This window comes from Alteromonas aestuariivivens, from assembly GCF_003367475.1.
Taxonomy (GTDB): domain Bacteria; phylum Pseudomonadota; class Gammaproteobacteria; order Enterobacterales; family Alteromonadaceae; genus Alteromonas; species Alteromonas aestuariivivens.
Genome location: NZ_QRHA01000012.1, coordinates 1 through 111,352 on the forward strand (window position 1 = coordinate 1; position 111,352 = coordinate 111,352).

General features: G+C 50.7%; 97 protein-coding genes, 7 tRNA genes and 1 pseudogene. 51 read left to right on the plus strand and 54 right to left on the minus strand.

Annotation, left to right across the window (positions count from 1 at the left end):
* Positions 1-122: 122 nt before the first annotated feature.
* Together DXV75_RS14545 and DXV75_RS14550 are read right to left on the minus strand one after the other, a co-directional pair.
* Positions 123-263, minus strand: a complete 141-nt coding sequence (locus tag DXV75_RS14545) for a response regulator (RefSeq protein WP_245953246.1) — start codon at positions 261-263, stop codon at positions 123-125.
* 47 nt (positions 264-310) lie between these two features.
* Positions 311-2,707 (minus strand): TonB-dependent receptor, encoded by a 2,397-nt coding sequence (locus tag DXV75_RS14550; protein WP_115594162.1) that lies wholly within the window; start codon positions 2,705-2,707, stop codon positions 311-313.
* Between the two features lie 1,142 nt (positions 2,708-3,849).
* Here DXV75_RS14550 and DXV75_RS14555 point away from each other — a divergent pair.
* The gene (locus DXV75_RS14555; protein ID WP_115594163.1) at positions 3,850-4,500 is read left to right on the plus strand and encodes a sulfotransferase family 2 domain-containing protein; all 651 of its coding nucleotides are present in this window, start codon (positions 3,850-3,852) and stop codon (positions 4,498-4,500) included.
* A gap of 108 nt (positions 4,501-4,608) precedes the next feature.
* On the opposite strand, the gene DXV75_RS14560 is transcribed toward DXV75_RS14555, so the two are convergent.
* The 3 genes from DXV75_RS14560 to DXV75_RS14570 all read right to left on the minus strand — a co-directional run bounded on the left by DXV75_RS14560 (position 4,609) and on the right by DXV75_RS14570 (position 9,947).
* Positions 4,609-5,325, minus strand: a complete 717-nt coding sequence (locus DXV75_RS14560; RefSeq protein ID WP_115594164.1) for a hypothetical protein — start codon at positions 5,323-5,325, stop codon at positions 4,609-4,611.
* 511 nt (positions 5,326-5,836) lie between these two features.
* Positions 5,837-8,872, minus strand: a complete 3,036-nt coding sequence (locus tag DXV75_RS14565; protein ID WP_115594165.1) for an efflux RND transporter permease subunit — start codon at positions 8,870-8,872, stop codon at positions 5,837-5,839.
* A gap of 1 nt (position 8,873) precedes the next feature.
* Positions 8,874-9,947 (minus strand): efflux RND transporter periplasmic adaptor subunit, encoded by a 1,074-nt coding sequence (locus tag DXV75_RS14570; RefSeq protein WP_115594166.1) that lies wholly within the window; start codon positions 9,945-9,947, stop codon positions 8,874-8,876.
* A gap of 142 nt (positions 9,948-10,089) precedes the next feature.
* Between DXV75_RS14570 and DXV75_RS14575 the strand changes: the two genes are divergently transcribed.
* Entirely contained in the window at positions 10,090-10,710 is a 621-nt protein-coding gene (locus DXV75_RS14575; RefSeq protein ID WP_115594167.1) for a TetR/AcrR family transcriptional regulator, read from the plus strand.
* 21 nt (positions 10,711-10,731) lie between these two features.
* Here the strand turns inward: DXV75_RS14575 and DXV75_RS14580 are convergent, their stop codons facing one another.
* From DXV75_RS14580 to asnS, 8 genes are all read right to left on the minus strand, one after another.
* The gene (locus tag DXV75_RS14580) at positions 10,732-11,232 is read right to left on the minus strand and encodes a GNAT family N-acetyltransferase (protein WP_115594168.1); all 501 of its coding nucleotides are present in this window, start codon (positions 11,230-11,232) and stop codon (positions 10,732-10,734) included.
* A 110-nt stretch (positions 11,233-11,342) separates the two neighbouring features.
* Positions 11,343-14,492, minus strand: coding sequence for an efflux RND transporter permease subunit (locus DXV75_RS14585; protein WP_115594169.1), 3,150 nt, complete (start codon positions 14,490-14,492; stop codon positions 11,343-11,345).
* Positions 14,489-15,652, minus strand: a complete 1,164-nt coding sequence (locus tag DXV75_RS14590) for an efflux RND transporter periplasmic adaptor subunit (protein ID WP_115594170.1) — start codon at positions 15,650-15,652, stop codon at positions 14,489-14,491. The genes DXV75_RS14585 and DXV75_RS14590 overlap by 4 nt, the downstream gene beginning before the upstream one ends.
* A gap of 115 nt (positions 15,653-15,767) precedes the next feature.
* Complete coding sequence (locus DXV75_RS14595) at positions 15,768-16,868, minus strand: GGDEF domain-containing protein (protein WP_115594171.1); 1,101 nt, start codon at positions 16,866-16,868, stop codon at positions 15,768-15,770.
* Between the two features lie 16 nt (positions 16,869-16,884).
* A complete protein-coding gene (locus DXV75_RS14600) occupies positions 16,885-17,454 on the minus strand; it encodes a PqiC family protein (RefSeq protein WP_181898442.1) in 570 nt (189 codons plus the stop codon).
* Positions 17,441-19,096: an intermembrane transport protein PqiB gene (gene pqiB / locus DXV75_RS14605; protein WP_115594173.1), complete on the minus strand. Its 1,656-nt coding sequence runs from the start codon at positions 19,094-19,096 to the stop codon at positions 17,441-17,443. Before pqiB ends, DXV75_RS14600 begins: the two co-directional genes overlap by 14 nt.
* A complete protein-coding gene (locus DXV75_RS14610; protein WP_115594174.1) occupies positions 19,093-20,235 on the minus strand; it encodes a paraquat-inducible protein A in 1,143 nt (380 codons plus the stop codon). Before DXV75_RS14610 ends, pqiB begins: the two co-directional genes overlap by 4 nt.
* 329 nt (positions 20,236-20,564) lie before the next feature.
* Positions 20,565-21,962: an asparagine--tRNA ligase gene (gene asnS / locus DXV75_RS14615; protein ID WP_115594175.1), complete on the minus strand. Its 1,398-nt coding sequence runs from the start codon at positions 21,960-21,962 to the stop codon at positions 20,565-20,567.
* 313 nt (positions 21,963-22,275) lie between these two features.
* On the opposite strand from asnS, the gene DXV75_RS17290 reads away from it, so the two are divergent.
* Positions 22,276-22,404 (plus strand): hypothetical protein, encoded by a 129-nt coding sequence (locus DXV75_RS17290; RefSeq protein WP_281268923.1) that lies wholly within the window; start codon positions 22,276-22,278, stop codon positions 22,402-22,404.
* On the opposite strand, the gene DXV75_RS14625 is transcribed toward DXV75_RS17290, so the two are convergent.
* Positions 22,401-23,372 (minus strand): calcium/sodium antiporter, encoded by a 972-nt coding sequence (locus DXV75_RS14625; protein WP_115594177.1) that lies wholly within the window; start codon positions 23,370-23,372, stop codon positions 22,401-22,403. The two genes, DXV75_RS17290 and DXV75_RS14625, sit on opposite strands and share 4 nt — an antisense overlap.
* A gap of 232 nt (positions 23,373-23,604) precedes the next feature.
* On the opposite strand from DXV75_RS14625, the gene DXV75_RS14630 reads away from it, so the two are divergent.
* Both DXV75_RS14630 and DXV75_RS14635 read left to right on the plus strand, forming a co-directional pair.
* Complete coding sequence (locus DXV75_RS14630) at positions 23,605-25,092, plus strand: RimK family protein (protein WP_115594178.1); 1,488 nt, start codon at positions 23,605-23,607, stop codon at positions 25,090-25,092.
* The gene (locus DXV75_RS14635; RefSeq protein WP_115594179.1) at positions 25,089-26,207 is read left to right on the plus strand and encodes a GNAT family N-acetyltransferase/peptidase C39 family protein; all 1,119 of its coding nucleotides are present in this window, start codon (positions 25,089-25,091) and stop codon (positions 26,205-26,207) included. The genes DXV75_RS14630 and DXV75_RS14635 overlap by 4 nt, the downstream gene beginning before the upstream one ends.
* A gap of 5 nt (positions 26,208-26,212) precedes the next feature.
* Here DXV75_RS14635 and DXV75_RS14640 read toward each other — a convergent pair whose 3' ends face one another.
* The 3 genes from DXV75_RS14640 to bioA all read right to left on the minus strand — a co-directional run bounded on the left by DXV75_RS14640 (position 26,213) and on the right by bioA (position 28,547).
* Complete coding sequence (locus DXV75_RS14640; RefSeq protein ID WP_115594180.1) at positions 26,213-26,497, minus strand: hypothetical protein; 285 nt, start codon at positions 26,495-26,497, stop codon at positions 26,213-26,215.
* A gap of 184 nt (positions 26,498-26,681) precedes the next feature.
* Positions 26,682-27,230 carry a DUF2937 family protein gene (locus DXV75_RS14645; protein WP_245953248.1) on the minus strand — a complete coding sequence of 183 codons (549 nt, stop codon included), beginning with the start codon at positions 27,228-27,230 and terminating at the stop codon, positions 26,682-26,684.
* A gap of 48 nt (positions 27,231-27,278) precedes the next feature.
* Positions 27,279-28,547 (minus strand): adenosylmethionine--8-amino-7-oxononanoate transaminase, encoded by a 1,269-nt coding sequence (gene bioA, locus DXV75_RS14650; RefSeq protein ID WP_425451716.1) that lies wholly within the window; start codon positions 28,545-28,547, stop codon positions 27,279-27,281.
* 98 nt (positions 28,548-28,645) lie between these two features.
* Between bioA and bioB the strand changes: the two genes are divergently transcribed.
* From bioB to DXV75_RS14690, 8 genes are all read left to right on the plus strand, one after another.
* A complete protein-coding gene (gene bioB, locus DXV75_RS14655; protein WP_115594182.1) occupies positions 28,646-29,767 on the plus strand; it encodes a biotin synthase BioB in 1,122 nt (373 codons plus the stop codon).
* Entirely contained in the window at positions 29,767-30,939 is a 1,173-nt protein-coding gene (gene bioF / locus DXV75_RS14660) for an 8-amino-7-oxononanoate synthase (RefSeq protein WP_115594183.1), read from the plus strand. The genes bioB and bioF overlap by 1 nt, the downstream gene beginning before the upstream one ends.
* Positions 30,930-31,733, plus strand: coding sequence for a methyltransferase domain-containing protein (locus tag DXV75_RS14665; RefSeq protein ID WP_115594184.1), 804 nt, complete (start codon positions 30,930-30,932; stop codon positions 31,731-31,733). The genes bioF and DXV75_RS14665 overlap by 10 nt, the downstream gene beginning before the upstream one ends.
* Before the next feature lie 4 nt (positions 31,734-31,737).
* Positions 31,738-32,409, plus strand: a complete 672-nt coding sequence (gene bioD, locus DXV75_RS14670) for a dethiobiotin synthase (protein ID WP_115594185.1) — start codon at positions 31,738-31,740, stop codon at positions 32,407-32,409.
* Positions 32,410-32,694: 285 nt separating this feature from the next.
* Positions 32,695-33,165 (plus strand): low molecular weight protein-tyrosine-phosphatase, encoded by a 471-nt coding sequence (locus DXV75_RS14675; protein WP_115594186.1) that lies wholly within the window; start codon positions 32,695-32,697, stop codon positions 33,163-33,165.
* Positions 33,162-34,121 carry a FecCD family ABC transporter permease gene (locus tag DXV75_RS14680; RefSeq protein WP_115594187.1) on the plus strand — a complete coding sequence of 320 codons (960 nt, stop codon included), beginning with the start codon at positions 33,162-33,164 and terminating at the stop codon, positions 34,119-34,121. Before DXV75_RS14675 ends, DXV75_RS14680 begins: the two co-directional genes overlap by 4 nt.
* Positions 34,118-34,894, plus strand: a complete 777-nt coding sequence (locus tag DXV75_RS14685) for an ABC transporter ATP-binding protein (protein WP_181898443.1) — start codon at positions 34,118-34,120, stop codon at positions 34,892-34,894. The genes DXV75_RS14680 and DXV75_RS14685 overlap by 4 nt, the downstream gene beginning before the upstream one ends.
* 295 nt (positions 34,895-35,189) lie before the next feature.
* Positions 35,190-36,533, plus strand: coding sequence for a class II 3-deoxy-7-phosphoheptulonate synthase (locus DXV75_RS14690; protein ID WP_115594189.1), 1,344 nt, complete (start codon positions 35,190-35,192; stop codon positions 36,531-36,533).
* On the opposite strand, the gene DXV75_RS14695 is transcribed toward DXV75_RS14690, so the two are convergent.
* Positions 36,530-36,874, minus strand: a complete 345-nt coding sequence (locus DXV75_RS14695; RefSeq protein WP_115594190.1) for a hypothetical protein — start codon at positions 36,872-36,874, stop codon at positions 36,530-36,532. The genes DXV75_RS14690 and DXV75_RS14695 overlap by 4 nt on opposite strands.
* A gap of 89 nt (positions 36,875-36,963) precedes the next feature.
* Between DXV75_RS14695 and DXV75_RS14700 the strand changes: the two genes are divergently transcribed.
* The gene (locus tag DXV75_RS14700; protein WP_115594191.1) at positions 36,964-37,374 is read left to right on the plus strand and encodes a DUF3224 domain-containing protein; all 411 of its coding nucleotides are present in this window, start codon (positions 36,964-36,966) and stop codon (positions 37,372-37,374) included.
* A gap of 255 nt (positions 37,375-37,629) precedes the next feature.
* Complete coding sequence (locus DXV75_RS14705; RefSeq protein ID WP_115594192.1) at positions 37,630-37,965, plus strand: hypothetical protein; 336 nt, start codon at positions 37,630-37,632, stop codon at positions 37,963-37,965.
* Positions 37,966-38,216: 251 nt separating this feature from the next.
* On the opposite strand, the gene DXV75_RS14710 is transcribed toward DXV75_RS14705, so the two are convergent.
* Both DXV75_RS14710 and DXV75_RS14715 read right to left on the minus strand, forming a co-directional pair.
* Positions 38,217-38,426 carry a DUF3820 family protein gene (locus DXV75_RS14710; RefSeq protein ID WP_115594193.1) on the minus strand — a complete coding sequence of 70 codons (210 nt, stop codon included), beginning with the start codon at positions 38,424-38,426 and terminating at the stop codon, positions 38,217-38,219.
* Positions 38,423-40,222: an ABCB family ABC transporter ATP-binding protein/permease gene (locus tag DXV75_RS14715; protein ID WP_115594248.1), complete on the minus strand. Its 1,800-nt coding sequence runs from the start codon at positions 40,220-40,222 to the stop codon at positions 38,423-38,425. The genes DXV75_RS14710 and DXV75_RS14715 overlap by 4 nt, the downstream gene beginning before the upstream one ends.
* A 313-nt stretch (positions 40,223-40,535) precedes the next feature.
* Between DXV75_RS14715 and moaA the strand changes: the two genes are divergently transcribed.
* Positions 40,536-41,504: a GTP 3',8-cyclase MoaA gene (gene moaA, locus DXV75_RS14720; RefSeq protein WP_115594194.1), complete on the plus strand. Its 969-nt coding sequence runs from the start codon at positions 40,536-40,538 to the stop codon at positions 41,502-41,504.
* 15 nt (positions 41,505-41,519) lie between these two features.
* Positions 41,520-42,059, plus strand: coding sequence for a GNAT family N-acetyltransferase (locus tag DXV75_RS14725; RefSeq protein WP_115594195.1), 540 nt, complete (start codon positions 41,520-41,522; stop codon positions 42,057-42,059).
* Positions 42,060-42,084: 25 nt separating this feature from the next.
* On the opposite strand, the gene DXV75_RS14730 is transcribed toward DXV75_RS14725, so the two are convergent.
* From DXV75_RS14730 to DXV75_RS14740, 3 genes are all read right to left on the minus strand, one after another.
* Positions 42,085-43,701 carry a response regulator gene (locus tag DXV75_RS14730; protein WP_245953249.1) on the minus strand — a complete coding sequence of 539 codons (1,617 nt, stop codon included), beginning with the start codon at positions 43,699-43,701 and terminating at the stop codon, positions 42,085-42,087.
* A gap of 222 nt (positions 43,702-43,923) precedes the next feature.
* A tRNA-Val gene (locus DXV75_RS14735) sits at positions 43,924-43,999 on the minus strand.
* 127 nt (positions 44,000-44,126) lie between these two features.
* Positions 44,127-44,202: transfer RNA gene (locus DXV75_RS14740), tRNA-Val, on the minus strand.
* A 252-nt stretch (positions 44,203-44,454) separates the two neighbouring features.
* On the opposite strand from DXV75_RS14740, the gene gltX reads away from it, so the two are divergent.
* The 5 genes from gltX (at position 44,455) to DXV75_RS14765 (ending at position 46,818) form a co-directional block, all read left to right on the plus strand.
* The gene (gene gltX / locus DXV75_RS14745; RefSeq protein ID WP_115594196.1) at positions 44,455-45,861 is read left to right on the plus strand and encodes a glutamate--tRNA ligase; all 1,407 of its coding nucleotides are present in this window, start codon (positions 44,455-44,457) and stop codon (positions 45,859-45,861) included.
* Positions 45,862-45,960: 99 nt separating this feature from the next.
* A tRNA-Ala gene (locus tag DXV75_RS14750) sits at positions 45,961-46,036 on the plus strand.
* 122 nt (positions 46,037-46,158) lie between these two features.
* Positions 46,159-46,234, plus strand: a tRNA-Glu gene (locus DXV75_RS14755).
* Between the two features lie 193 nt (positions 46,235-46,427).
* A tRNA-Glu gene (locus DXV75_RS14760) sits at positions 46,428-46,503 on the plus strand.
* A 239-nt stretch (positions 46,504-46,742) separates the two neighbouring features.
* Positions 46,743-46,818 (plus strand) — tRNA-Glu (locus DXV75_RS14765).
* A gap of 91 nt (positions 46,819-46,909) precedes the next feature.
* Here the strand turns inward: DXV75_RS14765 and DXV75_RS14770 are convergent.
* Positions 46,910-47,686, minus strand: coding sequence for a polysaccharide deacetylase family protein (locus DXV75_RS14770; RefSeq protein WP_115594197.1), 777 nt, complete (start codon positions 47,684-47,686; stop codon positions 46,910-46,912).
* Positions 47,687-47,863: 177 nt separating this feature from the next.
* Here DXV75_RS14770 and DXV75_RS14775 point away from each other — a divergent pair, with 177 nt between their 5' ends.
* The 5 genes from DXV75_RS14775 (at position 47,864) to DXV75_RS14790 (ending at position 52,940) form a co-directional block, all read left to right on the plus strand.
* The gene (locus DXV75_RS14775; RefSeq protein ID WP_115594198.1) at positions 47,864-48,775 is read left to right on the plus strand and encodes a M14 family metallopeptidase; all 912 of its coding nucleotides are present in this window, start codon (positions 47,864-47,866) and stop codon (positions 48,773-48,775) included.
* Positions 48,776-48,891: 116 nt separating this feature from the next.
* Positions 48,892-49,059 carry a hypothetical protein gene (locus DXV75_RS17130; protein WP_181898444.1) on the plus strand — a complete coding sequence of 56 codons (168 nt, stop codon included), beginning with the start codon at positions 48,892-48,894 and terminating at the stop codon, positions 49,057-49,059.
* A gap of 140 nt (positions 49,060-49,199) precedes the next feature.
* On the plus strand, positions 49,200-50,150 hold the full coding sequence (dusC, locus tag DXV75_RS14780) for a tRNA dihydrouridine(16) synthase DusC (RefSeq protein ID WP_115594199.1): 951 nt from the start codon (positions 49,200-49,202) through the stop codon (positions 50,148-50,150).
* 100 nt (positions 50,151-50,250) lie between these two features.
* Positions 50,251-51,669 carry an amidohydrolase gene (locus DXV75_RS14785; RefSeq protein ID WP_115594200.1) on the plus strand — a complete coding sequence of 473 codons (1,419 nt, stop codon included), beginning with the start codon at positions 50,251-50,253 and terminating at the stop codon, positions 51,667-51,669.
* Positions 51,666-52,940, plus strand: coding sequence for an amidohydrolase family protein (locus DXV75_RS14790; RefSeq protein ID WP_115594201.1), 1,275 nt, complete (start codon positions 51,666-51,668; stop codon positions 52,938-52,940). Before DXV75_RS14785 ends, DXV75_RS14790 begins: the two co-directional genes overlap by 4 nt.
* Before the next feature lie 282 nt (positions 52,941-53,222).
* On the opposite strand, the gene DXV75_RS14795 is transcribed toward DXV75_RS14790, so the two are convergent.
* Both DXV75_RS14795 and DXV75_RS14800 read right to left on the minus strand, forming a co-directional pair.
* Complete coding sequence (locus tag DXV75_RS14795) at positions 53,223-54,392, minus strand: peptidylprolyl isomerase (protein ID WP_115594250.1); 1,170 nt, start codon at positions 54,390-54,392, stop codon at positions 53,223-53,225.
* 192 nt (positions 54,393-54,584) lie between these two features.
* On the minus strand, positions 54,585-55,250 hold the full coding sequence (locus tag DXV75_RS14800; RefSeq protein ID WP_425451715.1) for an arylesterase: 666 nt from the start codon (positions 55,248-55,250) through the stop codon (positions 54,585-54,587).
* Positions 55,251-55,265: 15 nt separating this feature from the next.
* Here DXV75_RS14800 and DXV75_RS14805 point away from each other — a divergent pair, with 15 nt between their 5' ends.
* Together DXV75_RS14805 and DXV75_RS14810 are read left to right on the plus strand one after the other, a co-directional pair.
* Positions 55,266-55,961: an ABC transporter ATP-binding protein gene (locus DXV75_RS14805; RefSeq protein WP_115594202.1), complete on the plus strand. Its 696-nt coding sequence runs from the start codon at positions 55,266-55,268 to the stop codon at positions 55,959-55,961.
* Between the two features lies 1 nt (position 55,962).
* Positions 55,963-58,488: an ABC transporter permease gene (locus DXV75_RS14810; RefSeq protein WP_115594203.1), complete on the plus strand. Its 2,526-nt coding sequence runs from the start codon at positions 55,963-55,965 to the stop codon at positions 58,486-58,488.
* A gap of 50 nt (positions 58,489-58,538) precedes the next feature.
* Here the strand turns inward: DXV75_RS14810 and DXV75_RS14815 are convergent, their stop codons facing one another.
* Together DXV75_RS14815 and folX are read right to left on the minus strand one after the other, a co-directional pair.
* A complete protein-coding gene (locus DXV75_RS14815; RefSeq protein WP_115594204.1) occupies positions 58,539-59,432 on the minus strand; it encodes a TIGR01777 family oxidoreductase in 894 nt (297 codons plus the stop codon).
* 44 nt (positions 59,433-59,476) lie between these two features.
* Positions 59,477-59,842: a dihydroneopterin triphosphate 2'-epimerase gene (gene folX / locus DXV75_RS14820; RefSeq protein ID WP_115594205.1), complete on the minus strand. Its 366-nt coding sequence runs from the start codon at positions 59,840-59,842 to the stop codon at positions 59,477-59,479.
* 81 nt (positions 59,843-59,923) lie between these two features.
* Here folX and DXV75_RS14825 point away from each other — a divergent pair, with 81 nt between their 5' ends.
* Positions 59,924-60,970 carry an AI-2E family transporter gene (locus tag DXV75_RS14825; protein ID WP_181898445.1) on the plus strand — a complete coding sequence of 349 codons (1,047 nt, stop codon included), beginning with the start codon at positions 59,924-59,926 and terminating at the stop codon, positions 60,968-60,970.
* Here DXV75_RS14825 and DXV75_RS14830 read toward each other — a convergent pair.
* The 10 genes from DXV75_RS14830 to DXV75_RS14875 form a co-directional block, all read right to left on the minus strand.
* Positions 60,967-62,301, minus strand: a complete 1,335-nt coding sequence (locus DXV75_RS14830; RefSeq protein ID WP_115594207.1) for an ATP-binding protein — start codon at positions 62,299-62,301, stop codon at positions 60,967-60,969. The two genes, DXV75_RS14825 and DXV75_RS14830, sit on opposite strands and share 4 nt — an antisense overlap.
* Positions 62,298-62,972, minus strand: coding sequence for a response regulator transcription factor (locus DXV75_RS14835; RefSeq protein WP_115594208.1), 675 nt, complete (start codon positions 62,970-62,972; stop codon positions 62,298-62,300). Before DXV75_RS14835 ends, DXV75_RS14830 begins: the two co-directional genes overlap by 4 nt.
* Positions 62,973-62,974: 2 nt before the next feature.
* A complete protein-coding gene (locus DXV75_RS14840; protein ID WP_245953251.1) occupies positions 62,975-63,259 on the minus strand; it encodes a PepSY domain-containing protein in 285 nt (94 codons plus the stop codon).
* Positions 63,260-63,515: 256 nt separating this feature from the next.
* Complete coding sequence (locus DXV75_RS14845) at positions 63,516-63,815, minus strand: YciI family protein (RefSeq protein WP_115594209.1); 300 nt, start codon at positions 63,813-63,815, stop codon at positions 63,516-63,518.
* Positions 63,816-63,819: 4 nt separating this feature from the next.
* Complete coding sequence (gene trpA / locus DXV75_RS14850) at positions 63,820-64,629, minus strand: tryptophan synthase subunit alpha (protein ID WP_115594210.1); 810 nt, start codon at positions 64,627-64,629, stop codon at positions 63,820-63,822.
* Entirely contained in the window at positions 64,622-65,809 is a 1,188-nt protein-coding gene (trpB, locus tag DXV75_RS14855) for a tryptophan synthase subunit beta (protein ID WP_115594211.1), read from the minus strand. Before trpB ends, trpA begins: the two co-directional genes overlap by 8 nt.
* A 48-nt stretch (positions 65,810-65,857) precedes the next feature.
* Positions 65,858-67,255: a bifunctional indole-3-glycerol-phosphate synthase TrpC/phosphoribosylanthranilate isomerase TrpF gene (gene trpCF, locus DXV75_RS14860; RefSeq protein ID WP_115594212.1), complete on the minus strand. Its 1,398-nt coding sequence runs from the start codon at positions 67,253-67,255 to the stop codon at positions 65,858-65,860.
* Positions 67,248-68,279, minus strand: a complete 1,032-nt coding sequence (gene trpD, locus DXV75_RS14865; protein ID WP_115594213.1) for an anthranilate phosphoribosyltransferase — start codon at positions 68,277-68,279, stop codon at positions 67,248-67,250. The genes trpCF and trpD overlap by 8 nt, the downstream gene beginning before the upstream one ends.
* Positions 68,272-68,886, minus strand: coding sequence for an aminodeoxychorismate/anthranilate synthase component II (locus tag DXV75_RS14870; protein ID WP_115594214.1), 615 nt, complete (start codon positions 68,884-68,886; stop codon positions 68,272-68,274). The genes trpD and DXV75_RS14870 overlap by 8 nt, the downstream gene beginning before the upstream one ends.
* On the minus strand, positions 68,883-70,481 hold the full coding sequence (locus tag DXV75_RS14875; protein ID WP_115594215.1) for an anthranilate synthase component 1: 1,599 nt from the start codon (positions 70,479-70,481) through the stop codon (positions 68,883-68,885). Before DXV75_RS14875 ends, DXV75_RS14870 begins: the two co-directional genes overlap by 4 nt.
* 263 nt (positions 70,482-70,744) lie before the next feature.
* Here DXV75_RS14875 and DXV75_RS14880 point away from each other — a divergent pair, with 263 nt between their 5' ends.
* The 5 genes from DXV75_RS14880 (at position 70,745) to rluB (ending at position 74,646) form a co-directional block, all read left to right on the plus strand.
* Positions 70,745-71,602 (plus strand): PHP domain-containing protein, encoded by an 858-nt coding sequence (locus DXV75_RS14880; RefSeq protein WP_115594253.1) that lies wholly within the window; start codon positions 70,745-70,747, stop codon positions 71,600-71,602.
* Positions 71,603-71,615: 13 nt separating this feature from the next.
* Positions 71,616-72,236, plus strand: a complete 621-nt coding sequence (locus DXV75_RS14885) for an L-threonylcarbamoyladenylate synthase (protein ID WP_115594216.1) — start codon at positions 71,616-71,618, stop codon at positions 72,234-72,236.
* An 18-nt stretch (positions 72,237-72,254) separates the two neighbouring features.
* On the plus strand, positions 72,255-73,118 hold the full coding sequence (locus DXV75_RS14890) for a segregation and condensation protein A (RefSeq protein ID WP_115594217.1): 864 nt from the start codon (positions 72,255-72,257) through the stop codon (positions 73,116-73,118).
* Positions 73,102-73,671, plus strand: coding sequence for an SMC-Scp complex subunit ScpB (gene scpB / locus DXV75_RS14895; protein WP_115594218.1), 570 nt, complete (start codon positions 73,102-73,104; stop codon positions 73,669-73,671). The genes DXV75_RS14890 and scpB overlap by 17 nt, the downstream gene beginning before the upstream one ends.
* Before the next feature lie 72 nt (positions 73,672-73,743).
* On the plus strand, positions 73,744-74,646 hold the full coding sequence (gene rluB, locus DXV75_RS14900; RefSeq protein WP_115594219.1) for a 23S rRNA pseudouridine(2605) synthase RluB: 903 nt from the start codon (positions 73,744-73,746) through the stop codon (positions 74,644-74,646).
* A 17-nt stretch (positions 74,647-74,663) separates the two neighbouring features.
* Here the strand turns inward: rluB and DXV75_RS14905 are convergent, their stop codons facing one another.
* Complete coding sequence (locus DXV75_RS14905; RefSeq protein ID WP_115594220.1) at positions 74,664-75,542, minus strand: type 2 periplasmic-binding domain-containing protein; 879 nt, start codon at positions 75,540-75,542, stop codon at positions 74,664-74,666.
* Positions 75,543-75,724: 182 nt separating this feature from the next.
* Here DXV75_RS14905 and DXV75_RS14910 point away from each other — a divergent pair, with 182 nt between their 5' ends.
* Complete coding sequence (locus DXV75_RS14910; RefSeq protein ID WP_245953252.1) at positions 75,725-77,008, plus strand: DUF445 domain-containing protein; 1,284 nt, start codon at positions 75,725-75,727, stop codon at positions 77,006-77,008.
* Positions 77,009-77,190: 182 nt separating this feature from the next.
* A complete protein-coding gene (gene gpmA / locus DXV75_RS14915) occupies positions 77,191-77,937 on the plus strand; it encodes a 2,3-diphosphoglycerate-dependent phosphoglycerate mutase (protein WP_115594221.1) in 747 nt (248 codons plus the stop codon).
* A 109-nt stretch (positions 77,938-78,046) separates the two neighbouring features.
* Here the strand turns inward: gpmA and DXV75_RS14920 are convergent, their stop codons facing one another.
* Positions 78,047-78,844, minus strand: a complete 798-nt coding sequence (locus tag DXV75_RS14920) for a PhzF family phenazine biosynthesis protein (RefSeq protein WP_115594255.1) — start codon at positions 78,842-78,844, stop codon at positions 78,047-78,049.
* Between the two features lie 237 nt (positions 78,845-79,081).
* Between DXV75_RS14920 and truA the strand changes: the two genes are divergently transcribed.
* The 6 genes from truA (at position 79,082) to purF (ending at position 85,101) form a co-directional block, all read left to right on the plus strand.
* Positions 79,082-79,873: a tRNA pseudouridine(38-40) synthase TruA gene (truA, locus tag DXV75_RS14925; protein ID WP_115594222.1), complete on the plus strand. Its 792-nt coding sequence runs from the start codon at positions 79,082-79,084 to the stop codon at positions 79,871-79,873.
* A gap of 167 nt (positions 79,874-80,040) precedes the next feature.
* The gene (gene accD / locus DXV75_RS14930; protein ID WP_115594223.1) at positions 80,041-80,886 is read left to right on the plus strand and encodes an acetyl-CoA carboxylase, carboxyltransferase subunit beta; all 846 of its coding nucleotides are present in this window, start codon (positions 80,041-80,043) and stop codon (positions 80,884-80,886) included.
* Positions 80,887-82,176, plus strand: a complete 1,290-nt coding sequence (gene folC / locus DXV75_RS14935; protein ID WP_115594224.1) for a bifunctional tetrahydrofolate synthase/dihydrofolate synthase — start codon at positions 80,887-80,889, stop codon at positions 82,174-82,176.
* Between the two features lie 3 nt (positions 82,177-82,179).
* Complete coding sequence (locus DXV75_RS14940; protein ID WP_115594256.1) at positions 82,180-82,758, plus strand: SPOR domain-containing protein; 579 nt, start codon at positions 82,180-82,182, stop codon at positions 82,756-82,758.
* A gap of 319 nt (positions 82,759-83,077) precedes the next feature.
* A complete protein-coding gene (locus DXV75_RS14945) occupies positions 83,078-83,566 on the plus strand; it encodes a CvpA family protein (RefSeq protein ID WP_115594225.1) in 489 nt (162 codons plus the stop codon).
* Between the two features lie 14 nt (positions 83,567-83,580).
* Positions 83,581-85,101, plus strand: a complete 1,521-nt coding sequence (purF, locus tag DXV75_RS14950; protein ID WP_115594226.1) for an amidophosphoribosyltransferase — start codon at positions 83,581-83,583, stop codon at positions 85,099-85,101.
* A 104-nt stretch (positions 85,102-85,205) separates the two neighbouring features.
* Here purF and DXV75_RS14955 read toward each other — a convergent pair whose 3' ends face one another.
* The gene (locus DXV75_RS14955; RefSeq protein ID WP_115594227.1) at positions 85,206-85,805 is read right to left on the minus strand and encodes a Yip1 family protein; all 600 of its coding nucleotides are present in this window, start codon (positions 85,803-85,805) and stop codon (positions 85,206-85,208) included.
* 282 nt (positions 85,806-86,087) lie between these two features.
* Here DXV75_RS14955 and miaE point away from each other — a divergent pair, with 282 nt between their 5' ends.
* On the plus strand, positions 86,088-86,852 hold the full coding sequence (gene miaE, locus DXV75_RS14960) for a tRNA isopentenyl-2-thiomethyl-A-37 hydroxylase MiaE (RefSeq protein WP_115594228.1): 765 nt from the start codon (positions 86,088-86,090) through the stop codon (positions 86,850-86,852).
* On the opposite strand, the gene DXV75_RS14965 is transcribed toward miaE, so the two are convergent.
* From DXV75_RS14965 to DXV75_RS14980, 4 genes are all read right to left on the minus strand, one after another.
* Complete coding sequence (locus DXV75_RS14965; RefSeq protein WP_115594229.1) at positions 86,849-87,382, minus strand: DUF4405 domain-containing protein; 534 nt, start codon at positions 87,380-87,382, stop codon at positions 86,849-86,851. The two genes, miaE and DXV75_RS14965, sit on opposite strands and share 4 nt — an antisense overlap.
* Before the next feature lie 46 nt (positions 87,383-87,428).
* Positions 87,429-88,061: an OB-fold-containig protein gene (locus DXV75_RS14970; RefSeq protein ID WP_115594230.1), complete on the minus strand. Its 633-nt coding sequence runs from the start codon at positions 88,059-88,061 to the stop codon at positions 87,429-87,431.
* 183 nt (positions 88,062-88,244) lie between these two features.
* The gene (gene lpxH / locus DXV75_RS14975) at positions 88,245-88,967 is read right to left on the minus strand and encodes a UDP-2,3-diacylglucosamine diphosphatase (protein WP_115594231.1); all 723 of its coding nucleotides are present in this window, start codon (positions 88,965-88,967) and stop codon (positions 88,245-88,247) included.
* A 59-nt stretch (positions 88,968-89,026) separates the two neighbouring features.
* Positions 89,027-89,524: a peptidylprolyl isomerase gene (locus DXV75_RS14980; protein ID WP_115594232.1), complete on the minus strand. Its 498-nt coding sequence runs from the start codon at positions 89,522-89,524 to the stop codon at positions 89,027-89,029.
* Between the two features lie 165 nt (positions 89,525-89,689).
* On the opposite strand from DXV75_RS14980, the gene cysS reads away from it, so the two are divergent.
* The gene (gene cysS / locus DXV75_RS14985; RefSeq protein ID WP_115594257.1) at positions 89,690-91,066 is read left to right on the plus strand and encodes a cysteine--tRNA ligase; all 1,377 of its coding nucleotides are present in this window, start codon (positions 89,690-89,692) and stop codon (positions 91,064-91,066) included.
* Positions 91,067-91,090: 24 nt separating this feature from the next.
* On the opposite strand, the gene DXV75_RS14990 is transcribed toward cysS, so the two are convergent.
* The 4 genes from DXV75_RS14990 to gloB form a co-directional block, all read right to left on the minus strand.
* Positions 91,091-91,546 (minus strand): methyltransferase family protein, encoded by a 456-nt coding sequence (locus DXV75_RS14990; protein ID WP_115594233.1) that lies wholly within the window; start codon positions 91,544-91,546, stop codon positions 91,091-91,093.
* Positions 91,546-92,619 (minus strand): ion transporter, encoded by a 1,074-nt coding sequence (locus tag DXV75_RS14995; RefSeq protein ID WP_115594234.1) that lies wholly within the window; start codon positions 92,617-92,619, stop codon positions 91,546-91,548. The genes DXV75_RS14990 and DXV75_RS14995 overlap by 1 nt, the downstream gene beginning before the upstream one ends.
* Positions 92,620-92,627: 8 nt before the next feature.
* A complete protein-coding gene (locus DXV75_RS15000; RefSeq protein ID WP_115594235.1) occupies positions 92,628-94,301 on the minus strand; it encodes a lytic transglycosylase in 1,674 nt (557 codons plus the stop codon).
* A 65-nt stretch (positions 94,302-94,366) separates the two neighbouring features.
* Positions 94,367-95,158 (minus strand): hydroxyacylglutathione hydrolase, encoded by a 792-nt coding sequence (gene gloB, locus DXV75_RS15005; protein WP_115594236.1) that lies wholly within the window; start codon positions 95,156-95,158, stop codon positions 94,367-94,369.
* 87 nt (positions 95,159-95,245) lie between these two features.
* Here gloB and DXV75_RS15010 point away from each other — a divergent pair, with 87 nt between their 5' ends.
* Entirely contained in the window at positions 95,246-96,007 is a 762-nt protein-coding gene (locus tag DXV75_RS15010) for a methyltransferase domain-containing protein (protein WP_115594237.1), read from the plus strand.
* A gap of 26 nt (positions 96,008-96,033) precedes the next feature.
* Here the strand turns inward: DXV75_RS15010 and metG are convergent, their stop codons facing one another.
* The gene (gene metG, locus DXV75_RS15015; RefSeq protein ID WP_115594238.1) at positions 96,034-98,088 is read right to left on the minus strand and encodes a methionine--tRNA ligase; all 2,055 of its coding nucleotides are present in this window, start codon (positions 98,086-98,088) and stop codon (positions 96,034-96,036) included.
* 115 nt (positions 98,089-98,203) lie between these two features.
* Here metG and apbC point away from each other — a divergent pair, with 115 nt between their 5' ends.
* From apbC to DXV75_RS15030, 3 genes are all read left to right on the plus strand, one after another.
* Positions 98,204-99,295, plus strand: coding sequence for an iron-sulfur cluster carrier protein ApbC (apbC, locus tag DXV75_RS15020; RefSeq protein ID WP_115594239.1), 1,092 nt, complete (start codon positions 98,204-98,206; stop codon positions 99,293-99,295).
* A gap of 95 nt (positions 99,296-99,390) precedes the next feature.
* Positions 99,391-99,987, plus strand: a complete 597-nt coding sequence (gene dcd / locus DXV75_RS15025) for a dCTP deaminase (RefSeq protein ID WP_115594240.1) — start codon at positions 99,391-99,393, stop codon at positions 99,985-99,987.
* Positions 99,988-100,082: 95 nt separating this feature from the next.
* Positions 100,083-100,159, plus strand: a tRNA-Pro gene (locus tag DXV75_RS15030).
* Between the two features lie 233 nt (positions 100,160-100,392).
* On the opposite strand, the gene DXV75_RS15035 is transcribed toward DXV75_RS15030, so the two are convergent.
* Both DXV75_RS15035 and DXV75_RS15040 read right to left on the minus strand, forming a co-directional pair.
* Complete coding sequence (locus DXV75_RS15035) at positions 100,393-101,055, minus strand: GIY-YIG nuclease family protein (RefSeq protein ID WP_115594241.1); 663 nt, start codon at positions 101,053-101,055, stop codon at positions 100,393-100,395.
* 258 nt (positions 101,056-101,313) lie between these two features.
* The gene (locus DXV75_RS15040) at positions 101,314-102,345 is read right to left on the minus strand and encodes an IS630 family transposase (RefSeq protein ID WP_115594242.1); all 1,032 of its coding nucleotides are present in this window, start codon (positions 102,343-102,345) and stop codon (positions 101,314-101,316) included.
* A gap of 426 nt (positions 102,346-102,771) precedes the next feature.
* Between DXV75_RS15040 and DXV75_RS15050 the strand changes: the two genes are divergently transcribed.
* Positions 102,772-104,655, plus strand: coding sequence for a hypothetical protein (locus tag DXV75_RS15050; protein ID WP_147291839.1), 1,884 nt, complete (start codon positions 102,772-102,774; stop codon positions 104,653-104,655).
* 107 nt (positions 104,656-104,762) lie between these two features.
* Here the strand turns inward: DXV75_RS15050 and DXV75_RS17315 are convergent.
* Both DXV75_RS17315 and DXV75_RS15060 read right to left on the minus strand, forming a co-directional pair.
* Positions 104,763-105,110 (minus strand): annotated as a pseudogene (locus DXV75_RS17315) (integrase core domain-containing protein); the annotation flags it as partial.
* A gap of 495 nt (positions 105,111-105,605) precedes the next feature.
* Positions 105,606-108,710 (minus strand): glycoside hydrolase family 2 TIM barrel-domain containing protein, encoded by a 3,105-nt coding sequence (locus DXV75_RS15060; protein ID WP_115594245.1) that lies wholly within the window; start codon positions 108,708-108,710, stop codon positions 105,606-105,608.
* A 374-nt stretch (positions 108,711-109,084) separates the two neighbouring features.
* Between DXV75_RS15060 and DXV75_RS15065 the strand changes: the two genes are divergently transcribed.
* Positions 109,085-111,352: Ig-like domain-containing protein (locus DXV75_RS15065; protein WP_147291840.1), on the plus strand; the 2,268-nt coding region annotated here is incomplete at its 3' end.

Genomic DNA, 111,352 nt, shown 5'->3' on the forward strand with positions numbered 1-111,352 from the left:
ATTATATTCATGGCTATTACAGCCGACTGAGACCGCATTCATACAACGGTGGTTTAACACCGAATGAATCGGAGAAACGTTACTGGAATAGCTACAACGATGTGGCCAAAATTACTTGACCACTACAAAGCACTGATGCCGTCGTAGGCAAAATCCAGAAGGTAGTTGTGCTTTTCAAGATACGCGGCAATATTCTCACAAATGTCGCGGTTATCTTCGACAATCAAGGCCCAGATTGGCGCTTCCCTCAGTTCTTTTGCCAACGGCTGATCTCCCTTATCAGGCTCCTGCCTATCATGCATGTTTGTGATCACCAGGCATAGTCCAATCGCAATCCAATCAATGGTTCGGCTTCGCTATCGTCAACCACTTCAACGCCCCGGCGGTAGTCAAATTCGGTGTCGTCGCTAGACGATGCCTCCGTTACGTTGATGACATCGAGAAAGGCGGTGACGTCGACAGGGCCAAACGCACGCCGATAGTCAACGCGAAGGTTCAACAGGCTGTAACTGCTTTTGCGACCGACATTTCGTGCTGTGATCTCCTTGGAGTACCGCAGAGGCTGATTTGGCCCCAACACGTCTGAATGAATAACAAATTCTTCATCTGGCCGACCGGACAAAAACTTATAGCGACCAGCAACCTTCCAGTGGTCGTTGATCTCCCAGGTCAGGCCAAGGGTTGCGACGTGTTCGCGGCTGAAGTCAGCGGCTACCTCGCCGCGACCGTCTTTCCGATCTATGACAATGTCGTTATACGAGTAGGTTGCAGTTGCGTAAATGCCTTCGCGGATCGTGCCGTTGACTACAATATCGATGCCGTAAGATGTGCCGTCACCCATGTTGGCAAAGGTTCCGCTTACCCTGTCGAGGTCTACTACCAGGTTGTCCAGATTTTGAAAATAGGCTTCAGTTAACAAAGACCAGTTATTGGTTAAAACATATTCAAAGCCGACACTGCTGTGGGTAATTTTTTCGGTTTTAAGCTCGTTCGCCTCGTTAGCGGCAAGATCAAGATATCGTGGAGACTGGTGGAAAAGCCCTGCGGTAAAAAAATACCGCACTTCATTACCAGGCCGCCAATTGACGCTGAACCTGGGCGAGGCAATGTTTTCGTCTGCAAACCCGTCTCTCTCAAGGCGCAGGCCTGTGCGAATATCCCAGTCTCCGAGTTCAAAAACCTGATCGACGTAACCAGCATAGCTTATTTCCTTCTGGTTGAGTGACGCGTTGGTGTCTTGTGGAGTCAGTACAATGAACCGCTGGTCGGGGTTGGGTCTGTAGTCGTCTTCGTCATAGACGTATCGGTTCCAGTCGCCGTCCAGAGCGGTAAAGTACTCCAATTCAATTTGCGTTGCCTGAATACCTGCACTGAATACGCCCCATCGGTTCAGCGTCTCGAAGTCACTTCGCCAGCCGAATTCTTTCTCACCCTCACCGATGGTAATGATGTTTTCCCGCACCGGGAAACTGGACGCCGGAGATCCTGGAGGGACAAGATCGGGAAAAGCTTCGCCTTCAGAGCTGAGCTTGTCGCTATTGCGGTAGTAAACCTTGTTGGTCCAGACCGCAGTATCACCAATTAAAGATCGCAAAGTCAGACCGTATAAATCACTGTCCTGTTCGAAATCCAGCAGCGCGGCATCTTCGAAATTGGGTGAAGCAAAAACGTGAGTCACGCCACGGGTATAGTCTTCGTGTGTATCCAGCAGCAAAATTTCGAATGTGTGGTTCTGGTTGACGGGTATCACCGATTTTACGATCACGTCTCTTAACACGGGCTCACCAATGTCGAGTTCTTCAATTGTTTCAAATAATGCACCAAAATCCAGGCGTCGGGCAGACACGAGTACCGTGGAGTCTTCCGTGATACCGGCAGGGCCGTCGTAACCTACTTCATAGCCCGCAAGGTCAAGGCGCAGACTTGCTGAAGGGCCTGGATTGCCTCCGGCCACTTCCAGTTTAAGCAGTGATGCCGTGCGGCCGCCATATGCCGGCCCCCATCCTCCTGGTGAGAATTCTGCCCCACTGATGACATTGGGTGCGAAAATCGAGAAGCGGCCGCCGCCACCAACATCTTCCTCTTCACCCAGAGTTGCATCAAAGTGCACAGCCTTATCGAACGGAAAGTCATCCACGAACAACAAATTATCTCGTGGGCCACGACCGCGTACGCTGAAGCTTGCAAATTCACCGGTGGACGCGAGGCCGGGTAAACCATCCAGCGACAGCAGCGGATCAGCACCGCCGCCAACGGCACTTCGCAATTCTTCTCTATTGATATAGGTACTGGACGCTGATGCAAATACATCCGCCTGCCGCGCACGAACTACCACCCTTTCGATTGATGCTTCTCTGAGCAGTTCGAATTCAATTTGTATATTTTTGCGTGTTATCACTCGTAAGCTTGGTTCATAAGAGGATGCGAACCCGTTTTTGGCTGCATTTACTGAATACAGGCCAGGATCAAGTTGCTCAACGATGGCGCGACCCTTTAAATCGGTTTCTACGCTTCGGGTAGAATGGGTTTCCCGCTCCGTAATTGTGATCAGCGCAGATGAAATTGCTCGGTCAGTTACCTGGTCTTTTACAAGTATCGTTATTCCACCGGGTGCTTCTGCAGCGCGGGCTGGCAACCAAAAACCAATCAGCAGCACTGCCACAGTAATCCACGATACTTTCGTTTTGTTGTTCAACAGACTGCTCATAATGCTCCTCCCTCATCGAATTCACCGAATTAAATTGATCCAACACAGCAATATTAGCAGCGTTAATGTCGCTAAAACGTCGCTGAAATATGAAGGTTGAGTAAGTTGTTTGGTAGGACCGGGGGAGTGGGCCTTAATAAGCATGGAGCGGTTCATCAAACAGCACATTTTAATTTTTATCTCAGGCCGTTCGAACAGAGGCTGATACACCAGATGAACATCCTCAGTATCTTCTGCCATTGCTAATGGGGTGGTGGTAAGTCTATTCGGTCAATGTATTGACCCGGGGCCTGAGTTGGTTGGCACTGCAGTCAAGTCGCACCACTGATTTTACGGCACCATACTAGAGGTGTTTCTGCCAAACCATTCCGCCGCTTTGCGCTAGTCGGGCTGGGCGAACGTGCGCTCCCCGTGAGAAGAGCACGCGGGGGCGCGAGGGTGAGTCACTTATGCCTGGCATGGTGTAACGACAGCCGGGTAGGGGGAAATATTAGGGGTATGGTGCGTAAATGCCTCTTCTTTCAGATGTTGCCGGCACCCATTTTCTCAGGTAATTTGCCATTCGCTGTTTAAGAATCAGAGATAGAAGTAGTCGTAATGGGAAAATTTTGCAGTTTGGAGAAGTGTCGTTTCCCCCTGTGATTTTTTCTTTTTTTGTCAAAAGTTCGATTTTTGCGCATATCCTTCTAGAATCAGAGTGTAGGGTGGTTTGCTTCCCGCCCGCTCCTGTGTGTTCTGAATACACAGGCCTGTTGAGGGATTAACTTTCACTTTCTTCATACTGCCAGATTTTTCATTTCGAGTAAGAAATCAGTGCTACGACAGAACCAAGGATGGTGCGAATAGGGCTTTATGCCCATGGGCTCATAGTCTTTTTGTTTGATAAAGGCGATGTGCGCTGAGCGTTTGGTCAAAATTGGCCAGGCAGAGTAACCACCCGGGTAATGTCCTGTTCACAAGGCCGTGAATTTCCGTTTGATGCATTAAGGATACTTGCGGGATATTGGTTTAAACCCGGGAGAGATTGCTTGAATCTGCTGTTCCTTTTTGCGCTGACCAGTGACCGTTCTGGCCACATCTTCCTGTAAATCGATAACTGCTGCTTTGGTACATCATTCATCTATCGACAAGGTTCACGTAACATGAGAATTTCACACTCCCATAAATTCATATTTTTCGCGACTCCCCGAACTGGCAGTACTACAGTAAGAAACGTTTTGGACAGGTATTCAGATATTTCAAGCGTTCACGTTTCTGAAATAACAAAAGATTTTCCGTTTTATCATCATATCTCCGCACTCGAGCTAAAACGTATTTTTGAACAGCGCGGATGGGACTGGGACAGCTACCATAAATTCTGCTTTGTGCGGAATCCATACGACAGAGTGGTTTCCCTTTACCATCATTATCTAAAAATTCGGGGGGAAGTTAGTGGTCACGATCTCAGGAATATATTGAGAAAATTCAAAAATGCGGTAACAAGCCCATTATCCTTCAAAGATTACGTTATGACGCTTGACCCCAAGGATAGATTGCCAACCTCGCTGGAAGCGTTTTTGTGCGATGAAAAGGGAAATTTTCTCGTCGATGATATTCTGATGTATGAAAATTTAAAGACGGAATTACCCAATTTCCTGAAAAAGTTGAATATATCCATTTCAGAGGACGATATTCCACACCTTAATGCTTCAGCAAATCGAAATAAGTACAGAAAGTACTGTGACGACGAACTAAAGGACAAAATAGAGCATTTGTATCCGTATGAATTCAACCGCTTTGGTTATTCGTTCTAGCGGCGGGCGTTTAAATTCAGGGGGCACCTGCATGGTATATCATGCAGGTGTTTTTGAGCCCTTTTCAGCCAGGCCCGAACTGTCTTTGTATTGTGATACAAAGACAGGCTACCCGTTGAGTTGCGGTGATTGCAGCTTATCTGCCACGGTTATATTGAGTGATTTGAACTCTTCGATGATATACAACAGCAAGGAGTACAAAAATACTGCAACCCCGAGCATTTCCAGTAATTCTTCACATGTGTAGAACAGTGAATACAGCAGATTGTCTTTGCCCATTGAGTCATGCTGTTTCCCCCCGAGCAACTCGAAACCCAAAGCACCTGATACGAATATAAAGCCCGAGAAAATGAAAAGGCCCATGATCTTGCGTGGTAGGTTCAGAAGGAATTTTGAATAGGTAAATACAAAAATTAACAGCAGTAGAGCATAAGGAACGACCCACGTGTAGTACAGTATCCCTTTGGGTTCGAAATACATTCTGGCCAGCCCGGTAAACCGCTCATGGATACTGTAGATTTCGTCAATGGATAAGTACAGAAAGATCAATGAAAGTCCAAGCCAGGGCAAGTACGCAGCATTTGACTTTTTACTGCCCACTGTAATGAAACAGAGCACGATGCTGCACACTATCAGCATGAACGAAGAAAAGAGAGTGGGGACGTTGGATTCGGTATTGAAATTGAACAGCTTAACCAGATGGTCCAAAGCGCCAATATGTAACATGTGCTCGATAACGATACCCGCGATATTCGCCAACAAAAGTAGCCCGATTATGGTGATGTGTAGTTTGAATATTTTTATTGGGGGGAATGTAAAAATCATTGTTTGCCTCTTAATTCTATCCGTTTTACTAAGATTTTTATGATTTTTTTGAGCTGTTTAACTGATGTTGAATACGCTCTCTGCTTACATGACTTCAATAATTCTTAACTTACAGAACTGCCTGCTCAGATGCTTTTTGAACGCAACCGACTGAGCTTCTGAAGGTGTTTTGGATTGCAAGGATTTAAGCGCCTCCAACCCCAATGTCCTTCAAGGTGAGAAACCCAATAATTCCAGTTACCTAAGATAAATATGACAGTTTTGTGACGGCTTTACTATATAAAAAATGCACTTACCGACTGCGGTAAGTGCTGGACATAGACTGACTGGAAAAAATTGAACAGGCAGGGCCGCACAACGCGGCCCGATTCATCAGCGGACGGGAAGATGGGGAATGACAAACTTACCTGTGCTGCCAGGTTGAGGAACAACCCCACAACGGTGGCAAGTATTTGCCATTCGATGGTAGGTAGTGGTTTTGCGCATTTGAAAACGGACCACTACTGCAAATTTATCGATAGCTTACCCGAAACAACAGGCTGTACAAAACAGGTACTGCAAACAGAGTCAGCAGGGTGGCAAATGCCAGGCCGCCCATGATGGTAACTGCCATGTCGGCAAAGAATGCGTCGAAAAGCAGCGGGGCCATCCCAAGGATCGTGGTAACGGCGGCAAGGCCTACCGGACGTACCCGGCTTAATGTCGCAGTTACAATCGCCAGTTTTGCCGGAGAGCCTTCTTCTATCTGCAAGTCTATTTCTTCAATAAGTACAATGGCGTTTTTGATCAGCATTCCAAACAAACTCAGGAAGCCCAACAGCGACATAAATCCGAAAGGCATGTCTGTAGCCAGCAGGCCTGAAACTACGCCCACCACAGCCATCGGAACCACCAGCCAGATAATTAGCGGCTGACGAGCCCGCCCGAACAGCAATACTGAAATAATGAACATGACCAGAAATCCTGCCGGTAGTCCTGCACCCAGGGCCTGTTGCGCTTCTGTCGAGCTTTCCAGTTCTCCGCCCCAGCTCAGAGAGTAGCCATCAGGCAGGGAAATGTCTTCCAATACCGGGCGAATACGCGCCAAAGCCTGACCTGCGGTTTCCGTTAAACCAGGCTCGGCCATAACAGTGATGGTTCGAACTCGGTTCAACCTGTGAATGCGTAATTCTTCAGACTGCAGTGCCAGGCCCTGAGATATCTGTGCAAACGGCACATACTGGCGTTGTTGAGAGCTCCAAACCTGACTGTCCCGAATTGCCTGGATTGCCGATTGTTCAGGCTGCGCCATACGGGCCAGAATGGGGTAGGCGTAATCGCCATCCTGTACGCTCCCCAACAGGAGACCACTGCTGGCATACTGTATGGTTTGGCTGAAATCAGCATGAGATACGCCTGCTATACCGGCATTAAAGTCGTCATACTGCGTATTGAGTGCAAGCCCCTTCTCCCGCCAGTTATGGCGAATGTCTTTTATCTGTCCATCCTGATGCATCAGCGTTATTGCTTCTGATGCCAGTTCCCGCAACTTTTCAGCATCAGGGCCGGAAAAACGTGCTTCCAGTTTAGCCCCGTTACTTGGGCCGAACTGCAAGCGTTCAATGTAAAAGCTGCCATCCGGATCAAGTGCCGGCATGCTGCTTTCCAACTCCTTTGCCAATTCCGGGATTTGCGATTTATCGTTTACCCTGACCATAAAAAACACATAGTTTTCGTTGTGACTTTTGGGTCCATAGGTCAGGGTGAAGCGTTCTGCTCCCTGTCCGATTACTGTAGTAACTGCTGAGACCTGCTGGTGTTCCATAAGCAGGAGCTCTGAATGCTTGGCAAATGATTCAGTCGCGCGAATATCGCGATCTTGTGGCCCCCAGTAGTGAACGAAGAAGATAGGGGCGTTGGATGGGGGGAAAAACCCCTGTTTAACTTTGCCAAAACTCCCATAGGCAACCAGGGTAATGGTGGCCAGAACAGCAATGGTCATCCATCTCAGCTTTAGAGTTTTTGTCAGCAGTTGAGTAAACAACATCTCCATTCGGGTTTGCCCGTGTTGTTGGTCGCTCAATTTCCCCTGCTGATAAAAGTACTTCCCGAGCACCGGAACCAGGGTTACTGCCAGAACCCAGCTGAGCATCAGTGATACAAGCACAACTGCAAACAGCGAGTAGAGAAATTCTCCGGTGGAGTCATCCGAGAGCCCAATGCCGGAAAAGGCGGCAATGCCGATTACCGTTGCACCGAGTAATGGCCACTGAGTGCGTTTAACAATGAAGCTCGCGGCCTGTTTGGCAGAGTTACCTCTGGACATCTGTAACATCATGCCTTCAGCAACCACAATTGCGTTGTCAACCAGCATACCCATAGCAATGACCATGGCACCCAGAGAGATACGCTGCAATTGTATGTTCATCAGCCACATGAGCAAAATGGTACCCATCACTGTGACGAGTAGCACGGCACCAACGACCACGCCGGAACGCCAGCCCATAAACAGGCACAGTGTTAACGTGACCACCAGAACAGACATCACCAGATTGAGCACAAATCCGTCGACAGACTCATCCACTACCTGGGCCTGATCATAGATTGGCGTCAGGGTGATCCCCATTGGTAACTGCTGTAACAGTTTTTCGGTTTTGGTGCTGACCATCTGGCCGACTTCCACAATGTTGACGTCCGGGAGAGCGGAAACCGCAATTGTAAGAGCAGGGTGGCCGTTGTAGCGAATAAGAACCGGTTGTATGTCAGCTGGCTCCAATTTCAGGGTAGCGACATCGGCGACGCGCAGTGAGCGGTTGGTACCTGGCACCACCATTGAGAGATTGGCAATTTCGTCGAGTTTGTCAGGAGACCGTTCCACGATTAATCGCAGACTTTTGTCGTCAATGCGAATGCGGCCTCCGTTAAAAGGGCGCAAATTGTCCCGGAACAGTTGAGTCAGCTCGGGAAATGAAAGGCCAAGCCCGGCAAGTTGATAAGGGTCAATATAGGCTACAATCTGCTCTTTCCGAACACCACTCACGCTGACTTTTGCAACCCCCTCGGTGGTGAGCAGATCCCGGCGGATCACGCGGGCAAACTCACGCAACTCGCGGGGGCTGAAATCCGGTGCGCTCAGGGCGTAATAGAGTCCGAAAACGTCGCCAAAGTCATCGTATACTTTGGGTTCGTTGGCTCCCATGGGCAGGGAGCTACTGGCGTCGCGAAGCCGTTTTCTCAGTTCATCCCAAACCTGGGGCAGGTCACTGGAGTCATAGTGGCTTTTCATTTCCACAGTAATTTCAGAGCGCCCTGGTGCGGAGACTGAACTCAGTTCTTTCAGTTGGGCCATTTGTTGAATGGCTATCTCCAGTGGTTCGGTAATTTCCTGTTCTACTTTTTCGGCACTGGCACCGGGAAAGGCGGTAATTACCCGGACTTTTTTGATTGTAAAGGCCGGGTCCTCCAGGCGTCCGATGTTGCTCAGGGCAATTACACCTCCAAGCAACATAATGATGACCATCAGGCAGATATTGGCGGGCCGCTTAATGGAATAACCTGCAATGTCCATCTCAGCGCTCCATTTCAAATGGCTTGACCTGAAGCCCCTCACGCATCAGGGATGCACCGGCGGCCACAATGCGATCACCCGCATTGAGTTCACTGAGAAGCACCACCAGGTTTTCTTCTACATGCACCACATTAACGTCAACCGCCTGAACCACACCTTTTGCAGGCTGATATTTCCACACTTTAAAGCCGGCCTGCTTGTCGCCAACCAGGGCAGTGATTGGTACAACCAATCCTTCGGTGTAGGGTGTTCCTGCAAGATTCACCCTCACAATTGCCCGGGCTCCAGGGGTGACACGCAACTGTGCATTTGGTTGCATGGCGAAGACCACCTCGTAGGTTTGTGATATCGGGTCTGGCTGGGTGCGGTGTTCTACATATTCCACGCTGAACCAGTTGTCAGGCTGGTTGATGAGCCTTGCTTCGGCACGTGCAATACCGCGGCCAATGTTCGCAGTCAGCAGGCGCTCTGGCACATTGATATTAAAATAAACTTTTGAAAGGTCCTGCAACTGGGCGACAGGAGTGCCGGCACTGACAACGCTGTTGTTTTCTACCAGCCTGCGTGAAATTTTGGCGTTAAACGGGGCGATCAGGCGGGTGTACCCCAGATCCTGCTGGGCGTTTTTCAAATCAATTTCTGCCAGTTCAAATGCAGTTTGGGTGCTGTCCAGGACACTTTGGGAAACCAGTTGCCGGGCAAACATCCGTTCAATTCTGTCCAGCTCTCTTCTGGCCTGGTTCAATCGCGTACGCTGTTCTGCTACCCGGCGCTCAAATGGCTCAGGATCGATAGTTGCCAACAGATGCCCCTGGCGGACATCACTGCCTTCCACAATATCGGTTTGCACCAGGCGGCCCGAGACTTCAAAGCTTAAGTCTACGGTTTTCACCGCTGAAACGGCGGCTGGGAACGTAAACTCGTCCAAAGCCGGAACTTCCTGCACTTCAGTGAGTTTTACGAATTTTGGTTCCTGGACGGCGATTGGCTGGCTTGCTTTTTCTGAACAGGCGGCAAGTAACAGAGCGCAGACCGAAGCCCATCCCGCTTGTCTCAGCTTGTATTTGGATATCATGAAGCGTGTCCTTGTGTACGGTCGCAATTGAAAACGCAGCCTCATAAAAAAGTAAACTGCTTAGTGCATTTTATTGGTGGTCAATTGAAAAGTAAACTTTGGAGTGTAAAATGAATGGGAAAGACAAAGGATACGGGCGCTTATGAAACCACACCGCACGCGCAGTGATATTAAACGGGAAGCCATTATTAACGCTGCCAAGCAGGCGTTTCAGACCTATGGGGTGAACGGCACTACCATGGATAAGCTTGCCCAGGTTGCGCAGGTGTCAAAGCGCACGGTGTACAATCACTTCTGCACCAAGGAAGAACTGGTGATGTATCTCATTCGTGAACTGTGGAGCAAAACCATGCTCAGTGTTGCGGCCAGTTATTCCTCAGTACAACCGCTGCAACAGCAGCTTCAGGCGTTGCTGCGTATAGAGATTGATTTATTTACCGGCGATGAATATCTGGAGTTGGCGCGGGTTGCTTTTGGGCATTTTTTTTATAAAACCGACAAACTGCGCGATGAGATTTGTCAGTTTACTGCTCAGGAAACTGTGCTGCACAAATGGCTTAAGTGTGCCCAGGACGACGGGCGTCTGGTGATGGACGATTTGCAGGCAAGTATCAAGGAATTGGGGTGTCTGGTGCGGGGGCATTGTTTCTGGCCCCAGCTGCTTAAGCTCGAACCCCCTCTTAGTGAGGAGGCGAAGCAGCGGGTTGCGGAACGCACCGCTGCATTATTTCTGAGTCATTATGCGGTGGAACGGCCCGAATAGAAGCGCTGAATAACCCCTTGCTCACACCGAATAGTTGGTGGGTATGGCCGCAAATTGATTCAGTGCGTCACCACTTAAGCGGTAACCAATCCATTCATCTTTGGGCTTGGCTCCCAGGGACTGGTAAAATTCAATTGCCGGGGTATTCCAGTCGAGAACGCTCCACTCAAACCGACCACAGTTGTGTTCAACCGCATGGTTGGCAAGGTAGTGCAACAGGGCCTTGCCTGCGCCTTTTCCACGATGCTGCTGTGAAACGTACAGATCTTCCAGATACACGCCATTTCTACCCTGCCAGGTGGAATAGTTGTAAAAGTAAACGGCAAAGCCAATGGCCTGCCCGCTTTCTTCACAAATCACACAGTGAGCAGTTGCATTGGGGGCAAATAAGGAAGCTTTGATGTCCTCTACGGTCGCTTCTACCTCGTGGCGGGCTTTCTCGTATATTGCCAGTTCCAGTATGAAGTCGAGAATTTGGCCAGCGTCCTCGGGTGTGGCCGGACGGATATGTAGCATAGGCATGTTCCGCTGATAGCATGAAAACCCGCAGTATAAACAAGATTCCGGAGTGGGCCAACGACAGTCGCGTCGCAGTGGTGGGGCGAGGGGCTGTCACGCCCCTCACTTTCAGATTATTGTTCTGAAACAGGCTGACTGGTGACGGTAGCCTTGTTCCTGCTGGCAAAAACGTGGGTTTTAATCCAGCGGAAAGGAGTTCCCAAATCAATCAGTATCAAGTACAGGCAGGGTACCAGCACGAGCGTTACCAGGGTGGCATACAGAACCGCAAAGCCCAGCGCAACGGCCATTGGAATTACAAAAGCAGCCTGCAGACTGGTTTCGAACATGATCGGTAGTACACCGGCAAAAGTGGTGATTGACGTCAGCGTGATGGCGCGGAAACGGGCACAGCCAGCCTCGGATACGGCATCCCGGATACTGTAGCCCTGAGCGCGGCGCTGGTTGACAAAGTCGGTCATTACCAGTGAGTCATTGATAACAACCCCCGCTGCCGCTATCAAACCAAAGGTTGACATCATGCTCATGTCGAGGCCCATGAAAAAGTGGCCCCAAATGGCCCCGGTGAGACTAAAGGGGATCACTGACATGATAATGATAGGCTGACCGTAACTTTTCAGTGGAACGGCCAGTAAAATGTACACCAGAATCATTGCCGCCATAAAGAACAGCATTTGCTCATTCTGTTGTGCCTGCTGTTCTTCGATGTCACCGCCCAGTTCAGTCATTACAGAAGGGTAGGCCTCTTTAAGTTGAGGGAGCAGTTTTTCATCAATCTGGCTGACCACTTCGTTAGGCTCGACTGTTTCTTCATCGATGTTACCCCAAACATACACGCTGCGGTATCCGCCTTCGCGGCGGATAAAACTTATGCCTGGCTTTTCAACCAGTTGGACCACATCACCCAGCATTACTTCCTGGCCGTCCGGTGTGGTAATCACTGTGTACTTGAGGTCGGCAAACCGCTCGCGGGTGAGGTCCGGGTAGCGCACCATAACCCGGACTTCTTCACCGTCACGGATCACACGCTGGGCTTCTCCACCGTAGAAACTGGCGCCAACCTGGCGACCAACGTCCGCGAGGTTTAAACCCAGATCATAGGCCACCGGACGCAGTGTCAACTGAACTTCCTTGCTGGCCGGGTCAATAGTTGAGCTGACATCAAACAGGCCGGGCTGTTGTTGCAGCATTTCAATGAATTTAAGCCCTGCAGCATTGAGGGTGTCGATGTCGGGGCCGAACAGCAGGTAGCCGAACTCGCCATCATCACGCTGACCATTAACATCGTCCTGGACGGTAATGGATTTCATTCCCGGGATTTCTGGAATGGCCTCACGCCAGCGCCGTGCAAGTTCAAAAGTGTTGTAGGGGCGTTCATCTTCGTGCACCAGTGGCACCACTATGCGCCCGCGGGTGCGGTCCTCATTGAAGGCCAGTACATCTCTGATCATGCCCTGACCTTCTTCCGTTTTCGTAGCTTCATCGATTTTCATAATAGTGCTTTCGATGACTTGAAGCGCAGTGATGACGGCAGTGTCGGACGCATTTTCGTTCATTTCGATGTTCACGCTGGGAAAATCGTGTGGCACCTTGGGGTTGGGAACAACGCGCACCTGGTTGGCGTTGATGAGTCCGAAGCTGAGCATCAGCAGGGCAACGAATATCATCAAAACGGCCCAGCGCCATACAAGGGCAGTCTGTACCAGATTGCGATAGGGGCCGTTTACGAAACCATAGAAACGCTTGTTAAATCTGTTCCGCCAACTGTTTTCCTTCACCGGAGCAAAGTGGGTATGAGCAATGTGGGCTGGGAGTATCAGCTTTGACTCAATCAGGCTGAACGCAAGGCAAAGAATCACAACCACGGCAATGTTGTAGAAAAAAGAGCCATCCGGGCCACTGCTGAGTGTAAAGGGTGCGAATACAGCTATGGTGGTCAATACCCCAAATGTTGCCGGTGTGGCAACCCGTTTGGCACCAATAATGACGTTATCAATGCCTCCGCCTTTGCTTTCAATTTCGGCATAGGCACTTTCGCCGATAACGATGGCGTCGTCTACCACGATACCGAGAACCATGATGAACGCAAACAGGGAGAGGATGTTAATACTGATGCCAAATATGGGCATCATCATCACTGCGCCCAAAAAGCAGATGGGCAGCCCCAGCATTACCCAGAACGCCAGCCGGAAGCGAAGGAACAGACTGAGCATCAGCGCAACCAGAATGGCGCCTTGCAGCAGGTTTTTCAGCATCATGTCGAGACGGGCATTGAGGTAGTAAGTCATGTCCACCAGAATTTTCAGCTCAACTCCAGCCGGGAGTGTCTGGTTGCGCTGGTCGATATACGCCTTTACCGTTTCTGCAACCGGTATCATGTTCTGGGATTTGGTGGCTTTGACGGAGATATAGATGGCGTTTTTGCCATTGTACTTGAAATAGCGCTCGCCTTCGGTAAAGCCGTCTTTGATGGTTGCCACGTCTGACAATAGTACCCGGGCTCCCGATTCACCAAACTTGATGGGAATGGCGGCAAACTCTTCACCAGAGTAATACTGATTTTCAACCCGCACCGAAATGATCCCGGCTTCCGTACGCAATTGTCCGGCAGAAATATTGGCTGAGTAGTTGCGAATGGCTTTGCTGACATCATCAATACTGACATTATATTTGCGCAGCATTTCCGGATTGATTTCAATTGCAATTTCGTCGTCCGGGGCAGACATTTCAACCAGAGCGACAGTGCCCAGTTGCAACAGCTCGTCTTCCACCTGCTTGGCCAGAGGCTTTAATTCGCTAAGCGGAATGTCGCCCACCAGCGGCATCTCAATAACGTCCTGCTTGAATTCGATCTGGGATATGGTCACCGGTTCCATACCGGCAGGGAAGGTAGCGATACTGTCGACCCGAAGCTTTACTTTGTCCAGCACGTCGGTGAGCACTTCATCGGTATCGATTTCAAGAGTGACCTGACCGTTGTTGCGAAACGCACGTGACACAGTGCGCTTGATTTCGGTTACGTCCTTGAGTGATTCCTCAATTTTAACCAGTATGCTTTCTTCTATTTCCTGCGGAGAAGCGCCAGGGTACTGGGCAGAAATACGGATGTAATTGATTTCAATGTTCGGGAACATCTGGCGCTGGATAGTGAAGTAGCCGGCAATGCCCATAACGATGATAAAGATCATTAGCAGGTTGGCTGCTACAGAATTGCGGGCAAACCACGAGATGATGCCGGTATGGGTGTTGTGTTCCTGATTCATTGGGAGTTACCGCTCAGGGTGGTTGTGGCAACCAGCTCATTGCTGTTCTCAAGCACTTTTACTGCCATGCCCTGCTGTGGATATTCCGGCAAGGTCATCACAACACGGTCGCTGTTGAAGTCACCACGAATGTAGAAATATCCCCCTTCCTCACGAATAACCTGCACTTTTTGTGATACCAGTTTATCTTCGTCGTCCAGTGTCCACAGGGTTCTGCGGGTGATCAGCTCCTGGGGAACGCGATACACCTGTTCCAAGGTTTTTCCGGCAAAGGTAACTGTGGCGTAAGTGCCAAATCGGGTTGCGGGTTCACTGCTGCGCAGGCTGTATGGGTCGTTGATGCGGGCTACCAGATAAATCATGCGGGTGGCCTGGTCAACCATGCCCAGATCCCGGTGAATGGTAGCTTTACGAACGGCCTGACCATGCGCATCAAGCTGAACGTTAAGAACTTTGCCCTGAATGGATTCGGGTAAAAACGCGCTGTCGAAGCCAGCTACCGGAAACTTGATTTCGGCCATTTCTATGTTGTTCAGAACAGCCGCGCTGGTCCCCACATTGACAAAATCGCCTACGCCAATTTCACGGCTGACAACAAGTGCATCATATGGGGCAGTAACGTCACAGTTCTGCAAATCCCTTTTGGCAATACGCAACATGGCTTCGGCCGATTTCACGGCAGCCTCGGCACTGAGTACCTGAGGTTTCCTCAGATATAAATCCGTTACCCGTTCGGATGGCAGAGATGCTGCTTCACGGCGGGCGACCTGTGCTCTGGCCCGCTCTTCGATAAGTAAAGCTTGCGCATTGGATAAACTGGCTTCAGCCTGCAACAAAGCCGCTTCGTAACTGTCCTTTTCGATGGAAAATAACAACTCACCACGTTTCACCAATCCGCCGGGAACAAAGTTGGGATTCCAGCTGACAATTTCCCCGGCAACCTGGGCTGCCACTCGGGTGCTTTCTAAGGGCTGCACTTCGCCGTAGGAGGCAATTTGAACCGTAAAGTCTTCCGGTTCGAGGTGTTCTATCGTAACTGTTGGTCGTGTATCGACTTTTTCCTGAATGATATCGTCATTTGCGGAGGCTTCAATGCCTTTCATGCCCGCATAGCCCAGGCCCAGGATGGCGAAGGGTACAGCGTATTTGATCCATTTCATAACTGACACTTTTAAATTGCAGGTTGTTGAGGGTAATAATACAGGGGATTTGGGGTTTAAAACGATTCCAATTGTAACGAACTGTAATCTTTTTTTGCCATGGCATTACAGGTTCCTATTCGCTGGTAACCGCTGCGCAGGTCACTCGGTTGCGGCCATTTTGCTTGGATTTGTACAATGCTTTGTCCGCGAGGGTCAAAGCCCGCTCCAGTTCCACGTCTTTTGAGACCTCGCAAACGCCGAAGCTTGCGGTCACCTTGATGGGAAATCCATTCAGAACAATGGGCGTTTCGGCCAGAGAGGTGCGAATTTTTTCTGCCAGCGCTTCTGCATTTGATTCCGGTGTTTCCGGAGCCACTATTAAAAATTCCTCACCGCCCCAGCGGGCTACCATGTCGAGACCACGCAGACGGTTCTGGAATATCCCTGATACTCTGCGCAAAACTTCGTCGCCGTTGCTGTGGCCGTGGTTGTCATTGATGTTTTTGAAATGATCAATGTCGGCCAGGATCAGGGAGAAGGGTCTGCCGTTGCGTCTGAGACGCGCCAGCTCCTGGGTTAACTGTTGTTGGATCCCGCGACGGTTAGGAAGGCGGGTAAGGGGGTCATGCAGTGCCTGCTGCTCAAACTGTTCACTCAGTTGTTGAACCGTATCAAAGGTTTTCTGGCGACTGTATTCGTAAAAAGCAGAGAGAAAAGTGACTGTCAAAAATGACAGCAGCAATCTTATTTTAAAGTCCTGATCGTAGGACGTGAGCAACAGTGCATCATTAGGAAAAAACATCAGCAGGCTTATCATGAGGGTAAACACCCCCACGGTCATCAAACCCCGCGTGACGCCGGCATAAAACATGGCTACCGGCGGCACTACATAAATCCATAGCGGACCGGTGTTGTTCTTTCCGCCACTTACGACAAGATAAGCCATCAAACCCATCAGGCAGCCCAGCAGCAAATTAACCGCGATCAGGCGACCGACCGTGTTGTTGTAAACCAGCTGAATTTGCCGTGCCAGCACAAAAAAGATGGAAGCAATGAATAATGAACCGGCCAGAGGGTATTCCTGACCCAGCAGTGCCCGTAGTCCCAGGATGGAAGTGAGCATGATGCCTACGAGAGCAAAAAGATTAACCACCAGAATTTTTCTGTTGGTTTCCTCGTCAAAATCCGGGCTGCATCCTTGCTCAAGCAGCGAACTGATTAAAGCTGCCTTCATGATTATTTCTCGTCATTTACTGCTCACTCAGGTGCCTGGCTATGTCCTGGCCAAGCGTATCTACCAGTTTCCGCATTTGCTCAACGGCATGGGAAAACCCATCTTGTGTGAGAGGAAGACGAAAGTCAAATAAGAAAACCTGAGGAGACTTAGAAGGATAGGTTAACCAATATTGTCCTTTCAGTACGACTTCGCCGTTGTGGGTTGCAACAAAGTCCTCCACTAAAACCGTTATTCTGGTGGCGGAACTGAGTTCTGCCATGTCCAGTGGCGCAATCAGCACACCTGAATTTTCCATCAGGCTGTTTCTCAGAGCCTGAGTCATTCCGTTGTCAAGTGGCTCAGCCCAGAGGTGGAGAGTTGAAAAATGCAGTTGGGTTGCACTGGTCTGCATGACCAGACCCCGCTGTTTCAGGTAGTCCGGCAACTGCAAGGAATTCAGGATAACTGACTGATTCGGTGTTGCAGGAGTGGCCGCCAAAGATTCGGGCTGATGCAGAACATAGTACTGAAAACTGGGTGCCTTGCTTGCACAACCGCACAAAGCGAATAGTACTACGCTCAAAAGCAGGTTACGGAAGATCATCAAAAATCCCCTGAGTCTTCGCCTTGGGTTGAAGGTCATCCTGTCGGCTTTCTGAAAAAATAAGGCTATTGGGCGTTTCGTTTAATTGCAACAACAGGGGTTGTAAACTCCGCAGGGTATCCTGCAGGGCGTTTACGGTGTCTCTGATTTCTGACTGACTTAACCCCCCTTCGCTGTAGTGCCGGACTAACTGATCGGTATTGGCGAGTAACTGGTTCAGGTTGGCATTGATTTGTGTGCTGTCTATTCCAGCCAGCAGTTCGTCAAAGCTGAGGCTTGCCTCGTCAACTGAATTGGCCGCGTCCTCCATGTCGGCAACAACCTGGCGGATATCTTCGACCAGGGTATCCAGTGGCAAACGGTTTATCTTGTCAAGGATGGCATCGGCTTTCTGGGTTAGCTGGTTAAATTCGTTGGACACCGTTGGGATGACATCGAGGCCGTTAAGCGAGGCATACTGGGAGGCAGGAGCGTCTTTAATGTGTTGTAAATCCACATACAGCCCGCCTGTGAGAATGTTGCCCATTCGCAATGTGGCTCTCAGATCCTGTGCAATCCATTTACGCATGGTGGTTTCAACGAACTTCAGGCCTTCAGGAGTATCCGGTTGCTGAACCTTGCCGGGGTAGATATGGATAAGAACCGGGATAGGGTAATTTTCAGACAGAATATTTCCATCGTCAGGGCCACGATAGTTTATGGCAAGGACTTCGCCTATTTCTATGCCACGATATTCTACCGGGGCACCGACGGTCAGGCCTCGCACGGTTTCATCAATCATCAACAGATAACGTGCGGATAATGTATAACGGGCGTCAGAGGCGGCTTCCCTGTTCGAGAAAATGGTGAAGCTGGCATTGTTCGGGGCTTTTTCACCACGGGGAACTCCGTCTGGAATTCCAAACGTAATGCCGTTTGCCAGCAGCGTTTCCAGGCTTCCGGTTTGCACTTCTATTCCACTGGAGGCGAGGCTAAGGGTAATTCCACTGACATTCCAGAATCGGGTATTTACGGTAATTAGCTGGTGGTAGGGCGCTTCAATAAATACCCGGTAGTTGACGACCCTGGATTCGATATCGAATTCGGAATCTTCAAATTCTCCTACCTTAAACCCCTTGTAAATAATGGGGTCGCCTGGTTTGAAAGCGAATTCGTCGTTGCTGGTAAGCTGCAAATGCAGGCCTGGTGTGCCCGGTGGAGTAGCAGGTGGCCTGTCGAGCGCACTGAAATGGTATCTTTCACCGCCGCTTTCTGCCGCTGACATGGCAATGTAGCTACCGGAAAGCAGTGTATTTAACCCCGACACTTCAGAAAAGGTGATGCGCGGGGAGACAAGCCAGAACTGGGTGTCTTCTCTTAGCAGATGGGCGGCGTTGGCGTCGATTCTGGCGCTTACCAGTACTCCGTCCAAGTCCGGTTTTAATTCCATTTTTTTGACCTGGCCCACATCAAGGTCGCGGATTTTAATCGGCGTTTTGTTCACTTCGATACCGGCCGCAGAGCTGACTTCAATGGTGATCATCGGGCCCTGGTTTTTCCACTGGTAGTAGAGCATCCAGGCACCGATAAGTATGGCAAGAATGGGTACCAGCCAGACTTTGGATACTCTTGTGGTTGGCTTTATGGTTGCCTGATTGTTCATTGATACTGCTTCCTGCTCAGCCAAATCAGTCTGGAATCAAAACTCATGGCGGCAATCATGGTAATAAAAACCACTGCACAAAATGCCAGAGCGGCGGGGCCGGGGTAGATGGAAATTGCGTTGCCAAGCTGGATCAGTGCGACCAGAATGGCGACCACAAACACATCAATCATCGACCATCGGCCAATCCACTCGGTGATCCGGTAATAGCGGATCCGCGAATTCTGCGAATACAGATGCCCTTGCTGGACACTGAAATTAAGCCACGCCAGAATCAGAATTTTTACCACAGGCACTGCGACACTGGCAAACAAGATCACCAGTGCGATTGGATAGGAGCCTGACTGCCAGAGTGTTATGGCCCCTCCTACAATGGTGCTGGGTTCGTCCCGGCCGAAGTATTCCGTATGCATGATGGGCAGCATATTGGCCGGTATATAGAGCAGTGTGGCGGTAGCCAGTAACGCCCATGTGCGCTGGATGCTGTAGGAGGCCGCCTGCGCACTCAAAGGTGCCGGAGCAGGCGGATTTCCCTCATAAATCCAAAGTGCCATCCGGTCCCGGTCGAAGTAGAACAGGCTGGCGGTCATACACACAGTGAAGCCAATAAAGGCGTAAAAAGACATACCAATGCTGACTTCTGCCATCGCGGTTATTTTTGTCAGGCTGACCAGGGTTCCAACCAGAAAAATTTCCGCCATACTCCAGGGCATAAGGCGTGTTACCCATAAATGGACCCGCCTGAGAAAGGGCGGGCGATAATTGTAGAGGGACGCGAGAGTCAGACAAATCAGACCGATAAGCAGGGTACCTGGCAACACCAGCGTTGCCAGGCCTGTTATGATGGCAAGTGAGAGGTAGTCATTTTCGATCAGAACTTTCAACCCACCGGGCAGGTTAATTGTGTGTTGCTGACCACTGGCACGAAAACTCAGAAAATTGAAAGGCAGCGAGAGCAGCATAAATACCAGGGCGCTCAGGCTGTAAGCAAGGGTGTTTTCGATGGCATTATGGCGGAATGTGAGCAGTGTATGACCGCACTGGGGGCACACTGCACGCTGGCGGTGCTGTAAAACCGGAATGGTGGTTGTGTGCTGACACTGCTCACAGACAATTTGAGTTGCTTGTTGTTGCTCCATTCAGTTCACTGACCGCCTGCTCATCAGTGTATAGAATACTCGAAATCCGCCAGGGAACAAACGCTGTTGGTGAGTGGCAAACAAAAACGCCGGCAAAATGCCGGCGTCAGCCTGATGACAAACTACTGCGCTTGAATTTGCGGCGTCAAAAGTCTTCTCAAAATCCTCATTTACCATTTGTAAACTGCGGTTTTTCGGCGACTTTTTCCTTGCACTTTCTTCGCTCGCTACGTTTGTCTCCAGTCTGCAGAGTGTTTCGCGTGAAAAGCGGGGCTTTATCAACACTCTGACGCCGGCAAAATGCCGGCGTTCTGAACAGTATTCAGTAATTAGAAACTGGCGTTACCTGGCGTGCGCGGGAAGGGGATAACATCACGGACATTCTGCATACCGGTAACGTACGCTACCAGGCGCTCAAAGCCCAGCCCGAAGCCTGCATGGGGAACGGTACCATAGCGGCGCAAGTCTCTATACCAGCTGTAATCTTCCTTGCTGAGACCCATTTCTTCCAGCCTTTGATCAAACACATCCAGGCGCTCTTCACGTTGGCTGCCACCAATGATCTCACCAATGCCCGGCGCCAGAATATCCATAGCGGCAACGGTCTTACCGTCGTCATTGATACGCATGTAGAACGCTTTGATGTCCTTGGGGTAGTTTTGCATGATGATAGGCGCACCAACGTGCTCTTCGGCCAGATAGCGCTCGTGCTCGGAGGACAGGTCGACACCCCATTCAACCGGAAACTCAAACTGTTTGCCGCTGGCTTTCAGGATCTCAATGGCGTCGGTGTAATCCATGCGCACAAAGTCTGAATTGACGAGAGCTTCGAGACGGGTAATGACATCTTTTTTAACACGCTCGGCAAAGAACGCCATGTCGTCTGCCCGTTCTTCCAGTACGGCTTTACATACATACTTGAGCATGTCTTCCGCCAGTGTTGCAACGTCAGACAGATCGGCAAACGCCACTTCCGGCTCGATCATCCAGAATTCAGCCAGATGGCGGGAAGTGTTACTGTTTTCTGCCCTGAATGTGGGGCCAAAGGTGTACACCTTTGACATCGCGGCACAATAGGTTTCAACGTTGAGTTGTCCGGATACCGTCAGATAGGTTTCCTTGCCGAAAAAGTCTTCGGAATAATCCACTTCACCCTTGTCGTTACGCGGCAGGTTCATCATATCCAGAGTGGAAACACGGAACATTTCGCCGGCACCTTCGGTATCACTGGCGGTCAGAATGGGGGTGCTGATCCACAGGTATCCACGTTCATGGAAAAAGCGGTGAATGGCCTGTGACAGGCAGTTACGCACCCGGGTCACTGCGCCAATTACATTGGTGCGAGGACGCAGGTGAGCGAATTCACGCAGATATTCGATACTGTGGCGTTTGGCTGCCATAGGGTAGGTATCCGGGTTTTCCACCCAGCCAACAATCTCAATGCTTTGCGCTTCGATTTCCAGTGCCTGACCCTGACCCATTGACGCTTTTACCTGACCGGTCACGGAAAGTGAGCAGCCCGCGGTCAGCTTTTGAATGTCGCTGTAATTTTGCAGAGAATTTAACGCAATGACCTGTACAGGGTCGAAACAACTGCCATCGTGTAAAGCGATGAAGGACAAGCCGGCTTTGGAATCCCGACGGGTACGAACCCAGCCTTTCACTGTCACCGTTTCGCCAACTGCGTGCTTACCAACGAGCACGTCGACAACGGGCGTATGCGTCATTTTACTTTCTCCGTTTAAACTTATTCTCAAGATTGCGAGTCATCTTCGCACACTCTGTGTGTCGGTGCATCTCGCCAATACTGCCTAAGGATTGTCTTGCCGATACGCTGAGCAGAGGCTGTATTCTGAACAGCACAGAAGGAACGCTGAAGGAGAGCTGCCGGTTTACCTCAGACGGAATCCGGGTGTCCTCAGCGTTGCGTGCCGCCCCTGCTGTCTCAACGCCCTCAGCGTTTGCCATTGCAGGGTGAGAAATCCAATAGGCAGGTAGTATACTCATCCAGCAAGTGGATTCCAGAGATGATTGAATCAAATGTTTAAGAAAACAACACGCAGCCGACTGGTGGACAGTCGGCGCAAAGAGTATTTTGGTATTAACCTGTTTGTGCTGGGAGGCGCATGTCTATTTGGTCTGTTGATGTTGTCACTCCCGCTGGCCTAATCCACAAAGGCATGAGTTACCAGGTAATAGGTGTAGCCCAGATAAATAAGCAAAAAGGCACCGCCTTCCAGCCGGTTCAGCCGCCCCTGGCCCTTGAGGCCGATGCAAAATACAAACAGGGCAATTGTTAAAGCCACCATCATGGTCACATCACGGTACAGGAAAGCCGGTTCTACCTGCATGGGCTGAATCAGGCCCGCAATACCGACCACTGCAAAGGTGTTGAACATGTTAGAACCTATCACATTCCCCAGAGCCAGATCGTGTTCGCCTTTGCGCACTGCCATCAGGGAGGAAGCCAGTTCAGGCAGAGAGGTGCCAATGGCAATGATGGTCAGGCCGATAATGGTATCGCTGACACCAAAGTGGGTGGCAATTTCCACCGCCCCCCAGACCAGAATGCGGGAACTGGCAATCAACAGAGCCAGCCCGGCCAGTAACCAGATGAGATTGGTTTTAACCGTACTGTCATCAGCGTTGATTTCCTCATTCACTTCTTCAGCCAGGTGGTCGTTGTCCCCCCGCATGCCCTGCCAGATACTCCAGGCCATCAACAGGATAAACAGCCCCGTAAGCGTAAATGCATCGTCTTTGGAGACGTTGTAGTCCAGCAATTGCCATGCGGCGATGAAGGTCACTCCAAGCAGAATGGGCAATTCTCGACGAATGATCTCCGAGCGCACAGCGATGGGGCTGATCAGAGCAGTCAGGCCCAGAATCAGCGCAATGTTGGCGATGTTTGAGCCGTAGGCGTTACCCAGTGCAATGCCTGAATTACCCTGTATGGCGGCGAATATCGACACGATGATTTCCGGAGCAGAGGTGCCGAAGCCAATGATCACCATGCCAATGACCAGTGGGGAAATTCCAAAGTGCTTGGCTACCCCCGCAGCCCCGCCTACAAATTTGCCCGCACTCCACAATAGAACCGGCAGACCAACGAGAATGGAGATACTTGCTAGGACCATAAAAACTCCTTTTGGATAAGGGGGTTATTGACGGCGTTAAGCCTAAGTGTAGATGACTTTCCCTCATCGTAACGATTAAAAAATTGCTTGCTTAATACAGTATGCATTTTTTACATTTACCGTACACTTCGCAACAAATCCACCGGCCTCAACCCCGGCGTTTTTGCCTACAGCTAAGGGGGCGGCGGGAACGAATTGTATCTTACCCTTGGTTTTATAGAAGCCTTTTTAAATGCACAGAACTTTAATTGTTACAGACGACACGCAACTGCACGTTGATACCGATTTACAGGTACTTACGTTTGAGCAGTATCTTGCCGATTTCCCTAAGCTGAATGAACCCAAAACACGGGTCATTAACCTCTGTGATACAGGTAAGTACCTGAGTCAGGGGTACTATTGCTCGTTGCTGGCGCAGGCGCGTAAACACAAAGTATTGCCCAGCGTCAATGTTATCAATGATCTCAGAGCGTCTGAAAAAGGTGAGCGGGCACGCATTCCGTTGCCGAAAACTTTTCGCTGGCCGGAGCAAAAGAACCCGTCGCAAACCTTTTATGTGCTGTTTGGACAAACCCGTGAGCCCGCGCTTATGCCGATTGCCAGTATGGCTTTCCGGCACTATCCGTGCCCGATAATGAGGGTGACTTTGCACATTGGTGCCGAGTATGGTGCGGAAGCCGTATCGAAATCCGGACATAAAATGGGTTACGTGGAATGTGAAGCGATTGGCTATGCCCAGTTGCCGGTAGAGCTGCGAGCAGATTGTGTAACGCACCTGCAGGGGTTTACCCAAAGCCACTGGACCCAGGCCCGACAGAGCAAGCGCACTCGCTGGGATATGGCGATACTGGTTAATCCCCATGAAGCCACTCCACCGAGTGATGACAAAGCCATTCGGAATTTTGTCAAGGCGGCAGAAAAGGTTGGTATCAGTGCTCAGGTACTCAGTGAGCTGACCGCCGACGATGTCGGGCATTTTGATGCCCTGTTCATCCGTGAAACCACCGCAATAGACCATCATACCTACCGTCTTGCGAGGGCAGCGGAACGGGAAGGGCTGGTGGTGATGGATGATACCCAGTCCATTTTGCGTTGCTGCAACAAGGTATTTTTGCAGGATGCCTTTACCTATCAGAAGGTGCCTGCGCCGAAAAGCCAGATGGTGTCCAGCGCAGAGTCCAGTGTCTGTCAGCAACTGGTTGACGAACTCGGTTTGCCACTGGTGCTCAAACTGCCGGAGAGTTCGTTCTCCCGAGGTGTGTTCAAAGTGGAAACGATTGAAGATTTGCAGGTCAGACTTACGGACATGCTCAGTGCCTCCGCGTTGGTGCTGGTTCAGGAATACGTCTATACCGAATACGACTGGCGAATTGGCGTGCTGGGAGGCAAGCCGATTTATGCCTGCCAGTACTTTATGGCGCGTAATCACTGGCAAATATACCACCACGAAGGTGACGGGTTCAGTTCAGGTGACTTCAAAACCCTGCCCACTTTCGAAGTGCCGCGTCCGGTACTGCATGCAGCAGTTAAAGCCGCAAAAGTGGTGGGTAACGGGCTTTATGGTGTGGATATCAAACAGTCTGGCAATAAGGTTTATGTGATAGAGGTCAACGACAACCCCAGCATCGAAAGTGGTGTTGAAGATGAATACTTGGGCAAGGAATTGTATCAGTTGATTATGCAGGAATTTGCTGATCGTCTGGAGTTGCGCGGACGATGAAACCGTCACCTTTTTCCGGGAGTGCGGTGCTTCGTATCGCCTGCCTGGATGATGTGTCCGCGCTGAACGCGCTGGAACAACGCTGTTTTAACTCCGACAGGCTCAGTAAACGCCGGTTTCGATACTATGTCGATGCCGGTCATGCGGAGCTGGTGGTTGCCTGTATCGCGGATGAGCTGGTTGGCTACGGCCTGCTGCTTTCACGCCGGGGCACGCTGTTAACCCGTTTATACTCCATTGCGGTGGACCCGGAGCGCCGGGGTATGGGGATTGCTGAAAACCTGCTTCGTGAACTGGAAGGTCGTGCGCTGGCTCGAGGCAAGCGGGTAATGCGCCTGGAAGTTGCACAAGGTAACGCTGCCGCAATCCGGCTTTACGAGCGTTTGGGGTTCTCACCGTTTGGCATGTACCTCGAATACTACGAGGACAAATCCAACGCATTGCGTATGCAGAAAGTACTGAGTTTTTCTTCCGACACTCTGCGTCAGGATGTTTACCCCTGGTACCGTCAAACTACAGAGTTTACCTGTGGGCCTGCGGCACTGATGATGGCGATGACTGCCCTGAAACCTCAGTATTCCATGAATCAGCTCAATGAGCTGGCTATCTGGCGGCGGGCAACCACTATCTTTATGACGTCCGGCCACGGTGGGTGTCATCCAATTGGGCTGGCCCTGGCTGCCAAAGACGCGGGTTTCAACGCTGAAGTTTGGCTGAATCAGCCAGTGCCATTGTTTCTTGATGGTGTGCGGGCCGCGCACAAAAAGTCAGTATTGGGTGCGGTTGAAAATCAGTTTGCGCAGGAGGCGCAAACCCAGGGCGTTCGCATTGTGGAGGAAGACTGGAAAGTGGATCGTCTGGAGCAGGCGCTGCAACAGGGCGCGGCAGTGATCTGCCTAATCAGTACTTACGCTTTTGACAGGCGCAAGGCACCGCATTGGGTTGCCATTACCGGGGCTGACGCTCACTGCCTTTATCTGCACGATCCTGACCCGGAACTGGCGGAAAGCCCGCCGGTTGAGTATCAGCACATCCCGGTAGCCCGGGACGACTTTCAGCGTTTGGCCAATTATGGCAAACGTAAAATTCGTGCTGCGGTCGCTTTGTACAGCTGAACATGTCAGTGGTGGTTGCGGCTGCCAGCTGCAAGTTTTATTTCCATTTCTTTTAACGAACTGACCAGTTTCATCAGTTCGTTGGCACTGCCCGTGAACATCGCGGGCTTGGTGCAGGCTCTACCCTTTATGGCATGGTTGACCGTGAACGACGGGTCAAAAGTAGCCGTTCGTTCAATAAGGGTTTGCCATTCACTTTTCAGTGAAGAAGGCACAATGTGCCTTTTGGCCAAAAGTTTGTCTCTTATTTGCAACACCTGGCCCATCAGTAACGTATTATTGTTTGACATCCTAACACCTTCACTCACTGCGAGATTTACCTAAAAAATGCCTTTTAAATCAGGGGACAAAAAAAGTGTAGTCCAGAAAGATTGATCAAAAGGTGCACAATTAAGAGTATAGGTAGCAATTACGATACCTAAACGGCGCGGTCCATAAAATTTTGCTACGTTGTTTCTCTTGTACGCCGGTGATTCAGACCCGGTTTAACAGCCCCTGCAACTGTTTTTTATGCTGCCGGCGGGCGTGAATGGCCTTGCCAGTGCGAAACAGCCAGAATGGTGTCCACAGCAGCAAATTGGCCAGGATGGCGGTTATCAGGCTGTACACTATCGCTGAAGGGGTAAGAGGAACCGAGGGCGAAAAATTTTCCAGTACACGGGCAAGAGTTGCTCGTTGCTTTGGCGCCAGCATGTACCAGGCTTGCTGGAAGTAATGCCCGTTTTTTAATGTGGACAAGCCTGACTCCAGCTGACGGTGCTCAGCCAGCGTGCGCAATTTGTATTGAGCATCTTTTTGCACAATGGGGCTGGAGTTGCGCTCCAGTGCGTTGATCATTTCCGTTACCGTAGGGTAACCGAATTCATCAGCCATCGATTGGTATTCGGCAACCTGCCTGGCAGTGGCATCATAATAACCGCTTAGATATTGACGGTAATGGTCCGCCAGTATGGGAATTTGCAGTGCCAGCAACAGTAATACCGCAAAACCGATTTTATCGATAATCCGAACGATCAGACCCATGACGACTCCTATTGCTGGCCCGGCAGTTCAGCATTCTGAACTGGCAAGTTAAGGTGTAAGTACCTGATAGATGGCATCCGTAAGCCTTTCCAGTTGCTCAGGTTCAATCACGTATGGCGGCATAATGTATACCAGCTTGCCGAACGGCCGGATCCAGACTCCCAGTTTGACGAACTGGCGCTGCAACTTGGCCACATCCACTGGCTGACGGGTCTCCACCACGCCGATGGCGCCCAGTACACGAACGTCAGCCACAGTGGGGAGCTGCAAACATTTGGGCAATGAGGCTTTCAACTGCGCTTCAATCTTCGCCACCTGAGCCGGCCAGTGATTTTGATTTACCAGCCCAAGGCTGGCACTGGCCACTGCACAGGCCAGGGGGTTGCCCATGTAGGTCGGGCCATGCATGAATACACCGGGTTGCCCCTGGCAAACCCCCAGCGCTACATCCTCCGTGCACAGCGTCGCTGAAAGTGTCATGTAACCCCCGGTCAGTGCCTTGCCCAGGCACAAAATATCCGGGCTGATGTGGGCGTGTTCACAGGCAAACAGCTTGCCGGTGCGCCCGAAGCCGGTGGCAATCTCATCACAAATCAGCAGCACATCGTAGGTATCGCACAGCTGTCGGCAGCGGCGCAGGTATTCAGGGTGGTAAATACGCATACCACCAGCGCCCTGAACAATGGGTTCAATGATCAACGCGGCCAGTTCATGGTGGTGGCGGGCAAACAGTTCTTCCAAGGGTAAAATGTCGTCTTCACTGAACGTGTGGTCAAAACGGCTTTGCGGGGCGGGGGCGAACAACTGTTGTTTGAGTGTATTGGCGAACAAACTGTGCATACCATTGACCGGATCACACACCGACATTGCCGCGAAGGTATCGCCGTGGTAGCCGTTTCTGGGGGTGATGATGCGGTGCTTTTCGGGTCGGCCCTGGCAGGCCCAATATTGCAGGGCCATTTTTATTGCCACCTCGACCGCCACTGAGCCGGAATCGGCCAGAAATACCCGTTCAAGCCCGGCCGGGACCATGTCGAGCAATGTTCTGCACAGGTCGATGGCGGGTTGATGGGTAAGGCCGCCGAACATGACATGGGAAAACTTGCTTATCTGTTCGTTTGCCGCAGCGTTCAACTTGGGGTGATTGTAGCCATGAATGGCCGCCCACCAGCTCGACATGCCATCAATCAGCTGTTCGCCACTGGCCAACTTGAGGTGCACTCCTTGGGCTCCGGTGACTTCGTAACAGGGCAGGGGAGACACCGCAGAGGTGTATGGATGCCAGATATGTTGCTTATCAAATTCAATATTGTTCAAAATGTAACCACTGGTAAAGCTTTGCAATTGGTCAGAGTTGACAACTCTTCTGCTCGGCATAGACTAAGCCAGCATTATTCAATAGTAAAGGAAAGGCCATGACCACAGCGTCTTCGTTTCAAACTGACGCCCCAATTCGCCACAACTGGCAACGCGCAGAAGTAGAAGCCCTGTTTGCGCTTCCGTTCAACGACCTGTTGTTCCAGGCACAAACCATTCATCGGCAGCATTTCAACCCAAATGAAGTTCAGGTCAGCACTTTACTTTCGATCAAAACCGGCGCTTGTCCTGAAGATTGCAAATACTGCCCGCAAAGTGCAAGGTACGACACCGGGCTGGAAAAAGAACGGTTGCTGGAAATTGAGAAGGTGCTGGAGCGGGCCCGGGAAGCCAAAGCTACCGGTTCTACACGCTTTTGCATGGGCGCGGCCTGGCGTAACCCAAAAGAACGGGATATGCCCTATGTGACCAAGATGGTTGCTGAAGTGAAGAAGCTCGGTCTGGAAACCTGCATGACGCTGGGTATGCTGACCCGCGATCAGGCCCTGGCCCTCAAGCAGGCGGGGCTGGATTACTACAACCATAACCTGGACACTTCACCGGAATACTACGGTGACATTATTACTACCCGTACCTACGAAGACCGTTTGAATACTCTGCAGCATGTGCGGGACGCGGGCATGAATGTCTGTTCCGGTGGTATCGTAGGTATGGGCGAGAGTGCCAGGGACCGCGCCGAATTGCTGGTGCAACTGGCTAACCTGCCAGAACACCCGCAGAGTGTGCCAATCAATATGCTGGTTAAGGTGAAAGGTACGCCGCTGGACAAGGTGGACGATTTGGAGCCATTCGAGTTCATCCGTGCCATTGCCGTAGCACGCATAATGATGCCACGCTCCCACGTGCGTTTGTCGGCCGGTCGTGAAGCCATGAATGAGCAAATGCAGGCGCTGTGTTTTATGGCCGGGGCCAATTCCATTTTTTACGGCTGCAAGTTGCTCACTACCTCTAACCCGGAAACCCATGAAGATGTGCAGCTATTCCGTAAGCTGGGCATCAATACGGAACGTACCCGGGATTATTCCGATGAAGCCCATACCCAGGCACTGGAAGAAGAGATTGCCCAGCAGGATGCCCAGCAGGATGCCCAGCAGAATGCCCCGGCAGACTTGTTCTACGACGCCACTAAAACCAGCCGCAGTGGTGCAGTGGAGGCGTAATGAGCTTTGAGCGTTTGGCACAAAGCCTGAACCAGAAACACCAGGCCGGTTATCTTCGACAGCGCCGCACGGTGGAGTATGAAAAAGACGCCATTATTTGTGTCGAAGGGCAGCACTATCTGAATTTCGCCAGTAATGATTATCTTGGCATGCGCCAGCAACCGGAAGTTCTGCAAGCCTGGGTTGAGGGGCTCGCGGCATACGGCGGCGGCAGCGGGGCATCGCCATTGGTTACCGGGTACAGCCAGGCCCATCAGGCACTGGAAACGTATCTGGCTGAACGGCTGAACCGGGAAGCTGTCTTGTTATTCAATTCGGGTTTTTCGGCCAATCAGGCGGTGTGCCAGGCACTGTTTTCTGAGCCGGGCCTGATCCTGGCTGACAAGCTGATGCACGCATCATTTCTGGACGGAGCCATGGCCTGCGAGGCCCAGTTAAGGCGGTTCAGGCACAACGACATGTCGCACCTGGCATCGTTGCTTGCGGGCATACAGAATGCTGATTGTCTGGTGGCCTCGGAAGGCATTTTCAGCATGGATGGCGATGCTGCACCGGTTGAGTCTCTGGTCGCCTTGTGTGAACAGCAGCAGGCCTGGCTGATGCTGGATGACGCTCATGGTTTTGGGGTGCTTGGTGAAAACGGCCTGGGCAGTGCAGAACATTATGGCCTCAGCCAGCAACAGGTTCCTGTGCTGATGGGCACCTTCGGCAAGGCAATCGGTACTGCGGGGGCGTTTGTTGCCGGTAGCCGAGAGCTCATAGAATATCTTGTTAACCATGCCAGGCATTACATCTATTCCACCGCGTTGCCGCCGGCCCAGGCTGTGGCCACTCTGGCATCACTGCGGCTTATAGCCAGCGGCAGTGAGCGGCAGCAGTTGCAGGCCAATATTGCCCATTTTCGTAGCCTGGCCAATCAGGCCGGGTTGCTGTTAACCGACTCTCAGAGCGCCATTCAGCCGGTGATTGTGGGTGATCCCCACAAGGCTCTGGCACTCAGTAATGGCCTGAAGGAACGCGGTATATGGGTTGCGGCTATACGCTACCCAACCGTTCCAAAGCACACCGACAGATTGCGTATTACCCTGTCAGCCCAGCATTCCGAACGGGACATACAGGCGTTGGTGGATGGCCTCATTCTGGCTAGGGAGGCGCTCCCACAATGCAATTAGCCAGGCCTTTGACGTTACCAGAAAGCGGACCTAAGCCCGGGGCTCAGATCGCGGGCAACTTTAGCCGTTTTGCCAGTCATTATGACCAGTACGCCGGCATTCAGGAGCAGATAGCCCGCAAGGCCATGCTTCGCTTGGCCTCACCCCAGGGAGAGCCCGTTCTGGATTTGGGTAGCGGGACAGGCAGACACACCCATCAGCTTTTCGAACAAGGTCGCCAGGTTACTGGCGCGGACCTGGCGGAAGGCATGGTAGCCTACGCCCGCCGTCAATACCCGCACATTGGTTTTGTACAGGCCGACGCCCAGGCTCTGCCTTTTGCTGACGGCAGCTTTGCACAGGTATTTTCTTCCATGGCGCTGCAATGGTGCCCTCAGCCTCAGCAGGTACTGCGGGAACTTTTCCGCGTGTTGCCAGAAGGGGGGCGGGCCGTTTTGGCGATCATGGTAGCCGGGTCATTTGCTGAACTGGATGAAGCACGGAAAAAAGCGGGGCAGCCAGCCAGTGCAAACCGGCATTTCAGTCATCACCACTGGTGCTGCCTTGCTCAGCAAGCCGGTTTTCGTTTGCGATTTGCCGAGTGTGTTGACCATGTGGATGAACAGCCCGATATTTATCAGTTGCTGGCGTCCATCAAGCGCGTCGGAGCAGCCACTCAGCTCGGTCCGAATCAAGGGGCCAGCCTTACCCGCAGGGATTTGCATCAACTCGAACAGGCTTACCGGTCAGCATGGCCGCAATCTCAACCCCTGCCTCTGACCTATCGGGTGTGCCACCTTACTCTGGAAAAATAGTTTCATGCACAGTTTTTTTATTACCGGTACTGATACTGAAGTCGGTAAAACGTATGTGACCCGCCGGTTATTGCTGGCTGCCAACGCAGCCGGTAAGAGTACTCTGGGTTATAAACCGGTATCGGCCGGTTGTGAGCTTTTGAACGGGCAATTGGTCAACGAAGACGCGCAGGCACTGCAGCAGGCCGCCAGCATTGAAATACCCTTGCAGGAAGTCAATCCGATTGCATTTGAACCTCCTATTGCCCCTCATATTGCCGCCGAGCAGTGCGGCAGGCCCATCTCGTCTGACCGCATAATTAGTGGTTACCATAGGTTGCAGAGCTACAGCCCCGACGTATTGCTGGTGGAAGGTGCCGGAGGGTGGCGGCTGCCGATTGGGGCTGAAGGCTACCTTTCTGGTGTGGTAAAGGCGCTGGAACTGGATGTGATTCTGGTAGTAGGCATGCGACTGGGTTGCCTGAATCATGCGGTGCTTACCGCCGAGGCGATACAGGCGGACGGTTTACACCTGAAAGGCTGGATAGCCAATCAGCTGTCTGAACCTATGCCTTATTACCAGCAAAACCTCGCTACCCTTAAATCGGCGTTGCCAGCCCCAATGCTGGCGGAGATTGGTTTTCGTCAGAGTGAAGCGTATGAAAGCCTGTCAGAGCTGGCGGACATCTTCAGTTAGGGTTTAACCTGCTTACCCTCTTCTGGGTGATCCCAGGCGCAGTGCAACAGTGGAACGAACAGATCCTCGCGAAGCGTGCCCAAGTATGCAAAAATAATCGGCTTGGTATGTTTGAATTGGAACGCTGTTTCTGTCGGGGAATACATTGGTATGAAAAGGCGTGCAATCAGAAAAATATCTCCGAACCCGAATTGCTGTGGCTGCGCTATTCGCCACGGCTTTTGAGCGGGGTACACGGACTGTTGAATAAGATTTGATGTGTTTGAGAAACAAGGAATTTAGGTTATGGCTCACCCCCCTGCAGTGTTATTTGTTTGTCTGGGCAATATTTGTCGCTCGCCTACCGCAGAAGCGGTGTTTCGTCAAAAGGCCCGGGCTGCTGGAGTCGATGTTGAAGTAGATTCAGCCGGTACGCACGGTTACCACATAGGCAAAGCGCCGGACAAGCGTTCCCAGGCCGCCGGGCAGGCAAGGGGGTACAATTTTGACGGCGTACGTTGTCGGCGGGTAGATAAATCCGATTTTGTGCGGTTTGACTATGTGCTGGCTATGGATCACAGCAATCTGTCTGACTTGAAAGGCATGAGCGATCCCCAGTTTCACTCTAAAATCCAGCTATTACTGGACTTTGCTGATACCGATTTTGAGGAAGTACCTGACCCCTACTATGGCGGGCGCCAAGGCTTCGAACTGGTGCTCGACCTGATTGAACAGGCGTCGGAAGGGTTGTTAGACAGGTTGAAGTCGAACGGATGAACCAGCCATTTCGATTACTGCCAGTACTGGCAGTGATGAACATCGGGTTGGTTCTGATGATTGTAGCCAACGACTGGTTTCAGGCCTCCGACCCGCAAGTTCGCTGGCACATTTTTACCCAGTTACAAATACCTCTCGTGCTTACCGCGTGTCTGGTAGGGGCAGCCCTGACAGTGAGTGCCGGTACCCTTCAGGTGGTGTTGCGCAACCCTTTAGCCGACCCTGGTATTATTGGCATAACCAGCGGTGCCAGTCTGGTAGCCGCTTTTTTGTTACTGGTGTTGCCGCAGGAATTTCAGCACGCAAGTTTTTATTTTATGCCTGTTGGGTGTTTCACCGGTGCAGTATTTTCGACCTGGATTATATACAGGATAGCGCAGCGTCTGAGGGGGATGACGGTAGCGGTTGTGCTCGCCGGAATTGCGGTTTCTACTGTGTCCGGTGCACTAATTGGATGGATGTATTTGTTTTCTGATGCTCAGTCGCTGCGAAATCTGACCTTCTGGTTGATGGGGAGCCTGTATCAGTCTGACTGGTGGGTGATCGGAATTAGTGGCCCAATTATGGCGGGTGCCGTGGTGTACCAGCTGTTACAGGCTAACAAGCTCAACAGTCTCTACGCCGGCCGAACCGCAGCGGCTGCTGCAGGTGTGGAGCCACATAAACTGATCAAACGCAGTCTTCTGGTCAGTGCGATTGGCGTCGGAGCGGCGGTATCCGTCGCGGGTTCAATCGCTTTTCTGGGGCTGCTCGTACCACATCTTTTACGCCTGAGTGCAGGGCACGACAACCGGTTTATTTTACCTGCCGCCGCACTTACCGGTTCCTGGGTACTGCTTTGTGTGGTCTGGATCACCGAGAGTATGCAGATGGTCACAGTGCCAGTGTCTATGCTCACCGCAACGATTGGCGGGCCCTTGTTTTTGCTGGCGCTGTATCGGGGGCAATGGCGATGAGCATATGCTTGCGCACCCATGCTCTTACCCTTGAGGCACGGCTCAACCGGGTATCTGTGGAAATCCCTGCGGCCCGCTGTTGCCACATTATGGGGGAGAATGGTGCGGGGAAGTCGTCATTACTGGCCTCTCTGGCGGGATTGCTGTTACCGGATTCGGGCCAGGTTCTGCTAAATGACATACCTGTCGAGCAGTTTGAACTGACTGAGCTGGCAGGGTTTCGCAGTTTTCATCATCAAAACGAATTACCGGTGTTCGACCTGACCGTTGCCGAGTTGCTGGGTTTCTATCGCAACAGTGACGTTACCGAGGCGGTTCCGGCGATCCTTGAAGACGCACTGGAAATTTTGCATCTTTTGCCGCGTAAGCTCGGCCAGTTGTCAGGCGGAGAACAACAGCGGGTGAATCTGTGCCGGGCACTGTTGCAGGCGTGGCCTGCGATCGAACCCGGTAAGGGGCTGGTGCTGCTGGACGAACCATTAAGCGGGCTGGATATTCGCCATCAGTACGCACTGGTTACATTGCTCAGGAGTCTTGCTCAACGGGGTAACACAGTGTTGATGACGTCTCATGACATTCAGATAAGCGCCAATTATGCAGACTGGTTGTGCTTTATGAAACAGGGAAGTGTGATTGCCAGCGGAACTCCCGACACCGTGCTGACCAGCAGCAACCTGTCATCAACTTTTGGCTGTGAATTTGAAATCCGTCATTTACAAAATTCTGTCCAAATTTTCGTAGCCAATCCTACTGTTAACCCAGAGTTGTGTTAAGCTTGACTACAGACACCTGATCTTTTGTGGTATTTCATGTCGCAGTCTTGAGTGTTCATTTCGAACCCTCTGTAAAGTAACCCGGTTACTTTCCTGCTTGCTTGTTTTGCGCAGTTTGCAGATGTTGCAGCGAGTAAATGCTTTAAAACATTTTTCGTTAACTATGCTCTGTACGGCGAGGCAAAATTTTCATTACTTCCAGTTATACCGAGTAGTCTAACTGTGTGTTGAATGGCCCAAAAGGACAGTTCGACCGGTGGGATGTTTTCACCGATCCAGAGATTAAGGAGATCCCGTGAATAATTGGCAACCAGATAGCTGGAGATCGAAGCCGATCCTGCAGCAACCTGAATACGAAAACAGGCAGCAACTCGCTGAAGTTGAAGCAAAATTAAGTAAATATCCGCCGCTGGTTTTTGCGGCTGAAACCCGTGAACTTCGCCGGCAACTCGGTGAGGTCTGTTCAGGCAAAGGCTTTTTGTTGCAGGGCGGAGATTGCGCCGAGTCTTTTGCTGAATTTAATGCCCCCAAGATCCGCGACACTTTTAAAGTGTTGTTGCAAATGGCCATTGTTCTGACCTTTGCCGGCCGTTGCCCGGTTACCAAGGTTGCCCGAATGGCTGGTCAATATGCCAAGCCCCGTTCGTCAGACTATGAAACCATCGAAGGTGTTACCCTGCCCAGTTATCGGGGCGATATCATCAACAGTTTTGAGTTTACTGCCGAATCCCGTCGCCCTGATCCAAATCGATTGCTGGATGCCTATCACCAGAGTGCGGCAACGCTTAATTTGCTCAGAGCGTTTGCACAGGGTGGGCTTGCCGACTTGCATCAGGTGAATCGCTGGAACATGGCGTTTGTCGAGAACAATCCGCTGAAAGAACGTTATCAGGATATGTCCCGTCGCATTCAGGACACGCTTGAATTTATGGATGTGATCGGCATAAATTCAAGTAACAGTGCAACCCTGCATGAAACGTCCCTGTTTACGTCCCACGAGGCATTGCTGCTTAATTATGAGCAGGCTCTGACCAGAGTCGATACTCTGACCGGTAAGCCCTACAACTGTTCGGCTCACATGGTGTGGATTGGTGAGCGTACCCGTCAGCTGGACCATGCCCATGTTGAGTTTTTCCGTGGTATTCACAACCCTGTGGGTGTGAAAGTCGGCCCGGGGATGCAGGAAGATGAACTGATTGAATTGATCGATGCGCTGAACCCGGACAACGATCCGGGCCGCTTGACGCTGATTACCCGTATGGGTGCGGACAAACTGGAGCAGAATCTGCCACGTTTACTACGCCGGGTTAAAGCGGAAGGTCGCAACGTGGTGTGGAGCTCTGACCCCATGCACGGCAATACGTTTGCTGCATCCAGCGGATTTAAAACTCGCAACTTTGACGCCATACTCAGTGAAATTCGCCAATTCTTTGCCGCCCACGAAGCTGAGGGTACACATGCGGGTGGTATCCACCTCGAAATGACCGGTCAGCACGTGACCGAGTGCACCGGAGGGGCTTATCAGATTAGTGATGACGACCTCAAAGAGGCCTACATGACCCAGTGTGATCCGCGTCTTAATGCGGACCAGGTACTGGAAATGGCGTTCCTGGTCGCCGACCACCTGAGAAGCGCTTAACGTAATTCGCTGGCGATGTAAGTCGCCAGCACTTCCTCTCGCTCCTGTTCAGAAAGAATGCCCGTCAGAATTGTCCGTCTGCGCAGCTTGGCGGTGCGCTCGTCCGTTGCCAGTAATGCCGCCCGAAATGCACTGGGGTCATTTTTCAGCTCCAAAATTCCTGTCCACATCAGCCAACTGCCGTAACTGATCAACTTGTTTTCTGCACGTTGCACCAGGACCTGATGAACCTGTTCGAATAATTGCGGTTGCGAAAGCAGTTTGTCAGCCATGGCGGTATGCAGGGCCAGTATCTGCCGGTCAATGATGGTCTGCTTGTTGCGTTTTGGTCTGCTAAGCATGTTGAACTGGTAAATCTTTCAATTATGAATTAACGTTACTGTATGAGTATACAGTTGTTGGGTGATTAGATCACATTTTGGAGCACATTATGCGAATACACGGGCAGTTTAGCGTCAATCTGGAACCGGCGGAAACCGCGATGAAGGCAAAAGGCGGGGTTACATTAAGCCGCATGATAATTAATAAAACCTTTTTCGGTGAGCTTGAGGCCCATAGCCATGGCGAAATGCTCAGCGCAATGACCACTACGCAAGGCTCGGCCGGATATGTTGCGATAGAGCAGGTTGAGGGCAAACTGGCGGGAAAAAACGGCAGTTTTGTTTTACAACACAGTGGAGTGATGGACAAGGGCGCGCAGGCTTTGAGTCTTGAAGTGGTGCCGGATTCCGGTACCGATGAATTAACGGGTTTGAGAGGCAAGATGTCGATTGAGATTGAAGGCGGTCAGCACTTTTATACTTTCGACGTAAGCTTGCCCGATGAATCGGCCTGGATTTGAAATTCTGTATTGCGTCTGCAGATTGAACTCGTTGTTCGCTCAGCTACGCTGACGCGAATCTGTATAGGCACTTTAGTTTGATTGAAACTTTAGCCATCAGCAATTATCGGTCGTTGCAGGATCTTGTTATTCCCTTGGGCGTGTTTATCTTTGTGCATTGTTTATGCAGTCGGTCATCATTGGGCCAGACAATCGCAAATGAGTGAGGTTTAGTTGGGCCTAAATGAGTGAATTTGTGGGCAGTATAGTCCAATAATGGCCACAGCACTTCAGGTTGCTGCTTTAGTAGCTTGTAACCGCGTTGTCGCCGATTTATTTGGATTGCCAAACTACGTCACCGACGCCTTGTTTTCAGCCATTCTAGTTTCCAACAAAAATTGTGATTGCCCGAAAGTATTATCGCAAAGCCATAGACACGGCCCCTACCTGGCTCGAGGTTACCAGGGGTTGGCCAAAACCTACTACCTGACTGGCGAACTTCAGCGGGCGTTGGATTTCATGCAACAAGCAGCCGAGTCGACCTATGTGCCTGAGGAAGAGCAGTTATACCAGGCAACGCTGTTGACTCTAAAAGCAGAAATACGCAACTGAATCAGTCTTTAATAACGAAAGTAATTACTTGTTTGCGGCTGGCGCGAAAGCAACTTGAATGGATTTTCCCTCAAGTAAAAATATCAATCCATTTTTGTGGGATGTCAGTTAATCACAAGGACTTGGTGCAACGCCAGGAAGCAACGGTTTTCCTGGGTATACATGCCAGAACATAACAACCTTTACCCATAATTGTATCAGTTCGAAACTGAATCAATCGGACGGCGGTGGGCCCATTCAGGTCACCCTTTCTACTCCAGTAGCGGGGCTACCACCGATTCCAAACCGTTAAGTTTAATTTCGTAGATAAGCGCCAGTTGCTCACCGAGCTTTCCGGGCGGAAAACCTTGTTGGTGGAACCACACCAGATAGGGTTCGGGCAGGTGTAAGAGTTTTCGGCCAGCGTATTTTCCAAATGGCATGGTTTGATTGACAGCCGATTTTATTGCTTCGGGATTCATGGGTTGTCCTGCGGATGTTGCTTTTGCTGGCTGCGCCACAGATGGGCGTAAACACCGTCGTGTTTCAGAAGCTCTTGATGGGTGCCTTGCTCGGCAATTTGCCCCTGTTGCATCACAATAATGTTGTCGGCATCCACAATGGTGGACAACCGATGGGCTATCACCATACGAGTGTGGCCTTTTTCGAGGCTTTGCATGGCCTGCAGAATCAGCTGTTCAGAATGGCTGTCGAGTGACGACGTGGCTTCGTCAAATACCAGTATTCTGGGGTTTTTGAGTAAGGCCCGGGCGATGGCCACCCGCTGCTTTTCGCCACCGGACAGCTTCAAGCCGCGCTCTCCCACCTGGGTCCGTTCTTTGCTGGGGAGCTGGCTGATGAAGTCGCTGAGGTGGGCCAGTTCTATCACCCGCTGAACTTCATTGTCGGTGGCATCCGGGCGACCGTAACGGATGTTTTCCAAAATGGTATCGTTGAACAGCACCGTGTCCTGCGGCACAATAGCCATATTTGCGCGCAGGGAAGACTGTCCGACCTGGCGGATATCCTGGCCGTCAATGGTAATGCGCCCTTCATTCGGGTCGTAAAACCGGAACAGCAGTTTAACCAGAGTGGATTTACCTGCACCGCTGGGGCCGACCACCGCCACTTTGTGGCCGGGCTGAATGTCAAAACTCACATTTTGCAGTATGGGTCTGTCGGAGTGGTAGTGAAAGCTGACATCTTCAAAGCGTATATGCCCCGAAGTTAGCTGTAGCGCCGGTGCGTCTTGCAGGTCCAGGACTTTGGGTACTTTATCCAGCAGTGCAAACAGGTTGTCGATGTTGGCCAGCGACCCGCGTATCTCCCGGTACACAAAGCCCAAAAAGTTAAGCGGAATAAATATCTGCATGGTGAAGGCGTTAATCAGCACAAAATCACCAATGGTCATGCGACCTTCACTCACCCCATAGGCTGCGTTGGCCATCATGGCGGTCATTGCGCTGGCAATGATCAGTGCCTGGCCGCCATTGAGCGCAAACAGTGAAAGACGATTTTTACGCCGGGCCCGTTCCCAGTTGGCCAAGTCCTCATCGTAACGTTCAAATTCGTAGTCTTCGTTGTTGAAGTATTTCACTGTTTCGTAGTTCAGCAGGCTGTCTATGGCGCGGGTATTGGTATTGGAATCGGCCTGGTTCATGGCGTGCACAAAGCGGGTTCGCCAATGGGTGGCCTGAATGGAAAAGTACACATAAAGAACCACCGAAACCATTATGATAAGCGCGAAACTCCAGCCAAACTGCACCAGCAATATGCCCACAACCAGTGCAATTTCAAACAGGGTGGGGCCAATGTTGAACACCAGAAATCGCATCAGAAAACTGATGCCGCTGGTGCCCCGTTCAATATCCCGTGACAGGCCTCCGGTCTGGCGGCTCAGGTGAAAGGACAGGTCGAGGCGATGCAGATGTTCGAATACTCTCAGCCCCAGGCGGCGCATGGCGCGCTCGGTAACCCGCCCGAACAGGGTGTCGCGTATTTCTCCCAGAATGACATTGAATAAGCGAAGGACACCATAGGCCACAATCAGCGCTATTGGTACGGCCATCATGGTTTCTGATACGTTCTGAGCATTGAGGCTGTCGACGGTGTATTTGAGCACGTAGGGCAGTGCTACACTGGCGAGCTTTGCCGCTATCAGACACAGCAGCGCCAGAAGTACGCGGTTTTTAAATTCAAGCAGATAGGGCCACAATTGCCAGAAAACCGACCAGCGCACCGGTGTGTCAGGAGATACTACAGAGTGACTTCGGCGCATAGTTGGCTCACGTGCATCAAGAATTGACAGAAAAAGGCCAGTAAAGGTAACCCATTGAGAGGCGCGGTTAAATGCCTGTGAGTAAAATTGTTCCAGCTTGAAACGTTTGAGTCTGAGAGACAGGTTTACACTGGGTGAACACCCGGTTGTAAAATAACTCGCAATTCCTTTATGGCAAGCTTTACTTATATACAACGGGGCTGCTGGAGTAGCCAGCCGTTTCGCGGAAGATTTTACCGGGTTTATAGTTGACGCTTTCTGTGGCATGGTAGCTGACCGTAGTACAGTCGATAACTTCTGTTTGGGATCACATTTGTTAGAAGATCGTTTCGGACGCCAGTTTTATTACCTGCGTCTTTCCATTACTGAAGCCTGCAACTTCAGATGCCAGTACTGTTTACCTGATGGCTATCAGGGGCCTTCCCACGAGCATTTTCTTAATCTGGAAGAAATTCGCACCTTAATTTCAGGCTTTGCACAATTGGGCACGCAAAAAATCCGTATCACCGGCGGCGAGCCCAGTTTACGCCGTGATCTGAGTTCGGTTATCGACATTTGCCGGCATACCCCGGGCATTAAAAAAGTGGCGATGACCACCCACGGTGGGCGTCTTGCTCAGAATATTGCGAGCTGGCATGCAGCAGGGCTTGACCAAATTAATGTGAGTATTGACAGCCTCGATCCCCGGCAGTTTGCCGCCATCACCGGGCAGGATAAATTACTGCATATTCTCAAGGGCATTGACATGGCGCTTGAAGGGGGAATGAAGGTCAAGGTGAATACCGTGTTGCTAAAAGATTTTTCTCAGCATCGTTTAAGCCGCTTTCTGGATTGGATACGACACACTCCGGTTACATTACGCTTCATTGAGTTGATGCAAACCGGTGATCATGAAGCTTTTTTCAAGCAACAGCATTTGTCTGGCATACCGCTGCGCACCCAGTTGCTGGAACAGGGCTGGAAGCCTCTTCCCCGTGAACTGGATGCCGGGCCTGCCCAGGAATTTTCCCACCCGGACTACGCTGGCCGGATTGGCCTGATTTTACCTTACAGTAAAGATTTTTGTTTATCCTGCAACCGTTTACGGGTAGCGGCCAACGGAAATCTGCATTTGTGCCTGTTCAGCGAACAGGGTGTTAGCCTCAGGCCGTTTTTGCAGTCGTCGGACCCTGCCGAGCTGAAAGGGTTCCTGCAGGAAGTTATGGCCAGCAAACACGCCACTCACCACCTCAATGAAGGCAATACAGGGGCTACCCGGCATCTTGCCATGCTTGGCGGTTAAAGCCGTTAGTGGCTCATGGAGATTAACGGCAGTCAAAGGCTCAGTTACCGGTTTATAACCGCAAAGGACGCCGATTTTTTATGGCATCTGGACCAGGACGAAGCGGTTATGCGCTACATTACTGGTGGTAAGAAAACCTCCATGGCCGACATTCACGGGGTGTTCCTGCCGCGGCTACAGGCTTACGCCGACGAAAATCTGGGGTGGGGAATGTGGAAGGTTTCCTTAAAGGCCTCACCTCATCAAGGCATCGGTTGGGTGCTGGTTCGCCCCATGGGATTTTTCACCTCTCAGCGACAACCGGGCAACATTGAATTAGGCTGGCGATTTCATCGGGAAAGTTGGGGGAACGGGTATGCCACCGAAGCGGCAACGGCGGTCAGGGATGGGCAACTTAAACTTGGTATTAAACAGTTTTCCGCTATTGCGTTACCTGAAAACCGTGCATCGATAAATGTGATGGAAAAACTGGGAATGAGCTTCAGTCATCATCTGCACTATCAGGATGCGCATTTTGATGAACAGGTTGTGGTTTATACCCAGCATTTTCAGTGAGCTTTCCCGCCAGGCCCTAGGATATTCACCCCCAGTCCTGCAGAAGTGTACGAATTTTGAGGTACCGTTGTTCCTGTTCGGCGCTTAAAGGGTTGCTTTCCAGTATTTTCATGCAGGCGTGGACCCTCTTATCGTCAGAGTCTGATTGCGTGTTGTTGGTCGCGATGGCTTGCAGCAAATTTAGCGCGATGGCGGGGTTTTTAGGCATAATGGTGAAAGCCTGGCGAAAGCTTTCAAGCGCAGCATGGATATCGCCCTGCTGATACTGGTTCACCGCCAGATTGTTCAGGGCTCTTGGAGGAAGGGCAATGGCCGCCTTTTCCTGCCGCTCCATGCGGATATAACTCAAAAAGAGATTGTCCTCCGGGGGAGCCTCATTACAGCGTCGATCGATGGTATCCAGAATGGTCAGCGCGTGTTCCTGCAAGCCCAAAGTGTGAAATGCCTTGGCTTTGTCTAGCAAGGCTTCAGCGCACTCATCGCCCCAGCCGTCGTCGCTGAGCTGACTTAACAGAGCCAGAGCTTTTTCGGTTTCATCCTGCAAATACAGTAATCGGGCATCTATGACTTTGAGTTGTTCTGTTAACTCATCGTCTGAAAAGCGGCTACGCAGGCGTTTCAGGTACTCTTTACTCTGCCGAATCAATGATTGGGTCTGGTCTTCATCTGCTGTCATTGCATAGTCAATACCCGCTCGTGCAACGCTCAAATACACTTCCGGTGTGTCGTGAATTGAATTTTTGGCAAAGCGGATAATCTTTTTGGCAGCTTCAAACCGACTTTCGTAATCATGTGTCAGCCGCGATAAATCCATGGCGTGGCGATGGCGCTGAATATTTCTTGGCGACAGCTGGGCTGCCTCCATTACCGATTCCAGAGCGTCATCAAACTCCTGCTGCTTAATTTTTAATGCGCTGAGCAAGTCGTATGCAACCAATTTCGAATCGTTCTGAAAGGCCAGAGCCAGAATGAGCTTTTCCGCCTCTTCATCCTGGTTTAAATGAATGTGGCACTTCACCAGCCCTATTTGTGCCCAGGTGAACTTTTGTACGTTGAGAATAGCCAGGTAAAATTCACGGGCAGCCTCAAATTGACCGCAGGCTAACAGCAGTTCCCCTTTTAATTTCAATGCTACCGGAAAAAACTCGGCATTTTTAGGCTCCAGCAGGAATTGTTCTGTCTGAAAAAGGGCGTCATCCAGTGCATTTTTCTCTACACAGGTATAGACGGGTTTCAGTGCCTGTTTGCGTTTAATTAGCCGGGATAGGCGCTTATCGAGATCTTTCACTGAAAAAGGCCTGGCGATAAAGTCGTCCGGCTGCAATTCTACGATGGAATTGACAATGTCCGGTGAGGTGTCTGCGCTGATAAACACAAAGGCTGTACTGGGGGGCAGGGCCTTGTGCTCCAGAAGTTCAGTGTACAGAAAATAGCCTTCCTGTTCCTCTTTGAGGTCGTAAGCACACAAGATGAGATCATAGCGCACTGTGTTCAGCGCTTCTTTCGCTTCGTTGGCTGTTTTTGTGTAATCGATATTGCGAAACCCCAGTTCTTCCATGGAATAACGCAGGTAGCCTTTGGAAAAAATCTGATGTTCAATGATCAGAATTCGCAGTTCCCTGGCCAGTTTGTAGTGGATCACAACTCTGCTTCTCTTTTATCGGCCTTTGACTGTTATCGTCCAAGAACTGAAAAAACTTAGAGTTACGGTAGTTTGCGGATTTTTGTCGTAGATAATAGAAAAATTAGACGGAAGAGAGATGGTGGACGCTACTGTGGTTCGGTCGGAACGACTTGAACCAGTACAACTGGTGACAGACTTCAGTTAATTTTTAAAACAGAGTTGATTTAGATGGAAGAGAGATGGTGGACGCTACTGGGCTTGAACCAGTGACCCTCGCCTTGTAAGGGCGATGCTCTCCCAACTGAGCTAAGCGTCCATATTGTGTGCTGCAAACAACGGAACTAAAGTGGTGGACGTCTGCTGCGGCTCGGTCTGAAAGACTTGAACCAGTGAACGGTTACGTCTTTATTACCGATATACAACAACGAATCCCAACTAAAGAGTGGTGGACGCTACTGGGCTTGAACCAGTGACCCTCGCCTTGTAAGGGCGATGCTCTCCCAACTGAGCTAAGCGTCCCCGCTGTTTGCTTACCCGTGCTGGGTAAGTGGGGCGGTATTATAGGGTTGCTTCAGAGACTGTCAACAACTAAATTTTAATTCTTTTACTGATTGCGCGAATTATCATCAAATGCGGTGTGTTTGGCGGTTTATTCACCGAATCGTGGCCTGAAAAGCCGTGCTAAAGCCATTAAATCGGTTTTTCACACCTGCGGAGACTGGTAGAATGCGCGGGTTTTTTATTACCTAATCACAAAGCAAGAGAGAATCCATGTCAGTTGTGACCCGTTTTGCTCCCAGTCCTACTGGGTATCTTCATGTTGGTGGCGCCCGCACCGCTCTGTACTCCTGGTTATATGCGAAGAATCAGGGGGGAGAGTTTGTTCTTCGAATTGAAGATACGGATCTGGAACGGTCCACCGAAGATGCCAAACAGGCCATCCTGGATGGCATGAACTGGCTGGGGCTGACGTGGGATACTGGCCCTGTATATCAGACAGAGCGTTTTGACCGCTATAAAGAATTGATCCAGACTTTGCTGAATGAGGGCAAAGCCTATAAATGCTTTATGAGTGCAGCAGAGCTTGATGCTGTCCGTGAAGATCAAAAAGCCCGTGGCGAGAAACCCCGTTACCCGGGAACCTGGCGGGACAGAACCGATCACCCGCAAGGGCAGCCTTATGTGGTGCGGTTTAAAAACCCTCTTGAAGGTAAGGTGGTCATCAATGATCACGTGCGTGGCCGGATTGAAATCAGCAATACGGAACTGGACGATTTGATCATTCAGCGTTCTGACGGTACACCTACCTACAATTTCTGTGTAGTCGTCGATGACTGGGATATGGGGATCACCCACGTTGTGCGGGGTGAAGACCATATCAATAATACGCCGCGCCAGATTAACATTCTTGAGGCACTGGGTGCGCCTGTTCCCGAATACGCTCACGTATCTATGATTCTGGGTGACGACGGCAAAAAACTGTCCAAACGTCATGGTGCGGTCAGTGTGATGCAATATCGCGATGACGGTTTTCTTCCGCAGGCTGTGCTTAATTATCTGGTGCGACTGGGCTGGTCTCATGGTGATCAGGAAATCTTTTCACTGGATGAGATGATTGAACTGTTCAGTCTGGATGATATTGGTCAGTCAGCCTCCGCATTTAATACCGAGAAACTGATTTGGCTGAACCAGCATTACATCAAAAGTTCACCAGCCAGTGAGGTGGCCAGCCATGCCAAATGGCACTTCGAGCAAATGGGTGTGGATATAAATACCGGCCCAGCGCTGGAGTCTGTTATTCAAATTCAGGCTGACAGGGTGAAAACATTAAAAGAGCTGGCAGAAATCAGTACTTATTTCTTTCAGGATTTTGAAGAGTTTGATGCAAATGCGGCGAAGAAGCATTTACGCCCGGTCGCCAAAGATGCCCTGGCACTGGTGAAAGAGAAGTTACTTTCCATTGAAGAATGGAACCCGGAAAATATCCAGCAGGCCATCAATGCCACAGCAGAAGAATTGGATGTGGGCATGGGTAAAGTAGGCATGCCATTGCGTGTGGCAGTCACGGGCGGAGGTAACTCTCCGTCGCTGGATATCACCCTGAATTTGCTCTCCAAACAGAAAATTGGCGAGAGAATAGACAAAGCGCTTACTTTTATAGCAAACAGAGAAAAATGATAAAAAAAGCGTTGACATGATCCATGGTCCTGCCTAGAATGCGCCCCGCTGTCACGGAACAGTCACACGAAAAACTAAACGGGTGAATGTTCATGAGATGGGGCCATAGCTCAGCTGGGAGAGCGCTTGCATGGCATGCAAGAGGTCGGCGGTTCGATCCCGCCTGGCTCCACCACTTTTCTTAACGATGAGTGAGTGATGCGAAGTATTCTAGGTTAAGGCCGCACGATCCCTATTAAAATGGAATCTCGCCTTACAGAAATTTAGTGAAGCGAAGCTTCACTGATCCAAATTTCTGTCCCCTTCGTCTAGAGGCCTAGGACACCGCCCTTTCACGGCGGTAACAGGGGTTCGAATCCCCTAGGGGACGCCATTTTTACGGTTTGCAGTCCGGTAACTGCTTTTAAGTTAAGGTTGCATGATTCCGATAGACGGAGTCTCGCCTTACACAAAAATCTGCAGGATGCAGTGACAGAATTTAAGTAAGAGATAAGGTCGCTCGGTTCGCCGGATCACCTCGCCTTACAGAAATTTAGTGAAGCGAAGCTTCACTGATCCAAATTTCTGTCCCCTTCGTCTAGAGGCCTAGGACACCGCCCTTTCACGGCGGTAACAGGGGTTCGAATCCCCTAGGGGACGCCATATTAAAGGCCAGTCATGTGACTGGTCTTTTTTATCCCAGAGCAAGTGATGGATATTTGCTCAGGGAACTAAAGTTCTTAGGTTAAGGTCGCCTGATTCCTAATAATGGAATCTCGCCTTACAAAAAATCTGCAGGATGCAGTGACAGAATTTAAGTAAGAGATAAGGTCGCTCGGTTCGCCGGCTCACCTCGCCTTACAGAAATTCAGTGAAGCGAAGCTTCACTTATCCAAATTTCTGTCCCCTTCGTCTAGAGGCCTAGGACACCGCCCTTTCACGGCGGTAACAGGGGTTCGAATCCCCTAGGGGACGCCATTTGAAAAAACCAGCCATCGGGCTGGTTTTTTTTTGCGTGCCTGCCGGGATGAGAAGTCCTTGAGCCAGAGTTTGCTTTTATCAACAAGCCTTAATTGGATTCGAAAGAGCCATACGTTCGCTGATACCAGTCCCGTACATTTTGGTAGCTGTCGATGTAATATTTGTGGCGGTGATCTGCCAAATAAGCCACAAGGGTTTCGTGCGCCCTAGTGCTTACGCTCAGATAGTTGGCTCCCACTCCGTGGAAAATCAGGGTGACGATTTTGACATGGTGAGGCTGGTTTTCAATAAATTTTATCATCTCCTCTCCGCTGACGTCCGAGGGAGCCCAGATTGTTTCCGCACCTTCCGGCAAGCCAACTCCTTTGACATAACTAACCGCATTCTGGATCAACGGTAAATAGTTTTTACCGCCGGCGAGTATATCAAGGCAGGGGGGAGTGAATGAGCGACGTTGACGGCCGTCCAATGCGAAAAGTGCCTGGTTGGTTGCAATGACTTGCTCAGCCATTTGCCGTGCGGAAATGAGATCGAGATCGTTATCAGCAGAAACCCATTCCCGGTCGGGTTTGCTGCTTCGGCATGGGTGGGTCAGGCTGTGATTACCCAATTCATGACCTAACTGCGCCACTCGTCGCCATTCTTCGATGTGTGGAATGTGACCTGGGTATGTGGGAACCAGATAGAAGGAAGCGGTAATTTTATGTTTTTGCAGCGCCGGCAGTGCGTATTCTAACTGGCTGGCTAAACTGTCATCATAGGATAGGTTGACGCCCATCTGTTGCTCACTGGCACTGTACGCCCCCGGCGGGATTACAGAAATCACTAGGGTGATGCATTGGCGCAAAAATGCTTTTAGGTTCATTTTTCCATTCAGCCATTGTTAATGGATTAGGCAGTACGAAAATCACTCTTTCTAATCTGGAAAGCAAACTTGTTTAGTCAACTTTCCGTTAATGGGCAGTTAACCAGGGTGAAACACTGACAGTTGTTTTCTGATCCCTGATAGTATGCGCATCAAAATGAATTTCTTGGAGCTATCATGCGTCAATATCCCATAGGTACACCCGGTCAGCCCTGGGGTGAACAGGAAAAGCAGCTGTGGCTGGAACAACAGAGTATCAAACGCAGCTACCAACAGGAGGTTGTCAACAAATTACCCGATAAATTTGCGGGTTTTGATATTCTCAAATACGGTGCCTTGCCATATGACAAAGCACGTTACCCTCTCTATGCGGTGGTAACTTCCAGCCCGGATGCCGGCCGCCCTACTGTGCTGGTTACCGGAGGCGTTCACGGTTATGAAACCAGTGGGGTACAGGGCGCACTGCAGTTTATCAACCAGCATCTTGCTTCCTATGCTAATCATTTTAATTTTATTGTGGTGCCCTGTGTTAGCCCTTGGGGCTATGAAACCATCAATCGCTGGAACCCGCTGGCGCTGGACCCGAATCGCTCTTTTCGCAAGGGCAGCGGCGCACCCGAATCGGAGCAGGTGATAACGCTGCTTGATGACTTGGCATTGAAAATCGATATGCACATCGATTTACACGAAACCACCGATACGGATAATTCGGAGTTTCGCCCGGCACTGGCTGCGCGGGACGGCGTATTCAACGATAACTGGAACATTCCGGATGGATTTTACCTGGTAGCGAATACGTCCAACCCGCAGATTGCGTTCCAGCAGGCCATCATTGAATCGGTGCGCCAGGTTACCCACATCGCACCAGCAGATGAAAATGGCAAAATCATCGGTGCCGATCTGGTCTCAGACGGGGTGATTTGCTACGACAAAAAAGCGTTGTTTCTGTGCGGAGGTGTAACTGATGCCAAATACGTTACCACCACGGAAGTTTATCCGGACAGCCCCAGCGCCAGCCCAGAACAGTGCAACCAGGCACAGATTGCTGCTATCACCGGTGGTCTGGAGTATGTGCGCGCAAATGCGTAAACCATTCTGGGCATGTGCGGTAACATTGCTGGAATTTGCAAAATAAGATGTCTGGATGTTTGAAAGTATAGACGTCTAAATGTATATTACGCCTTCCAACAACGGGAGGCCTTGTCGTGTTTCAGTTTACTGCACTCATTTTTACCGGTACTCGTCAGCAGCTTGTTCAGCACCAATGTGACGACGAGCAGGCATTCACGGAATTTCTGCAGCGGCAATATGGCGTTCATGTGTGTATCTGGTGTCAAAAACAGGCGGCTGAAAACTCGCTGGCTGCTGAATAGGCAACCGACCTTTCCAGTAGTGCGTGAAACCCGCTTAGACGCCAGTCTCAAACATTATTAATCCTTTCTCTGCTCTGCTAAAATACCCGGCTGCCCTATAGGGTACTGTTGGTTTATATTTGTCTGGAAGTTATACCCGAATGAAATTGATGCTCGCTCCGATGGAAGGTGTGGTTGACCACCTTATGCGTGACATGCTGACTCAGGTTGGCGGGTTCGATTTGTGTGTGACTGAATTTGTACGGGTTGTTGAGCAGCGCCTGCCAAACAAAACCTTTTACCGGCTGTGTCCGGAGCTGCATCATGGGGGTATGACGCCCGCTGGCGTGCCAGTAAGAGTGCAATTGTTAGGTCAGCATCCTCAGTGGCTTGCAGAAAATGCTGTGACTGCAGTGGAATTGGGTTCGCCAGGGGTTGATTTGAATTTCGGATGTCCGGCCAAAACGGTGAATAAAAGCAAGGGTGGGGCAGTTCTGCTGAAAGAGACAGAAACCCTGTACGCCATTGTGAAAGCCGTGCGTGAAGCAGTACCTTCACAGTTTCCGGTTACGGCAAAAATTCGCCTGGGTTACGAAGACAAATCACTGGCGATTGATAATGCCTGCGCCATTGCGGAAGCCGGAGCCAGTCAACTGGTTGTGCATGCCAGAACCAAAACCGAGGGTTATCGGCCGCCCGCTTATTGGGACTGGATCGCCAAAATTAAGCAGCATACAAGCATTCCTCTGGTTGCCAACGGTGAAATCTGGAATGCTGAGGATGCCCGACGCTGTCAGCTGGAATCCGCGTGCAGCAACCTGATGGTCGGACGCGGCGCGCTGGCGATGCCGAATTTGGCCCGGTGCATCAAATATGAGGAAGCTCCGATGACCTGGCCGGAAGTGGCGCAGTTGCTGATACGCTATTCCGGTTATGAAATTTACGGCGACAAAGGCCGGTATTATCCCAATCGCATCAAGCAGTGGTTTGGTTATCTGCGTCGCCAGTACCGCGAGGCCGCTGTTGTGTTCGATGAGATACGTCGTCTCAATGACGCTGAACAAATTGTGGCCGTACTGGCACGTCAATCCTCGCAGCACCTGGTCGCTTAAGCGCGGCAGTGCTTGTTCCCGTTGCATTATTTGGTTAGTTTAAGTCTTAACCGGGCTTGTTTTTCTCCGGTTAAATAAACCTATAACAACGGAACACTCTATGAAACACACTCCTTCACGTGTAGCTGTGCTGGCTGCCTGTGCGTTGTCCATGTTGCTGCCAGGCTGCAGTGACAACGATGCCAAGCAACCCAGCCAGGCAGAAAAGTTCAGTATCGACTCCAACCCTTACCCCAGTACCTATCAGCCCATTCCTGGCTCACCCACGGTGATCACCAATGTCACCATTATTGATGGGATAGGTAATCAGATTGAACAGGGGATGATTCATTTTGCCAACGGCAAGATAGTCGCTCTTGGGGATAATATTGAGATACCCAACGGCGCGACAGTGATTGACGGTAAGGGCAAGTGGGTCACACCGGGCATTATCGATAATCACAGCCATCTTGGTGTGTATCCGTCACCGTCGGTAGGTTCAACAGCAGACGGCAACGAAATGGTCAGTCCGGTCACTCCGGGAGTGTGGGCCGAACACTCGGTGTGGGTGCAGGACGCTGGCTTCAGCCGCTCACTGGCAGGAGGGGTGACTACCCTGCAGGTATTACCCGGTTCCGGCAATCTGTTCGGTGGGCGGTCTGTGGTGCTCAAGAATATACCCAATCGCACCATGCAGGCGATGAAGTTTCCGGATGCACCCTATGGCATGAAGATGGCCTGCGGCGAGAACCCCAAACGGGTGTATGGCCAGAAGGGTGGCCCGATGACCCGCATGGGCAACGTTAAAGGGTACCGCAAGGCCTGGTCCGACGCTCAGGATTACCTCAGACAGTGGGAGCGGTATGAGGCCGATTATGACGCCGGGCTGAACCCAAAACCACCCAAGCGGGACCTGGATCTGGAAACCCTGGCAGGCGTATTGACGGGCGACATTCGTGTCAATATGCATTGTTACCGCGCCGACGAAATGGTCACCATGATGGACCTGATGAAAGAGTTTAATTACCAGATCACGACATTTCACCATGCCGTAGAGGCTTACAAAATTGCAGATAAGTTGAAAGACAATAACGTCTGCGCTGCGATGTGGGCAGACTGGTGGGGGTTCAAGCTGGAAGCCTATGACGGCATTCTGGAAAACGTACCCATGGTTCATGCTGCGGGAGCCTGTGCCATAGTCCATTCCGATGACGATTTGGGAATTCAGCGACTCAATCAGGAAGCGGCCAAAACCTGGGCCGACGGAAAACGAGCGGGAATTGACATTTCCATGGCGGATGCCTGGCAGTGGATATCCGCAAACCCAGCCAAATCGCTCGGCATTTTTGACCAGACAGGTTCTTTGGAAGCGGGTAAAAACGCCGATATCGTGCTTTGGAATGGCAATCCGTTCTCCACTTACACCAAAGCAGAGCGCGTCTATATTGATGGCGGCCTGGCGTACGACCTCAACGACAGTATCAGCTGGCCGGTGAGTGATTTCGAAGTAGGGCAGCCAACCGAAGGAGACGCAAAATGAAAACATTGATGGCATTTTTGACAGCAGCTGTTCTGAGTGCGACTGCATCGGCTCAACAGGTGGCAATTGTTGGCGCAAAGGTTTTTACCCAGACGGAGCAGGGCGTGCTTGAATCCGCGACGGTGCTTATTCGCGATGGCAAAATTGAGCGTGTCACCGAAGGAACGGAAGTTCCTGCCGGTTATCGACAATATGACGCCAGCGGTAAAGTTGTCACGCCAGGCCTTATTGGCGCGTTGACATCCCTGGGGTTGGTGGAAGTGGCTTCCTGGGCTGGTACCGTTGATGCAACGGCGGAACCAACGCCAATTTCAAAAACCGGAGCTGCACTGGATGTCAGCTATGCGCTGAACCCGGACTCAACCGTGATCGGGGTTTCCCGTATCGAAGGGTTTACTGCGGCAGCGACAACTCTGTCTGATACTCACCAGTTGTTCAATGGCCAGGGCGCAGTGATAACCCTTGGCACAGGTGCACCACTTATCAAACCTAAAGCTTTTATGGTGGTGAACGTGGGCAGCCAGGGTGCTGACGGATTTGGTGGCTCAAGAGCAGCGCTGTGGGTGGCACTGGAGCAGGCGCTTCAGGAAGCATCAGAAGGCAGGGTGCCAGGCCCTGAATCTCCGTGGTATGGCATGAACACCCGAGCCGACCTGAAGGCTCTTAAGGGGGTTATTGCGGGCGAAACCGTGTTGTACATGGAGGCGGACAGAGTGGCTGATATCCGTCAGGTGATTGCTTTCAAACAGCGTCACCCTGGCTTGAAACTGGCTTTGTTGCGCGCTACGGAAGGCTGGCGGATAGCCGATGAACTGGCAGCGAGCAAAATTCCGGTTGTATTGAATCCGCAAATGAACCTGCCAGGTAATTTCGATCAACTCGGAGCTACCATGGAAAATGCGGCAAGACTGGAGGCTGCAGGTGTGGTTATGGCCATCGGTATGGACACGCACAACATTCGGCTGGCCACCCAGCACGCAGGAAACGCGGTTGCCAATGGCTTATCTCATGAGGGTGCGATTGCCAGCCTTACGAGTGCACCCGCCAGTATCCTCGGTGTTGCTGACCAGATTGGCGCATTGGCGCCGGGAATGCGCGCTGACCTGGTAGTCTGGAGTGGCGACCCACTGGAGATAACTGAAACGGCGGAACAGGTATTCATCAACGGTGAACCGATTGAAATGACTTCCAGGCAATCCCGGTTGCGGGATCGCTATATGAAGCTCTACGAGACAACCGGTAATCCATCGAGCCATTACATCCGTCCTTGATTTCAGGGACGGCATGAGTTGATTCTGCGTTAACTGCCAAATCCGGTACCGGTTCGAGGTATCGGATTTTTTTATCCAATCTCGGAAAACCTGCGCGGTATGCCGGCGCTTAAAAACAGGATGCTGTATTTCGGGAAGGATGCAGTACAGCTGGATTCGATATTACTGCACTTTGGAGTTGAGTTCTCGGCCGGTTTTACCGCCTTTGGGCGAGCACATTAATCGGATGAGTGAAAAAAATTGCCAGTCGCATTGACTGGCAATTTACGTGAATGTCAGAGATTACGCTTGCTTGATTCTGCGGGTAACAACCAAACCGGCCAGAGCCAGCAGGAACCAGGACAGGGAACCACCTCCGCTCTCTTCTTTCTGCTCCGTTTCAGCAGCATTTTCCGCAGATACGGCAGCCTGATAGGCGGCACTTACTGAGTCATAGGCCTCGTAGTAGACTTCAATGGCCTGCTCACGGATCTCAACAATCGCGAGGACGGTTTCTTCATTGGTTTTGGCGTTGTCAGCATCAACCACAAACTGTTCGGCAGCTTTAAGTTGCTCGTCCAGTTGAAGCAGTTTCTGCTCGATATTGATAACAGCCGCAGCTGCTATATCGGCCTTTTCCTGAGAAATAGCCTGAGCTGCCTTAAAAGCGGTTTCAGCGCGCTCCAGATACCCCTGTGCAGAACCAATGTACTCTGAAATGATGCTCTTTACTTCAGCAATCAATTCCATGTTTTGATCGTAAATCAGCGTGTTTTGGGTAGGGTTAAGGTCTTTGGCGGAATCAACCGCTGTATCGGTGACGGTTACCCGGCTGATATAAACCAGATTTTCACCACTCAAGCTCGAACCAGCGTCGAAATTTTGCAGTGGAATTTCAGCAAATGTGGAGTTGACGTAGTAGATGGGCAGGTCATTTATGGCCTGCACAACTTCCATACCTTCAATAACTTCACCGAATACAGTAAATCCATTGGATTGCAGATCCAGGTTTTCTGCATTTTCATCGCTAAGGTTAATAAACCAGCTGGAGGTAGCACTGTTTTCCTGAGACGTTTTTGCCATGGCGATGGTGGCTTTAAGGTTTGACCACAATGGCTCGTTATCAACTACAAACACATCGTTGTCATCGTCGTCACTTTCATCAATCTGACGCACGGTAACACGGTTGGCCTGTTCCTTGGTCTGTTCGCCCTCTATGGACCACTTAAAAGTACCGCCCTGGATAATAAAATCATCGACAGAACGGTGAATGAAGGAGGTGTCGTATCTGCCTTTGTTGACATAATCCAAAAAGTTTTCGACGGTTTTAGGGGTCGATTCGTCGTACAGGTTGATCACGATGTTACCCATATTGGTTTCCATCGTAACTTCGGTTGCGTATACCGAGGAAGTCAGCAGGGCAGTAGAGACAGCCGTGCCCTTAAAGAAAGCAGAAAGCTTTTTGTAAATCATAGGATTATGTACTTCTAATATTGTTGAAACTGAAGAAGGGCGTAAATTGAGCGCTGAACTTTATACGAATAATTAACAATTGACAACCGGCAAAGGGTTAACTCCGCCGGATAGTCGATACTTTGCACGTTATTCAGTCTAAGGGTAAACGAGAGTGATTACTAACGACTGTATTAATCAGGCGCTAAATATCTACTCAACTATCAGCGGAGTTAACTGTTGGCGCATAAATTCGGCAATTTGAGGTTGTGCCTGTGCGTTGGGGTGGATGCCGTCATTCTGCATCAACTCCGGATTGAGCGCGACGGATTCGAGAAAAAACGGCAACAGCGGTACATTCTGAACCCGGGCGACCTCATCATAGGCGTCGGCAAACATTTGTGTATACCTCCTACCGTAATTGGTGGGTATTTGCATGTCCTGAAGGAACACTTCTGCCCCTGCTGCCTGGGCAAGGTTTACGATTTGAATCAGGTTGGACTTCAGTTTGGTTACCGGATGGCCCTGCAGGCCGTCATTGCCGCCCAACTCTATCAGCACATGGCTGGGCCTGTGCTGTTCCAGCAGCCTGGGTAAACGGGCCAGAGCACCGTCGCTGGTTTCCCCGCTTATCGCAGCATTTATCACGTCGATCTGAATACCCTCGTTGTACCACAGATTTTGTAACAAACTTACCCAGCCTTGTTGTTGTTCAAGACCGTACCCTGCGCTTAAGCTATCACCAAGAACCAGTAACGAGTACGATGACTGTGTTCGCTGTTCAGACCCGTGAAGGTGATCTGAAAAGCCGAATAATGGTATTAATAACAACAAGAAAGCCCAGTACGTACGGCGACCGGAATAATGACAAAACACCACAGTGGCAACTCCTATATGATTAAAACGCAGCACATTACCAAGATAGTGACTACGAGCGAGGGTCCTTTGCAGATCCTTCAGCCAATTTCCTTTCAAGTCAAGGCAGGAGAGTCGGTGGCGATTGTCGGAGCTTCCGGTTCGGGTAAATCTACTTTGCTTGGCTTGCTCGCCGGGCTGGATGAGGTGAGCCATGGAGAAATCTGGCTTGATGGTGAACCATTGCACACGATGGGAGAGGAAGCCCGGGCCCGCTTGAGAGGGGAAAAAGTCGGGTTTATTTTCCAGAGCTTTATGCTGGTTCAGAGCCTGACCGCGATTGAAAATATCATGTTGCCAGCAGAAATAGCCGGGCTGGGCGATGCCAAAGGCCGTGCCGGTAAAATTCTCGAACAGGTAGGGTTGGCGCACCGTGCACATCATTACCCCAATCAGTTGTCGGGGGGAGAACAGCAACGCGTGGCGATTGCCAGGGCGTTCATTGGTCAGCCACGGATCCTGTTTGCTGATGAGCCTACCGGAAATTTGGATGCGGCCAACAGCCACAAAATTGAAAATTTGTTGTTCAGGTTGAATCGGGAAGTGGGTACTACCCTGGTGTTGGTAACGCACGACGAGGAACTTGCACAGAGGTGCGATCGTCAGTTGGTGATGCAGGGGGGCAAGCTTACTGAGGCCACTTCCCGCGAATCTGAAAAACGGGAGGCGAGCTGATATGGGGGTATCTGTCAGCCTGGCGTGGCGCCTGTTTCGCCACGAGGCGCGTCGCGGAGAACTTACCATTATTCTGGCGGCAATTGTGTTGTCTGTGGCTTCCGTTTTGTCGCTGTCACTATTCAGTGAGCGCCTTCAGGGAGCGCTAACGGAACGTTCGGCAGCCTTTCTGGCTGCTGACAGCCAGCTGCGTTCCCGTTATCCCATTGATGAAGTGTGGATTGAGGTTGCACAAAGCCGTCAGCTTTCTACTGCCCAACAGGTCAGTACCCGTTCAATGGCATTCGGCCAAAATGAAATGTCCCTGGTGGATTTGCGCGCGGTAAGTGCGGAATACCCGCTCAAGGGCGAAGTAAAAGTTTCTGATGCGCCGTTTGGCTCAACCTATGGCGTTGACACTATGCCGGATGCGGGTGAGGCATGGCTTGATTCCCGTCTGTTTCAGCTGCTGGACGTAAGCCTGGGCGACAAGGTGGAGCTGGGCGATGGTGAATTTACCGTTACCCGGGTGCTGGCCGAAGTCCCCGATGCCGGATTCAGTGTGTTCAATACTGATCCTATTGTACTGATAAACCTCAGAGACCTGGCCACCACCAACGTGACCGGCCCGGGCAGCCGTGTGACCTACAAAGTGTATTTTTCCGGCCAGCCAGACAAACTGGATACTTATTTTGAGTGGCTGGCACCACAACTGAATGACGAACTGCACAGCTGGCGTTCGGTGGGGGATGACGATTCTCCCATAGGCCGCTCGGTAGAAACCGCCGAACGCTATTTTCTGCTGGCCAGTTTGCTCGCGATTGTGCTCGCCGCGGTTTCGATAGCGGTTGCGGCGCAGAGATACAGTCAACGACATTTTGACCCTGTTGCGGTGATGAAAACGCTGGGTGCGAGCCAGAGCATGATCCGCAAGATTTACCTCCTGCAAGTAATGTTGATTGCGTTACTGGGCATTGTACTGGGCATTATCATTGGCGTGGTTATTCAACAGGTGGTAGTAATAGCCCTGGCTGAACAGGTGAATGTGTCCCTAGGGGTATGGCACTGGCGGCCGGTTGCCATCGCGGTATTCACCGGCGCGGTTTGTGCGCTGCTTTTTTCACTGTACCCTCTGATGCGATTGTTTTCTGTGCCTCCATTGCGGGTTCTCAGGCGGGATTTGGATTCGGGATTGCGTTCCCGGACTCTGCAGTTTGTCGCGTCAGGTGGAGCGGTATTTTTATTGATGTGGGCCTATAGCCGCGACCTCAGTATCAGTATGATCCTGTTTGCGTCGGGTATTGCTTTGGTGGCAGGGTTAATGGCGGTAACCTTTGGCCTGATCTCGGTAGGCCGCAAACTCGGCAGTGGAAGTATGGGGCCTTGGCAACTTGCGTGGGCGCGCATTCGCCGCCGGGCTATGGACAACAGCGTGCAGCTGATCAGCTTTTCCATAACCATAATGCTGCTGCTGGTGGTTTTGGTGATGCGCAATGATATGGTCGCTCAGTGGCAGGCCCAGTTGCCCGCAGGTACTCCGAACTATTTTCTGAGCAATATTACCGATACACAAAAAGACAGACTGTCGGCTCATTTCACCCAGCAAGGCGTGGGTGTGGAGGATTTTTACCCGGTTGTACGGGGGCGGTTTGTTGCGGTAAACGACGAGCAGGTCAATACCGAGATCACCAAGGAGGAGCAGCAAGGCCCCCGCGAAGGGCGAGAGGGGCTGGGGCGCGAAGCCAATCTGACCTGGAGTTACACTCTGCAAAAAGAGAACCGGATTGTGGAAGGTAGCTGGCAGGGGAGCGAGCCTACCCAGCAGAGTGATACTCTGCACCAGGTGTCCGTTGAGAAGGAAATCGCCGGGCGACTCGATATTGGCCTTGGAGATGTGCTTACCTTCAATATTGGCAGTGAGGTGATCCAGGCCAGGGTGACCAGTCTTCGGGAAGTGAACTGGCAAACCATGCAACCCAATTTCTTTTTTGTGCTTGAGCCTTCAGCCATGCAGGCTTTTTCGCCAACCTACATCACCAGTTTCCATTTGCCCGCAGAACGGAAAGCGGAGCTGACAGCACTACTGGCACCTTTTGCTTCGGTTACCCTGTTTGATGTGGACACCCGTATTAACCAGCTAAGGGATATTGTCGGTCAGGTTTCGCTGGCAGTGGAGTTTATTCTTGTGCTGGTTCTGGCCGCAGGCAGTCTGGTGTTGATAGCCCAGGTGCAGGCGAGCATGGACGAGCGTCAACAGGAATTGGCGATCTTGCGCACACTTGGGGCGCGGGGCAGTCTCATCCGCCTCAGTGTGATTAATGAATTCATCATCATTGGGCTAGTGGCCGGCTTTATGGCTGCGGTTACCAATGAACTGAGTTTATACATGCTGCAAACCCAGGTGTTTCAGATGCAGGCCTCACTTCACCTGCCTTACTGGCTGATAGCTCCGGTTGTGGGGGCCTGTGTGGTTGGAGTGCTCGGTGCTTTGGGGTGCTGGCGGTTGTTATCCTTGAATACGGTTCAGCTGTTGCGACGAATGGTCTGAACCGGACGTTGCTACGAAAGCACTGAACGCTTTCTGAGCGGGTTTCGTGGTTAGCTGAATATCGCGTTGAGTGCCGATGGCAATCTTTCGTACCTGAACACGAAACCGGCTTTTTGCAGGCGATCAGGCAACACACTCTGGCCGCTTAGAAGCAGTTCGGAGGTTTCACCCAAAGCCAGTTTCAGTACGGTTTCCGGAACCGTGAAAAATGTAGGCCTGTGCAGTGCGCTGCCCAGAGATTTGGTGAATTCGCGGTTGCTGACCGGATGTGGCGCGGTCAGATTGTAAGGGCCCTGGCATTGGGGATGGGTGAGCAGAAATTGCATTGCTTCAACCATGTCGTCTATGTGGATCCATGACATAACCTGTTCACCGCTTCCCAGTTTACCGCCCAGCCCGAAATGAAATGGCACCGCCATTTTTTCCAGTGCACCACCGTCCTTCGCCAGCACAATTCCGGTTCTGAGCAAGCAGACCCGCGTCTCTGCTGATTGTGCAGTCAATGCCAGCTCTTCCCATTTACGGCATACCTGATGGGTAAATTCATCGTGCACCTGATGGCGGGACTCCGTTACCGGGGCCGGCCCCTGGCGACCATAAAAGCCAATCGCTGAGCCAGAGATAAACACCGACGGTGGTTTTTCGGATGCTCGAATTGCGGTTGCCAGTTCTTCTGTAACCGACCAGCGGCTCTCGCAAATGCGCTGTTTTTGCCTGGAGGTCCAGCGTTTGTCTGCAATGGGTTCGCCGGCAAGATTGATTACAGCATCAAAGTCACTCAAATCGTTTAGTTCACCAAGCGAACCGATGGTGTTTACATTGCTGAGCAATTGTCTGGCGCGCTCAGGGTTGCGGCTCAACACCGTAAAACGGTATTGCGAGGCAAAACGTGCAATGAAATGTCTGCCAATCAGTCCGGTCGCGCCAGTCATCAGTATGTTCACATAGCCTCCTTGAGCGGGTCAGGCATGTCGGTCGGTTAAGATTGCTACGCCTTGCTGCAGGACAGGGTCAAAGAAACCGAGTCAGAAAAACGCAATGCATGGGGTTTGTCCACTTCGACTTCCGCGCTGGTGACCCAGGGGTGCTGGGATGCCACTTCGAGTATGTCGGAAGTGAGCTTCTCCAGCAGGGAAAAGCGGTTGTCTTCAACCAGCCGGATAATCGCCTTGGTTACGGTTTTATAGTTAAGCGCATCGTCCATGTTGTCGGAATCGGTGGCTCGCTGTGCGTCGTAATGAATTTTCACGTTCACTACCACATCCTGCTTATTACGGATTTCGTCGTCGTTTATGCCGATGTAGGTGCGCAGTCGCAGATTTTTAATTTTAATTGTGGCTTGATTCAGTTGCATCTTTCTCTCTTTTATCTGGTGGTATCCATGCAGTAATAAATTTGCTAGCGTTGAGTCTGGTCTGAATTATTTTGTGTGATTATGGAACTGAAATCTCCTACTGCCAAGGTCTTGATTGTTCTGGCTTGTTTAGTTGTGGTGATGGCCGGGGTAAAAGCCGCCAGCGCCATAATGGTACCGTTTTTTCTTTCGGTGTTTATTGCCATAGCCTGCAGTCCGCTGATTAACTGGATGTCACGTCACCGGATACCCCGTTGGGCGTCGGTGTTTTTTGTAATACTGCTTATTGTGTTTTTTGGATTTTTACTGGCAGGGCTGGTAGGTCAGTCCATGTCTGAATTCCGCGCGAATCTGCCAGAATACCGGCAACAGCTGTCGGAAGAATTTACCTGGCTGGTGGATAAACTGGCGGGTTATAACATTCACCTTAATCAGGAACTCCTTACCAACCAGTTCGACCCCGGAGATGCCATGTCGATGGCGACCAATTTTATCACCGGCATGGGGGGCGTGCTGTCAAACCTGTTTCTGATCCTGCTGACAGTCATATTTATGCTGTTTGAAGCCGAAAGCATTCCCCAACGCCTGCATATTGCAATGGCTGATCCGCAAATGAAAATGCAGCACATCGACCGCTTTATTCGTTCTGTGAACAGTTATCTGGCCATCAAAACCATGGTCAGCCTGGCTACCGGTGTATTTATCGGCGTGTGGCTGTATGTTATGGATGTGGATCATTTCATGCTGTGGGCTGTGCTTTCCTTTATGCTCAATTACATTCCCAATATTGGTTCCATCATCGCCGCCTTACCCGCGGTGCTCATCGCCTTCGTACAATACGGTCTTGCCTCTGCAGGGCTTGCTGCACTTGGTTTTGTGCTGGTTAATACCATTATGGGCAACCTGGTTGAACCGCGGCTGATGGGGCGGGGTATGGGGCTGTCTACGCTGGTGGTATTTCTGTCTTTGATATTCTGGGGCTGGTTGCTGGGTACCGTTGGTATGCTGTTGTCGGTTCCGCTGACCATGGTGGTAAAAATTGCACTGGAATCGCGGGAAGAGAGTAAATGGCTTGCAGTGCTGCTCTCAAGCGAGGCGGAACCTGCACCGCAACAGCCAGCGGTTTAATCCGGGTAGGGGAATTCCAGTGTTATGCTGGCCCCTTCAAGAGTTGCAGAACGTTCGATTTTAAGGCGGCCCTGGTAGATATCAACCAGGTCGCTGACCACCGCCAGACCGATGCCTTGCCCTTCGGTGTAGGTGTCGAGCCGCTCGCCCCGTTTAAGCAGGTTGGTACGCTTCTCTTCAGGAATGCCTGGGCCGTCGTCTTCAATTCGGATTTCACACCAGCGGGCATGGTTTTGCAGCGTCAGGTGCACCCGTTTTCGAGCTGCTTTACAGGCGTTATCGAGCAGGTTGCCGAGTAATTCCATCAGGTCAGTTTCGTCACCCAGAAACCGGGCGTTAGCGTCGTCGGTGAGTTCAATTTGCAGGCGTTTGTCCTGGTATACTTTGTTCAGCGCGGCACAGACTTTATGTGCAATCGGGCCTATGGTTACAGCAGTTTGCCAACCGCTTTGGCCAGCTGAGGCCCGTTTTAGCTGGCGCTGTATTAGCTGGTTTATGTGTTGCATGGCATCTTTTGCCTGGACGGGCAGATTTTCGGTATTCATAGCAACCGCCAGCGGCGTTTTCAGGCTGTGGGCCAAATCCCCGAGGCGATTTTTATAGCGGCTGCGCTGTTGTGCTTCAAACTGCAGCAGTTGGTTAATGCTGTTTTTAAGCCCGTCAAATTCCACCGGGTAATTGCCTTCCAGCGTGTTTTGCTCTCCTCTGGCGGTTTGCTTGATGTCGCTGATGAGAGCCCGCACCGGCGCAAGGACCCGGTTCATGCCCACGAACAGCAGCGCCAGCATGCCTGCGGCCAGTATCAGCATGCCTTGCCACACTGTGCCCAAAAAGGCCTTGTGTTCAGCGGAAAATTCACTTTTGTCGTTAAAAATGTAGAAGTGCACAGGTTCAAAATCAGCCTGTGAGGCAAACTCTGCAGTGAAGGCATACGCAAAGTATTCCTTCTGTTCATCAAACGGCGCAGGGTACTGGCTCAGAAAGCGTTCCTCCCCAACGTCGGGCGCGGGTGGTGGTGAGCTCATCGGGTGGTGCAGGGCGGACGCCGACTGCCACACTATATTGTCACGAAACACAATCAGGCCCATGTACCCTGAATCGGGTATGTTGAGCTGCTCTTCGTACAGTAACTCAGGCATGTAGGGTATGGCGCCGTCGAGTTCGAATGCCGAAACCAGCGCCAGGTTCATGAGTTTGAGCTCATTGAGCTTCGCTTGGATCAGGCTGCTGGTGTATGCCTTGTCGAGGATCACTGTTGTGGTGGGGATGAATAACCCCAGCATCACAACGGCCAGCATCACAGAGCGAACACGAAGCGAGACTTCCTTCATAATTGACGATTGATTCGGTAGCCTCGGCCACGCAGGGTTTCGATTGGTTTGAGGGTACCTGAGGGGTCGAGCTTTTTGCGCAATCGGCCCACGAACACTTCGATCACATTGCTGTCGAGGTCAAAATCCTGGTCGTAAATGTGTTCGGTGAGTTCGGTTTTTGAGACCACTTTTTGCGGGTTCAGCATCAGGTATTCCATCACCTTGTATTCATAAGCTGTGAGCTCAAGGGGGGCATCGTCAAGGCGTACTTCTCCGGCCACTGTGTCCAGTGATATGGGGCCAAGCTGTATGGTTGGGTTGGCCTGCCCGGAAGCGCGGCGGATCAGGGCTTTTGCCCTGGCCAGCAGTTCTTCATTATGAAACGGTTTGGTCAGGTAATCGTCGGCACCGGCATCCAGCCCTTCAACTTTTTCCTGCCAGCGGTCACGGGCCGTGAGGATAAGGACAGGGCAACGCACATCACTCTGTCTTGCCTGACGGATGACATCAAAGCCGTCCAGCAAGGGCAGGCCTATATCTATGATGGCCAAATCGTAAGGGTATTCCTTTAACTGGTACAGCGCATGATTACCGTTGTCGGCCAAATCGACACTGTAGCCGTTTTGTTGCATCAGGGTGTCTAACTGAGTGAGTAGCCGGCTGTCATCCTCGGCAATCAATATCCGCATTGTTACTGCTCCTGAACGGGTTTTACCTGGCCGGAGCGTCTGTCGACGTCTACAGAGACTACCCGGCCATTTTTCTTGAGTACCTTGACCCGGTACTTGTTGGCGCTCTGGTCCACACGCAGTACCCTGCCATCCACTTTCTGAGCGGCCCGCTTCGCAGCCTGGGCCTTATCGATGGTTTTGTTGTCATTGCCGTTTTGCTGTTGTGCATGCGCATCAGGTGCAGCCAGCACCGAAATGCAGACCAGCCACAGCATGGCAAACCAGGATCCTTTTGAACCTTTCATAACCCCTCTGACGTGTTTATGGACATACACTGCTATTTTTTATTTTTATGGGCGGAATTGATAAGTTGCCGCCAGCCATTGGCTTTATTGTATTACAGGTACAATGCGCTAACAGAATAGCAAATTCAACTGAATCGTGCCTGAATTGGGATTGGGGTTGTACGGCGCCATAAATGCGATGCGAGCGCACCATGCCTGTCATACGAAAAAAGACTTTGGAAAAAGGGGGCCAGGTATTGCGACCTGGCCCTGAGGCTCAGGGCAGCACTTTTTTATAAGGCTTGACCACAACGTCAGCGTAAACACCAGCCGCCACATAGGGGTCGGCTGCGGCCCAGGCTTGCGCAGCCTGTAGAGAGTCAAATTCCGCCACAACCAGCGAGCCGGTGAATCCGGCAGGCCCGGGATCCGGGCTGTCGATGGCGGGGAACGGGCCGGCAATCAGAAGGCGTCCTTCAGCCTTGAGCGCTTCAAGCCGCTCAATATGAGCCGGGCGGGCTGCGAGGCGTTTTTCCAGACTGTTTTCCACATCGGTGGCGCAAATCATGTAATACATTGGGTTATCCTTTTTGCGTTGCGGCTTTCATGGCGCGAACAAATTCATCCAGTTGCTTTAACATCGTTTCTTTGTCATCGAGATTGGCGGCAATAATGTTGACTGTGGCAGAGCCGCTGATGGCACCGGCAGCTCCGGCTTCAATCGCGGTTTTCACCTGTTGTGGGGTAGATATACCAAAACCCAGCAATGGCGGAGCGCATTGCACCTGTTGCAGGCGTTCAATTAAATCTGCTGCCGGGATGTCGGCAGCGGTTTCTGCCCCTGTAACCCCGGCACGGCCTAACAGGTAGGTGTAACCGGAAGAGTGTTCGCCAATTTGGGCCAGGATTTCTTCAGTGGCGTTGGGCGGCGCAATCAGGATCTGATTGATACCCGTTTGGGTAGCAGCGCTTAAAAAAGGTTTTGCCTCCCTTAATGGAATATCAGCCACTAAAATCGAGTCAACACCGGCGTCTTTGGCCTGCACGTAAAAGGCATCAATGCCTTTAACCATCACCAGGTTGCTGTACAACAACAGGCCAACCGGTACGTCCGGATAATCGGCGCGGATTCGTTTAAGCAGTTGCAGGCAGGCATCGGGTGTAACCTTGTTGGAAAGCGCACGGATGCTGGCTGCCTGGATGGTGGGGCCATCGGCAATAGGGTCGGAATAGGGGATCCCCAGTTCCAGTGCATCGGCTCCGCTTTCAATCAGGCGGCGAATAATGGCTTCCGAGGTTTCAAGGTCCGGATCGCCAATCATTACAAATGGTACAAAGGCACCTTCGTTGCTGTCGTCCAGGCGGGCAAAAAGCGTTTGGTATCTATCCATTGTGGCCTTCCTTTAAAATTTTGATTACGTGATCCAGATCTTTGTCACCTCGACCGGACAGGTTGACCACAATAATGGTTTCTTCTTCGGCTTCATCAGCCATGTTCAGGGCGTGGGCAAGGGCATGCGATGATTCCAGCGCTGGAATGATGCCCTCTTTTCGTGCCATCAACTGAAAGGCGTTAAGGGCTTCCTCGTCGGTGACCGCGACGTATTCAGCGCGCCCGGTATCCGCCAGATAGGCGTGCTGGGGGCCCACTGCCGGGTAATCCAGCCCTGCTGATACGGAATAGCTCTCTTCAATTTGCCCGTCTTTGTCCTGCATAATGAACGAGTAGGCACCGTGCAATATGCCTTTGGTGCCGGTACAGATGGCAGCGCCATGCTCGGCGGTATGCAGGCCTTTGCCGGCAGGTTCAACGCCAACCAGGCGTACGCTCGGTTCATCAATAAAATCCGCAAACATGCCGATGGCGTTCGAACCGCCGCCGACACACGCCACAACTGCATCTGGCAGCCGGCCTTCTTTTTCCATAATCTGGGCGCGGGTTTCTTCACCAATCATGCGGTGGTATTCACGCACAATGGTTGGAAAGGGGTGTGGGCCGGCAGCTGTACCCAGCAGGTAATGGGCGGTGTCGTAGTTGGCTGACCAGTCGCGCAGGGCTTCATTCACTGCGTCCTTCAGCGTGCCGGAACCGGAATTTACCGGGATCACTTCTGCGCCCATCAGGCGCATACGAAATACGTTCGGGGCCTGGCGTTCAACATCTTTGGCGCCCATGTAAATTCGGGCTTTCAGGCCCAGCAGTGCACAGGCAAGGGCCGTCGCAGTACCGTGCTGGCCTGCTCCGGTTTCTGCAATTACCTCGGTTTTACCCATGCGCTTGGTCAGCAATGCCTGCCCCAGTACCTGATTGGTTTTGTGTGCTCCACCATGCAATAAATCTTCCCGCTTCAGGTAAAGCTTGACCAGAGGGTTGCTAACCAAATTGCGGGTCAGGGTCATGGCTGTCGGGCGACCGGCGTAGTCCTTGAGCAGGGCCAAAAATTCGCGATTGAATTCCGGATCATCCTTGGCGTCCAGAAAGGCTTTTTCAAGCTGGTCCAGTGCCGGTATCAGCAATTCTGGCACGTACATGCCGCCGAATTCGCCAAATTTTGAGTCTAGTTGATTCATGTGTTGTCCTGTTTATGCAAAGTGCAAAAAGGTGCGGTGCTCAGCAGTTCAATACTGCCGACATCGCCCAAACAATTCGGTTAGTCTTGAGGCAGACTTCTCTCCGGGGGCTGTTTCGACGCCGGAATTGACATCCACCACTGAAACGCCGGTTCGCAGTGCGGTACTGATATTCTCCGGGCCGATGCCGCCTGCCAGTACGAGCTTGTTTTTGTGCTCCAGCCCGGCGAGTAACTGCCAGTCAAACTGCTGTCCGGTCCCGCCGGTCTGGCTGCCCACCTGGCAATCCAGCAGGACTTTGTCCGTGCTGGTTTCCTGCAGCAGCTCATCCAGATTTTGGGGCAGTGTGGCCTTGACACCGCAAGCCTGCCAAATCTGACATTCATTGGGAAGCAGAGTGCGCAGACGTTGGCGATATTCTGCGTTTTCCTGGCCGTGCAATTGCACCGCATTTAGCGCCAGTTGCGTGGCAAACTCAGCCACTTGTTCTGCAGGCTGGTTGACGAACACTCCCACATAGCTGCCTGAAACCTGGCTGACCAGTGAGGCCGCGTCTGATAATGAAATATGCCGCTTCGATTTGGGCGTGAATATAAGGCCTCCAAAAGTGGCGCCGAGCTCAAAGGCATGGCGGGCGTCTTCGGCACGGGTGAGACCACACACTTTGACCGTTCCCAGTACCAGTTGCCTGACAGCAGTATTGAGGTCACTCTGCGCCATCAGCGCACTGCCAACCAGAAAGCCGTTGCACAGCGGCGCCAGCCGAAGTACGTCCTGATGGGTATAAATGCCAGACTCAGAAATCACCACATAGTCGTGCGTGGCTTCCCTGAGCACGGGCACCAGTTTCTCGGTGGTGGCCAGATCGGTCGACAAATCGCGCAAATTTCGATTGTTGATGCCGATGATACTGGCTTTGAGTGCAATCGCGCGCTGCATTTCCTGCTCGTTACTGACTTCCGTGAGGATGTCCAGCGCCAGTGAGTCTGCAATTGCGGCAAGTTGCCGGTATTCGTCATCACTCAGTACGCTGAGCATCAGCAAAATGGCGTCGGCCTGACAATGACGGGCAAGGTAGACCTGGTACTCATCCACGAAAAAGTCTTTGTTGAGCACAGGCTGGGTTACCCGCCCGGTGACGTAACGAAGGTAGTCATAGCTGCCCTGAAAGTATTTTTCATCGGTCAGCACCGAAATACCGGCGGCGTAAGGTGTGTATGCATCGAGGATTTCATCCAGATCGAACACTTCACGAATCAGCCCTTTCGATGGAGACGCCTTTTTACATTCCAGAATAAAACCGGCGTTCGGCGCTTTCAGTGCTTCGAACAGGCTTTTGTCTGAAGGTGTCAGGCTTTGCCGGAAGTGTTCCAATGGCAGGCTGGCTTTGCGACCTTCCAGCTCAATGCGTTTATCGGCAACAATTTTTTCGAGCACATTAGCCATTGGCGGTTTCCTCCTGTGCCAGCTTGCCGACGTGTTTAAGGGTGTCCAGTGGCTTGCTTGCTTCCATACTGGCGATGGCCATTTCGGCGCCCTGACGGAAAGTATCGGCTTTGCCGGTAACCGTCAGCAAAGCACCGGCATTCATGGCAATCGCCATACGGTGCGCTTCCTGGCCCTCTCCGGCCAGTGCGGCTTCAATCATTTTGCGGTTATCCTCCGGTTCACCACCTTCAATAGCGCTAAGCGGATAAGACGGCAATCCGAAATCTGCAGGCGTGACGGTAAGCTTGCGAATGTCGCCGTGCTCCAAATCGAAAACCTGAGATTCACCGTGCAGTGCAAGCTCGTCCAGGCCTGAACCATGTACGATCATGGCGCGGTGCTGGCCCAGAAGCATCAGCGTATTGGCATAGGCTTCGAGCAGCTTTGGCGAATACACTCCAAATACACCATGGGTTGGCCCGGCCGGGTTGGCAAGCGGGCCAAGAACATTAAACAGGGTGCGGGTTTTCAGCGCCGCGCGAACGGGGGCGGCATGACGCATACCGGCATGGTATACCGGAGCAAACAAAAAGCAGAAATTGGCCTCATCGAGACATTTACGTGCAGTTTGTGGGCTGATGTCTAATTTAATACCAAAGGTTTTGAACAGATCCGCCGAGCCGGATTTGCTCGACACACTGCGATTACCGTGTTTGGCCACTTTTACCCCACAGCTCGCCGAGACCACCGCCGCTGCACTGGAAATATTAATGGTGTTGTGGCCGTCACCTCCGGTACCCACGATGTCGGCAAACGGGTAGTCTGGCCTAGGAAAGGGCAGGGCGTTGGAAACCATGGCACTGGCGGCCCCGGCAATTTCATTAGGCGTTTCGCCTTTGATTTTAAGAGCGGTAAGGACAGCCGCAATAACGGACTCGGGCTGTTCACCATGCATGATGCTGTTGAACAGGCCGAATGCCTGGGTCTGGCTGAGATCACCAGCGGAAAAGAGTTGTTCCAGCACGGCGTGCGCATCATACATGGGCAGTTCCCTCCCTGGTGAGATAATCAATACTTTGCATCAGTAACTGGCTGCCCTGGGCGGTCAGAATCGATTCCGGGTGAAACTGGAATCCCAGCATCCTGTCATGCGGGTGATATACCGCCATGGGCGTGTCACCATAGCTGGCTACAACAGTCAGGCAATCCGGCAAGCGGGTTGCGACCAGGGAGTGGTAGCGGGCGACATACAGCGGTTGTGGCAGGCCGGCAAACAGGCCTTCGCCAGAATGGCTCAGTGGTGAGGCTTTGCCGTGCACCACTTCTGCAGCACGGCCAACCTCGCCGCCGTAATGGGCCACAATGGCCTGATGACCAAGGCAAATGCCCAAAACCGGGAATTTTCCCTGCACCAGCTGTATGAGTTCAGGCATGCAACCAGCTTCATGCGGAGCTCCGGGGCCGGGCGAAAGAAGCAGCAACACTGGGCGCTGTGCCGCTTCTTCATTCATGCGGGCAAACAGGGTTTGTGCATCAACGGTGTTGCGGTAAACCAGAATGTTGAGTTCCATGGCACGCAATTCGTCTACCAGGTTGTAAGTAAATGAGTCGATATTATCGAGCAGAAAAACGCTGACGGACTGGCTCATGATAATGCCTCCCCGGTGTGTTGTGAGGCCTGCACTGCGTTTATCACAGCCTGGGCTTTGCTGCGGGTTTCCTGCGCTTCCGCCTGTGGGTCGGAGTCGTGCACCACGCCTGCGCCAGCCTGGATGTAAGCACGGCCATTTTTGACAAAGGCCGAGCGGATCACAATGCAGGTATCCATGTCACCCTGACCATTGATGTAACCTACGGCACCACCGTAGCTTCCTCTGCGTTTGCCCTCAACGCCACGAATCAGGGTTGCGGCAGACACCTTGGGGGCACCAACCAGCGTTCCCATATTCATACAGGCCTGGTACGCATGCAGCGCATCAAGATTCTGATGCAACTGGCCAACAACCCGGGATACCAGGTGCATGACGTGGGAGTAGCGGTCCACTTTGAGTAAATCTTTCACGTAACGGGTGCCTGGCTGACTGACTTTGGCGACGTCGTTACGTGCCAGATCCACCAGCATAATGTGCTCGGCTTTTTCCTTGGTATCCTCACGCAGGTCCAGTTCGATGCGGCTGTCCAGGTCCGGGTTCAGTTCACCATTGGCCCGTTTACCCCGCGGGCGTGTCCCGGCAATGGGGTATATCTCTACCTGGTTGGACTTGGCGTCGTACTTGAGTGCGGATTCCGGCGAGGCGCCAAAAATAGTGAACTCCTTATCCTGCATATAGAACATGTAGGGGCTGGGATTGTGTTGTTTAAGTTGGGCGTAGGCGGTTAGGGGAGAGGGGCAGGGCAGAGAAAACGTTCGCGAGGGTACAACCTGAAAAATGTCGCCGGCAAGTATGTGGGATTTCAATGCCAGCACATCTTCGCAAAACCGCGCATCGTCCTTGTCCACCGCAACGTCCAGCGCATCCTGGTGAGTGGTGGCCGTTCTGGCCTGGGATGGGGTGATAGTTTTCAGCTGGCTTTGCAGGTACTCCAGCCGTTGCGCGATGGCAAAATAGTTTTGCGCCACGTTGGGGCCACTGAATACACTGCCAATCAGACGGGTCTGACCGGCCTGGTGGTCAATCGTCAGCAGGGTTTCAGCCAGATAAAATACATAGTCCGGGCAATCGTTTTCGCCCTGTTGCACTTCCGGCAAAGATTCGAATGTGGCCAGTAAGTCATAGGCAAACACACCGCCCATGAACACCGCGTGGGGGTCCTGTCGGATGGGGGAAATCTGTTTCACTATGAGCCGCAGGGCATCAAACACACTTGGTGCTTTCAGACGGCTGTCCTCGTCGAGTGAAGGTTCGGGTGCTCCGCAGCTTAAAACAGCAGCGCTTTCATTTACTTCGCAGTCAATCCCTGACGGGCAATACTTACTGAACAAAGGCAATACCGAGCGGCCATTATCGGTGAGAGCCTGCACTCTCACCTGCTGGCTATTACATTCCAGGCGCAGTGCGGCGTCCACCATCAACAGGCTTTGCAGGTTGTCCTTACTGTCTATCTCGGCTGATTCCAACAGCAACGCATTAGGCTTTTCTGCACACAAATGGGCAAAGGCGCTGAGTGGGTCGATGGTAAACGACTCCAGCCTGTCCATTGTTTCCACTTTTCCCGGGGTGCTACCCAGTTCAGCTAAACTCATTGTCGCATTCTCCGACTGCGAAAAAGAAAAAAAAAGGCCCGTTTGAACGGGCCTTTCTTGTGATCATTGCGCACCAACGCTTACACCGCCCGTTAAGTCAGGGAGTGCCACCACCAAATTGCGCCTTTGAGTGGGCTGTCAGGTAATTGATTGAGCATTGGTCATAATTCTCTGGCTAAAAACTTCGATAGGCATCGAAGTACTTAGAACGTATACTGTGGTGTATAGAAGAAAACAAAAACGAAGTTGTGTCAACCGCTAATTTGCATAAGAAATTTAAAATCGATCTACATAGCCATACCCGTTTTTCTGATGGCCAGCTAACGCCTTCTGAACTCGTGCTTCGGGCGCATACCATGCAGGTGGACGTACTGGCCATCACTGATCATGATACCGTCGCAGGCCTTGACGAAGCCCATGCATGTCAGGCCGGGCAGAAACGACCGATGCAGATTATTGACGGCGTTGAAATATCTACCCGCTGGCATGGATTTGACATTCATATTGTCGGCCTGAATGTGGACAGAAAGGCCCCGTGCCTGACTGAGAAACTGGCACAACAAACAAAAACGCGTAATGAAAGGGCGGCTAAAATCGGTGAAAAGCTGGCTAAATGTGGTTTTGAAGGTGTGCTGGAAAAAGCCCGCAGTCTGGCCGGAGTCGGGCAGGTGACACGGGCGCATTTTGCCCGTGCTCTGGTCAGCGATTACGGTGTGGCAAACATGGATGCGGCTTTTAAAAAATACCTCGGTAAAGGTAAGCGTGCATCGGTTAGCGCCGAGTGGCCGAGCATCGAACAGGCCATTGGCTGGATCCAGCAAGCCGGGGGGCAGGCTGTGCTGGCCCACCCTGCGCATTACGATATGACCACCAAGTGGCTGAGGCGGCTGGTGGCTGAATATGCCAGCGCCGGTGGTGACGGCATCGAAGCTGTGTTTCCGGGCCTGAACCCGGACAAACAGAAAATTATTGCCGGGCTGGCTGTGGAATATGGGTTGCTGGCATCTGCTGGGTCGGATTTTCATTTTCCTTCGCGCTGGACAGAATTGGGCAGAAATTTGAACCTCGACCCGGCCCTTACGCCAATATGGCACAATTGGCCACTGGCATTGCAACACTGATTAAGGGTGCATCATGAGCCAATTCTTTTACATTCATCCGGACAACCCTCAACAAAGGTTATTGAACCAGGCCTGCGAGCTGATTAAGCAGGGCGAAGTGGTGGTGTATCCCACCGACTCTGGTTACGCCATTGGCTGTCAGATGGAAGACAAACACGCGCTGGACCGTTTGTGTCAGGTGCGGCAAATTGACAAAGATCACAACTTTACACTGATGTGCCGGGATATGTCGGAGCTGTCAATCTACGCCAAAGTTGACAACGTGGCGTTCAGACAAATTAAAAACAACACGCCCGGTCCGTACACCTTCATTCTCAAAGCAACCCGCGAAGTGCCCCGAAGGTTGCAAAATCCCAAACGCAAGACCATAGGATTGCGGGTTCCGGATAACACCATTGCGCTGAAATTGCTGGAAACCCTCGATCAGCCGCTGATGTCCACGTCGCTCATTTTACCCGGCGCCAGCGTGGCGGAGTCAGATCCGGATGAAATTCGTGAAAAACTGGAAAAGCGGGTGGGTCTGATCATTCACGGTGGCTATTTGGGTGAACAGCCTACGACTGTGATTGATTTGTCCGAAGGTACAGCTGAAATCATCCGCCATGGCAGTGGCGATATCAGCCCGTTTGCGTAGTGCCATAGAGAGCAGTGGATGTCGGAAGATCAGCAAGCCGTAATTGAAGAAGCAGAGCGAACCGGGTCTGAACACAATGAGCCCGTGCAGCAACCGTTGCCGCTTGCGTTTATCAACGGTGAAGCGCTTATCGAGAAACCGCAGGACCTCTACATTCCGCCGGACGCACTGGAAGTGATTCTCGAGTCGTTCGAAGGTCCGCTGGATTTGCTTTTGTATCTTATCCGAAAGCAGAAATTCGATATCACCTCGTTACCGGTTGCGCAGATCACCGCTCAGTACATGGAATATGTTGAGGTGATGCGCACGCTGAAACTGGAGCTTGCAGCTGAATACCTGCTGATGGCGGCGATACTGGCAGAAATAAAATCCCGATTGTTGCTTCCCAGGCGCAGTGATGCCCCCGAAGACGAGGAAGACCCCAGAGCTGAATTGATCCGGCGTTTGCAGGAATACGAACTGGTTAAACAGGCAGCAGAAGATCTGGATGCCCAGCCCCGACTTGAACGGGACGTTCACGCCGTGCAGGTTGCGGTTCATGAATCCGTGCAGCCGCTTAGGGTTGAGCCGGAAGTTTCCCTGCAGGAACTGGTACTGGCGTTCAGCCACGCCATGAAGCGGGCTGCGGCCTTTGAACATCATACCATTGAGCGGGAAGCACTGAGCACCCGTGAACGTATGTCGTTGATCCTGTCGGTAGTATCGGCCTCCCGATATACGCCGCTGGAGGAGCTGTTCACCGTAGAGGAAGGTAAAGCGGGTGTGGTGGTTTCATTCCTTGCGATACTTGAGCTGGTGAAGGAACAGTTACTGATTTGCGTTCAGGCAGGACCTTATGCCCGAATTCATGTAAAATTAGGCAGCTATGAAGAAAATCAATAAAGCCCAGCTCAAACAGTTGGTAGAGGCAACCCTGTTTGTGTCTGATAAGCCGGTTAGCAAACTCCGTCTGCGGGAAACTGTGCTGGCGGAGTTCCAGGTCAGCGACAAAGCGCTAAACGATGTTCTGAAAGAACTGGTTCTGGATTATCAGCCACGGGGTATCCAGTTGGTTGAAGTGGCCAGTGGCTATCGGTTTCAGTCTCTGGACAGTTTAAGCCCCTGGTTGAGTGTGTTGTGGCAGGAAACTGCGCCCCGTTATTCCAGGGCGATGCTTGAGACGCTGGCTTTGATTGCCTATCGTCAGCCTATTACCCGGGGTGAGATAGAGCAGGTTCGTGGTGTGGCTGTAAGCAGTAATATTATGAAAACCCTCACGGAACGGGACTGGGTTAAAGTGGTGGGCCACAAGGAAGTGCCGGGCAGACCGGCGTTATACGCCACCACCCGGACATTTCTGGATTATTTTTCATTGCGTTCGCTGTCGGAATTGCCCAGTGCCGAAGCGTTCGAAAAGATGGTCGATGCACAAATCGTCGATCAACCCATTCAATAAAGTTATTTCGGCTGGTCAAGTGCAGTACTCGCAACTTTAACTGACTGGCTGAACAATAGAGCATGATCATTGATGACTGAAAAGCTTCAAAAAGTCCTGGCCAACCAAGGCCTGGGTTCCCGCCGTGAGATGGAAAAGTGGATAGAGCAGGGCCGGGTGTCGGTTGACGGCCACATTGCCACTCTCGGTGATCGGGTTGACAATAGTGCCCAAATTCGTGTCGACGGGCATTTGTTGTCCCGTCAGGTAGAAAAGTCCGTGTGTCGGGTGCTGATGTACAACAAACCGGAAGGCGAGTTGTGTGCCCGCAAAGATCCGGAAGGGCGTGCGACTGTCTTCGATCGCCTGCCAGCCATCCGTAATGGCCGCTGGATTGCGGTGGGGAGGCTGGACGTGAATACCAGCGGACTACTGTTATTTACTAACGACGGTGAGCTGGCAAACCGTTTGATGCACCCCAAGTGCGAAGTTGAACGTGAATACGCAGTTCGTGTTTTTGGTGAAGTGCCGAATCAGACCCTGAATATTCTAAAAAAGGGTGTGAAGCTGGATGACGGTGAAGCCCGGTTTACTTCCATAAAGCCCCGCACCAAAGACGATGAAAGTATGAACCAGTGGTTTAATGTAACGCTGGCGGAAGGCAGAAACCGGGAAGTGCGGCGTTTGTGGGAATCGCAGAACTTGCAGGTTAGCCGTTTGTTGAGAGTGCGTTACGGGCCCATTGAACTGCAAAAACGTTTGCCCCTTGGTGCCTGGGTAGAGTTGCCGCTGGAGCAGGTGAATGAGTTACGTAAACTGGTACAACTGCCGGATGAATCAGACAGCATGGTGGATTCACGCCAAAACAAACTCGATCACACCCGCCTCAGCCGCATGCGGCGCTCGGTAAAAAAACATCGTGCCAGAAGTGATTCCAGGCATGACACCCGGCAGGAAACTCCGGTTTCGCCAAGGCCTAAAACCAGGCGCGGATGACGCTGGTTCAATTCCGGTTATGGACTTCCGGTCTTATTTCCGGTTTCAAATTCCGTACGCAAAAAGATGGGAGGGCAGCCTGGCAGCTGCTCCAGGCGGTAGGAGTCAGCCAACCGGCGAATACTATCGTGGTGGCGTAACAGAAAATCGTTGAACAGAGCAATGACTTCAGGATGATTCACGCTCGACATGCGATAGGCCAGGTGGCCAGCAGAAATATTTGGCGCTACCACGACCTTATCTTCATCTTGTCCCAGGCTGTTGAGTTGATGCCGTACGGCATCGATACTCAGATCGAGCCCGTCTACCATCCCATTGAGCAACATGCGGGTCAGTACCTTCAGCGAACTGTCCCGAACCAGTTTAAGCTCACCCTGTGCAATTTGCTTTTTCCAGCGGGGAGAGGGGGTAAAGCCAACCAGAGTGCCAAGGCGTTTGACTTCTGGAGCCCGAATTTTGGCATTTTGTTTCAACACAATGGTTTCCTCACAAAATGTCAGGATTGGTTGGCTAAAATAGGTGCCAGGACTTACGAGTTCTGACCACTTTTCGTTGTCCGGTATTTTAAAGTCGACCAGACCATCCTGGTACCATCTGGCTACCCGGTTCAGGGGTAAAGGGATAAATTCAAACATCAGGCCGCTGTCTTCTACAAACAGTTCGAGCAGTTCAGGCAAAAAACCTTCAGCTTTGAACCCGGAAAAATTTTGAATAGGGTAGTAGTCGATATCTTCAACCGCGATCCGATAGGCGGTTGACTGATTTGCCCTGCATAACAGCGGTTGCCCGACAGTGAATAGGAGCACCAGGAAAGTGCACAGGCGAGGCAAACACATAGTTGAAACAACTCCCAGGCTGTCCGTGTCCGCTTTGTAGGGAACCTTATCACCTAGCATAGTGACAGTACCCCTATGCTGCCAGTTCTGAACGGCCGGGAGCATGGATATTTTTTGTTGCATCGACGATCTTGGCGGCCTGATTGTCCTTAGCTGAAGCATACGCAAGACGTTTTGACGTGGTATTAATATCAACGCTGCTGGACGATCGTTTTGTGGGGAAGAAACCGGAGACATATAACTTGGACAAAACTCAGCAGCTAACCAAAGCAAAGCAGCAGGCAATGGCCTGGCTGATTGGCGCGGCTATGGTGTTTATTGGGGCAAGTATTTTCAAACATCACAGTACCGGGCAATGGGTGGAACTGGTAAAAATGGCCTCGGAAGCTGCACTGGTCGGTGGGCTTGCTGACTGGTTTGCGGTGTCTGCGTTGTTTCGGCCCATTCCTCCCCGCTTCTCAATTCCCCACACCAACATTGTTGCCCGCAATAAAGTAGCCATAGCGACGGAACTGTCAGAATTCGTCAGGGACAAGTTTTTCAACGCTGAAGCCCTGGAGATCCTTATTCGCCAAAGCCAGCCCGCCCAAGGGGCGGGGCGATGGTTGCGCAGTTCTGAACATGCCACAAAGTTGGCCCATTATCTTGCCGATTTCCTGGCCGGTATCATTCGGGTCGTGGATGACAAACCGATACAGCGCTTTTTGTTTGAAAGTGCAACGGCGTCACTGAGACGTATCGATATGGTGCCGCTGGCGGAGGGAACACTCAATGTTCTTACCAGTGATAACCGCCATCAGCAGGTGCTGGATCAACTCATTTCACAGCTGGCAAAAATGGCTGAGCACCCGGACACTCAGGTTTTAATTGCCCACAAGCTGACAGACTGGTTGAAAGAGGAGCATCGCCGGCTCGAGAAATTACTGCCATCCGGTTGGCTCAGCGAGCAGGGGGCACAAATAGCGGTAAGGGCGATCGTCAGTACGCTGAAGGACATTGATGAGGACCCACAACACCCTCTGCGCCGGGCGTTCGACCGTTACGTGCAGGAATACATTGAGAGGGTACGCAACGAGCCTGAACTGCAACAAAAACTGGGAGTGATGCGTGAGAAGTTGTTGGAAAATAAAGCACTTAAACGTTATTTCGGCAAAGTCTGGCTGGATGTAAGGAATTGGCTGTTGGCTGATTTGGCAAACCGTAAAGGGCGTTTTTCGTCGCACATGTATCAGGCACTGGTGGATTTGGGCGAGGCACTGCATCGTGATCCAAAACTGGCTCAGGCCATAAACGATCATCTTTCAGAAGCAGCCCGTTATCTGGCACCAGAGTTGTCAGAATTTCTGACCAGTCACATTCGCACGACAATAGAAAACTGGGATGAAAGGGAAATGGCCGAGCAGATCGAACTTAACATTGGTAAAGATCTGCAAAAAGTTCGTATTAACGGCACTCTTGTTGGCGGAACCATTGGCGCGATACTGTTTTTTGTCGAGTTCGGGCTGGCGCAGTTGCCATGGACATGATGCCGCGACGGGTGTGTTGGCCAAGGCAGGATGTTCAGCAGTGGTAATATCAGTCAACGGTATGCTGGATTTTTATATAACAATCAAGGATGATGTGGCACTTTCAAATGTTTGCTGTGCGAATTAGCCGCAGCGCCGCGAGTTTTTTATTTCCCGGTAACTAAGTTCAAAGGTAACGTTTTATGTATAAACTGGTACTCATTCGTCACGGCGAAAGTCAGTGGAATCTGGAGAATCGCTTCACCGGCTGGCATGATGTCGATCTGAGCGAGTCGGGCATTGCCCAAGCTAAAGGTGCAGGTCAGGCCCTGAAAGAGGCAGGCTTCGAATTTGATATCGCCTACACCTCCGTTTTGCTGCGCGCTATCAAAACCCTCAACATCGCCCTGGAGGAAATGGGGCAGCATTATCTGCCGGTAGAGCGTCACTGGCGTTTGAACGAGCGCCATTATGGCGCCCTAACCGGTCTGGATAAAGCGGAGACCGCTGCCAAACACGGCGAAGACCAAGTTAAAATCTGGCGCCGCAGCTTTGATGTACCGCCACCGGAAGTGGATACCGACAGTGAGCATTTCCCGGCTCACGACCGCCGCTATGCCAATGTAGATCCAAGCATTCTGCCGAAAGCGGAGAGTCTGGCGTTGACCATTGAGCGCGTACTGCCTTACTGGCATGATGAAATTCGCCCGACCATTCAAAGCGGAAAGCGGGTGATTATTGCTGCTCACGGCAACAGCCTGCGCGCGCTGGTCAAATACCTGGATGGCATGACCGAAGAAGAGGTACTGGAACTGAATATTCCTACCGGTGTGCCACTGGTTTACGAACTGGATGAAAATCTGAAACCAATTTCCAAGCAGTACATTGGTGATCCTGAAGCCATCAAGGCGATGATGGATGCCGTGGCCAATCAGGGTAAAGCCAAGTAGGTTTAACCTAAAATTGGCTCAGAGCTGCCGGCCTTCATCAAACCGAATTTAAATAACCCTCCGTGTGAGGGTTATTTTTTACCTGATGCGCGAGTGGCATACTGTTTGGTTACAATCTGATAGTACCGCTCAAATACGGTACTGCATTACCGCTGATCGTTACTCGTTCTTCACACACCTCACACTCCAGTATTCCTCCCCGGGCCGAGGCCTGGTAGGCAACAAGAGTGTTTTTTTCGAGTCGCTCTGCCCAGAACGGAGCCAGCCCGGTATGGATTGAGCCTGTGACCGGGTCTTCATCACCACCATTGGCCGGCCAGAAATAGCGGGAAATGAAATCGTAGTCCGTGCCACTGTAGCGGGCAGTAACCACAACATCCAGCGGCGCGAGAGTTTTCAGCAGATCGCTGTTGGCGGTTACATTGAGTATTTCTTTTTCGGATGGATAAACTGCAAAATAGGCCTGGCTGTTTTGAAAAACTTCCGCCGGTGGGATAGACAGCGCGTCAAACAGTGCCTCGGGACAGCGTTCAACCTTGGTTGGGCGGGTATTGGGAAAATCCATTTGTATCTTACCCTTTGGAGACAGAGTTATCTGCATCCGGCCAATTTTCTGTGCGGTGAAAATAAGCTTTGTCAGCCCTGGTTGACGGCTGAACAGAACGTACGCCGATGCCAGCGTGGCATGTCCGCAAAAGGCAATTTCGGTGAGCGGTGAAAACCATCTGATAGCAAAGGTGTTGGCACCAGCTGGGACCAAAAACGCCGTCTCGGACAGGTTGTTTTCCATCGCAATTTTCTGCATAACGGAAACGCTGAGCCACTCTTCTGTGATTATTACAGCGGCTGGGTTTCCACTAAAAAGACGATGGGTAAAAGCATCTATCACATCTATTTGGATTTGCACGGTAGTTTCCCGATATGGCAATTTACTGGCAAAGGGCAGGGTTGCGTTGCCCGTTTTACGAGGCAAACACAGTACCCTATTTTGCCCGGGTTGTTGAGAGTCAGGGGGAAAACAGGTGATTTAGCCCACCAGCGCAGGCAACAAAGTGGTTTCTGCCAGTTTTGGGCCAACTGGGCAATTGCATCTGCTCTCTGGCATGACTAAACTTACCCGATTTTTAACCTTACAGGCAGTGAAATGACACGAATCGCTCTGGGCATTGAATACGATGGTGCTGCGCATTACGGTTGGCAACGGCAGCGTGAAGTACCCAGCGTGCAGGAACATCTTGAAAAAGCGTTGTCCACAGTGGCCAATACACCCATTGAGGTGCAGTGCGCCGGGCGCACAGACGCTGGCGTTCACGCAACCGGCCAGGTAGTGCATTTTGATTGCCCCAATCCCCGGCCACAAAGGGCCTGGACACTGGGGGTGAATGCCAATCTGCCCGATTCCATCGCCGTGACCTGGTGTAAGGAAGTCAGCGACGATTTTCACGCCCGTTTTTCGGCCACTCATCGCCGCTACCGCTATGTGATCCTGAACGCCAGAATGCGCCCTGCAATACTTCATAATGGTATTACCCATGTGCATCGGCAACTTGATGCAGAACGTATGCATGAAGCCGCACAGGCATTGTTGGGTGAGCAGGACTTTACTTCATTTCGTGCGGCGCTTTGCCAGTCTAAAACACCCTTTCGCAATGTCACACACGTTTCCGTCTACCGGCAGGGCCACTGCGTGGTAGTGGACATTCGCGCCAATGCCTTTTTGCATCACATGGTTCGTAATATCACCGGTTCGTTAATTGAAGTGGGTTGTGGTGCACAGCCAGTTGAGTGGATGGAACAGTTGCTGGCGGCGAAAAATCGAAGTCTGGCAGCAGCCACCGCCAAGCCTAATGGACTGTACCTGGTAAATGTGACGTACCCTTCCGATTTTGATATTCCCAGCCAGCCTATGGGGCCCTTGTTTTTGCCGGAAGAGTGACATATTCACGGGATTGGTAACTTCTTAGACCAGTTTTGTTTTTTGCATTTTTTAGTATTGTGGTCTAATACCCCTCAAGAATAAAAAGTTAAAATCTTGCTCCTAAATGTGCGTAAATAAGCATCAAGTTAGCGTGAGCAACTCAATACAATAAGGACCTTCCTTACATGAGCTGGATTCAAAAAATATTGCCTCGAACGCAGACTCCTACTAAAGGTAATGTGCCTGAGGGGATCTGGACCAAGTGTACTTCCTGTCAGGCAGTGCTTTACAAGAGTGAACTGGAAAAGCAACTGGAAGTTTGCCCTAAATGTGATCATCACATGCGCATCACTGCCCGCAAGCGTATTGACAGTTTCCTTGACCCCAGTGACCGAAAAGAGCTGGGAGCTTCGCTGGAGCCACAGGATGTACTTAAATTCAAAGACTCCAAGCGCTATAAAGATCGAATTGTTGCTGCGCAAAAGGCGACCAATGAGAAAGATGCCTTGGTCGTTATGCAGGGCAAACTGAAAGGCAAACCTATTGCGGTTGCCTGTTTTGAGTTTTCCTTTATGGGCGGCTCAATGGCATCGGTAGTAGGGGCCCGTTTTGTGGAGGCTGTGAACGCCTGCCTCGAACACAACATGCCATTGGTCTGTTTTTCTGCCAGCGGTGGTGCCCGCATGCAAGAAGCGTTGATGTCGTTGATGCAGATGGCCAAAACGTCGGCTGCCCTGGCAAAAATGAGTAAAAAAGGCCTGCCTTTTATCTCAGTACTCACCGATCCCACCATGGGGGGCGTATCCGCCAGCCTGGCAATGCTGGGTGATATCAATGTGGCTGAGCCCAAAGCGCTTATTGGTTTTGCCGGTCCCCGCGTTATTGAGCAAACCGTGCGTGAAAAACTGCCACCCGGTTTCCAGCGCAGTGAATTTTTGCTGGAAAAGGGAGCCATCGATATGATTGTTGACCGTCGGGAAATGCGTGATAAATTACACGGCCTGTTGAGCAAGCTGCACCGAACCGATTAAGTGAACAATCCCCCGAGTAACAATATTGCGCCAGAACACCGTACTCTGGCGCAATGGCTTTCCTACCTGGAATCCATCCATCCAACAGCCATAGATATGGGCCTCGAACGGGTTTCTGATGTAGCCCGGCGAATAGCTCTGAATTTCGAAAATGCCACCGTCATCACAGTGGGCGGAACCAATGGCAAGGGCACAACGTGTCGTATTCTCGAACAGACGTTACTGGCACAGGGCAAGTCTGTAGGCGTGTACAGCTCTCCGCATTTGATGGATTATCGTGAACGTGTACGTATCAATGATCAACTCAGGCCCGAACAGGAATACTGTGATGCGTTTCAGCAGGTAGAAGCGGCAAGAGGGGAGATTTCCCTGACCTATTTCGAATTCGGCACGCTCGCGGCAATGCTAATGCTGCAGGCAGCCAGGCTGGATGTGATTATTCTGGAGGTAGGGCTTGGCGGCCGTTTGGATGCCACTAACATTGTTGATGCTGATTTGGCTATCCTAACGACTATTGGGCTTGATCATCAGGACTGGCTGGGGGATACCCGGGAGCAAATCGCACAGGAAAAAGCCGGTATATTGAGGAAAGGTATTCCTGCTGTTGTAGGTGAGCCGGACCCTCCGTCAAACCTGGCAGCGATTATTGCCGGCTATGGTGCCCTTCCAAGTTGGGCAGGGAAAAATTTTGGTTATGAGCAGCAGGGTGACACCTGGTCCTGGTTTGGTAGCAATGCCCGCTTTTCAGGCCTCGTTATGCCCAAGGTGCCAATGCAAAACGTAAGTACCGCACTGGCGGCGCTGGAACAGCTGGAGTGCCTGCCCGAATGCGACGTTTTAAATGCGGTACTGGAGCACGCCACTTTACCTGGCAGGCGCCAACAAATTCAGGATCATCCCACGGTGATTGTCGATGTCGCCCATAATCCTCAGGCAACCGAAGAAATGGCCCGGTGGCTGGACAACTGTTGTTTTGACAATTTGTACATAGTGGTGGGGATGCTCAAGGATAAGGCGATTGCTGAGACATTGGCTTCATTGGCCAATTACCGCGCTCACTGGTATCTGGCCAGCACAGATGGCCCCCGTGGTTGCGACGCCAGTAGTTTACTTTCAGCTTTGCCGGCGGGCACGGTTGAGAGCTCTCACAGTTTCCCCAAGGTCGTGGAGGCCTATCGTGGCGCACTTGAAAAAGCCCAACAAAATGACCTGATTTTGGTTTTTGGCTCTTTTCTTACTGTGGCAGATGTATTAGCTTTTCACACTGACCGCAGTACTTGTAAGGAGTAAATGGTGGCTTCGGCTTTACAAAATCGTTTGGTAGGCACCATCATACTGGTGGCCCTGGCAGTAATCTTTTTGCCGGATATTCTGGACGGCAAAAAGGAAACCAGCGATGACGCCTTCGTGAGCGTTCCGGCTACTCCTGCGCGCAAACCCATCGTCGACCCGGAACCGTTTCCCGCGGCACGAGTGGCCAAGGCCGCTCAGCGTCCTGTTGAGGTGGTGGAAGAAACCGCCGTTGATGACCCGCCGGTTGAAAACGCAATACAGAAACCGGCTGCGGAAAAGGCTGAGCCGGACGATTTGGGTAACCAGACCGTTGTTAGCGAACCTGATGCCAAAGAAGAGGGCAGCTGGGTGATTCAACTCGGAAGTTTCCGTCACAGCAAGAACGTCAAGCAATTATTGGACAAGCTCGAAAATGCCGGTTACCGGGCCTTCAGCAGGCCGATACAAACCAGCTCCGGACCACTGACCAAAGTTTTTGTCGGGCCGGAACTGGAGCGCAGGAAGCTTGAAGCAGCAGTGCCACATTTGCAGGAGCTTACTGGTTTGAAAGGGAAAATCACTGAATTTGAAGTGAAATAGTCAGATTCGCCAATGATGATGGCTTTGCATCTTACAGCCAGGCCCCGTTTAGATTGTTCGGGCTAAAGACAGGCGAATTTCTGGTCAAAATAGTATAGTGTGGTGAGGCAAAGCCGAACTATACTGAGTTCTATCTGGATCTGGATGGAAATTTGGGCTTACAGAGTCTGCAACTCGCCCGAGTCGAGAGGGAATTCGCGTTGGTAATCAAATCCGCTTCTGTTAGAATGCGCGCCATCATACGGCAGCCCTGTGGACGCCGCTGGTTCTGGGCCAGTGAGGGTAGCAGGTTTAACTTCAGTTACGGGCTAAAGAATCGATGAACTGGGTAGATTTTTCCATATTAGCGATTATTGCAGTTTCTACCCTGATCAGTCTGGTAAGAGGGTTCGTCAAGGAAGCCGTTTCTCTGGTGGTGTGGTTTGGTGCCCTCTTTATTGCCAGCCATTTCTACGCTGACCTCGCCGTTTACTTTACTCAAATCGACGATGAAATTCTTCGCAATGGTGCTGCCATTGCTGCTCTCTTTGTTGCTACCCTGATTGTGGGGGGCTTAGCCAACTATGTTATCAGTCAGTTGGTGCATGCAACGGGCCTGTCTGGAACAGACCGTGCGCTCGGACTCATATTCGGAGCGCTAAGAGGGGTGCTGATCGTCAGTGCCATATTGTTTTTCATGGATACTTTTACGCCCTCTTCCGACGCGAAGTGGTGGGAGGATTCCGTGCTTATCCCAGAATTTGCAGTGATTATTGAGTGGTTCTTTGCGTTCGTGAAGGACAGCTCCAGTTTTTTAACACCCGCTTGAAATAGGTAAATCAGATGTGTGGTATTGTCGGAATTGTAGGTAAATCCCAGGTGGCGCAGTCCCTCTATGACGGGCTGACGGTACTGCAGCACCGCGGGCAGGACGCTGCCGGAATAATAACCATTGATGAAAATCGTTTTAATCTGCGTAAAGCTAATGGTCTGGTGCGGGATGTGTTTCATACCCGTCATATGAAGCGGTTAACGGGCAATATGGGAATTGGGCATTGTCGTTACCCCACAGCAGGAACGTCAAGCTCTGCGGAAGCTCAGCCATTCTATGTGAACTCCCCGTTTGGTATTGCATTTGCGCATAACGGCAACCTGACAAACGCCCACGAGTTGCAGGAAGAGGTGTTTCGCATTGCTCGCAGGCACATCAACACGTCCTCGGATTCTGAGTTGCTGTTGAACATTTTCGCCCATGAACTTCAAAGCTGCACAGAACTCACCGTCAGTGCCAAAGACGTATTCAAAGTGGTGACCAGCGTACACAAGAAAATCCGGGGTGCTTATGCGGTGGTTGCGGCCATTATCGGTCAGGGAATCGTCGCATTTCGTGACCCTCACGGAATTCGTCCCCTTGCACTGGGTAAGCGTGTAACTGAGATGGGTGAAGAATATATGGTGGCCTCCGAGAGCGTGGCTCTGGACACCGTAGGGTTCAAATTCATTCGCGATGTGGCTCCGGGTGAGGCCGTCTTTATTACTGAATCCGGAGAGCTGCACACACAACAATGTGCAGAACAGCCATCAACCTCACCGTGTATTTTTGAATTTGTGTATTTTGCCCGCCCTGACTCATTCATCGATGGTATTTCAGTTTATGCATCACGGGTAAACATGGGCCGTAAGCTGGGTGAAAAAATTGCCAAGGAATGGGCCGATCTGGATATCGACGTAGTGATCCCCATTCCGGAAACCTCCAGTGATGTGGCTTTGCAGATAGCAACTACGCTGAACCTGCCGTATCGACAAGGGTTTGTGAAGAACCGCTACATCGGGCGCACTTTCATTATGCCGGGTCAGACTATGCGCAAAAAGTCTGTACGCAGAAAGCTCAATGCCATTTCATCCGAATTCAGAGGCAAAAACGTGTTGTTGGTGGATGATTCTATTGTTCGCGGTACAACCTCAGGACAAATTATCGAGATGGCCCGTGAGTCCGGAGCCAAGAAGGTGTATTTTGCTTCCGCTGCGCCGGAAATTCGTTTTCCGAACGTGTACGGTATTGACATGCCTTCGGCCAACGAATTGATTGCCTATGGCAGGGAAATTGAGCAGATTGCAGATTTGATTCAGGCGGACGGGCTGATTTTCCAGGACATTCAGGATCTGGTCGATGCCGTTCGGGAGGAAAACCCGGATATTAAACGTTTTGAAACCTCGGTTTTCGATGGAAATTACATTACCGCAGACATCGACCAGGATTATCTGGAACGCATCGATATTGCCCGTGGTGAAAAGTCACGGCAGGCCCCTGTGGTGCAGGCGGAACTCAGTAACCTTGAAATGCATAACATCGAAGAACTCTGAGTTGTTTTAAAGCATATGGACAATGAAAAGCCGCATGGAATGCGGCTTTTTTATTGACGGTAAATAAAGTGTGCACTTACAGCCAAAGTGACGTTCAGCTTCCCTTAGTGCACGTAAACTGGCCCTAAGCCCATACTCCAGAGAATGACAGTCGAGGCCATTAAAATCACCAGCAACACCAGGCCGCAGGTGACTACCGAACTTGAATAGATAAACCCTTTGTCCTGATGCATGTGCATCAGGATAGGTACGCCAGAATACAACAGGTAAACCGAATAGGTTAAACCAACCAGCCCGGCGGTCATTACAAACCAGAGTTCCGGATAGAGCCCGGCAAAGCCCACCATAAACAGCGGCGTTGCTGTGTAGGCGGCCAGTTCCAGTGACTGCGTGTAGGTTGGTTTCGCTTCAAACGCATTCGCCAGTTCGTGAATTAAAAATGCCAGCGCAATTACGCCCGCAATTAGGCCAAAATACATGGCAACTGCCATGGTCAAGGCGCTTTGCGGTGTCAGTTTGATTAAATCGCCGGCACCGATGTTCCAACCCAGATGGGCTGCAGAGTAGTAACCAACGATGGATGGAATGAGTGCTATAACAGCAATGTGACTGAGCGCGTAAAAATAACTCTCGTGTTTACGATCAATCGATTGCCATTCTTCTTTGGGATGGGTGTAAATGCCAATAAGATGGTTCAGTATCATAGGCCTCACCATAAGTAGTTGGATGATAGAGTAAAATAAATGTTTATATTGATAACATTATATTTACATTTAGTCTGTATCATGCTGCTCGGTGCGTCAATCTTTTTGTTCAAAAATTATTCTGAAAGCTCGGTGAGCTGGGGCAGGTGCTACCCGGTGAGCGTCAGCCACAGGGCATGGTTTATGCCGGATTGCTGCATCCTGTTGCGTTTATGATAGAATCCGACGCCCGGCGAGTCTGTCGCCATGGAAAACTGATAACAAACAAGAGGTAGGGTAGGTTTGGAATCCTTGCTTGCGCCAATTAACTCCTTTTTGCATTGTGCAACGCCTGACAGCTGGGTTGAGCAGGCTCGCCAGCCTTCCCGCCTTGGTGAGTTGCTCATCGACCATTGTAATTGTGAACTCAAAGCCGCTCAGACAGCCATGCTGCTGATCAGGAAGTACGCTGTAGACAAACAGAATGCAGAAGTCCTGCTGGCCTGGCTGAAGCCATATGAAGACTTCGTGTACCGTCAGGAAGGAGATGGACAGTTTGAAGGCATGCACAACGGCCTTAAGCGGGTAATCGAGGCAAATGGCCAACATCCATTCGGGGACGAACTGGTCGATAAAATGGTGCTGCTCATCAAAGAAGAATTGCACCATTTCCAGCAGGTACTGGAAATCATGGAGGACCGCAACATTGAGTATCGCAACGTGCCCGCAGGGCGTTACGCGCGAGGGTTGATGAAGCACGTTCGGACCCATGAGCCTCAGACTCTTATCGATAAACTGATTTGTGGTGCGTATATTGAAGCCCGTTCCTGTGAACGTTTTGCAAAGCTTGCTCCTCACCTCGACGATGAGTTAAACCGTTTTTATATCTCATTACTTCGCAGTGAGGCACGGCATTATCAGGACTATCTGAGCCTGGCTGAGAAGGTGGCAGGCAATGATATCTCGGAGCGGGTGCGTTTTTTCGGTGAGGTTGAAGCCTCACTGATTGAAAGCGAAGACAGTGACTTTAAGTTTCACAGTGGTAAGCCAGCCTGGGCTGAAAGCTAATCTTCTCCTGAACCGGGTTTGTTGTTCGAATGGGGCAATATCCGGGCGAGGGCCTGGGTCTGTTTTTTTATTCCCGGCCCGGTAAATTCCTCCAGAGGCTGCTCCAATGAATCAATTTCGTAGCCCATCCCGGCCATAATGTCGGCGACCTGCTGATGTGACTGGCCGCTCAGGCGCGCCAATTCTGAAAGCGGTATGCTGGACAAGGTTCGAATTGCCGGTGCTGCCGGATCTCGTGGCCCTTCACTTTTTGAATAAAAAGAAGCCGCCAGAAGCAGGCCGAAAGCCGCAACCAGGCTTTGACCCAACGGGCGCTTCAGGTGTTGCAGAAAGGCCCGGAAATTGGCTCCAACATGGCACGCAGCAGCGAACAACAGTACCCAGCTGAGGTATTCGTGGGCCAGTTTGTTCAGCGGTGTATTCAGATGAAAAAACAGCATAACACCAGTGATCCCTGAAAGCAGGAAGGCCCCGGTTAACAGGGGGGTAGCCCATACGCGGTTAAACCAGCGGGAAACAGGATTGGTCATGACTCAGGTCCGGGTTATTGGGGGAAACATGGCTCATAAACAGTGTTCAGGGGCGGCCAATCAACCAGCTTTTTTCGGTCTGTTTAATGAATACCACTTTGTCACCTGTTTTAAAATGCTCTTCGGGTTTGGCGGCTTCAACCAGAACATATCTGGGCTGCTCAAACTGATTCAGGACTTTCGCTTCTGCCACACATCCGTATCGTGCAGTGCCCATGGTTATTTCACCAGTCCGTCCTTTGAAGTTGTCTGGGCGAGCTGGGCTCCAGTTCCGGTTTGGAAGCCATGTGGCTACCAGTCTTGCAAGGTAACGGGTGGCGAAGAGAGCGGTGATAATGGAAGCCGGGACATTAATCCAGTCTCGAACAGATTTGCCGGGAAAATAACTCAAAGCCCAGTTTGTGGTAAATCCGGTTAGCCCAAAACACAACAGAAAAATTGCCAGCCAGATCATTATGGGGAGTCGGTCCAGGCTCAGCAGCTGAACGAGCCTGGTGTAGATGTCAGGGTTGGGCTCGGGTGCTTCAAATTCGCTATTAATGGCAATTGACTGGTCGAACAAGCCCAGCAAACTGACACGAAAAAAAAGACCCACGCACTCAATTATTGCCAGTACGATAACTGCTGCTAAAGCAACACTGAACCAAAAATTGGCGTCATTAAGCAGAAAATTTGTCATATTCACCGTCCTTGATGAAAAAATGCTCCACGGATTTATACCATATACAAACAGATAGACAAATCTTATTATTTATTTTTCAGCGTGTTATCAGCTTGAGTTAGCGCTTGGGGGAGCAGGGGATTCAGGCGCTGACGTGGTAAAACAATTGCTCGCAGACCACGGTGACCGTTGAACTGTCAGTCAGAACTTGCGGCTCTCCAACTGGATGTCTGTAGGGCTTACTCTCAGAATGCTGCCTTGATCATACCAGTCACCCAATACAATACGTCGGGCGTTTTTGCCGTTTACTTTCAGTAAATGAATATTTGGACGATGGGTGTGACCGTGGATCATCTGTTCAGCATCATAGTGTTCCATGACCCGAACAACTTCTTCGGGGGTGACGTCCATAATTTCAGGTTTCAATGCCATTTGGTTTTGTTTGCTCTCTTCGCGCCCATTGCGTGCTACACGACGCCGGTACCACAGGGGTAACGCCAGCATCAGCCTCGGCCACCACCATCCCCGGGATTTTTTGCGGAATCTCTGGTAGGCAATATCCCGCGTACAAAGTTCATCGCCGTGTGTAAGCAGAGTGCGGATTCCGTACAAATCAATCACAGCCTGTTCCGGCAGCAGCGTCATACCGGCTTTGTCAGCCCAGCCCTTACGAATTGCAAAATCACGGTTTCCATGAATAAAAAATACCGGCAACTTTTGGCTTACGGCTCTGAACGCAGCAGCAATTTTATCGTTAAACGGTGTAACGTCGTCATCGCCAATCCACACTTCAAACAAGTCGCCAAGCACATACAGGGCTTCTGCCTCCGGGGCATCATTTTGCAGAAATGCAATCAGGCAGTCAGTTATGTCACTGCGTGATTCGCTCAGGTGAATATCGGAGATAAAATACGTAAAGGGCATGTGCTGCTAACCGGGCAAGAGAGAGGCAGAGTGATCTGCCTCCAAACTAAGTAGTGTCATCAGTCTTCGTTGATCACTGCTTCTTTGATCACCACCGGTTCTGCAGGAACGTCCTGATGGAAACCGTGAGAGCCGGTTTTTACCGCCTTGATTTTTTCGACCACATCCAAGCCTTCAGTAACTTCACCAAATACGCAGTAACCCCAGCCATTCATGGATTCGCTGGAAAAATTCAGGAAGTCATTGTCACGCACGTTAATGAAAAACTGGGCCGTGGCAGAGTGAGGATCATTGGTGCGAGCCATAGCAATGGTGCCTTTGGTGTTGCTCAAGCCATTGTTAGCTTCATTTTCGATTGGCGCTTTGGTGGATTTCTGCTCCATGTCTTCGGTAAAACCGCCACCCTGGATCATGAAACCATCGATAACACGGTGGAAAATGGTGTTGTCGTAAAAGCCGTCTTTTACGTAACTTAAGAAATTTTCAACGGTTTTTGGGGCCTTATCTGTGAACAGTGTCAGGGTAATATCACCCAAATTTGTTTTGAACGTAACCATGTAATCTATACCTGTATCTGGCTGGAGAGTAAACGCCGCCAATGGTAGCTTAATTTGGAAATGAGTCAAATATGGACCGGTACAATGGGCGACAAAGCCCTGTGACGAATCGCCGTACAGTGCTAAACTTCGTGCCCTTCAGAAACAAAGAGGAAAATGACACTGATGTTACACCTATACAATACCCGTACCCGCCAAAAAGCGCCGTTTGTTCCGCTGCAGGAAGGAAAAGTCGGTTTGTATGTGTGTGGGATCACAGTGTACGACCTCAGCCATATGGGGCATGCCCGAACCTACCTGAGTTTTGACGTACTGGTACGCTACCTGCGTCATCGTGGCTATGATGTCAATTACGTGCGCAATATTACCGACGTGGACGATAAGATCATCCGTCGGGCAAACGAGAACCAGGAATCGACAGACGCACTGACCGAACGCACCATTGCCATGATGCATGAGGATTTTGCTGCCATAAATCTGCTGGAGCCTGACATTGAGCCCCGGGTAACTACCCACATGCCGGAAATAATTGAAGTTATTCAATCGCTGATTGATAAAGGCTTCGCGTATCAGGCCAAAAGCGGTGACGTACTGTTTGATGTCAGTCGCTTTCCTGAATACGGCCAACTGAGTCGGCAGGATTTGGAACAACTAAACGCAGGGGCACGGGTGGAAGTAGCCCAGGATAAGGACGACCCGCTGGATTTCGTTTTATGGAAATCGGTTAAACCCGGCGAACCTTTCTGGCATTCACCATGGGGCGATGGTCGCCCGGGCTGGCACATTGAGTGTTCTGCCATGAACCACAAACATCTGGGCAAGCATTTCGACATTCACGGTGGCGGCTCAGATTTGATTTTTCCCCATCATGAAAACGAAGTGGCCCAATCCTGCTGCGCGTTCGATACGCCGTATGTGAACGTGTGGATGCATACCGGTATGGTGCAGGTAGACAACGAAAAAATGTCCAAGTCACTGGGTAACTTCTTTACTCTGCGTGACGTTTTGCAGCAACACGACGCCGAAACTCTGCGTTTCTTTTTGATGTCGGCGCATTACCGCAGCCAGCTTAGTTACAGCCAGGACAACATTGAACAGGCCAGAGCCGCATTGGAACGCTTGTATACCGCTTTGCGGGGTGTAGACATTGATGACACCGTTGCCCTGGAATACGGCGGTTATCTTGCTCGTTTTGAGACAGCCATGAATGACGATTTGAACGTCCCGGAAGCCTATTCGGTGTTGTTCGAAGTCGCTCGGGAACTCAACAGGCAAAAAGCCAGCCCTGAAGAAGCATCAAAACTGGCTGCCGTCCTCAAAGGGCTGGGCGGAATTCTGGGATTGTTGCAAAACGATCCGGACAGTTTTCTGCAGGCGGGTAATGATGACGAAGTTGCTGAAATTGAAGCTCTGATCAAGCAACGCAACGATGCGAGGGCCACCAAAGACTGGGCCGCGGCAGATGCTGCACGGGATGCCCTGACAGCCCGTGGTATCGTACTGGAAGATGGTTCGGCGGGAACCACCTGGCGGCGCCTGTAACACAAAAATTTATCCGGCGCGGTGTTACAGCCAGCGCCGGGTTTGCTTACAGTAATCTTTGTATACCTGGCCGAACAGACGGCGCATTTGTCGCTCTTCCGGGCGTATCTGGAATTTCTGCAGATACGCCATCAGAATTGGGACTGATACCAGTGAAAAACCCTCCTGAAGCACGCCCACGGCACCCAGCTGGATGAATAACATTCCCAGATACATGGGGTTTCGGGTGTATTTGAAAGCGCCGCTTTTAACCAGTTGGGAAGTTTTGTCCGGGTTCCTCGGGTCCAAAGTGGTTTTGTGTTTGCGGAAGGTGTAAGCGCCATTAAATACAAACGTACAACCAAGCAGGATGATTACGCATCCTGTGGCCTGAAAGAATGACGGAAGCGGGAGCAACTGGCTGCGGGCAATTTGCCAGGCCATCAGTAAAGTCAAAAGTAGCACCACAACCGGGGGAATTTTCAGTTCCAGTTTTCTCATCAGTCTTTACTCTCATTCGAATCTGCAACCGGCCTGGCTTGCTGCGGCTCAAAGCCTAATTCCGGCAGTGCCTGCTCTTTTTCGGCCAGTTCGCTCTTCCAGCGCTGCTGGGCGACATGAGATTTTACCAACTCCAGACATTCGTTGATGATCAACAAAACCTCCTTGTCGAGGTCCTCCGAACTGGGCGAGAAGTCTTTCAGCCCTTCAGTGATAAAGCGCTCAATCCGGTTGGCATCCAGATCGGAGAGCAGATTGATCATACTGGAGGTAACGATGTCGCTCACCGCTGACTCCAGTGTGTGTTCAATGGTGCGTCCAACCACCGGAATGTAATGCAGGGTAGAAATCTGGGGATTATGGCGTATGGCCTTGCCAACACTCAGTTTAACGTGTTCTCGCAGTGCATCGCCGGAGTCCGGATCGCTGATGGCACTGCCCAAATGGTTGAGCACTTCTGCCATCCATTCGGTAAGGATGGGGCGTCGTGGGGCCAGTACCTGGCGGTTGATGTCTTCAACCAGCGGTGAGCCAGCGGCAATGTCACGCTGGGCATCAGACAGGACTTTAACCACAATACGATCACTGAGTTCTTCCACCAGTACGTCGTAGTAAAAGGAAAAAAAGCGGAATACCGCAGTCTGGTTGAGATCGATAATCTGAAATTTATGCAGGCGGTGCAGAATGGAAATAATACGCAAAAACCGGAATATACGCGTAGCACCCAAGGGGATAAGCCCGACAATATCGTACCAGTGTAAAAACGGAAAGAAATACCACCTGAGGTGTTCTTTGCGCTTGATGGCCACTGCCCAGCGAAAACAGAACTCGACAAAAAAGATGCTGATAAAAATCAGATCAACGAGCAGAAAATTCTGGTGTACGGGAAGGTAGGCGTTAACCAGGCCTGGCAGGTGGATTGCCAGTCGATCGTAAATAAAGGCAGTGGAGAAAAGGGCATCGAATATCAGCCACGCCAGGTTTACAAACAGCAAACCAAGCATGACCAGATCCAGAATCAACCAGGGGGTTTCGTGACTTTTCCGTAAGTTTTCCCGGTTGATCCTGAACATGTTGAATATTAACCCACGTTTTTAAGCCTGGTCACGTCAACGTACAGTTTGAGTTTCTGGCCTGGCTGCAAGTAACTCTTCTTGCTGACGGCGTTCCACTTGGTGATGTCGCTGACCGAAAGATTGAACTTGTCGGCGATGCGAGACAAGGAATCGCCGTTCCTTACTGTATAGGTCAGAGTTCGTAAAATAGCATCCTGCTTCTGATTTTTACTTACTTTATCCAGCCAGACCACCAGTTTTTTGCCAGCGCGCAGCGGATCCTTTGGTGCCATACCGTTCCAGCGAGCCAGGCTTTGGGTAGAAACCTTGTACTTGCGGCTGATGTCCCACAGCGTATCACCCGAAACAACCGTATGGGTAATTTTGTGATCCGCCCGTTTGGTGCTCTGAGTACTTGCCAGGCGCTGATCGGCTGACAGGCTGTAGCTGTCCAGCTCTTGCAGTGCTACCGGAACCATAATGTGGTCGCCCACCCGGATCATGTTGGAGTCCATACTGTTGACACGTTTAATGATGTCAGCAGTAGTATGGTATTCCTTGGCCAGCTTGAGCAAGCTGTCGCCGCGTTCCACTTTATGACGTACCCAGTTCAGGCGCTCACTGCGGTCAACGTTCGCCAGTTCCTGTTTAAACTGGCTTGCTTTGTCCATCGGCAGAATCAATCGGTGCGGTCCGTCCGGATCCGTGGCCCAACGGTTGAATCCCGGGTTGAGTGCGTGCAAATCTTTCAGGCTCATGCCAGCCAGTTGAGCCGCAAACGCCAAATCCACCTGGGAGTCAATGTCTACGGTTTCAATTACAGCGACGTTGTCGACACTCGGCCAATCGTAATCGTAGCTGTCCTTGTTCTTCAGAATATCTGCCAGTGCCAGTAACTTGGGCACGTAGGCACGGGTTTCACGGGGCAAGTCCAGCGACCAGAAATCGGTTGGTTTGCCCGCTTTGGCGTTGGCCTTGATGGCTCGCTTGACGCGACCTTCGCCACTGTTATAGGCAGCGAGGGCATGTAGCCAGTTACCGTCAAAATAGTCTCTCAGGTAGGTAAGGTAATCCAGTGCGCCCTGTGTGGAAGCGATAACATCACGGCGCCCGTCGTACCACCAGGTCTGGCGCATGCCAAACCGCTCGGCGGTACCGGGAATAAACTGCCACATACCGGCTGCGCGGCCGTGAGAATAGGCAAACGGATCAAACGCACTTTCTACAATAGGTAGCAGCACCAATTCCAGCGGCATGTCGCGCGCTTCGATTTCATTCACAATATAGAATAAAAACGGTTTGGCACGGCTGACTACCCTCGCCATATATTCCGGGTGTTTAAGGTACCAGTTACGCTGGACCTCAATACGCTTGTCTGCCGGAATGGCGAAAGTCATCTGGTTGGCTACCCTTAGCCACACATCATTAATAAGTTCAGATTCATCATTTGATGACTCTGCAGGCAAATCAACCGATACATCTTCTGCAGGGTGAATCACTTCTATTACGCCCTCTTGGGCGATCGCACAATCCTGTGGGCTTTCGATGTTGGCGCTTGCCTGGCTACAGTGCAAACGGTCCAGGTTGGAATGCGTGTCCTGAACGGCTTGCTCAGCCTGTTGCTCTGCTTTGTTCAGCTGACAACCTACGAGTGTAAGCGCCACTGCAAGCATGGACAAAATGGACAACTGGCTTTTCATACTTCAAAACCCCAAATACAAAACCACAAGGCCGCGCATTGTACGGCGTTTTGCACAAGATTTCATCAAAACTCGTCTTTCCACTGTCGTAAAGCTCCGAATACGGCTGTCTCATCCATTAATGTTTTATTAACATGTTGCTGTGCAGCCCTTGATATTGCTGGGTCCTGGCAACGTAAAAAGGGGTTTATTGCCAATTCGGTCTTAATTGTTGAAGGTAGCGTTGGAATACCCTGTTTTCGAGCCTCATTGGCCCATTCTGTATAGGCTTCGAGTGTCAGATTGTCCGGGTCGACGGTGCGGGCAAACGCCAGATTGGCCAGGGTATATTCGTGGGTACAGTACACCAGGGTTTGTTCAGGAAGCCGTTTGAGTTTATTCAGAGAGTGGCTCATTTGAGCCGCGGAGCCTTCAAACAAACGGCCGCACCCGGCTGAAAACAGGGTATCGCCGCAGAACACCAGGCCGTGGCCATAAAATGCGATATGGTCAAGGGTGTGCCCTGGTACTTCCATAACAGCAAACTGACATCCCAGAACCGTGAGGTGAACGGTATCGCCCTGGGTGACGCTTTTGGTCAGCCCCCGTATGTGGCCGCCCCGGGGCCCAATTACGGGTATGCTGGGGTTCGCAGACACCAGTTTGGCAATTCCACCGATATGATCGGGGTGGTGATGGGTAATCAGAATGGCGGCCAAACTGAGTTGGTGGTGCTGGCAGAATTCTAAAACGGGTTGGGCGTCACCCGGATCGACCACTACAGCATGCTTTTCATCCGTGAGACACCAAATGTAGTTGTCGGTGAATGCCGGAATGGCATGCACAGATAGCCCGGCGGGCAGAGCTGGGTTGGTCATAGCGCATCAACTTGTTTATTAGTTATTATGAGATACTATAAGAACTTGTATTAGATGGTGCAACTCAATGGAACAGCTCAAAATTCAATGAGATCGGCGTTCAGGAAAAAGGAGCCTCGGTATCCCGTAGACTGGAATCAATTTCCCGCCGGTGAGGCCATACGTCAGGCAATTCAATCATGCTGCGATGACTTCAGTCAGCGAATTTTTGGCTATCACTTTGTGAAGCTGGGCAATCTAAGCGTACAAATTCCGTTGCCAAAATGCTCCATCCGCCACCACATTCATCAGGCGCGAATTATTAACGAGCAAACTGGCGTGTTGGGCAAGTCTCATGAACTGCCCTACGTTGAAAATAGCATAGACGGTTTTTTGCTTGCTAACGAACTGGATTTTGCCCAGGACCCCCATCAGGTTCTGCGTGAAGTGGACCGGACCATTACCCAGAGCGGCTATGTGATCATCAGTGGGTTTAACCCCTACAGCATGACTGGCCTGGGAAAGTATCTTCCGGTTAAGCGCGGGAATATGCTGCACGATGCGCGCTTTTTCAGTGCCGGCCGAATTAAAGACTGGTTGCAGTTATTGGGCTTCGAGATAGTCGAGCAGCGGCAGATCCTGTTTTCGATGCTGTTTTTCAGTTATCAGTTTAATGTGTCGCCGAAATGGCAGGAGTGGCTGAACCGATATTGTCCATGGTGCGGTTCGGTGTACGTGATACTGGCGCGAAAGCGGGTGTGGCCGATGACGGTGGTAAAACCCAAGCTGCGCCTGGAGCCACGCTTTTCCCCGGTTGGGGCGAGCATGCGGGAAGTGACTCAGATAAAAAAATGCCGCTCACAATTGTGACCGGCATTTTTCTTTAGCGTTATCGCTTACTTCACCCGCATACCAGGCTGTGCGCCTTCATGGGGCTCAAGAATGTACAGCTCACTGCCACCTGGGCCGGCCGCCAGTACCATCCCCTCAGAAAGGCCAAAGCGCATTTTGCGTGGTGCCAGGTTGGCCACCATCACAGTGTGCTTTCCTATCAAATCTTCCGGTGAGTAGGCTGATTTAATGCCGGCAAACACCTGCTTGGTTTCACCACCAAGGTCGAGTTGCAGGCGAAGCAGTTTGTCTGCACCTTCAACGTGTTCTGCATTTGCAATTTTGGCGATGCGCAAATCGATTTTGGCAAAATCGTCAAATTCGATGGTGTCACTAATCGGATCTTTCGCCAAAGGGCTGTTTGGGTCTGATTTCGGTTGTGCCGCCACCAGACTTTCTTTGGATGCTTCTACCATGGCATCGATTTTCTCCATTTCCACCCTTTGCATCATGGGTTTAAATTTGTTTATCGCGTGCCCGGTCAGGCAGTTTTGGCTGCTTTCCCAGTTCAGTTCATCATTCAGAAAGGCTTCGGCTTTTTCGGCCAGTACCGGTAGAACAGGCTTGAGGTAGGTCACCAGAATACGGAACAGGTTAATGCCCAATGAACACACATCGTGGGTAAACTGTTGCTTGTCTTCTTCCTTGATGGTCACCCATGGGGCGTTGCTGTCAATGAACTGATTGGCTTTGTCTGCCAGCGCCATAATTTCACGGATGGCCTGGTTGTACTTGCGCTTTTCATACATGGAAGCAATGGAGTCGGCAGCTTCATGGAATTGTGCCACCAGCTCCGGCTCCAGTACCGTCTCAGAAAGTTTGCCGTCAAACCGTTTGGTAATGAAACTGGCACAGCGGCTGGCAATATTGACTACCTTGCCTACCAGGTCAGCATTCACTTTCTGGGCGAAATCGGTAAAGTTTAAATCTATGTCAGTTACCCCATCGCTAAGCTTTGAAGCAAAGTAGTAGCGCAGGTATTCCGGGTTCAGGTGATCCAGGTAGGTACGACCTTTAATAAAGGTACCCCGAGACTTGGACATTTTGGCGCCGTTCACGGTAACAAAACCGTGAATATTCACTCCTGTTGGCTTGCGGTAGCCAGCACCTTCCAGCATGGCCGGCCAGAACAGGCAGTGGAAGTAGGTTATGTCCTTACCGATAAAATGGTACAGTTCGGTATCATTACCTTCCTGCCAGAACGGGTCAAAATCTACACCGTTCTGATCGCAGAAGTTTTTGAAGCTGGCCATATAGCCCACCGGGGCGTCTACCCACACATAGAAAAACTTATTGGGCGCACCGGGAATTTCAAACCCGAAGTAGGGGGCATCGCGGCTGATGTCCCATTGTTGCAGGCCGGCTTCGAACCATTCCTGCAGCTTGTTGGCCATTTCTTCCTGCAGCGCGCCTGAGCGGATCCAGTCTTTCAGCATGCCTTCAAACTGAGGCAGGTCGAAAAAGAAGTGCTCGGATTCTTTTAATACCGGCGTCGCCCCGGAAACCACGCTGCGAGGGTTTTTCACTTCAGTCGGGCTGTAAGTGGCACCACAGACATCACAGCTGTCGCCATTCTGATCCTCGGCACCGCAGCTGGGGCAGGTGCCTTTTACAAAGCGGTCCGGCAGGAACATTTGTTTTTCAGGGTCGAACAACTGGTTGATGGTGCGCTTACTGATGTAACCGGCTTCGTCCAGACGCTGGTAAATGGTTTCACACAACGCCTTGTTTTCTGGCGAGTGAGTCACATAATAGTTGTCGTAATTTACGAAGAAGTCCTGCAAGTCCTGATGATGTTCTGCGCGCGTCTGTTCCACCATCTGCTCTGGCGTGATCCCCAGTTCCTGGGCTTTCAGCATTACCGGAGTGCCGTGGGCGTCATCGGCACACACACTGTAACATTCATGGCCGCGCAAACGCTGGAAACGGGTCCAGATGTCGGTTTGAATGTGTTCAAGAAGATGCCCGAGGTGAATGGAGCCGTTGGCATAGGGTAACGCACTGGTTACCAGAATTCGGCGTTTGGCTTGAGCAGCAGAAGACGAACTGATTTCAGACATAATGACGCTATTGGATCTAAAGGGTTACAAAATGGCTGCAAATACTAGCCGAAATGGGCCTTTTTTGCATTAGTATTTCAAACAAACCGACAAATCAATTTCAGACAGGTACACGATGATTTTTTCCCGCAAGGCAGACGAGCGATTGGACGTACTGGCGCACATTGTTGCCGGGTATTATTCGTTGGACGCTAACGTTACCAGGGCCTGGTGCACATTGGAAGAAGACAGCCTGGTGGTAACCTTGCCGTTTTGCGCCGGGTCGCAGCACGCGGTTATTCAGCGTTTTTTGCTGAAGGCCCTGTTGGGCAAAGGTTACGACAACCAGGTTGTTACTGTTCGACAGAAAATCATGAGCAGCCATTCCGCGCTGCCACCAGTGACCAATATTCGCAATATCATTGCGGTTGCTTCGGGAAAAGGCGGAGTGGGGAAGTCGACCACTGCGGTTAATTTGGCTTTTGCCTTACAACAGGAAGGCGCCAAGGTGGGGATTCTGGATGCCGACATTTACGGCCCCTCCATCCCTATCATGTTGGGTAACCCCAACGAACACCCCTCCAGTACCGACAACAAGCACATGCAGCCAATTGATGCATGGGGCCTGGTTGCCAATTCCATTGGTTATCTGGTGCCGCCGGAGGATGCTGCCGTCTGGCGGGGGCCCATGGCAAGCCGGGCTCTCAAGCAATTGCTGGATGAGACTCTGTGGCCGGTTCTGGATTACCTTATTGTGGATATGCCTCCAGGAACCGGTGACATTCAGCTTACCATGGCCCAACAGGTACCTTTGAGTGGGGTAGTGGTCGTGACCACACCACAGGACCTGGCGCTTGCCGATGCTCAAAAGGGCATTGCCATGTTCAATAAAGTAAACGTACCCATACTGGGCCTGATTGAAAACATGAGTTTTTACCAGTGCCGCAGTTGCGGCGCCAAAGATTATATTTTCTCTGAAGATGGCGGCAAGGCGTTAGCGGAACGCTATCAGTTGCCCCTGTTGGGCGCGCTGCCACTCGATATTCACATTCGGGAGCACGCCGATTCGGGGCAGCCGTTGCTGGTTGAATCGCCCAGTAGCCCATTGGCACAGGCCTACCGGGAAGCTGCCAGGGCGCTTTCCATGCAACTGGCGATGTCGTCGGCTCTGCGGGCAGACGGGGAAAACCACATCAAAGGTGAGCCTATAGGCATTCGGCAGACCTGAATGACCGAATCCTTGTTTTGATAGGGCAAGGCGGTTGATTGGAATAGTAATGCGCCGCATAATATGCCGCTTATTTTTACTCACTGGAATTAACCATGCGTTTGTGTGACCGGGACATTTATGAATATTTGCAACAAGGGAAGATAAAAATCGACCCAATGCCGGATTATTCGCAAATCAGCGGTGTTACCGTTGATATTCGCCTGGGCAACAAATTTCGTGTTTTTGAAGATCATCAGGCCCCTTACATAGACCTAAGTGGCCCGAAGGCTCAGGTACAGGAAGCGCTGAATTCAGTAATGAGTGATGAAATTGAACTGGCTGAAGGCAAAGCGTTTTTTCTTCACCCCGGTGAACTGGCACTGGCCATTACCCATGAGTCAGTGACATTGCCCGACAATATTGTCGGCTGGCTGGACGGCCGTTCTTCTCTGGCCCGTTTGGGGTTGATGGTGCACGTTACTGCGCACCGAATTGATCCGGGCTGGTCGGGTAACATTGTGCTGGAATTTTTCAACAGCGGAAAACTGCCACTGGCGCTTCGCCCATTGATGAAAATTGGTGCGCTGAGCTTTGAAGTGCTGTCGCAGGCAGCGGAGAAACCTTACAACGCCCGTGTTGATGCCAAATACAAAGGGCAGGCCGGGGCAGTAGCCAGCCGGATCAGCTCGGATGAAAAGGACAGCAACTAGGGCGGGTTGAGCAGATATCCGCCAATCGAACATTTTTAGGTTGATAAAGCGTTGCAATAGAAAAAATTTTGAGTACACTTGTCCGCTCTTTCGGTCGGTGTGTAGCGCAGCCTGGTAGCGCACTGTCATGGGGTGTCAGGGGTCGGAGGTTCAAATCCTCTCACACCGACCAATCTCTTCCTCTAAATCAACCAGTTACCCCAGTGTGTTGATTGTTCAAATATACCGCGTCTCATAATCGCCCCAAAGTTGTCCCAATATACAGTGGTTTTATTTACTGGTTTTAGTCACGACCTGACCGCGCGACCTGATTGATAACCTCAACCAAACGAGACGCTTTTGAATCAAAAGCATACGATTTTCTCGGCTTATTCAACCGTTGCTCAAATAAAGATAAGACATGGTTCAAGAGTTGGACCAGTCTATATTTTTAACTGAATTCTTGATTTTACAGTTTGGACAAATCGTTAGCGATTGTCCGAATGCAACAAAGACATCATAGCGCTGAGCACAACTGGTACAGCAAACCCTTAAATGCTTATATGGCTGAGGCTCTTTCTTATAATTATTTTTAGATTTTTCGAGCAAATCTTCATACTTTCTCTGCAATGCTCTGAGTTCGTCTTGGCTTCTGGTGTATGCCGAGGACAATCGCACAAGTTTCGTATCAAGAGATGATACTTCGCTTCTGAGTCGAGTTACTTCAGCAAGATGGGCGGCGGCCATTCCTGCTTTGATTTTTAAAACTTCTTCTTGGTGCTCCTCTACTGAGAGATGGTTGTATTTCGCTAACTCTTCAAAAAGCAACTCAATATCATCTATAACAAAAACTTCTTGCTCGCTGTTGAGTGGGACTTTCCATTCTCTATATTTAGTGTGCAGATGTTTTTCGATTTCAAGTGGATTAATTACAACAACGCTTTTAATTGCTTCCCAATCACAAAACCCACCATAACCCGTGCTGTTTAATTCCTGCATTCTATCCGTGACCTCTCTACCTGAGGTCATACCAATTTTGCAAAAGCGAGTATTCGCCCTTGGACGAGCAATGTAAATCCTTCCTAACATTCTGAGTCCTTTTCAATCTACTTAGGATGAAATTCCAATTTTTAGTGGAATTGCTGTAAATTATCACGCAATAGTGTCACGAACAAAAAATTAGGAATATGACCGAAAGAGTACAAGAAAGATATTCCCGTGGTCATGGGGTCGAGGCTTCACCCTGTGGGTATTTGTGATTTAAATTCAGTGCGCCTAGTACCAAGTAAACTTCAAGAAACCGCAAAATTTTCCTACTGTGAAGCTAAATAACTGATCCTAAGTCTGCTACACCCTTGCCAGTCCATGTTGGTTGCCAGGGAATGGTGAGGCGGTTTCCATAAACCGCCGCACTCTTTGCAGCAATTCCCACATTTCAGTGCACTTGTGATTGCGGGTGACGGTTTCGTGCAAGGCGTGCCACAGCTTTTCAATCTTATTGACCCAAGGGCTATAAACCGGCTGGAACAGCACAATAAATTTAGGATTCTGCTTCAACCATGCCTGCGTCTTTTTACTTTTGTGGATGATGTAGTTGTCCACGATCAGCGTGATCGTTTTTGCCTTCCGGTACGTTTTTCTTAGGTGCTCCATTAGCCGAATAAACAAGTCGGAACATTTTGAGTGTCGCCCAACATAGAGCACTTTGCCCGTTCCCGCGTGTAGCGCCCCTGCTAAGTAATATTTTTCGTTTTGTCCTGGCGTTGGGACTAACCGCTGTTTTCCTCTCAAGCCCCAGTCTGCACCGATTTTCGGATTGAGGTGGATATCCACTTCGTCTTCATAAAATACCGGATTGTCAGCATCACACTTCTTAAGAGCCGCATTGATGACTGCCAGCTTCTCCTCCTTATACGGATCACGTATCCTCAAGGTGGGCGCGGCTCTGCGCCAAACAATGCCTAATTCCGGCATCCACCTTCGCAATGTTGAGCTGTGTACACAGATTCCGGTACTTTCATGGATCACCTTTGCGAGCAACTCAGTACTCCAGCGACTACGCTGGTAGCCGAGGTCTTGTGGTGACCAGGAGACCAGTAAAAACAGCATCTGAACTATCGCGTCACCAGGCAAATAAGCAGGCTTACCCTGCTCGACATCTTTGAGTCCTTCGATACCCGATTCTTCATACCACTTACACCAACGGTTTACCGATGAACGGGCTGCGCTGAGCAGCATTGCAGCTCGTTTCCGAGAATGCCCCCTGTGGACCAAGAGCACAGCATTTGCCCGACGACTAAAACGTTTATCCTTACTACGTTGAACGATTTTTTCTAACCGGCGTCGCTCGGGCCGGTTGATCAATGATATTCTGTTCATGCTCAGTGTGGATGTGTGAAAAGTGTGGTTTGGCGACTGATCTGATCGCTCATTTCACACTGAGTTCCCTTCAAGGGGTGATCTACACTTAGGAACAGTTATTTAGTTAGTCCTGAGGTTTACCAATATAGGACTAAAGATGACAAGCAAGACAGATAATCGTGATCTGAAAATCACGTTCATTCATCAATTTAAGCGTTCAACCAGAACAGAATGGCCTGATAAATTTCGTGTGTGCTGGTTTTTCAATCCAGAATCGCTCGATTACATCTATGAACACAAGGACGAGCGTTTTGTCACCAATAGATTTGTGCTCTCAGATGCTATTCAAAAAAATTTTATAAAAAATTAATTTGGCATCATTTTCCAAATTGTTATGCTATGAGGGTTAAATGGAATAAATCTAATAATTAAAAGGAGTTTTCAATGAAAATTGATTCATCATTTAGGGAGCATCGATGGCTTTTTTCGGTTTTAGTGGCGATGCTACTCTCTGGTTGTGGTGGAAGTACTAATGACGATTTAACATTGAGCGTGACTTTGACGGGTTTAGTAAGTGGAAGTCTAGTGGTTGAAACTTTAAATGGCGAGCAAACCGTAATTTCAACCAATGGTAATCACAAATTACCTGATAGGTACGGTTCAGAAACAGCTCCAAGTTTACGTATTATCACCCAGCCGTCTGATGCGTTATGTGAGTTAGTTGGCGAACAGACCATTGATACGGAAAAAGTTATACAAATTGATTGCTACGGTGCTCCTGAGCCTGTAATGGTAAATATATCCTATGACGTTAAAAGGGTTTTACTTTCTTGGAACGATAACAGCAAACATACTGACTATACAGTTTACATTGACAAAAACGGGGGGAATGAATTTTCAGTTTTAGCTGATGGAATTTTCTTGAAATCATATGACTTTATTGTAAATAGTTATCAATATGCGAATGCGAGTATAAAAGTCGAATCTTGTAACCCACTCGGATGTGTTGATTCAGATGTGTCACATTTAAGTAACACGTTAAAAGAAACTATAGGTTTTATTGAGTCTCCATCTGAAGATGAAATGTCGTTGTATGGTGCCAAAATTGCTTTGGCTAGGTCATCGAGTACATTACTAGTCAGTGCAGGTAAAGAAATGTCAGATTTAAACGTTGCCAGAGAAAAAAAATTCGGCACAGTATACATCTACGATGCTTCTAACGGCGCATTAGAAAATACTGCTCGACTTACAATTGATGAGTATAGTAGCGAACAAGAATTCTCTTTTGGGGATGGGCTTGGTATCTCCAAAGACGGGACCGTTTTAGTTGTTGCGGGAACTTTACCCATTCAAAATGATCCGTCAACATTTCTAAGTGGATTGTACATATATATTAAGCAATCCGATGATACTTGGTTATTGCATCAGACTGTAGTGCCGAATACTAACGACGTTTGGCGTCTAGGCAATGTAATAGATCTATCGTTTTCAGGTAATACTATAGTGGTATCGCATTCTGGGGTAGAGTCCGGTATTCGAAGTATAGTGGTCTTGGAACTTGATGGCGATGGTTATTATGCGTTAACAATTGTTGATGAGCCTATCAACGGAGAGCACAGTACCAAATATGGTGCTTCCATATCGCTGTCCGACCAAGGTGACAAGTTTGTTGTTGGTGATCCAAGGGCTGATCAGAAAAGTGTAGTTATTGGCGACGATGATTTCCCCACTTTTGAGTATACCGAAGGAGCTGCTTTCGTATTTGAGAAAGTCGATGGTCGTTGGAAAAATACACACAAATTAAAGTCTGAATCACCCCGGTTCGACGATGCTTTTGGAACTTCTGTTTCGATCTCTGGAGATGGGCGTTTTATTGCGGCCGGTTCTACTGGAGGAGAGGGGACTACAGGCAAAGTAGAGATATTCTCAAAACAAAATGAACAGTGGAATTTAGAACAGTTAATACCTTCACCCTCGTTAAGCCCCTACCATGAAGATCTTTTTGGCTATTCTTTAGCATTTGATGTAAACGGTAATAATTTATTTATTGGCTCGCCATGGGAATCGAGTGATCTTATAGGTATTAATGAAGTATCAGCAGTAGGGGGGGCGGCATCACATTCCGGTGCAGTATATCATTACCAACTAGATTCAAGTGCCAAATGGTATGGAAATGTACTGATAAAATCCAAATATAACTCACGGTATGAAGAGTTTGGTAGGGAAATTTTTACTGCTGACACAGGTACTCTTATAGTAACAGGTAAAAACTATCCCGGCCCGATCGAAGAGTTCAGTCCTGCTCCTGGTGGATTTTATATTTACTAATGGACCTCAGATATGCATAAGAATAAAAGCCGAGTTATTGTGGTACTCGGCTTGTTTGTTTGAAACATAAAAGCGATCGCGAATTCAACTCCGAAGTGCACCACTCGCTAAGTTAGGCAGCCTTGCGTATTCGCTGGGGGCGAATAATTCAATGAACTTTGTGGCCGAACATGGTTGTAATGATCGCGCCACAGGTGAATTTCCTCTCGGGCTTCGTACAGGCTACTGAACCAATACTGATTCAAACAGGCGTCGCGGAATTTCCCGTTGAAGCTTTCCACGAAGGCATCCTGTATTGGCTTTCCGGGCTGAATGAAGTTGAGTTTGACCTGCCATTCCTTAGACCAAAAGAACATCGCCTTACTGGTGAATTCGGTCCCGTTGTCACAGACTATCGAAGCCGGACGTTTTCGCTGGCTCATGAGTTCGGTCAGAAAACGGGCTACCCAGTGGCCGTGTCCAATTCCCCTAAACTGAGGCAGATTTAATTGGAGTTTTCTGCAATGATTAACGCAGGAGACGACTATGAAAAAATCACGTTTTACAGAATCACAGATCATCGCTGTCCTTAAAGAGGTCGATGTCGCGAATAAACTCAAAGCCAGTTGCTGATCTGAGTCATTTTTCATCCACAATTCCATGGGTGACAAATTGATGTGGCGACCCGTAGACGCATATTCATTCTTGAGAAAACGTGGGTATCCCTTCATTGTTCAGAATGTTTTTGGCATGCCTGACAAGCACTGCACTTTCATTTGGATAAACCATTCTCATGTTAATTATCCCTAACCACCGAATTCCTGAAATACTTAGTCATTGAGCAAAAGCATAGCAGTGAATGAACCAAGGGTATTTTGTCAAAACATCTGACCTTTCAATGTGATTTTTGTCGGCGCTTACCAAAAAGGCCCGTCAGAGGTTAACGGGCCGGGATTAAAAATGGAAAAGCGCTACTCTAAAGTGAACTGGTCGATGTTAGGGCCGCTTTCACCAAGGGTTCTAAATTCAATATGATTAGCGCCTTTCACTAACTTGAATTCGGCAACCGCCTGTTCACTCCATTTGCTGTCCCAACTGCCAGTGGGTTCAAATTCAATGACACCCGCCTTTTCGTTGTTGATATAAATTGCCAGTGGGCGTTTAGAGGTTTTATCGTTGTGGGTATAGCGGAATACCGCTTTGTACACGCCCTCTTCACCGTCATTTTCGTGATACCAGTACAATGAACCTTCTTTGTTATTGAACTGGGCATACGCGCCACCATGCACGCCATGAGCGTCGAGAACGGCTTCTGCGCCCCCTTTAAACTCAGCCGCTTCACCTTGCATTGACAGGCCTCGGCCTACCCACATGTTGGCGGAGTTCTCATCACCCCAAAATATACCCACACCCTCACCAAAGCTTTGTTGCATGGTCAGAATCACTTTGCCTTGCTGTATGACTTTTGCGTAAACCGTATCTCCGTCTTTTACACTGAAGGGTTTTTCGTAGGCGATCATTTCTGCGGCGTAAGCATCATTGATTGCGTAGTAGATGTCCACGGCTGGCATTTGACTATGCGCACTGTCGGTTAATGGCAATTGCTGTACGTCAATCTGTACCTGATTAGAGAGGCGCAGCGCTTCGTCACCCACTATGGCACCTATGGTGGCGTATTCCGCCGCTTCTGGGTATTTAACCTCTACAAACGCTCGGGTTTTACCCATAAACAAAGGCCGGTAGTTGGCTCGAACCCGATTAGTGTGTTCATACGGCGAGCCGCTTTCCAGTGCTTTTACTTTTACACCGTCGGTGAAGTGGTAGTAAACGTTATGCGCCCCGTAGGGGTAGAACTCCTGCTTTTTATCTATGGTTTCTGACGAAATCACTTTTGCATTGTCGAAACCGGACTCGGCAGCAAAGGTTTCTACCTGATGTTTTAAGCCGGCTGGTGCATCTGCCGTAGTCAAGGTTTTTTCCAGTACTTTTTGGCCGTCTTTGTAGCCTACTGCGGTCAGTGTGCCCGGCTGCCAGGGTACAAACCACTCACATTGCATTTCTTCGGCTTTGCGACCTGGTTTGTCACGGCCCAATGATTGGCCGTTAAGGAACAATTCCACTTCGTCCAGATTTGAGTAAACCCATACCGGAATTTCAGTGCCCGGTTCCATGGTGGGGTGAGTCCAGCTCGGCAGAATATGCAGCGATGGCTCGTCAGACCATTGACTGCGGTAAAAGTGGAACAGGTCTTTTTTAAAGCCCGCTAAATCCAATGCGCCACCCATAAAAGCGATGAAGGGCCAGCCCCCATGGGCCAAACCTGCTTCACCGTGGTAGTCAAACCCTGTCCAGCGGAAATGGCCTGAATGATGAGGCAAGTCGCGGGCCATCTCCCAGTTCTTGCGCGCACTAATGCGTACTGTTGCGTTATCGTAAGAGGAATTTAAGTGTTGTTTTTGGTTTGCCCAGTTTTTAGGATCGTTCCAGTCGTAAAAGAAGATCTCTTTGTCAGTGATATTGGGTAAGTCAAACACATTGTCTTTTGGCCCATCACGCCACCACGTTTGAGTGCGGTAATAACCCCGCGTTTGCCAGGTATGTGGGGCTTCTGTTGAAACAAAGGGGCGGTCGAAACGGCGATTAAAAAAGCTCTTGCCTTCGGAGCCGCCGTTAATGCCAACCACATCCATGCCATCCTTGTTGGTGGAGCCCGAGGTGACCAGGCGCGTCGGATCAAGTTCCTTAACCGCTTTCACCAGTTCCGGGGCAATTTCACCGTGGGTTTCATTCCCCACACTATAAATAATGATCGACGGATGATTGCGATTACGGGTTACCCACTCTTTTAAATCGGTATTCCACCATTTATCAAAGTGATGTGCTCCATAGTCATGCAGCGCTTTTTGTTTCCAGCCGTCAAAAATCTCATCCATCAGCATTAAACCCAGCTCGTCGGCCAAGTCATAAAACATCGGAGGATAGGGGTTGTGACCAAGGCGAATGGTGTTTACCCCCATGTCTTTAAGCAACTGCAGTTTCCAGCGTAACAGTGGTTTGGTCCATGCCCCACCAACAGGGCCACCTTCGTAATGCTCAGCCACCCCTTGAATTTTGACGTTCTTGCCATTGATCCAGAATCCGGTATCGGTTTTCCACGCGATTTCACGTACACCAAAGTTGGTGCTATCGCTGTCAATTGCTTTGCCGTTGTGCAGTAACTCCACGTTTAAGTTATAGAGATAGGCATCATGTGGGTTCCAGCGCTTGGCATCCTTGAGTTCAAAAGAGAACTGGTAGGTGTTGTTTTGTTTCAGCTCTGCCAGTGATGACTCACCAGATAGAACCTCAGCACCGCTCTGATCAACCACGCGATAATGCACGTCATAATCGCCCGCGCTATCAACCGTTTTACTGAGTTCAAATGCCGTTTGTACCTGCGTTTTTGCGCCAACCACAGGCGTATGTACAAACAGCGAGTTGCGCTTGATATGGGTTGGGTCAACCACCACCAATCTAACCGGAGCGTAGATGCCACCCGGGTGATACCAGCGTGCCGACGGTTGCAGTTCATTATCAACACGCACGCTAATCACGTTATCGTCGCGATTCAGGTGCTCGGTAATGTCGTACTGAAAGCTAATGTAACCGTAGGGACGGCTGCCGAGCAGTTGGCCATTTATCCAGACTTCGCTATTCATGTAGACACCGTCAAACTGGATAAATACCTGTTTGCCCTGCCAGTTATGATCGTAAGCAAAGTGCTTGCGGTACCAAGCCAGGCCACCACCATGATTGCCGCCAAATTGCTTCTGCGAGCCGTCTTTACTCACCCCTTCCTCAAAAATATAGTCATGCGGCACATCTAACACAGCCCAGCCGCTGTCATTATGCTGCTGGTTTTTGTAGGCGCTGTGGTCGCCGAGTTTGAATTTCCAGTTGTGATTAAAGTTGATTTCCTGTCTGGCACTGTTGCCATCCGAAGCATTGGCTGATGTCATTGCCAATACCCCAACCATCAATACCATCAACACAGTGGTTTTTTGAGAAAGCCATGCAATGGGCTCAACTGATCTCATTTGTCCTATACCTTCTTGAGTGACCAATTTTACAAATTTCATAACAGGCTCATGCTCAGCGTAAGCCTAATTGAATTTGTTCAAATAATGTCACAAATGAGCCAAATAGTCCTCACTTATGATTTAAATTGATTAAAAATATTAACTTGTTGTTTAACATGATTGTTGTCGGGTGTTCGGAACAGGGTAGGGGCGTAAGTTGTTTTCAGTTCTATCAGGCATCCAGGTGTCTGGAAATTAATTACTTTTTGCTGTGATATTGTCTTGCTGAAAATACAATTGACCCAGATCAATAAATATTTAACTTACAGTATTGCATATAATTCAAGTTGGTATAAAATCGCATACCTTTTTTGTCTTTAGCGTAGTAAAAAATGTACCCAGTAGTAGGATGTTTGGGGAAAATCACGTTTTCTTTGTTGCTGTTTGCTTCATTTGTAGTTCACTCTGAAACCACAACCGTTTCGGTAGGATTTGAAAACGGTTTGCTCGGTGAATATTCCAATAACGCCCACCAACCAATCAATGTTAATACGTTCTCAACCTTGGGAATCACAAGCGCGATCATTAGTCAGGAATCGGACAATGGTCAGTTTGGGGGAACTCAAGGTAACGATTATGCGGTAGATGTCACATTTTTGTTTGATGATGGCACAACAGTAACATTTGACGGGGCAGTAAACTGGCGGGATACCAAAGGCTCCACCATTCATGGCTTTGGTATTATTACAGAATCAGTGGTCGATGACGGTACCGATTATGTAGCCTCTTCAGGTTATGAAGTCAGCTACCTCATGCAGAGTATCAGCAGCGATTTTGTATACGAGGATTACGGTTCCATCTCTGGAGGAAACGCGGCACAGAGTGGTTTGCTAGATGCACTTAATGAATATCTGGCCTACGTTTCTGAAAATCCAGGCACAGAGCCATCAAGTTTAGGCACAACAATAAGTTCGTCAGAGACAGAGATCTCTGCGGATGGTGCTAGTACATCAACCATTACCGTTCAGTTGAAAGACATCAATGGTAATGATCTCACTGACGGCGGCCATACCGTAACTTTGACCACCGACGCTGGGACGCTGAGTAGCGTTACTGACAACGGAGATGGGACTTACACCGCCACGCTGACGTCTTCTGCATCTGTTGAAACTGCGACAATCAGTGGAACACTCAATGATGAAACCATCCTGGATACCGAATCTGTATCTTTTGTCAAAGCAAACACAGATCCTGTTGCGGATGATCAGTCCGTATCTTTGGATGAAAATACCTCATTGGCTATTATGCTTACCGGCTCAGACAGCGACGATGACACTTTATCGTATATTGTGGTTACGAATCCCGAAAACGGTGTACTTAGCGGAACCGCTCCCAATTTAACCTATACGCCGGATACCAACTTCTCCGGCGCTGACAGTTTTACCTTTAGTGTGAATGATGGCACCGTTGATTCATCAACGGCGACGGTATCGATTACCGTCAATAACGTTGTAGTGATAAACAATGCGCCGGTTGCGGTGGCCGACAGTTACAGTGTGACTGAAGGTGGCACTCTGAACGGCACCTCGGTACTGAGTAATGACACCGACGCCGAGAGCGACAGCCTGACGGCCGTTCAGGTTAGTAGCCCGGCCAACGGCAGCTTAACCCTGAACAGAGACGGCACCTTTACTTACGTGCACGACGGTGGGGAAACTACGTCTGACAGCTTTACCTACCAGGCCAACGATGGCAGTAGCAATTCCAACACCGTAACGGTGACGATTTCCATTACGGCGGAAAATGATGCCCCAGTGGCGGTGGCCGACAGTTACAGTGTGACTGAAGGTGGCACTCTGAACGGCACCTCGGTACTGAGCAACGACACCGACGCCGAGAGCGACAGCCTGTCTGCGATTCAAATCAGCAGCCCGGCTAACGGCAGCTTAACCCTGAACAGAGACGGCACCTTTACTTACGTGCACGACGGTGGGGAAACTACGTCTGACAGCTTTACCTACCAGGCCAACGACGGCAGTAGCAATTCCAACACCGTAACGGTCAGCATTTCCATTACGGCAGACAACGATGCCCCAGTGGCGGTGGCCGACAGTTACAGTGTGACTGAAGGTGGCACTCTGAACGGCACCTCGGTACTGAGCAACGACACCGACGCCGAGAGCGACAGCCTGTCTGCGATTCAAATCAGCAGCCCGGCTAACGGCAGCTTAACCCTGAACAGAGACGGCACCTTTACTTACGTGCACGACGGTGGGGAAACTACGTCTGACAGCTTTACCTACCAGGCCAACGACGGCAGTAGCAATTCCAACACCGTAACGGTGACGATTTCCATTACGGCGGAAAATGATGCGCCGGTGGCGGTGGCCGACAGTTACAGTGTGACTGAAGGTGGCACTCTGAACGGCACCTCGGTACTGAGCAACGACACCGACGCCGAGAGCGACAGCCTGTCTGCGATTCAAATCAGCAGCCCGGCTAACGGCAGCTTAACCCTGAACAGCGACGGCACCTTTACTTACGTGCACGACGGTGGGGAAACTACGTCTGACAGCTTTACCTACCAGGCCAACGACGGCAGTAGCACTTCCAACACCGTAACGGTCAGCATTTCCATTACGGCAGACAACGATGCCCCA

Coding starts and splice junctions, on each gene's coding strand:
- DXV75_RS14550 (WP_115594162.1), bottom strand. CDS start 2,707: ATGAGCAGTCTGTTGAACAACAAAACGAAAGTATCGTGGATTACTGTG.
- DXV75_RS14555 (WP_115594163.1), top strand. CDS start 3,850: ATGAGAATTTCACACTCCCATAAATTCATATTTTTCGCGACTCCCCGA.
- DXV75_RS14560 (WP_115594164.1), bottom strand. CDS start 5,325: ATGATTTTTACATTCCCCCCAATAAAAATATTCAAACTACACATCACC.
- DXV75_RS14565 (WP_115594165.1), bottom strand. CDS start 8,872: ATGGACATTGCAGGTTATTCCATTAAGCGGCCCGCCAATATCTGCCTG.
- DXV75_RS14570 (WP_115594166.1), bottom strand. CDS start 9,947: ATGATATCCAAATACAAGCTGAGACAAGCGGGATGGGCTTCGGTCTGC.
- DXV75_RS14575 (WP_115594167.1), top strand. CDS start 10,090: ATGAAACCACACCGCACGCGCAGTGATATTAAACGGGAAGCCATTATT.
- DXV75_RS14580 (WP_115594168.1), bottom strand. CDS start 11,232: ATGCCTATGCTACATATCCGTCCGGCCACACCCGAGGACGCTGGCCAA.
- DXV75_RS14585 (WP_115594169.1), bottom strand. CDS start 14,492: ATGAATCAGGAACACAACACCCATACCGGCATCATCTCGTGGTTTGCC.
- DXV75_RS14590 (WP_115594170.1), bottom strand. CDS start 15,652: ATGAAATGGATCAAATACGCTGTACCCTTCGCCATCCTGGGCCTGGGC.
- DXV75_RS14595 (WP_115594171.1), bottom strand. CDS start 16,868: ATGAAGGCAGCTTTAATCAGTTCGCTGCTTGAGCAAGGATGCAGCCCG.
- DXV75_RS14600 (WP_181898442.1), bottom strand. CDS start 17,454: ATGATCTTCCGTAACCTGCTTTTGAGCGTAGTACTATTCGCTTTGTGC.
- pqiB (WP_115594173.1), bottom strand. CDS start 19,096: ATGAACAATCAGGCAACCATAAAGCCAACCACAAGAGTATCCAAAGTC.
- DXV75_RS14610 (WP_115594174.1), bottom strand. CDS start 20,235: ATGGAGCAACAACAAGCAACTCAAATTGTCTGTGAGCAGTGTCAGCAC.
- asnS (WP_115594175.1), bottom strand. CDS start 21,962: ATGACGCATACGCCCGTTGTCGACGTGCTCGTTGGTAAGCACGCAGTT.
- DXV75_RS17290 (WP_281268923.1), top strand. CDS start 22,276: ATGTTTAAGAAAACAACACGCAGCCGACTGGTGGACAGTCGGCGCAAA.
- DXV75_RS14625 (WP_115594177.1), bottom strand. CDS start 23,372: ATGGTCCTAGCAAGTATCTCCATTCTCGTTGGTCTGCCGGTTCTATTG.
- DXV75_RS14630 (WP_115594178.1), top strand. CDS start 23,605: ATGCACAGAACTTTAATTGTTACAGACGACACGCAACTGCACGTTGAT.
- DXV75_RS14635 (WP_115594179.1), top strand. CDS start 25,089: ATGAAACCGTCACCTTTTTCCGGGAGTGCGGTGCTTCGTATCGCCTGC.
- DXV75_RS14640 (WP_115594180.1), bottom strand. CDS start 26,497: ATGTCAAACAATAATACGTTACTGATGGGCCAGGTGTTGCAAATAAGA.
- DXV75_RS14645 (WP_245953248.1), bottom strand. CDS start 27,230: ATGGGTCTGATCGTTCGGATTATCGATAAAATCGGTTTTGCGGTATTA.
- bioB (WP_115594182.1), top strand. CDS start 28,646: ATGACCACAGCGTCTTCGTTTCAAACTGACGCCCCAATTCGCCACAAC.
- bioF (WP_115594183.1), top strand. CDS start 29,767: ATGAGCTTTGAGCGTTTGGCACAAAGCCTGAACCAGAAACACCAGGCC.
- DXV75_RS14665 (WP_115594184.1), top strand. CDS start 30,930: ATGCAATTAGCCAGGCCTTTGACGTTACCAGAAAGCGGACCTAAGCCC.
- bioD (WP_115594185.1), top strand. CDS start 31,738: ATGCACAGTTTTTTTATTACCGGTACTGATACTGAAGTCGGTAAAACG.
- DXV75_RS14675 (WP_115594186.1), top strand. CDS start 32,695: ATGGCTCACCCCCCTGCAGTGTTATTTGTTTGTCTGGGCAATATTTGT.
- DXV75_RS14680 (WP_115594187.1), top strand. CDS start 33,162: ATGAACCAGCCATTTCGATTACTGCCAGTACTGGCAGTGATGAACATC.
- DXV75_RS14685 (WP_181898443.1), top strand. CDS start 34,118: ATGAGCATATGCTTGCGCACCCATGCTCTTACCCTTGAGGCACGGCTC.
- DXV75_RS14695 (WP_115594190.1), bottom strand. CDS start 36,874: ATGCTTAGCAGACCAAAACGCAACAAGCAGACCATCATTGACCGGCAG.
- DXV75_RS14700 (WP_115594191.1), top strand. CDS start 36,964: ATGCGAATACACGGGCAGTTTAGCGTCAATCTGGAACCGGCGGAAACC.
- DXV75_RS14705 (WP_115594192.1), top strand. CDS start 37,630: ATGGCCACAGCACTTCAGGTTGCTGCTTTAGTAGCTTGTAACCGCGTT.
- DXV75_RS14710 (WP_115594193.1), bottom strand. CDS start 38,426: ATGAATCCCGAAGCAATAAAATCGGCTGTCAATCAAACCATGCCATTT.
- DXV75_RS14715 (WP_115594248.1), bottom strand. CDS start 40,222: ATGCGCCGAAGTCACTCTGTAGTATCTCCTGACACACCGGTGCGCTGG.
- DXV75_RS14725 (WP_115594195.1), top strand. CDS start 41,520: ATGGAGATTAACGGCAGTCAAAGGCTCAGTTACCGGTTTATAACCGCA.
- gltX (WP_115594196.1), top strand. CDS start 44,455: ATGTCAGTTGTGACCCGTTTTGCTCCCAGTCCTACTGGGTATCTTCAT.
- DXV75_RS14770 (WP_115594197.1), bottom strand. CDS start 47,686: ATGAACCTAAAAGCATTTTTGCGCCAATGCATCACCCTAGTGATTTCT.
- DXV75_RS14775 (WP_115594198.1), top strand. CDS start 47,864: ATGCGTCAATATCCCATAGGTACACCCGGTCAGCCCTGGGGTGAACAG.
- dusC (WP_115594199.1), top strand. CDS start 49,200: ATGAAATTGATGCTCGCTCCGATGGAAGGTGTGGTTGACCACCTTATG.
- DXV75_RS14785 (WP_115594200.1), top strand. CDS start 50,251: ATGAAACACACTCCTTCACGTGTAGCTGTGCTGGCTGCCTGTGCGTTG.
- DXV75_RS14790 (WP_115594201.1), top strand. CDS start 51,666: ATGAAAACATTGATGGCATTTTTGACAGCAGCTGTTCTGAGTGCGACT.
- DXV75_RS14795 (WP_115594250.1), bottom strand. CDS start 54,392: ATGATTTACAAAAAGCTTTCTGCTTTCTTTAAGGGCACGGCTGTCTCT.
- DXV75_RS14805 (WP_115594202.1), top strand. CDS start 55,266: ATGATTAAAACGCAGCACATTACCAAGATAGTGACTACGAGCGAGGGT.
- DXV75_RS14810 (WP_115594203.1), top strand. CDS start 55,963: ATGGGGGTATCTGTCAGCCTGGCGTGGCGCCTGTTTCGCCACGAGGCG.
- folX (WP_115594205.1), bottom strand. CDS start 59,842: ATGCAACTGAATCAAGCCACAATTAAAATTAAAAATCTGCGACTGCGC.
- DXV75_RS14825 (WP_181898445.1), top strand. CDS start 59,924: ATGGAACTGAAATCTCCTACTGCCAAGGTCTTGATTGTTCTGGCTTGT.
- DXV75_RS14830 (WP_115594207.1), bottom strand. CDS start 62,301: ATGAAGGAAGTCTCGCTTCGTGTTCGCTCTGTGATGCTGGCCGTTGTG.
- DXV75_RS14835 (WP_115594208.1), bottom strand. CDS start 62,972: ATGCGGATATTGATTGCCGAGGATGACAGCCGGCTACTCACTCAGTTA.
- DXV75_RS14840 (WP_245953251.1), bottom strand. CDS start 63,259: ATGAAAGGTTCAAAAGGATCCTGGTTTGCCATGCTGTGGCTGGTCTGC.
- DXV75_RS14845 (WP_115594209.1), bottom strand. CDS start 63,815: ATGTATTACATGATTTGCGCCACCGATGTGGAAAACAGTCTGGAAAAA.
- trpA (WP_115594210.1), bottom strand. CDS start 64,629: ATGGATAGATACCAAACGCTTTTTGCCCGCCTGGACGACAGCAACGAA.
- trpB (WP_115594211.1), bottom strand. CDS start 65,809: ATGAATCAACTAGACTCAAAATTTGGCGAATTCGGCGGCATGTACGTG.
- trpCF (WP_115594212.1), bottom strand. CDS start 67,255: ATGGCTAATGTGCTCGAAAAAATTGTTGCCGATAAACGCATTGAGCTG.
- trpD (WP_115594213.1), bottom strand. CDS start 68,279: ATGTATGATGCGCACGCCGTGCTGGAACAACTCTTTTCCGCTGGTGAT.
- DXV75_RS14870 (WP_115594214.1), bottom strand. CDS start 68,886: ATGAGCCAGTCCGTCAGCGTTTTTCTGCTCGATAATATCGACTCATTT.
- DXV75_RS14875 (WP_115594215.1), bottom strand. CDS start 70,481: ATGAGTTTAGCTGAACTGGGTAGCACCCCGGGAAAAGTGGAAACAATG.
- DXV75_RS14885 (WP_115594216.1), top strand. CDS start 71,616: ATGAGCCAATTCTTTTACATTCATCCGGACAACCCTCAACAAAGGTTA.
- DXV75_RS14890 (WP_115594217.1), top strand. CDS start 72,255: ATGTCGGAAGATCAGCAAGCCGTAATTGAAGAAGCAGAGCGAACCGGG.
- scpB (WP_115594218.1), top strand. CDS start 73,102: ATGAAGAAAATCAATAAAGCCCAGCTCAAACAGTTGGTAGAGGCAACC.
- rluB (WP_115594219.1), top strand. CDS start 73,744: ATGACTGAAAAGCTTCAAAAAGTCCTGGCCAACCAAGGCCTGGGTTCC.
- DXV75_RS14905 (WP_115594220.1), bottom strand. CDS start 75,542: ATGCTAGGTGATAAGGTTCCCTACAAAGCGGACACGGACAGCCTGGGA.
- gpmA (WP_115594221.1), top strand. CDS start 77,191: ATGTATAAACTGGTACTCATTCGTCACGGCGAAAGTCAGTGGAATCTG.
- truA (WP_115594222.1), top strand. CDS start 79,082: ATGACACGAATCGCTCTGGGCATTGAATACGATGGTGCTGCGCATTAC.
- accD (WP_115594223.1), top strand. CDS start 80,041: ATGAGCTGGATTCAAAAAATATTGCCTCGAACGCAGACTCCTACTAAA.
- DXV75_RS14945 (WP_115594225.1), top strand. CDS start 83,078: ATGAACTGGGTAGATTTTTCCATATTAGCGATTATTGCAGTTTCTACC.
- purF (WP_115594226.1), top strand. CDS start 83,581: ATGTGTGGTATTGTCGGAATTGTAGGTAAATCCCAGGTGGCGCAGTCC.
- DXV75_RS14955 (WP_115594227.1), bottom strand. CDS start 85,805: ATGATACTGAACCATCTTATTGGCATTTACACCCATCCCAAAGAAGAA.
- DXV75_RS14965 (WP_115594229.1), bottom strand. CDS start 87,382: ATGACCAATCCTGTTTCCCGCTGGTTTAACCGCGTATGGGCTACCCCC.
- DXV75_RS14970 (WP_115594230.1), bottom strand. CDS start 88,061: ATGACAAATTTTCTGCTTAATGACGCCAATTTTTGGTTCAGTGTTGCT.
- lpxH (WP_115594231.1), bottom strand. CDS start 88,967: ATGCCCTTTACGTATTTTATCTCCGATATTCACCTGAGCGAATCACGC.
- DXV75_RS14980 (WP_115594232.1), bottom strand. CDS start 89,524: ATGGTTACGTTCAAAACAAATTTGGGTGATATTACCCTGACACTGTTC.
- cysS (WP_115594257.1), top strand. CDS start 89,690: ATGTTACACCTATACAATACCCGTACCCGCCAAAAAGCGCCGTTTGTT.
- DXV75_RS14990 (WP_115594233.1), bottom strand. CDS start 91,546: ATGAGAAAACTGGAACTGAAAATTCCCCCGGTTGTGGTGCTACTTTTG.
- DXV75_RS14995 (WP_115594234.1), bottom strand. CDS start 92,619: ATGTTCAGGATCAACCGGGAAAACTTACGGAAAAGTCACGAAACCCCC.
- DXV75_RS15000 (WP_115594235.1), bottom strand. CDS start 94,301: ATGAAAAGCCAGTTGTCCATTTTGTCCATGCTTGCAGTGGCGCTTACA.
- gloB (WP_115594236.1), bottom strand. CDS start 95,158: ATGACCAACCCAGCTCTGCCCGCCGGGCTATCTGTGCATGCCATTCCG.
- DXV75_RS15010 (WP_115594237.1), top strand. CDS start 95,246: ATGAGATCGGCGTTCAGGAAAAAGGAGCCTCGGTATCCCGTAGACTGG.
- metG (WP_115594238.1), bottom strand. CDS start 98,088: ATGTCTGAAATCAGTTCGTCTTCTGCTGCTCAAGCCAAACGCCGAATT.
- apbC (WP_115594239.1), top strand. CDS start 98,204: ATGATTTTTTCCCGCAAGGCAGACGAGCGATTGGACGTACTGGCGCAC.
- dcd (WP_115594240.1), top strand. CDS start 99,391: ATGCGTTTGTGTGACCGGGACATTTATGAATATTTGCAACAAGGGAAG.
- DXV75_RS15035 (WP_115594241.1), bottom strand. CDS start 101,055: ATGTTAGGAAGGATTTACATTGCTCGTCCAAGGGCGAATACTCGCTTT.
- DXV75_RS15040 (WP_115594242.1), bottom strand. CDS start 102,345: ATGAACAGAATATCATTGATCAACCGGCCCGAGCGACGCCGGTTAGAA.
- DXV75_RS15050 (WP_147291839.1), top strand. CDS start 102,772: ATGAAAATTGATTCATCATTTAGGGAGCATCGATGGCTTTTTTCGGTT.
- DXV75_RS15060 (WP_115594245.1), bottom strand. CDS start 108,710: ATGAGATCAGTTGAGCCCATTGCATGGCTTTCTCAAAAAACCACTGTG.